The sequence below is a fragment of the Neisseria bergeri genome (assembly GCA_003044455.1).
In the GTDB taxonomy this organism is placed as follows: domain Bacteria; phylum Pseudomonadota; class Gammaproteobacteria; order Burkholderiales; family Neisseriaceae; genus Neisseria; species Neisseria bergeri.
Map to the genome: position 1 here is coordinate 114,564 of POWY01000001.1, position 113,973 is coordinate 228,536.

General features: G+C 52.4%; 114 protein-coding genes, 2 tRNA genes and 6 pseudogenes (2 of these 122 running past the window's edge). 48 read left to right on the plus strand and 74 right to left on the minus strand.

The annotated features are described in order from the left end of the window. The 6 genes from DBY86_RS00640 to DBY86_RS00665 form a co-directional block, all read left to right on the plus strand. Positions 1-618 carry the final stretch of a NosR/NirI family protein gene (locus DBY86_RS00640; RefSeq protein ID WP_234403344.1) on the plus strand. 1,689 nt of this gene lie to the left of the window's left edge, so only the last 618 of its 2,307 coding nucleotides appear in the window; the start codon falls outside the window, past its left edge; the stop codon is at positions 616-618. A gap of 127 nt (positions 619-745) precedes the next feature. Further along, positions 746-2,713 (plus strand): TAT-dependent nitrous-oxide reductase, encoded by a 1,968-nt coding sequence (gene nosZ, locus DBY86_RS00645; RefSeq protein WP_003712466.1) that lies wholly within the window; start codon positions 746-748, stop codon positions 2,711-2,713. A gap of 172 nt (positions 2,714-2,885) precedes the next feature. After that, entirely contained in the window at positions 2,886-4,241 is a 1,356-nt protein-coding gene (locus DBY86_RS00650; protein ID WP_107818523.1) for a right-handed parallel beta-helix repeat-containing protein, read from the plus strand. 57 nt (positions 4,242-4,298) lie between these two features. Beyond that, entirely contained in the window at positions 4,299-5,195 is an 897-nt protein-coding gene (locus DBY86_RS00655; RefSeq protein WP_199901022.1) for an ABC transporter ATP-binding protein, read from the plus strand. After that, positions 5,192-6,022: an ABC transporter permease gene (locus tag DBY86_RS00660; protein WP_003709598.1), complete on the plus strand. Its 831-nt coding sequence runs from the start codon at positions 5,192-5,194 to the stop codon at positions 6,020-6,022. Before DBY86_RS00655 ends, DBY86_RS00660 begins: the two co-directional genes overlap by 4 nt. Further along, positions 6,019-6,513, plus strand: a complete 495-nt coding sequence (locus DBY86_RS00665; protein ID WP_107818525.1) for a nitrous oxide reductase accessory protein NosL — start codon at positions 6,019-6,021, stop codon at positions 6,511-6,513. The genes DBY86_RS00660 and DBY86_RS00665 overlap by 4 nt, the downstream gene beginning before the upstream one ends. Before the next feature lie 148 nt (positions 6,514-6,661). Here DBY86_RS00665 and DBY86_RS13230 read toward each other — a convergent pair. The 24 genes and pseudogenes from DBY86_RS13230 to DBY86_RS00785 form a co-directional block, all read right to left on the minus strand. Beyond that, positions 6,662-6,724 (minus strand): annotated as a pseudogene (locus tag DBY86_RS13230) (transposase); the annotation flags it as partial. A gap of 77 nt (positions 6,725-6,801) precedes the next feature. Then, positions 6,802-8,463 (minus strand): electron transfer flavoprotein-ubiquinone oxidoreductase, encoded by a 1,662-nt coding sequence (locus tag DBY86_RS00675; RefSeq protein ID WP_107818526.1) that lies wholly within the window; start codon positions 8,461-8,463, stop codon positions 6,802-6,804. Positions 8,464-8,592: 129 nt separating this feature from the next. Beyond that, complete coding sequence (locus DBY86_RS00680; RefSeq protein ID WP_107818527.1) at positions 8,593-9,513, minus strand: glycosyltransferase family 2 protein; 921 nt, start codon at positions 9,511-9,513, stop codon at positions 8,593-8,595. Between the two features lie 149 nt (positions 9,514-9,662). Next, entirely contained in the window at positions 9,663-10,457 is a 795-nt protein-coding gene (locus DBY86_RS00685; protein WP_234403345.1) for a YadA-like family protein, read from the minus strand. 370 nt (positions 10,458-10,827) lie between these two features. Next, a complete protein-coding gene (locus tag DBY86_RS00690; RefSeq protein WP_107818528.1) occupies positions 10,828-11,760 on the minus strand; it encodes a metal ABC transporter solute-binding protein, Zn/Mn family in 933 nt (310 codons plus the stop codon). Positions 11,761-11,836: 76 nt separating this feature from the next. Further along, a complete protein-coding gene (locus DBY86_RS00695; RefSeq protein ID WP_002219667.1) occupies positions 11,837-12,712 on the minus strand; it encodes a metal ABC transporter permease in 876 nt (291 codons plus the stop codon). Between the two features lie 23 nt (positions 12,713-12,735). Then, complete coding sequence (locus DBY86_RS00700; protein ID WP_192882187.1) at positions 12,736-13,461, minus strand: metal ABC transporter ATP-binding protein; 726 nt, start codon at positions 13,459-13,461, stop codon at positions 12,736-12,738. 318 nt (positions 13,462-13,779) lie between these two features. Next, entirely contained in the window at positions 13,780-14,145 is a 366-nt protein-coding gene (gene rplS / locus DBY86_RS00705) for a 50S ribosomal protein L19 (protein WP_002217809.1), read from the minus strand. A gap of 15 nt (positions 14,146-14,160) precedes the next feature. Continuing rightward, complete coding sequence (trmD, locus tag DBY86_RS00710; protein WP_107818530.1) at positions 14,161-14,910, minus strand: tRNA (guanosine(37)-N1)-methyltransferase TrmD; 750 nt, start codon at positions 14,908-14,910, stop codon at positions 14,161-14,163. After that, positions 14,910-15,419: a ribosome maturation factor RimM gene (rimM, locus tag DBY86_RS00715; protein ID WP_107818531.1), complete on the minus strand. Its 510-nt coding sequence runs from the start codon at positions 15,417-15,419 to the stop codon at positions 14,910-14,912. Before rimM ends, trmD begins: the two co-directional genes overlap by 1 nt. Before the next feature lie 15 nt (positions 15,420-15,434). Further along, positions 15,435-15,680 (minus strand): 30S ribosomal protein S16, encoded by a 246-nt coding sequence (gene rpsP, locus DBY86_RS00720; protein WP_096107917.1) that lies wholly within the window; start codon positions 15,678-15,680, stop codon positions 15,435-15,437. A 44-nt stretch (positions 15,681-15,724) separates the two neighbouring features. Beyond that, on the minus strand, positions 15,725-18,151 hold the full coding sequence (locus tag DBY86_RS00725; RefSeq protein WP_107818532.1) for a bifunctional acetate--CoA ligase family protein/GNAT family N-acetyltransferase: 2,427 nt from the start codon (positions 18,149-18,151) through the stop codon (positions 15,725-15,727). A gap of 117 nt (positions 18,152-18,268) precedes the next feature. Next, positions 18,269-19,675, minus strand: a complete 1,407-nt coding sequence (misS, locus tag DBY86_RS00730) for a two-component system sensor histidine kinase MisS (RefSeq protein ID WP_107818533.1) — start codon at positions 19,673-19,675, stop codon at positions 18,269-18,271. 12 nt (positions 19,676-19,687) lie between these two features. Then, positions 19,688-20,365, minus strand: a complete 678-nt coding sequence (gene misR / locus DBY86_RS00735; RefSeq protein WP_101133165.1) for a two-component system response regulator MisR — start codon at positions 20,363-20,365, stop codon at positions 19,688-19,690. A 189-nt stretch (positions 20,366-20,554) separates the two neighbouring features. Then, complete coding sequence (locus tag DBY86_RS00740; protein WP_107818534.1) at positions 20,555-22,369, minus strand: PglL family O-oligosaccharyltransferase; 1,815 nt, start codon at positions 22,367-22,369, stop codon at positions 20,555-20,557. Further along, a complete protein-coding gene (locus DBY86_RS00745; RefSeq protein ID WP_107818535.1) occupies positions 22,359-22,712 on the minus strand; it encodes a DUF2069 domain-containing protein in 354 nt (117 codons plus the stop codon). Before DBY86_RS00745 ends, DBY86_RS00740 begins: the two co-directional genes overlap by 11 nt. 8 nt (positions 22,713-22,720) lie before the next feature. Further along, on the minus strand, positions 22,721-23,329 hold the full coding sequence (locus tag DBY86_RS00750; protein ID WP_107818842.1) for a Maf family nucleotide pyrophosphatase: 609 nt from the start codon (positions 23,327-23,329) through the stop codon (positions 22,721-22,723). Between the two features lie 43 nt (positions 23,330-23,372). After that, complete coding sequence (gene tatC, locus DBY86_RS00755) at positions 23,373-24,143, minus strand: twin-arginine translocase subunit TatC (RefSeq protein WP_107818536.1); 771 nt, start codon at positions 24,141-24,143, stop codon at positions 23,373-23,375. A gap of 14 nt (positions 24,144-24,157) precedes the next feature. After that, positions 24,158-24,844, minus strand: a complete 687-nt coding sequence (tatB, locus tag DBY86_RS00760) for a Sec-independent protein translocase protein TatB (protein ID WP_107818537.1) — start codon at positions 24,842-24,844, stop codon at positions 24,158-24,160. 3 nt (positions 24,845-24,847) lie between these two features. Next, on the minus strand, positions 24,848-25,051 hold the full coding sequence (gene tatA / locus DBY86_RS00765; protein ID WP_107818538.1) for a Sec-independent protein translocase subunit TatA: 204 nt from the start codon (positions 25,049-25,051) through the stop codon (positions 24,848-24,850). Between the two features lie 46 nt (positions 25,052-25,097). After that, positions 25,098-25,421 carry a histidine triad nucleotide-binding protein gene (locus DBY86_RS00770; protein WP_107818539.1) on the minus strand — a complete coding sequence of 108 codons (324 nt, stop codon included), beginning with the start codon at positions 25,419-25,421 and terminating at the stop codon, positions 25,098-25,100. 71 nt (positions 25,422-25,492) lie between these two features. Further along, complete coding sequence (locus DBY86_RS00775) at positions 25,493-25,816, minus strand: phosphoribosyl-ATP diphosphatase (RefSeq protein WP_107818843.1); 324 nt, start codon at positions 25,814-25,816, stop codon at positions 25,493-25,495. Positions 25,817-25,957: 141 nt separating this feature from the next. Then, complete coding sequence (locus tag DBY86_RS00780; protein WP_107818540.1) at positions 25,958-27,022, minus strand: 2,3-butanediol dehydrogenase; 1,065 nt, start codon at positions 27,020-27,022, stop codon at positions 25,958-25,960. Between the two features lie 204 nt (positions 27,023-27,226). Beyond that, positions 27,227-28,345 carry a histone deacetylase family protein gene (locus tag DBY86_RS00785; RefSeq protein WP_107818541.1) on the minus strand — a complete coding sequence of 373 codons (1,119 nt, stop codon included), beginning with the start codon at positions 28,343-28,345 and terminating at the stop codon, positions 27,227-27,229. Between the two features lie 131 nt (positions 28,346-28,476). Between DBY86_RS00785 and yajC the strand changes: the two genes are divergently transcribed. The 9 genes from yajC (at position 28,477) to DBY86_RS00825 (ending at position 36,911) form a co-directional block, all read left to right on the plus strand. After that, positions 28,477-28,743 (plus strand): preprotein translocase subunit YajC, encoded by a 267-nt coding sequence (yajC, locus tag DBY86_RS00790; RefSeq protein ID WP_107818542.1) that lies wholly within the window; start codon positions 28,477-28,479, stop codon positions 28,741-28,743. Positions 28,744-28,954: 211 nt separating this feature from the next. Next, positions 28,955-30,808 (plus strand): protein translocase subunit SecD, encoded by a 1,854-nt coding sequence (gene secD, locus DBY86_RS00795; protein ID WP_199901007.1) that lies wholly within the window; start codon positions 28,955-28,957, stop codon positions 30,806-30,808. Positions 30,809-30,811: 3 nt separating this feature from the next. After that, on the plus strand, positions 30,812-31,747 hold the full coding sequence (gene secF / locus DBY86_RS00800; RefSeq protein WP_107818544.1) for a protein translocase subunit SecF: 936 nt from the start codon (positions 30,812-30,814) through the stop codon (positions 31,745-31,747). Further along, the gene (locus DBY86_RS13890) at positions 31,737-31,871 is read left to right on the plus strand and encodes a hypothetical protein (RefSeq protein WP_300906066.1); all 135 of its coding nucleotides are present in this window, start codon (positions 31,737-31,739) and stop codon (positions 31,869-31,871) included. The genes secF and DBY86_RS13890 overlap by 11 nt, the downstream gene beginning before the upstream one ends. An 80-nt stretch (positions 31,872-31,951) precedes the next feature. Then, complete coding sequence (gene rpsO, locus DBY86_RS00805) at positions 31,952-32,221, plus strand: 30S ribosomal protein S15 (RefSeq protein WP_002217790.1); 270 nt, start codon at positions 31,952-31,954, stop codon at positions 32,219-32,221. Between the two features lie 276 nt (positions 32,222-32,497). After that, a complete protein-coding gene (locus tag DBY86_RS00810; protein WP_107818545.1) occupies positions 32,498-33,622 on the plus strand; it encodes a polyamine ABC transporter ATP-binding protein in 1,125 nt (374 codons plus the stop codon). Between the two features lie 15 nt (positions 33,623-33,637). Next, positions 33,638-34,603: an ABC transporter permease subunit gene (locus DBY86_RS00815; protein ID WP_107818546.1), complete on the plus strand. Its 966-nt coding sequence runs from the start codon at positions 33,638-33,640 to the stop codon at positions 34,601-34,603. Beyond that, the gene (locus DBY86_RS00820) at positions 34,603-35,490 is read left to right on the plus strand and encodes an ABC transporter permease subunit (protein ID WP_107818547.1); all 888 of its coding nucleotides are present in this window, start codon (positions 34,603-34,605) and stop codon (positions 35,488-35,490) included. Before DBY86_RS00815 ends, DBY86_RS00820 begins: the two co-directional genes overlap by 1 nt. 125 nt (positions 35,491-35,615) lie before the next feature. Next, the gene (locus DBY86_RS00825; protein ID WP_107818844.1) at positions 35,616-36,911 is read left to right on the plus strand and encodes an NAD(P)/FAD-dependent oxidoreductase; all 1,296 of its coding nucleotides are present in this window, start codon (positions 35,616-35,618) and stop codon (positions 36,909-36,911) included. Positions 36,912-37,018: 107 nt separating this feature from the next. On the opposite strand, the gene rho is transcribed toward DBY86_RS00825, so the two are convergent. Then, positions 37,019-38,278, minus strand: a complete 1,260-nt coding sequence (rho, locus tag DBY86_RS00830; protein WP_107818548.1) for a transcription termination factor Rho — start codon at positions 38,276-38,278, stop codon at positions 37,019-37,021. Positions 38,279-38,496: 218 nt separating this feature from the next. Then, entirely contained in the window at positions 38,497-40,881 is a 2,385-nt protein-coding gene (ppsA, locus tag DBY86_RS00835; protein WP_107818549.1) for a phosphoenolpyruvate synthase, read from the minus strand. Between the two features lie 411 nt (positions 40,882-41,292). On the opposite strand from ppsA, the gene ppsR reads away from it, so the two are divergent. Both ppsR and DBY86_RS00850 read left to right on the plus strand, forming a co-directional pair. Next, positions 41,293-42,114, plus strand: coding sequence for a posphoenolpyruvate synthetase regulatory kinase/phosphorylase PpsR (ppsR, locus tag DBY86_RS00845; protein WP_107818550.1), 822 nt, complete (start codon positions 41,293-41,295; stop codon positions 42,112-42,114). Positions 42,115-42,428: 314 nt separating this feature from the next. Then, the gene (locus tag DBY86_RS00850; RefSeq protein WP_107818551.1) at positions 42,429-42,734 is read left to right on the plus strand and encodes a hypothetical protein; all 306 of its coding nucleotides are present in this window, start codon (positions 42,429-42,431) and stop codon (positions 42,732-42,734) included. A gap of 318 nt (positions 42,735-43,052) precedes the next feature. Here DBY86_RS00850 and DBY86_RS00855 read toward each other — a convergent pair whose 3' ends face one another. The 3 genes from DBY86_RS00855 to DBY86_RS00865 are packed head-to-tail and all read right to left on the minus strand — an operon-like array spanning position 43,053 to position 45,603. Next, positions 43,053-43,715 carry an HAD family hydrolase gene (locus tag DBY86_RS00855; RefSeq protein ID WP_107818552.1) on the minus strand — a complete coding sequence of 221 codons (663 nt, stop codon included), beginning with the start codon at positions 43,713-43,715 and terminating at the stop codon, positions 43,053-43,055. Between the two features lie 55 nt (positions 43,716-43,770). Next, positions 43,771-44,730 (minus strand): cation diffusion facilitator family transporter, encoded by a 960-nt coding sequence (locus DBY86_RS00860; protein WP_107818553.1) that lies wholly within the window; start codon positions 44,728-44,730, stop codon positions 43,771-43,773. 45 nt (positions 44,731-44,775) lie between these two features. After that, the gene (locus DBY86_RS00865; RefSeq protein ID WP_107818845.1) at positions 44,776-45,603 is read right to left on the minus strand and encodes a ferritin-like domain-containing protein; all 828 of its coding nucleotides are present in this window, start codon (positions 45,601-45,603) and stop codon (positions 44,776-44,778) included. Between the two features lie 427 nt (positions 45,604-46,030). Between DBY86_RS00865 and lolA the strand changes: the two genes are divergently transcribed. The 5 genes and pseudogenes from lolA to DBY86_RS00900 all read left to right on the plus strand — a co-directional run. Further along, positions 46,031-46,654, plus strand: a complete 624-nt coding sequence (gene lolA / locus DBY86_RS00875; protein ID WP_107818554.1) for an outer membrane lipoprotein periplasmic chaperone LolA — start codon at positions 46,031-46,033, stop codon at positions 46,652-46,654. 274 nt (positions 46,655-46,928) lie between these two features. Continuing rightward, positions 46,929-48,068: a polyamine ABC transporter substrate-binding protein gene (locus DBY86_RS00885; RefSeq protein ID WP_107818556.1), complete on the plus strand. Its 1,140-nt coding sequence runs from the start codon at positions 46,929-46,931 to the stop codon at positions 48,066-48,068. Positions 48,069-48,162: 94 nt separating this feature from the next. Beyond that, positions 48,163-49,265 (plus strand): annotated as a pseudogene (locus DBY86_RS00890) (glycosyltransferase). Between the two features lie 40 nt (positions 49,266-49,305). Beyond that, positions 49,306-49,845: a gamma carbonic anhydrase family protein gene (locus tag DBY86_RS00895; protein ID WP_107818846.1), complete on the plus strand. Its 540-nt coding sequence runs from the start codon at positions 49,306-49,308 to the stop codon at positions 49,843-49,845. A 57-nt stretch (positions 49,846-49,902) separates the two neighbouring features. Next, positions 49,903-50,094, plus strand: a pseudogene (locus tag DBY86_RS00900) (IS3 family transposase); the annotation flags it as partial. A 24-nt stretch (positions 50,095-50,118) separates the two neighbouring features. Here the strand turns inward: DBY86_RS00900 and copM are convergent. From copM to nudB, 17 genes are all read right to left on the minus strand, one after another. Beyond that, on the minus strand, positions 50,119-50,502 hold the full coding sequence (gene copM, locus DBY86_RS00905; RefSeq protein WP_107818557.1) for a CopM family metallochaperone: 384 nt from the start codon (positions 50,500-50,502) through the stop codon (positions 50,119-50,121). A gap of 241 nt (positions 50,503-50,743) precedes the next feature. Continuing rightward, complete coding sequence (locus DBY86_RS00910) at positions 50,744-52,339, minus strand: peptide chain release factor 3 (protein ID WP_107818558.1); 1,596 nt, start codon at positions 52,337-52,339, stop codon at positions 50,744-50,746. Positions 52,340-52,445: 106 nt separating this feature from the next. Then, the gene (gene hisI, locus DBY86_RS00915) at positions 52,446-52,841 is read right to left on the minus strand and encodes a phosphoribosyl-AMP cyclohydrolase (protein WP_107818559.1); all 396 of its coding nucleotides are present in this window, start codon (positions 52,839-52,841) and stop codon (positions 52,446-52,448) included. Between the two features lie 30 nt (positions 52,842-52,871). Then, the gene (hisF, locus tag DBY86_RS00920; RefSeq protein WP_002222827.1) at positions 52,872-53,639 is read right to left on the minus strand and encodes an imidazole glycerol phosphate synthase subunit HisF; all 768 of its coding nucleotides are present in this window, start codon (positions 53,637-53,639) and stop codon (positions 52,872-52,874) included. Positions 53,640-53,651: 12 nt separating this feature from the next. Further along, positions 53,652-54,389 carry a 1-(5-phosphoribosyl)-5-[(5-phosphoribosylamino)methylideneamino]imidazole-4-carboxamide isomerase gene (gene hisA / locus DBY86_RS00925; RefSeq protein WP_107818560.1) on the minus strand — a complete coding sequence of 246 codons (738 nt, stop codon included), beginning with the start codon at positions 54,387-54,389 and terminating at the stop codon, positions 53,652-53,654. Positions 54,390-54,421: 32 nt separating this feature from the next. Further along, positions 54,422-55,060: an imidazole glycerol phosphate synthase subunit HisH gene (gene hisH, locus DBY86_RS00930; RefSeq protein WP_107818561.1), complete on the minus strand. Its 639-nt coding sequence runs from the start codon at positions 55,058-55,060 to the stop codon at positions 54,422-54,424. A gap of 130 nt (positions 55,061-55,190) precedes the next feature. Continuing rightward, the gene (gene pta, locus DBY86_RS00935) at positions 55,191-56,693 is read right to left on the minus strand and encodes a phosphate acetyltransferase (RefSeq protein WP_107818562.1); all 1,503 of its coding nucleotides are present in this window, start codon (positions 56,691-56,693) and stop codon (positions 55,191-55,193) included. Positions 56,694-56,934: 241 nt separating this feature from the next. After that, positions 56,935-57,999, minus strand: coding sequence for an ABC transporter ATP-binding protein (locus tag DBY86_RS00940; protein ID WP_107818563.1), 1,065 nt, complete (start codon positions 57,997-57,999; stop codon positions 56,935-56,937). A gap of 21 nt (positions 58,000-58,020) precedes the next feature. Next, on the minus strand, positions 58,021-59,538 hold the full coding sequence (locus DBY86_RS00945) for an ABC transporter permease (protein WP_107818564.1): 1,518 nt from the start codon (positions 59,536-59,538) through the stop codon (positions 58,021-58,023). Positions 59,539-59,602: 64 nt separating this feature from the next. Then, positions 59,603-60,598, minus strand: coding sequence for an iron ABC transporter substrate-binding protein (locus DBY86_RS00950; RefSeq protein ID WP_107818565.1), 996 nt, complete (start codon positions 60,596-60,598; stop codon positions 59,603-59,605). A gap of 251 nt (positions 60,599-60,849) precedes the next feature. Then, complete coding sequence (locus tag DBY86_RS00960; protein WP_107818566.1) at positions 60,850-61,320, minus strand: DMP19 family protein; 471 nt, start codon at positions 61,318-61,320, stop codon at positions 60,850-60,852. Between the two features lie 57 nt (positions 61,321-61,377). Then, positions 61,378-62,754, minus strand: coding sequence for an argininosuccinate lyase (argH, locus tag DBY86_RS00965; RefSeq protein WP_107818567.1), 1,377 nt, complete (start codon positions 62,752-62,754; stop codon positions 61,378-61,380). An 18-nt stretch (positions 62,755-62,772) separates the two neighbouring features. Continuing rightward, the gene (gene galU / locus DBY86_RS00970; protein WP_107818568.1) at positions 62,773-63,642 is read right to left on the minus strand and encodes a UTP--glucose-1-phosphate uridylyltransferase GalU; all 870 of its coding nucleotides are present in this window, start codon (positions 63,640-63,642) and stop codon (positions 62,773-62,775) included. A gap of 27 nt (positions 63,643-63,669) precedes the next feature. After that, complete coding sequence (gene rdgB / locus DBY86_RS00975) at positions 63,670-64,269, minus strand: RdgB/HAM1 family non-canonical purine NTP pyrophosphatase (RefSeq protein ID WP_107818569.1); 600 nt, start codon at positions 64,267-64,269, stop codon at positions 63,670-63,672. Then, entirely contained in the window at positions 64,262-64,495 is a 234-nt protein-coding gene (locus DBY86_RS00980; RefSeq protein ID WP_003675658.1) for an NGO_0222 family membrane protein, read from the minus strand. The genes rdgB and DBY86_RS00980 overlap by 8 nt, the downstream gene beginning before the upstream one ends. 113 nt (positions 64,496-64,608) lie before the next feature. Beyond that, positions 64,609-65,142: an inorganic diphosphatase gene (locus DBY86_RS00985; RefSeq protein WP_002222820.1), complete on the minus strand. Its 534-nt coding sequence runs from the start codon at positions 65,140-65,142 to the stop codon at positions 64,609-64,611. A gap of 115 nt (positions 65,143-65,257) precedes the next feature. Next, positions 65,258-65,710 (minus strand): dihydroneopterin triphosphate diphosphatase, encoded by a 453-nt coding sequence (gene nudB / locus DBY86_RS00990; protein ID WP_107818570.1) that lies wholly within the window; start codon positions 65,708-65,710, stop codon positions 65,258-65,260. 387 nt (positions 65,711-66,097) lie between these two features. Between nudB and DBY86_RS00995 the strand changes: the two genes are divergently transcribed. Continuing rightward, positions 66,098-66,174 (plus strand) — tRNA-Pro (locus DBY86_RS00995). A gap of 205 nt (positions 66,175-66,379) precedes the next feature. Here DBY86_RS00995 and DBY86_RS01005 read toward each other — a convergent pair. The 9 genes and pseudogenes from DBY86_RS01005 to ampD all read right to left on the minus strand — a co-directional run bounded on the left by DBY86_RS01005 (position 66,380) and on the right by ampD (position 76,497). Then, on the minus strand, positions 66,380-66,913 hold the full coding sequence (locus DBY86_RS01005; RefSeq protein WP_107818571.1) for a hypothetical protein: 534 nt from the start codon (positions 66,911-66,913) through the stop codon (positions 66,380-66,382). 3 nt (positions 66,914-66,916) lie between these two features. After that, positions 66,917-68,374, minus strand: coding sequence for a potassium transporter TrkG (locus DBY86_RS01010; protein ID WP_107818572.1), 1,458 nt, complete (start codon positions 68,372-68,374; stop codon positions 66,917-66,919). 14 nt (positions 68,375-68,388) lie between these two features. Next, positions 68,389-69,219 (minus strand): symmetrical bis(5'-nucleosyl)-tetraphosphatase, encoded by an 831-nt coding sequence (locus DBY86_RS01015; protein ID WP_107818573.1) that lies wholly within the window; start codon positions 69,217-69,219, stop codon positions 68,389-68,391. Between the two features lie 81 nt (positions 69,220-69,300). Further along, positions 69,301-69,690 (minus strand): RidA family protein, encoded by a 390-nt coding sequence (locus tag DBY86_RS01020; protein WP_107818574.1) that lies wholly within the window; start codon positions 69,688-69,690, stop codon positions 69,301-69,303. A gap of 148 nt (positions 69,691-69,838) precedes the next feature. Next, positions 69,839-70,418, minus strand: a pseudogene (locus DBY86_RS01025) (opacity family porin). 185 nt (positions 70,419-70,603) lie between these two features. Next, entirely contained in the window at positions 70,604-71,779 is a 1,176-nt protein-coding gene (gene hemW / locus DBY86_RS01030) for a radical SAM family heme chaperone HemW (RefSeq protein ID WP_025457385.1), read from the minus strand. A gap of 56 nt (positions 71,780-71,835) precedes the next feature. Beyond that, positions 71,836-74,310 (minus strand): NAD-dependent DNA ligase LigA, encoded by a 2,475-nt coding sequence (ligA, locus tag DBY86_RS01035; RefSeq protein WP_107818847.1) that lies wholly within the window; start codon positions 74,308-74,310, stop codon positions 71,836-71,838. A gap of 133 nt (positions 74,311-74,443) precedes the next feature. Beyond that, positions 74,444-75,730, minus strand: coding sequence for a cell division protein ZipA C-terminal FtsZ-binding domain-containing protein (locus DBY86_RS01040; RefSeq protein WP_107818575.1), 1,287 nt, complete (start codon positions 75,728-75,730; stop codon positions 74,444-74,446). 194 nt (positions 75,731-75,924) lie between these two features. Then, positions 75,925-76,497, minus strand: a complete 573-nt coding sequence (gene ampD, locus DBY86_RS01045) for a 1,6-anhydro-N-acetylmuramyl-L-alanine amidase AmpD (protein WP_107818576.1) — start codon at positions 76,495-76,497, stop codon at positions 75,925-75,927. An 83-nt stretch (positions 76,498-76,580) separates the two neighbouring features. Between ampD and mltG the strand changes: the two genes are divergently transcribed. The 13 genes from mltG (at position 76,581) to accD (ending at position 87,054) form a co-directional block, all read left to right on the plus strand. Beyond that, complete coding sequence (mltG, locus tag DBY86_RS01050) at positions 76,581-77,576, plus strand: endolytic transglycosylase MltG (protein WP_107818577.1); 996 nt, start codon at positions 76,581-76,583, stop codon at positions 77,574-77,576. A 60-nt stretch (positions 77,577-77,636) separates the two neighbouring features. After that, a complete protein-coding gene (gene tmk / locus DBY86_RS01055) occupies positions 77,637-78,257 on the plus strand; it encodes a dTMP kinase (protein ID WP_107818578.1) in 621 nt (206 codons plus the stop codon). Between the two features lie 221 nt (positions 78,258-78,478). Then, the gene (locus DBY86_RS01060) at positions 78,479-79,807 is read left to right on the plus strand and encodes a malic enzyme-like NAD(P)-binding protein (RefSeq protein ID WP_107818579.1); all 1,329 of its coding nucleotides are present in this window, start codon (positions 78,479-78,481) and stop codon (positions 79,805-79,807) included. A 16-nt stretch (positions 79,808-79,823) separates the two neighbouring features. Next, positions 79,824-80,168, plus strand: a complete 345-nt coding sequence (locus tag DBY86_RS01065; RefSeq protein ID WP_199901028.1) for a hypothetical protein — start codon at positions 79,824-79,826, stop codon at positions 80,166-80,168. A gap of 38 nt (positions 80,169-80,206) precedes the next feature. After that, positions 80,207-81,241 carry a tetraacyldisaccharide 4'-kinase gene (gene lpxK / locus DBY86_RS01070; RefSeq protein ID WP_107818580.1) on the plus strand — a complete coding sequence of 345 codons (1,035 nt, stop codon included), beginning with the start codon at positions 80,207-80,209 and terminating at the stop codon, positions 81,239-81,241. 194 nt (positions 81,242-81,435) lie between these two features. Then, the gene (locus DBY86_RS01075; protein ID WP_107818581.1) at positions 81,436-82,017 is read left to right on the plus strand and encodes a DUF2059 domain-containing protein; all 582 of its coding nucleotides are present in this window, start codon (positions 81,436-81,438) and stop codon (positions 82,015-82,017) included. Between the two features lie 221 nt (positions 82,018-82,238). Beyond that, complete coding sequence (locus tag DBY86_RS01080) at positions 82,239-82,421, plus strand: Trm112 family protein (protein WP_002238882.1); 183 nt, start codon at positions 82,239-82,241, stop codon at positions 82,419-82,421. After that, complete coding sequence (gene kdsB, locus DBY86_RS01085; protein ID WP_107818582.1) at positions 82,418-83,179, plus strand: 3-deoxy-manno-octulosonate cytidylyltransferase; 762 nt, start codon at positions 82,418-82,420, stop codon at positions 83,177-83,179. The genes DBY86_RS01080 and kdsB overlap by 4 nt, the downstream gene beginning before the upstream one ends. 22 nt (positions 83,180-83,201) lie before the next feature. After that, positions 83,202-83,717, plus strand: a complete 516-nt coding sequence (locus DBY86_RS01090; RefSeq protein WP_107818583.1) for a 3-deoxy-manno-octulosonate cytidylyltransferase — start codon at positions 83,202-83,204, stop codon at positions 83,715-83,717. A gap of 156 nt (positions 83,718-83,873) precedes the next feature. Continuing rightward, positions 83,874-83,966, plus strand: a tRNA-Ser gene (locus DBY86_RS01095). 494 nt (positions 83,967-84,460) lie between these two features. Then, positions 84,461-84,964: a c-type cytochrome gene (locus tag DBY86_RS01100; protein ID WP_107818584.1), complete on the plus strand. Its 504-nt coding sequence runs from the start codon at positions 84,461-84,463 to the stop codon at positions 84,962-84,964. Positions 84,965-85,359: 395 nt separating this feature from the next. Then, positions 85,360-86,145 (plus strand): tryptophan synthase subunit alpha, encoded by a 786-nt coding sequence (gene trpA / locus DBY86_RS01105; protein WP_107818585.1) that lies wholly within the window; start codon positions 85,360-85,362, stop codon positions 86,143-86,145. A 36-nt stretch (positions 86,146-86,181) separates the two neighbouring features. Then, the gene (accD, locus tag DBY86_RS01110) at positions 86,182-87,054 is read left to right on the plus strand and encodes an acetyl-CoA carboxylase, carboxyltransferase subunit beta (RefSeq protein WP_107818586.1); all 873 of its coding nucleotides are present in this window, start codon (positions 86,182-86,184) and stop codon (positions 87,052-87,054) included. 59 nt (positions 87,055-87,113) lie between these two features. Here accD and DBY86_RS01115 read toward each other — a convergent pair whose 3' ends face one another. Continuing rightward, entirely contained in the window at positions 87,114-87,725 is a 612-nt protein-coding gene (locus tag DBY86_RS01115; protein ID WP_107818587.1) for a CNP1-like family protein, read from the minus strand. A 107-nt stretch (positions 87,726-87,832) separates the two neighbouring features. Between DBY86_RS01115 and DBY86_RS01120 the strand changes: the two genes are divergently transcribed. From DBY86_RS01120 to DBY86_RS01140, 5 genes are all read left to right on the plus strand, one after another. After that, positions 87,833-88,057: a sulfurtransferase TusA family protein gene (locus DBY86_RS01120; protein WP_107818588.1), complete on the plus strand. Its 225-nt coding sequence runs from the start codon at positions 87,833-87,835 to the stop codon at positions 88,055-88,057. Between the two features lie 12 nt (positions 88,058-88,069). Beyond that, positions 88,070-88,663 (plus strand): NMCC_0638 family (lipo)protein, encoded by a 594-nt coding sequence (locus DBY86_RS01125; RefSeq protein WP_465119538.1) that lies wholly within the window; start codon positions 88,070-88,072, stop codon positions 88,661-88,663. A gap of 61 nt (positions 88,664-88,724) precedes the next feature. Beyond that, a complete protein-coding gene (gene pyrC, locus DBY86_RS01130; RefSeq protein ID WP_107818590.1) occupies positions 88,725-89,759 on the plus strand; it encodes a dihydroorotase in 1,035 nt (344 codons plus the stop codon). A 190-nt stretch (positions 89,760-89,949) separates the two neighbouring features. Then, the gene (locus tag DBY86_RS01135; protein ID WP_002237653.1) at positions 89,950-90,153 is read left to right on the plus strand and encodes a hypothetical protein; all 204 of its coding nucleotides are present in this window, start codon (positions 89,950-89,952) and stop codon (positions 90,151-90,153) included. Between the two features lies 1 nt (position 90,154). Continuing rightward, positions 90,155-91,507 carry a DNA cytosine methyltransferase gene (locus tag DBY86_RS01140; protein WP_107818591.1) on the plus strand — a complete coding sequence of 451 codons (1,353 nt, stop codon included), beginning with the start codon at positions 90,155-90,157 and terminating at the stop codon, positions 91,505-91,507. A gap of 44 nt (positions 91,508-91,551) precedes the next feature. On the opposite strand, the gene DBY86_RS01145 is transcribed toward DBY86_RS01140, so the two are convergent. From DBY86_RS01145 to DBY86_RS01160, 4 genes are all read right to left on the minus strand, one after another. Next, positions 91,552-92,541 carry a restriction endonuclease gene (locus DBY86_RS01145; protein ID WP_234403346.1) on the minus strand — a complete coding sequence of 330 codons (990 nt, stop codon included), beginning with the start codon at positions 92,539-92,541 and terminating at the stop codon, positions 91,552-91,554. Between the two features lie 33 nt (positions 92,542-92,574). After that, positions 92,575-93,000 (minus strand): transcription antitermination factor NusB, encoded by a 426-nt coding sequence (gene nusB / locus DBY86_RS01150; protein WP_107818592.1) that lies wholly within the window; start codon positions 92,998-93,000, stop codon positions 92,575-92,577. Positions 93,001-93,077: 77 nt separating this feature from the next. Continuing rightward, positions 93,078-93,554, minus strand: coding sequence for a 6,7-dimethyl-8-ribityllumazine synthase (gene ribH / locus DBY86_RS01155; protein ID WP_003714718.1), 477 nt, complete (start codon positions 93,552-93,554; stop codon positions 93,078-93,080). Positions 93,555-93,600: 46 nt separating this feature from the next. Then, a complete protein-coding gene (locus DBY86_RS01160) occupies positions 93,601-93,924 on the minus strand; it encodes a DUF2185 domain-containing protein (RefSeq protein WP_002251188.1) in 324 nt (107 codons plus the stop codon). A 166-nt stretch (positions 93,925-94,090) separates the two neighbouring features. Here DBY86_RS01160 and rnc point away from each other — a divergent pair, with 166 nt between their 5' ends. The 4 genes from rnc to DBY86_RS01185 all read left to right on the plus strand — a co-directional run bounded on the left by rnc (position 94,091) and on the right by DBY86_RS01185 (position 101,003). Further along, positions 94,091-94,810 carry a ribonuclease III gene (gene rnc, locus DBY86_RS01170; protein ID WP_107818593.1) on the plus strand — a complete coding sequence of 240 codons (720 nt, stop codon included), beginning with the start codon at positions 94,091-94,093 and terminating at the stop codon, positions 94,808-94,810. A 46-nt stretch (positions 94,811-94,856) separates the two neighbouring features. Beyond that, on the plus strand, positions 94,857-95,780 hold the full coding sequence (era, locus tag DBY86_RS01175) for a GTPase Era (RefSeq protein WP_107818850.1): 924 nt from the start codon (positions 94,857-94,859) through the stop codon (positions 95,778-95,780). Between the two features lie 193 nt (positions 95,781-95,973). After that, entirely contained in the window at positions 95,974-98,184 is a 2,211-nt protein-coding gene (locus DBY86_RS01180) for a transferrin-binding protein-like solute binding protein (RefSeq protein WP_107818594.1), read from the plus strand. After that, on the plus strand, positions 98,181-101,003 hold the full coding sequence (locus DBY86_RS01185; protein WP_107818595.1) for a lactoferrin/transferrin family TonB-dependent receptor: 2,823 nt from the start codon (positions 98,181-98,183) through the stop codon (positions 101,001-101,003). Before DBY86_RS01180 ends, DBY86_RS01185 begins: the two co-directional genes overlap by 4 nt. 415 nt (positions 101,004-101,418) lie before the next feature. On the opposite strand, the gene DBY86_RS01190 is transcribed toward DBY86_RS01185, so the two are convergent. From DBY86_RS01190 to rsmA, 14 genes and pseudogenes are all read right to left on the minus strand, one after another. Then, a complete protein-coding gene (locus DBY86_RS01190; protein ID WP_107818596.1) occupies positions 101,419-102,045 on the minus strand; it encodes a phosphoribosylanthranilate isomerase in 627 nt (208 codons plus the stop codon). A 58-nt stretch (positions 102,046-102,103) separates the two neighbouring features. After that, a complete protein-coding gene (greB, locus tag DBY86_RS01195) occupies positions 102,104-102,595 on the minus strand; it encodes a transcription elongation factor GreB (protein WP_003675566.1) in 492 nt (163 codons plus the stop codon). A gap of 99 nt (positions 102,596-102,694) precedes the next feature. After that, on the minus strand, positions 102,695-104,239 hold the full coding sequence (gene purF, locus DBY86_RS01200) for an amidophosphoribosyltransferase (protein WP_107818597.1): 1,545 nt from the start codon (positions 104,237-104,239) through the stop codon (positions 102,695-102,697). A 39-nt stretch (positions 104,240-104,278) separates the two neighbouring features. Then, a complete protein-coding gene (locus tag DBY86_RS12820; protein ID WP_159068529.1) occupies positions 104,279-104,440 on the minus strand; it encodes a hypothetical protein in 162 nt (53 codons plus the stop codon). After that, the gene (locus tag DBY86_RS12825) at positions 104,430-104,714 is read right to left on the minus strand and encodes a phage portal family protein (RefSeq protein WP_159068530.1); all 285 of its coding nucleotides are present in this window, start codon (positions 104,712-104,714) and stop codon (positions 104,430-104,432) included. The genes DBY86_RS12820 and DBY86_RS12825 overlap by 11 nt, the downstream gene beginning before the upstream one ends. Continuing rightward, a complete protein-coding gene (locus tag DBY86_RS01205; RefSeq protein WP_107818598.1) occupies positions 104,692-105,189 on the minus strand; it encodes a CvpA family protein in 498 nt (165 codons plus the stop codon). Before DBY86_RS01205 ends, DBY86_RS12825 begins: the two co-directional genes overlap by 23 nt. Further along, a complete protein-coding gene (gene ftsN, locus DBY86_RS01210) occupies positions 105,182-106,225 on the minus strand; it encodes a cell division protein FtsN (RefSeq protein ID WP_107818599.1) in 1,044 nt (347 codons plus the stop codon). Before ftsN ends, DBY86_RS01205 begins: the two co-directional genes overlap by 8 nt. Positions 106,226-106,237: 12 nt before the next feature. Beyond that, entirely contained in the window at positions 106,238-107,500 is a 1,263-nt protein-coding gene (folC, locus tag DBY86_RS01215) for a bifunctional tetrahydrofolate synthase/dihydrofolate synthase (protein WP_107818600.1), read from the minus strand. 30 nt (positions 107,501-107,530) lie between these two features. Further along, the gene (locus DBY86_RS01220; RefSeq protein WP_107818601.1) at positions 107,531-107,971 is read right to left on the minus strand and encodes a protein YgfX; all 441 of its coding nucleotides are present in this window, start codon (positions 107,969-107,971) and stop codon (positions 107,531-107,533) included. A 4-nt stretch (positions 107,972-107,975) separates the two neighbouring features. Beyond that, a complete protein-coding gene (locus tag DBY86_RS01225) occupies positions 107,976-108,335 on the minus strand; it encodes a hypothetical protein (protein WP_002214147.1) in 360 nt (119 codons plus the stop codon). Positions 108,336-108,407: 72 nt separating this feature from the next. Next, positions 108,408-109,136, minus strand: a complete 729-nt coding sequence (locus DBY86_RS01230) for an amino acid ABC transporter ATP-binding protein (protein ID WP_002240396.1) — start codon at positions 109,134-109,136, stop codon at positions 108,408-108,410. A 41-nt stretch (positions 109,137-109,177) separates the two neighbouring features. Beyond that, positions 109,178-109,633, minus strand: a complete 456-nt coding sequence (locus DBY86_RS01235; protein WP_107818602.1) for a hypothetical protein — start codon at positions 109,631-109,633, stop codon at positions 109,178-109,180. 110 nt (positions 109,634-109,743) lie between these two features. Then, positions 109,744-110,313: pseudogene (locus DBY86_RS01240) on the minus strand (nucleotidyltransferase family protein). 15 nt (positions 110,314-110,328) lie between these two features. Then, positions 110,329-111,108, minus strand: a complete 780-nt coding sequence (rsmA, locus tag DBY86_RS01245; RefSeq protein WP_107818603.1) for a 16S rRNA (adenine(1518)-N(6)/adenine(1519)-N(6))-dimethyltransferase RsmA — start codon at positions 111,106-111,108, stop codon at positions 110,329-110,331. A 333-nt stretch (positions 111,109-111,441) separates the two neighbouring features. Here rsmA and DBY86_RS01255 point away from each other — a divergent pair, with 333 nt between their 5' ends. The 3 genes and pseudogenes from DBY86_RS01255 to DBY86_RS01265 all read left to right on the plus strand — a co-directional run. Then, positions 111,442-111,981, plus strand: coding sequence for a DNA glycosylase (locus tag DBY86_RS01255; RefSeq protein ID WP_234403361.1), 540 nt, complete (start codon positions 111,442-111,444; stop codon positions 111,979-111,981). A gap of 83 nt (positions 111,982-112,064) precedes the next feature. Further along, a complete protein-coding gene (gene trpB, locus DBY86_RS01260; RefSeq protein WP_107818605.1) occupies positions 112,065-113,267 on the plus strand; it encodes a tryptophan synthase subunit beta in 1,203 nt (400 codons plus the stop codon). 139 nt (positions 113,268-113,406) lie between these two features. Beyond that, positions 113,407-113,973, plus strand: a pseudogene (locus tag DBY86_RS01265) (DNA internalization-related competence protein ComEC/Rec2); it runs 1,652 nt beyond the window's last position.

Below are 113,973 nucleotides of genomic sequence, written 5' to 3' on the forward strand. Positions count from 1 at the left end.
GAATTGACCAACCGCATTGCCAAAAAACTGGGTGTGAAACAGATTATCGTGCCGCATATGCTGCATACCCGTTTAAGCGTCATCAAGTATCTGATTTTCTTCGGGCTTTTGGCAATTTCTCTGTATGATCTGGGTACGGCGGAAAAATTTGCAGAAGTCGAACCCTTCAAAACCGCGATTATCTTGAAATTTATGCGCGATTGGTGGTTTGTCGCCTTTGCCGTCGCCCTTTTGGTTGCAGGACTGTTTATCGAACGTTTCTTCTGCCGTTATCTGTGTCCTTTGGGTGCGGGCATCGCGCTGCCGGGCAGATTCCGCGTGTTCGACTGGCTGCGCCGCTACAAAATGTGCGGCAACCCCTGCCAAATCTGCACACACGAATGCCCTGTACAAGCGATTGCCCCGGAGGGAGATATCCATCCGAACGAATGTATCCAGTGCCTGCACTGCCAAGTCATGTACCACCACGATACGCGCTGCCCGCAAGTTGTGGCAGTGAATAAGAAAAAACAAAAACAGGCTGCTGCCAAATCAGGGGAATTGGAGGGTGTATCCAAGCAGCCGCAGGAACAGGTCGTTCATTTTGTCAAACCCGAAACGGCGCAACCTGAAAAATAAGCATCCGGAGGAAGCCTGAAGCCAAAGTGTCAGACGGGCAGGGCTTTCCCGGTAAAAGAACAAAATTTTTTCCCATCGGCTTGCCGTCTGAAAACCGGTTTGCCGTATTTTATCCAAGGAGTGTTGTATGTCAGACGAAAAATTAGAACAAAACGGCTTGAGCCGTCGTTCATTCTTAGGTACGGCCGCCGCTTCCGGTGCAGGTATTGCCGGTGCGGGTCTGTTGGGTTTGGCGGGTTGCTCTAAAAACGGCGAACCGGCTGCCGCTAACGCTTCCGGAGCGGCCCCCGTCGCCAAGGCGCAAGGGGAATCCAAACCGGGCCAACTGTCTTCCGAAGTCGGTCCGGGCGAACTCGATCAATATTACGGTTTCCTTTCCGGCGGCCAGTCCGGCGAGATGCGCCTGATCGGCCTGCCTTCTATGCGCGAACTGATGCGTATCCCCGTGTTCAATATGGACAGCGCGACCGGTTGGGGACGTACCAATGAGAGTTTGAAAGTCCTCAACGGCAATATTACCGAAGAAACCCGTAAATTCTTAAAAGACAGCGGTCTGCGCTGCTACCCCAACGGCGACCTTCACCACCCGCACCTGTCGTTTACCGACCAAACTTACGACGGCCGCTATGCCTATGCCAACGATAAGGCAAACAACCGCGTCTGCCGCGTGCGTCTGGATGTGATGAAGGCCGACAAAATCATCGACATCCCCAATGCCTCGGGTATCCACGGCCTGCGTCCGCAACGTTATCCGAAAACCGGTTATGTCTTTGCCAACGGCGAACATATTACCCCTGTCAGCGGTGTAGGCAAACTGGATGATGCGAAAACCTGGAATGCCGTTTATACCGCCATCGACGGCGAAACCATGGAAATCGCATGGCAGGTATTGGTTGACGGCAACCTGGACAACGGCGATGCCGACTACCAAGGCAAATATTCTTTTGCCACCTGCTACAACTCCGAGCGCGCGCTGACCGTGCAAGGTGCGTCTTCCAACGAACAGGACTGGTGCGTCGTTTTCGACTTGAAAGCCATCGAGGAAGGCATCAAAGCGGGCGACTTCAAAGAAGTGAACGGCGTGAAAATGCTGGACGGCCGCGCTGAAGCCAAATCCAAATACACGCGTTATATCCCTGTGCCGAACTCTCCGCACGGCTGTAACGCAAGCCCCGACGGCAAATACATTATGCTCAACGGCAAACTGTCTCCGACCGTTACCGTATTGGATGTCAGCAAACTGGACGATTTGTTTGCCGGCAAAATCAAAGAGCGCGATGTGGTCGTAGCCGAACCGCAACTGGGTCTCGGCCCCTTACACACTGCATTTGACGGTCGCGGCAATGCTTATACGACATTGTTTATCGACAGCCAAATGGTGAAATGGAATATCGACGACGCAATCAAAGCCTACAAAGGCGACAAAGTCGATCCGATCAAACAAAAACTCGACGTTCACTACCAACCGGGCCACAACCATACGACTATGGGCGAAACCAAAGAAGCCGACGGCCAATGGCTGGTGTCTTTGAACAAGTTTTCTAAAGACCGCTTCCTGAATGCCGGCCCGTTGAAACCCGAGTGCGACCAATTGATCGACATCTCCGGCGACGAAATGCGTCTGGTACACGATAATCCGACTTTTGCCGAACCGCACGACTTGTGTTTGGTTGCCGCGTCCAAACTGAACCCGGGCAAAACTTGGGACCGCAAAGACCCGTGGTTCTGGCAGGATGCTTTGGAACAGGCGAAAAAAGACGGTGTTGAGTTGGAAAAAGCCGCCAAAGTCGTACGCGAAGGCAACAAAGTACGCGTGTATATGACGGCCGTCGCGCCTGCTTACAGTATCCCGCAATTTGAAGTGAACCAAGGCGACGAAGTAACCGTTTACGTTACCAACGTCGAAACCATCGAGGATCTGACCCACGGTTTCACTTTGGAAGGCTACGGCATCGCTATGGAAATCGGTCCGCAAGCCACTTCTTCCGTAACCTTCAAAGCCGTCCGTCCGGGCGTGCACTGGTACTACTGCCAATGGTTCTGCCACGCCTTGCACATGGAAATGTCCGGTCAGATGATTGTTCATCCCAAATAATGCGGCCTGACGGCTGAATATGGAGAATGCCGTCTGAAGACAACCGGTCTTCAGACGGCATTTATAGCCAAACCGTTTGCCGTACCGTTTCAGGCGGTTTCGCTATAAAAACAGGCACATTTGAATGATGCTTTATTTTGTTCGGCCATACCGAACGAAACAGAGGGACACTATGCACACATCCGCGCTCCGTATATGGCTGAAGGCCGTGCTGATACTTGCCGCCGGCAGCATTTTTCAGACGGCACCGGCAGCCGTCGTCCACGTTTCCCCGCAAGACAACCTTGCCGAAATTTTTGCCCGTGCTCATGCGGGCGATACGCTCAAACTGGCTTCCGGCGTATATCAAACCAAACTTTATATCGACAAACCGATTACGATTGAAGGGCCTGCCGACCGTTCCGCAACCATCGAAGGGGACAGGAGCGGGCGTACCATAGCCGTACACGCGCCGGACGTAACGCTCCGCAACCTGACCGTTACCCGTTCCGGTATGAGCCTGCCGGCAATGGATGCCGGTATTTATCTCGAAGAAACCGCCCCGCGCGCCATGATCGAACACAACAATATTTTGGATAATTCGGTCGGCGTATATCTGCATGGTTCTGCCGATGCGATGGTGCGGGAGAATAAAATTGTCGGCGACGCGACTTTGCGCGTGAACGAGCGCGGCAACGGCGTTACCGTTTGGAACGCGCCCGGCGCGCAGGTCGTCGGCAACGACATTTCCAAAGGGCGGGACGGTATTTTTTCCAATACCAGCACGCACAACACCTATAAAAACAACCGTTTCAGCGATTTGCGTTTCGCCGTCCACTATATGTACACCAACGACAGCGAAGTCAGCGGCAATATTTCCGTGGGCAACAATATGGGCTATGTGCTGATGTTTTCCGAGCGGCTCAAAGTATTCGACAATATCGCCGTCGGCAGCCGCGACCAGGGCATTATGCTCAACTATGTCAACTATTCCGATATTCACGACAACATTATCAACAAGGCGGGCAAGTGCGTTTTTGCCTACAATGCCAACTACGATAAACTGTCCGCCAATCATTTTGAAAACTGTCAAATCGGCATACACTTTACCGCCGCCATCGAAGGCACGTCCCTGCATGACAATTCCTTTATCAACAACGAAAGCCAGGTCAAATACGTCAGCACGCGCTTTCTCGACTGGAGCGAAGGCGGACACGGCAACTATTGGAGCGACAACAGCGCGTTCGATTTGAACGGCGACGGCTTCGGCGACAGCGCGTACCGTCCCAACGGCATTATCGACCAAATCATCTGGCGCGCGCCCGTATCACGCCTCTTGATGAACAGCCCTGCAATCAGCATCGTCAAATGGGCGCAGGCGCAGTTTCCCGCCGTTTTGCCCGGAGGCGTGGTGGACAGCAAACCGCTGATGAAGCCTTATGCCCCCAAAATTCAAACCCGTTATCAGGCGATGAAGGACGAACTGCTCAAAGAAGCCGAAACGCGGCAGTCGGAATGGGGCAGGGCGGAAAACGGTTCTTTGAACTAGTCTGCTTCAGACGGCATCCGGATTCAAATGCCGTCTGAAAACACAAAAGGAACAACCATGACCACACATCATGTCGAATTGAGGAAGGTAACCAAACGCTTCGGGGCGCAAAAAGCCGTCAACCAAGTCGATTTGGTTTTGAAGGCAGGAGAAAGCGTCGGGCTTGCCGGACACAACGGCGCGGGCAAGTCCACCATTATGAAGCTGATACTCGGGCTGATTACCCCGACCGAAGGCGAAGTGATGCTTTTGGGCGAACGTACCGGCAGCAAAGCGGGGGCGCGGCTTCGCAGCCAAATCGGCTACCTGCCCGAAACTGTTGCGCTGCACCCTTCGCTGACCGGCATCGAAACGCTGGATTTTTACGCCAAACTTAAAAAACAGCCGCTCACGCAGAACCGGGGGCTGCTTGAGCGCGTCGGTATTTCACAGGCGGCACACCGCCGCGTCGGCACTTATTCTAAAGGTATGCGCCAACGCCTTGCCTTGGCACAAGCCCTGCTGGGCGAGCCCAAAGTCCTGCTGTTTGACGAACCGACAACCGGTCTTGACCCTGCATCAAGGCAAATGTTTTACGAAGTCGTGCGCGAACTCAACGGGCGCGGCGCGACCGTATTGCTCAGCACCCACGCCCTTGCCGAGTTGGACGGACACGCCGACCGCATTATCGTGATGAAAAACGGCGTTAAGGTTGCCGACGGCAGCATGGACGAATTGCACGTTCAAAGCGGACTGCCGCTGACCGTCAATATCCGCCTCAAAGCCCCGCGTACCCTGAGCGGACGCTGGCAGCCGCTTTCAGACGGCATTTCCTATCGGGCGCAATGTCAGGCGGAAGAACGTATGGAACTGTTGGGCGAATTGGGCAGTCTGTCCGACCTTGCCTATCTCGACATCCACACGCCGACGCTTGATGAAATGTATGCACAGTTCTTGAAAAGGGAGGACGTATGAACCCCGTTTGGATTATTACCGGAAAAGAAGTCCGCGACAGCCTGCGCAACCGTTGGGTGCTTGCCGCCGCCCTCTTGCTTGCCGCACTCGCCCTTTCTTTGGGTTTTCTCGGCAGCTCGCCCACCGGTTCGGTCAAGGTCGATCCGCTGACCGTTACTGTCGTCAGCCTGTCGAGCCTGTCTATTTTCCTGATTCCGCTGATTGCGATGCTGCTCTCATACGATGCACTGATTGGGGAGATTGAGCGCGGTACGATGGCGTTGCTGTTGAGTTATCCCATTTCGCGCAACCAAATCCTTGCCGGCAAGTTTGTCGGACACCTCATCATCCTCGCCCTTGCCACCACGGCAGGCTACGGATTGGCAGGCATTACGCTGCAACTTGCCAACGGCAGTTTCGACATCGCCGCTTGGAAACCCTTTGCCCTTCTGATTGCCGCCAGCGTGATTTTGGGTGCGGCTTTTCTGTCTATGGGCTACTTGATTAGTGCGAAAGTCAAAGAGCGGGGGACGGCGGCCGGTATTTCCATCGGTGTGTGGTTGTTTTTCGTCGTCATCTTCGATATGGCGCTTTTGGGTATTCTGGTTGCCGACTCGAAACAGGTTATCACCGCGCCTGTCGTTGAAACCGTGCTGCTGTTCAATCCTACCGACATTTACCGCCTGCTCAACCTGACCGGTTACGAAAATACGGCTATGTATGCGGGTATGGCGGGTTTGAGCGGACAAATCAGCCTGACCGTCCCCGTTTTGCTGACCGCGCAGGTTTTATGGGTTATCATTCCGCTTGTTTTGGCAGCCGGAATTTTTAGAAAGCGACAAATATGAAGAAAACCCTGTTGGCAATTGTTGCCGTTTTCGCCTTAAGTGCCTGCCGGCAGGCGGAAGAGGGGCCGCCGCCTTTACCCCAGCAGATTAGCGACCGTTCGGTCGGACACTATTGCAGTATGAACCTGACCGAACACAACGGCCCCAAAGCCCAGATTTTCTTGAACGGCAAACCCGATCAGCCCGTTTGGTTCTCTACCATCAAGCAGATGTTCGGCTATACCAAGCTGCCCGAAGAACCTAAAGGCATCCGCGTGATTTACGTTACCGATATGGGCAATGTTACCGATTGGACGAATCCCAATGCCGACACGGAGTGGATAGATGCGAAAAAAGCCTTTTACGTCATCGACAGCGGCTTTATCGGCGGTATGGGTGCGGAAGACGCGCTGCCGTTCGGCAAAAAGGAGCAGGCTGAAAAATTTGCAAAGGATAAAGGCGGCAAGGTTGTCGGTTTCGACGATATGCCCGATGCTTACATTTTCAAGTAAATCCAAACAGAAATGCCGTCTGAACGTTGAAGCCAAGGTTCAGACGGCATTTTTTATAGTGGATTAAATTTAAACCAGTACAGCGTTGCCTCGCCTTAGCTCAAAGAGAACGATTCTCTAAGGTGCTCAAGCACCAAGTGAATCGGTTCCGTACTATTTGTACTGTCTGCGGCTTCGTCGCCTTGTCATGATTTAAGTTTAATCCACTATATTATGGGTTCAAACGGGGCAGGTTTGAACAACGGCCCCATTCCTTATTCCTGACCGGGCGTAACGGCGGAATAAGGTTTACATCCCGCCGTAATTCGGCCCGCTCGCGCCTTCGGGACAAATCCAAGTGATGTTTTGCGTCGGGTCTTTGATGTCGCAGGTTTTGCAGTGAACGCAGTTGGCGGCGTTGATTTGCAGGCGCGGGCTGCCGTTTTCTTCGACGATTTCATACACACCGGCCGGACAATAGCGCGTTTCGGGCGAGGCGTATTCTTTGTAGTTCACGTCTATCATTGTTTGCGGATTTTTCAGCACCAAATGGTCGGGCTGGTTTTCTTCGTGCGCGAGATTGGCGAGGAAGACGCTGCTTAAGCGGTCGAAGGTCAACACGCCGTCGGGTTTCGGATAATCAATCGGCTTGCACGCGGCGGCTTTTTTGAGCTGCTCGTTGTCTTTACCGTGATGTTTCAAGGTCCACGGGGCTTTGCCTCTGAAAATCATTTGGTCGATGCCGGTATAGATTGAGCCGAGGTAAACGCCCCATTTGAATGACGGACGGACATTGCGCGCGGCGTAAAGCTCTTGATACAGCCAGCTTTGTTCAAAACGTTGTTGATAATCCGCCGCCTCTTTGTCGCTGTCGAAGTTTTCCACTTCTTCAAGGTTTTCCAACAAGGGGAATACGGCTTCGGCGGCGAGCATGGCAGATTTCATCGCGGTATGAATGCCTTTGATGCGCGGCATATTGAGGAAGCCCGCCGCGTCGCCGATTAAAACGCCGCCTTTGAACGAGAGCTTCGGCAGGCTTTGCAAACCGCCTTCAATCAGCGAACGCGCGCCGTAAGCGATGCGGCGGCCGCCTTCGAAGGTTTTGCGGATTTCGGGATGGGTTTTGAAACGTTGGAACTCTTCAAACGGCGACAGATACGGGTTTTGATAGTCCAAACCGACCACGAAACCGACGGCGACTTTGTTATCGTCAAAATGGTAAACAAACGCGCCGCCGTAGGTTTTGCTGTCCAGCGGCCAGCCCGCGCTGTGCACCACCAAGCCGGGTTGATGTTTTTCAGACGGCACTTCCCAAATTTCTTTGATGCCCAAGCCGTAAGTTTGCGGCTGGCTGTTTTGGTCGAGTTGGAAACGTTCGATGACTTGTTTGGAAAGCGAACCGCGACAACCTTCGGCAAACAGGGTTTGCTGCGCCCAAAGCTCCATGCCGGGCTGGAAACTGTCGGTCGGCTCGCCGTCTTTGCCCACGCCCATATTGCCGGTCGCAATGCCTTTGACCGAACCGTCTTCGTGATACAGTACTTCGGCAGCGGCAAAGCCCGGATAGATTTCCACGCCCATATTCTCCGCCTGCTCCGCCAACCAGCGCACAACTTCGCCCAAGCTGACGATGTAGTTGCCGTGATTGTCGAAATTGGGGGTAATGGGTAGATTGAACGCTTTTTTCTCGGTCAGGAATACAACCCTGTCCTTCGTCACTGTGCGTGTCAGCGGAGCGCCTTTTTCTTTCCAATCAGGAATCAGCTCATTCAGCGCAATCGGGTCAATGACCGCGCCCGCCAGCGAATGTGCACCCGCCTCCGAACCTTTCTCCACCACGCAAACGCTGATTTCGCGCCCGTTCTGTTCGGCAAGCTGCTTGAGTTTGATGGCGGCGGACAAACCCGACGGGCCTGCGCCGACAATCACGACATCGTATTGCATACTGTCGCGGGTGATGGATTCTGTCATGGCGGTTCCTATGATTTATTATCGATTATAAAACGGGCAATTATACAACGCAGACAGTTGCTTACCAAATAAAACAATGCCGTCTGAAATAGCTTCTCAGGCATTCAGACGGCATTTGCCCCCATATGGTCAAAGATATTTTTTATCCGGCAGTTGCGTAAAGAGGCTGTCATATTCTTTCTTCAGTTCAGGGATATTTTTGACAATTCTGCCAACTTTATCGAATTCAATCAGTAGGATTTGACGGACAGTTTCTGCGTATCTTGAATCGGTCTGCCTTTCCATCAGCGGTACGAGGTAGGTAAGCAGATTGTGAAGGTAATCGGTCAGCCTGTGGTCGGGTAGGGCGGTTGTCAGACTTCCTTCTCTGCGGTGGTAAATAAAAAAGGGAATATCAACCTCCAAGACTTTTCCGCCTGCAATCAGAAATTCAGAGATGAAAACCATATCTTCCCCAAAACGCATACCGTTGCGATAGGTAACACCCGTAGCGACAAGGTGGCGACGGTCAATCATAAAGCACATATTGTGTAGAGGCCAGTGATGAGGCAGACTCTGCATCAATATCCCCTGCATAGATGAGATTTTCCCATTGTGCTGTTCTTTAAATTGAAAAACGGGCTTACACCTCAACATATTTTTCCCCTCTTCATAAGGAGGACGGAGATATACGCCTTTAATCGCTTGAAGTCCGTTATCTTGAGCAAGTCTTGCCCACAAACCGAAATCTATGGGGTAAAGTTCGTCATCGGGGTCTAAGAACATGATGAAATCCCCCGTTGCAAGTTTTAATCCGGCATTGCGTGCCGCCGCCACGCCCCTGTTTTGGCTGCTGACAACGGTAATAAAGGGATATTGGTGCATATATTTCGCCAGAATTTCCGCACTGCCATCTGTCGAACCGTCATCTATCAAAATAATTTCTTTGCGTACCGTTTGAAGCAATATGCTTTCGAGCGCGCGGGGGATATAGGGTGCAACATTATATACGGGCAGGATGAAGCTGATACTGGGTAGATTATCGGAGGTTGCTTTATCGTTGGAGTACATCTGAATCCTTAATTTGTTGTAAAAGGCGAAGTATGCAGATGGGCAACTTTAGGATATGGTCTGCATACAAAATCCAAAATGCCGCACTTATCTGCAAGTGCGGCATTTTTACTATAGGCTGTGTTCCAATAGGTATTAATGGCGGAAGATCACCATTGATAGCCGACAGCCGCTCCAAATAACGGTTTTTTGGTATTGTTGCCGGAGAAATTGAACGAAGCACCTGCCTTCAGGATTACTTTGCCGTTATCTGAGAGGCTGGAGTAACCGATTGCAAGAGCCTGTTCACCGTTGTAGTGTGCCGTAGAAGCGGATACCATCGAGTGTCCCGCATAAGTCGGTTGAGGAAGGAGTGCAACCGCTCCTGCTTTGGCGATACCGCCGTTCATTGATTTATCCAACTTGTCGACTTTTTGCTCTATAGAGGAAATCTGTTCAGAGGAGGACATATTGTTGATTTTCTCTTTCCCATTTTCGGAAAGGGTTAGAGTTAGTTTGTTATTTGAATATTCAATTTTAACGTCTGATTCAGACTCATTGAATTTATCCGGTAATCCTTGAATTAGATTCTCACGAAATTCCTCAAGCTTTTCCTCAATCTTTTCAGGTACGTGGTTATACAGTTGATACAGTTGATCTCCGGTAACCGCATCAGTCGAACCCAGACCAATCCCACCATTTGCAATATTGGTAATCAGGGTGCCACCGCCGTCATAGCCGATGGGAAACGGCCCACGTGTAATAAAGTTCTCCGGATCGTATGTATCTTCAACTGTTTGTTTATTTTCATCATCAGTTATTGGGTTTATAACCAGTTTTCCAACCGTCGTTGCCCCATTGCCGTCAGCCTGAGCGTATGGTACGGCGGATATGCCGATTCCTGTGGCTGCTGCTGTGAGGATGAGTTTGGATATTGTCGTATGTTTTTTGTCGGTGCGGGTCATGATTGTATCGATTAGAGTAAAGTTAACGTAACCTTCCGATTATATATTCAGACCCTTACTCTGTAAATAATACGTTGTATTATCTTATCCATTTTTTTTTTTTTTTCAATGGTTTATGTTGGTCATTGTATAGTGGGTTAACAAAAATCAGGACAAGGCGACGAAGTCGCAGACAGTACAAATAGTACGGAACCGATTCACTTGGTGCTTGAGCACCTTAGAGAATCGTTCTCTTTGAGCTAAGGCGAGGCAACGCCGTACCGGTTTTTGTTAATCCACTATATATTTGTGCGTTGTGGGGCTGCCTTTTATGCACGGGTATGAGAATGCCGTCTGAAAAAGGTTTCAGACGGCATTGTGTGTTTAGGGTTTATTTTTTCATCGCTTCGCTCATTGCCTTGATATTGTGGCGGTACATGCCGATGTAGGTGTCTGCGGGCGCGCTGCCGAGTGCGTCAGAGTAGAGTTTGCCGCTGACGTTGACGCCGGTCTCTTTGGCGATGCGGTCAACCATACGGGTGTCTTTGATATTTTCGGTAAATACGGCTTTGATGCCTTCGCGTTTGATTTGTCGGATGATGGCGGCGACTTGTTTGGCTGAAGGCTCGGCTTCGCTGCTCACGCCTTGCGGGGCGATAAATTCGATATGGTAACGTTTGCCCATATAGGAAAAGGCATCGTGCCCGGTCAGGACTTTGCGTTTGGCGGCAGGGACGGCGTTAAATGCGGCTTGTGCGTCGCTGTGCAGTTTTTTGAGCTGCATTTGGTAGTTGCCCAAGCGTTGTTGATAATAAACTTTGCCTTCGGGGTCGGCCTTTATCAGGGCTTCGGCGACGTTTTGGGCATAGGTGGACATAAGGACGGGGTCGTTCCAGACGTGGGGGTCATATTCGCCGTGGTCATGGTGGTGTCCTTCGTGGTCATGGTCATGATCGTGGTCATGATCGTGGTCGTGATGGTGTCCGCCTTCTTCTTCGGCTTTGAGGGGTTGGATGCCTTTGGTCGCTTCGGCATAGGATACTTTGCTTTGTTTGACGGCACGTTGCACATCGGCGGCTTCAAGTTCTAAGCCGTTGATCAGGACGAGTTTTGCACTGCGGATTTTTTTAATGTCGCCACTGGTCATGTGATAGGCGTGCGTATCTTGGTTGGCTCCGACCAAGCTTTGTATAGATACGCGCTCTCCGCCGATTTGTTTGGCAACGTCGCCCAAAATGCTGAAACTGGTTACGACGGGCAGGGGGGCGGCAGTTGCGGCAGTGGTTAGCAATGCGGCAATAAGGGTGAGTTTGAGGTGTTTCATAACTGTTCTCCTGTGATATAACGTAACATCTGTTATGGTAAAACAAGCCGCCTGTTTGTTCAAGCGGCTTGCGGAGTCAGGTGGTGTGGTGGCGGTGGTTTTTGAGCCATTTGGTCAGAATGCCGCCTTCTTTGCCGAGTATGACGGAAAAGAGATAAAGGACGCTGCAACAGAGGATGATGGCGGGACCGGAGGGAATTTCGATGTGGTAGGAAATGAGCAGTCCGCTCAGTCCGCATAGCAGGGCTGTCAGAACGGACAGAAGGATGAGTGCGCCCATGTGCTTCGCCCACAGGCGGGCGGTAATGGCTGGCAGCATCATGAGTCCGACGGACATGAGTGTGCCGAGGGCTTGAAAGCCGGATACGAGGTTCATGACGACCAGGACGAGAAAGAGGACGTGCCAAAGCCCACCTTTGCCGCCGACGGATTTGAGAAACAGGGGGTCGATGCTTTCGAGTACGAGCGGGCGGTAGATGACGGCAAGGGTAAGCAGTGTGAGGGTGGATACGGCGGCGATGAGCTGCAGGGCAGGGATGTCGACGGCAAGTACGGAGCCGAAAAGCAGATGCAGCAGATCGACGCTGCTGCCGTTTTTGCTGACGAGGACTACGCCGATAGCAAGGCTGCTCAGGTAGAAGGCGGCAAAGTTGGCATCTTCTTTCAGGGTGGTGAAGCGGCTGACGAGTCCGGCAAGCAGTGCCATCAGCATGCCTGCGGCTACGCCGCCCAAACCCATGGCGGGCAGGCTCAAGCCGGCAAACATGTAGCCGACGGCGGCACCGGGCAGGACGGCGTGGCTGAGTGCGTCGCCGATCAGGCTCATACGGCGCATGACGAGGAATACGCCGACGGGTGCGGCACTGAGGGACAGGCAGAAGACGGATGCGAGGGCGTAGCGCATGAAGTCGAATTCTGCAAAGGGGGCAAGGAGCAGGTCGTAGAGATTCATGGTTTTTCGGTTTCAGACGGCATTTATGACGCGCACCACTCGGGGCTTTCCTGTTGCTGCATTTTGGCGTTGGCTTGAGCGAGGTAGGGTTCTGTCAGAATGGTCTCGGTTGCACCTGCCGCAATTTTTTCACGTGCAAGCAGCATAGTGTTAGGAAAGTAGGCACGGACTTGTTCGTAATCGTGCAAAACGGCAATGATAGCGTGTCCGTTGCAATGGCATTTTTGCAACACGTCGAGAAGCTCGTAGGTTGTCCGTGCATCAACGGCGTTGAAGGGTTCGTCAAGCAGCAGGAATTTGGCGTTTTGGACAAGCATCCGTGCAAACAGGACGCGTTGGAACTGTCCGTTGGAAAGGTGGGCAATCTGGCGGTGGGCAAACTGCCGCATTCCTACACGTTCCAAGGCTTCGTGGACGCGTTGTCTTTGAGCGGCATTTATCCCTTTGAAAAAGCCGATTTCATACCAAAGCCCCATTGCCGCTAAGTCGAAAACGGTCATAGGCTGGGAACGGTCGATGTCGGACTGCTGGGGAAGGTAGGCAATGTTTTGGCGGGTCAATCCGTCCAGCCGGATGCTGCCCGTGTCGATAGGCTGCAATCCCATTAAGGATTTGAGAAAGGTGGATTTCCCTGCGCCGTTCGGTCCGAAAACCGCCCACATACTATGTTCTTCAAAAGTAATGTCGACGTGGTGTACGGCGGGGCGGCGGCGGTAGCTGACGGTCAGGTTTTCGACAATGATGCTCATGCGGATACTGCCCAAAAGTAAACGCCCCATAAAAGGGATACGGCAATCAGGGCAAGGATGAGGCGGAAGGTCAATCCTGATAGTAAAAGGGAAGGTGTCATGATGATTTGCGGTTTTAAAAGGGAAGGCGGTAAAGCGTTTATCGTTATATGGCGGATATGATACTGTATAACGTTTGGTCTGTAAATTTTGCTTGAATGGATGGGAGTGCTTGTTAAGCAGGGGGGGCGGATTGGGAATATCGTTGTCTTGTTGATATTGCGGCGATAAAAAATGCCGTCTGAACGTTCAGACGGCATTGGGGGAAAACGGTTTGAATCAACCTTTGCGTGCAGGCAATTTCTCTTTAATGCGTGCAGCTTTGCCGGTCAGGCCGCGCAGGTAGTAAAGTTTGGCGCGGCGGACATCGCCACGGCGTTTGACTTCGATTTTTTCGACGGTCGGAGAGTACAGTTGGAAAGTACGTTCAACACCTTCGCCGCTGGAGATTTTGCGGACGATGAAGTTGCTGTTCAGACCACGGTTGCGACGGGCAATAACCACGCCTTCGTAGGCTTGCAGACGGCTGCGGGTACCTTCCACGACGCGTACGGATACGACTACGGTGTCGCCTGGTGCAAATTCGGGGATTTCTTTGTTCAGGCGGGCAATTTCTTCTTGCTCGAGCTGTTGAATCAGGTTCATTGTTTTTTTCCTAAATTATGATTGGATTTCCCGTTGCTCTTGCCGGATAGTTTCCAAGAGGCGGGATTCCTTTGGGATTAAAACGCGCTTTTCCAAAAGATCGGGTCTGCGCTCCAAGGTGCGGCGCAGCGATTGTTCCAACCGCCATTCCGCTATCAAGCCATGATTGCCGGAACGCAATACTTCCGGAACAGCCATGCCTTGAAATTCTAAGGGTTTGGTGTAGTGGGGGCAGTCCAAAATGCCGCTTGAGAACGAATCCTGTTCGGCAGACTGCATATCGCCCAATACGCCGGGTACGAGCCTCAATACCGCATCCATCAGCATCATGGCGGGAAGCTCTCCGCCGGAAACAACGAAGTCTCCGATGCTGATTTCTTCATCGACGCTGCTTTGCAGCAGCCTTTCGTCTATTCCCTCATAGCGTCCGCACAGCAGAATCAGATGCGGGATCTTGGCCAGTTCTACCGCTTTTTTATGTGTCAGCGGTTTCCCTTGCGGACTGAGGTAGATGACTTTTGCGGTTTGGGAAGATTGTGCTTTGGCGTGTTCTATCGCCGCATGAAGCGGCGAAGCCATCATAATCATTCCCGGACCACCGCCAAAGGGGCGGTCGTCGATATAGCCCAGCCTGTTGTCGGCAAACGCTCGGGGGTTAACCGATTTAAACTGCCAAATCCCCTGTTTGTTTGCACGCCCCGTTACGCCGTAGCGAGTAATGCTGTCGAACATTTCGGGGAAAATGGTAACTGCCTGGATAAGCATCAGTAGTCCAAACCCCAGTCGGCAGTAATGGTCTTGCTGCCGGTATCGACGGTTTCGATATATTGGGAAACGAACGGAATCAGAATCTGCCCGTGTTCTCCGTCAATCATTAATACGTCGTTTGCGCCGGTTTCCATCAGGTTGCTTACCTTGCCTAAAACGGTATAGTCTTTGTTGACGACGGTCATGCCGACCAAGTCTGCCCAGTAGTATTCGTCTTCTTCTGTCGGGGCGAATGCTTCACGGGGTATTTCGATGGTGTAACCGCGCAATGAGAATGCTGAATCGCGGTTGTCTATGCCTTCGAATTTGACTTGGAGTTCGCCGTTGACGACTTTTCCGGCTTCAAGGGTAACGCTGACGGTTTTGCCGTCCTTGACCAAATGCCACTCGGGGTAATCCAAAAGGCTGTCGGAATACTCGGTATTGGCAGCAATTTTTAGCCAGCCTTTTATGCCGAATACACCTTTGATGTAGCCCATGGCTACCCGGTTTTGAGTGTCTGTCATGTCGGAAAATACGGATTAGGCGGCTTTTTGTTCTTTAATCAGTTTTGCAACAGAGTCGCTAACCTGCGCACCTTGTGCAATCCAGTGGTTCAGGCGGTCTGCGTTGAGGCGTACACGCTCTTGTTTTTCGTTGGCTACGGGATTGTAGAAGCCTACGCGTTCAATGAAGCGGCCGTCGCGGCGGTTGCGTGAGTCAGTAACGATGACGTTGTAGAAAGGGCGGTGTTTTGAGCCGCCGCGTGCCAAACGGATAACTACCATTTTGAGTCCTTTTGAGAAAATCGGATATATGGAAACTGCCGATTTTAGGTTATTTTGTGGTCGGTGCGCAAGTTTTTATTTGTTTTTTCTGTTGTTTTGTCTGCCGCAAGGTTCAGATATGCGCGGTACAGGTTTTTTTCGGTGTCCGATTCCTTGAGGGTAAATCCTGATTTTTCAGCAAGTTTGATCATGGGGGTATTGGTTTTGAGAATGTCGGCACTGATGGCGCGGTAGCCTTGTTGTGCGGCAGTACGGATGACGAGCCCCATCATTTTTTGTGCCAGCCCGCTGCCGCGCATATGTTCTGCCAGTGCGATGGCGAACTCGCATTCGTTGCGGTTCAGGCGGCTGTGGCGGGCGACGGCGACGATGTTGTCGTTATTATCTCTTGCTGTCCATGCGGCTTCGCAGTAGTAGTCTGGGTTGCATAAGCGTGCCAATGTACCTTCAGGAAGTTCGTTGGTATGGGTCATGAAGCGTGTGTACCGTGCTTCGGGGCTGAGGCTGCGGACGAACTGCTGTTTGGCTTCTGCGTCTTCGGGCAAAAGGGGGGTAATGGTAACGGTCGTGTTGTTTTTTAGGGACAGTGTTTTGGGGTGTGCTGCGGGATAGGGGGCAAGTACGTTGGGTACGGCTGCTTCGGTTTCGGTTTTGCTGCCGAGCAGTTCGGCGGCAGCTTCGCTTGTGTGTCGGAGGAACTCGGAGGCTGCAGGGTTTTTGTGTTTCAGGTATTGGGCGGCACTTTGCATTTTTGCGGCGGCGTGTTCGAGGGTTTGTACGGTCTTGCTTGTTGTTTTGCGTCCGGGTGCATTGTGTGTTTCGGGTGCTTTCAGGTCAAAGTCGGTATTGTATTGCCCGCCGTTTAGGTTGAGGGTGATTTTGCCGATGTGCAGGTTGTGGTCGGAAAGAGTGGTCAGTGTGTGAAGGAACTGGTTAAGGGTTTGCGGGTCTTCCAGTTCAGCAAACTGGGCGATATGGAGGCTGTCCTGTGTGGTAAACGGGGGAAGGGCGGCCGTGGTTTGCCCTGCGTACCGTACGGTCAGAATATTGCCGTAAATGGGATGGCTGTCGAATTGGAATTGTACGGCGTTGTGGGTGGAAGAGCGATAGAGTGGAAGGTACAGGGATTCTGCAAGCAGTGATAGGTTGGCTGTTTCGAGGGCTTTTTTGATATTTTGGGGTTGCGGGGTTTTCAGACGGCATGGTTTCAGCGGTGCGGTGCAAAGCTGCAGCTGCTTTAGTTCGGCGGCGGTATTGTGAAAGGCGAGTGTGCGGATTGCCTGTGTGGGTGTGTCGAAGTGGTTTATGCCGTCTGATACGGGGCTGCTGATGAGCAGGGGTTTGGCAGTTTGTTCTGATAGGCGGATAAGCGCGCGTGCTGTTTTTTTATAGTCTTTGTGTCCGGAAGGGGTGAGTATTGTCAATACGACTTGCGTATCGGGGTGTGAAAGTTGGCGGGATACGATGTTGTGGTAGAGCGAGGGCGTGGGCGTGCAGGTTATGTATCCGTTACTGACTTGACGGGATATTGTCGGGAAGTGGAGCGAGAGGTTTGCCGGTGTGTATGCGTGCAGCCATTCGGCAGGCGTGTCGGACAGGATGTCGAGTTGTGACAGCTGTGGAAGATTAGATAGTTGGGCGCGTAGTGCGGCTTCGAGGTCGTCGGTGTTGAAGCTGATGAGGAAATTGCAACGGCGGGCGAGGCAGTGCAGTACGGCACGGTCGGTTTCTGTCGTGCGGCAGGTAATGTGGAGAATCAGCGGCGTATGGCGGGTAAATTGGCGGATGGCGCTGAACAGCCTGCGCTGGTTTTCTTCAGGGTTGTGGTGTAGGACGGCGGTTTTGGTGTGCAGGCTGTGGCCGAAGCGGTTGAGCCAGTCGGCGGATGTGATGGGGCTGATGCTGTAGTTCAGGCTGATGTGGCGGGATATGCCTTGATGGAGTTTTTTGAGGACGGTATCGATTTGGCGGCTGACGGCGGCATCTCCGGTCAGTATGGCGGTATAGCCTGCGGCGTATTCGTCATGGGTGCTGATGTTGAGTCCGAGCGAAGGAATCTGAATGCCTGCTGTGGTGCAGGCGGTAATGTTGAGGTGGTCTCCGTGGTGTTTGCGGATGGCAGTTTCGGCGGTGTGCAGTTCTGCGGCAGACAGGCTGTCCCAGTCCTGTATGAGGATGATGTGTCGGAGCTGCTTTTTACGGCAGGTTTTGAAGAGGGTGTCGTAACTGTCGGGCGGGGTAACGGCAATAATTAGGTCTGCACTGCCGGGGATTTTGTTGAGGCTGGTGTAGGCGGGCAGTCCCGCTATGGTGTGGTGGCGCGGGTTTACGGGGGTGATTTTTCCTTGAAAGGGCGTACTCAGCAGGTTGCTGAGTACGCGTTCGCCCAGGCTGTACGGACGTTCGCTTGCGCCTATCAGGATGATGTGGTTGGGCATGAAGAAGTAGCCGGGATCGGTTTGTGTCGGCATGATATATTCCTTTGCGGACGGTATGTGCGTGATTTTTGGAGATGCACCCGCTGTGTGTTTGTCTTTGGGTAACTGTTTGTGTAATGCCGTCTGAAGCGGGTTCAGACGGCATTATGGTCAGTTCGCACTTTTTTCTGGTTTGGAACCGGTTTTTTTCTTGGGCAGGATAAAGCGCATCCGCAGACCGTTCGGTTTGATGTTTTCGGCGATGATTTTGCCGCAGTGCTGCCCGATGATGTGTTGTGTCAGGGCAAGTCCAAGCCCTGTTCCGGGTTTGTTGGCACTGGAGTCTGCACGGTAGAAAGCGGTGAAGATGTGCGGGAGCTGCATTTCGTCCACGCCGGGACCGTTGTCGGTAACGTCGATTATCCAGTGTTTGTGGTCTTGTCCGATGTTGATCAGGATGGTGCTGCCTTCGGGGCTGTAGTTGACGGCGTTGCGGATGACGTTGTCGAAGGCGCGGTACAGGTAGCTTTCGTTGGCAAGGATGGTTGTGTTTTCGGGGATTTTTCCGTCGACGGACAGGGCGACCGTCTGTCCGTTCTTTTGGGCGATACTTTGGTTGTCTTCTACCAGGTTGCCCAGAAAGGGCAGGAGTTTCAGGCTTTCTTTTTCCAAAGCCATATTGGAGGTTTCGAGACGGGATAGGGTTAACAGTTCCCCGACCAGCGTATCCATGCGGGTCAGTTCGCCTTCCAGCCGTTTGAGATATTGCTCCTGTTTTTGGGGCTGCGCCTGAATCAGTCCGACAATTGCCTGCATGCGTGCAAGGGGAGAGCGCATTTCATGGGAAACGTGGTGGAGCAGGTGGCGTTCTTTGGCAACGAGTTTTTCGAGTTTTTCTGCCATTTTGTCGAATTGGAGGGCAAGATGGGACAATTCGTCATCACGGTCGTCGACCTGTTGGGAGATGCGGGTTTCAAGTTCTCCGTTTGCCACCCTGTCCATGCCGTTGCCTAAGATTCTGATGGGTTTGGCAATGTTGCCGGCAAGGATATATGCCATCAGCAGTCCGACGATGATGATGAAGGAGAGGATGATGAATTCGTGCCAAATCGGGGCAAGCGGCAGGCCCGGGATAAACAGCGGGCTGGGCAGGCGTTGTGCCTGGCGGTTGTCCCAGCCTTTAATGAAGAACAGGTATTCTTCGCCGAAACGGTCGTATTCGATGCGGACAAGGTTGGAATGGGGGTTGTTGGCGGCAAACAGCCGGGCGCGTTCTATGGTGTAATTGTCGATATAGCGGTTTAAGATGTCTTTTTTCTCGTCGCCCTGTATGACGTAAACGGCGGATGAGACGGGGCTGTCTTTCCATTCGGTCAGGATTTCGCGTGCGCCGTTGTCGCCCCGTGTCTTGAATGCGGAAATAATGCTGCTCATCAATGTGGTTTCGATGGTGCGGCGTTGGTTGAACTGGTTTTCGGCAAGGGTGTTCTGCACCAGCCAAAAAGAAAAACTCGCCACAAAGATTGCGCAGACGATAACCGCGCAAAATGTGGCGAAAATGCGTTGGAACAGTTTCATTTGCCCGCTGCTTCAGTTTTTGACAAACAGGTAGCCCAAGCCGCGTACGGTTTGAATCAGCGAGGCATCGCCCAGCTTGTGCCGGATGCTGGAAATATGCACGTCGATGCTGCGGTCGAATTTTGCCAGCTTGCGGTCGAGTGCTTCGACGGACAGGGTTTCTTTGCTGACTACCTGCCCGGCGTGGCGCATCAGGACTTCGAGCAGGTTGAATTCGGTGCTGGTCAGTTCGAGCGGCATGTCTTTGACGGATGCCTGGCGTTTGGCGGGGTACAGGACGACATCGCTGACGGAGATGCTGTTGGGTGCGTTGTTCTGTTCGCCGCTGTGTTGTGCGCGGCGGAGGATGGCATTGATGCGTGCCAAGAGTTCGCGTGGTGTGCAGGGTTTGGGGACATAGTCGTCCGCACCCATTTCCAAGCCGATGATTCGGTCGATGTCGTCGCCTTTGGCGGTCAGCATGATGATGGGGACGGTGCTTTGGGCGCGTACGTTTTTCAAGACATCCAAGCCGTTCATTTTGGGCATCATGGAATCCAATACGACTACATCGTATTGCCCGCTCAGGATTTCCTGTACGCCTGCTTCGCCGTCGGGAACGCTGTGGACGTTCAGACCTTCGGCGCTCAGGTATTCGGTCAGCAGTTCGGTCAGCAGGGCATCGTCATCTACGAGTAATACGCGGCTCATGGTGTTTCCTTTTCCGTGGTGGTATGCGCCCGCTAGGTTTGGGACGGGCATGAAACAGGTGTTTAACGGTTTATCTTAACACGGCTGCAATGTTTTTTGATAGCGTATTTTTCTGGGTGTTTGCTGTTTTTTGCAATGCTTTGCAAGGGTTTTTATATTTCAGACGGCATACACATCCGCCGGCGCGGGTCATTTGCAGGGTTTTGCTTCCGGATGACCGGGCGCGGCGGCGAAGGCTTTGCAGTCTTTGAGCAGTTCGGGCAACAGCGGCGCCCATACGGGCAGTTTGCGGATTTCGTCGGCGTATCGGGGCATCAGGTAGGGGTAATAGGACTGTGTCGCCCGCATCCATTGTTTTGCTTCTGCAACTTTGCCTTGCCGCATCAGGTAGAGGGCGATGCGGTAGGTGGCGGAGTAGGGGCGGTATTTTAGTGCTTTGAGGGTTGCTTCTTCCGCCCAAGTCTGGGTTTCGGGGTATTCCGGCAGGGCGAAGTTTACGAGGGAGAAGTCGGCATAAAAGGACAGCATCGGACTGTTTGCGGAAATATAGCGCAGTTCGTTGATTTTCCGGTTGAGGGTTTTGGCACTGTCGTCAGTGGCGGGGGAAAAGGCGTTAACCAGCCGGGTGTATGTCCAGTCCAAGTGCAGCAATCCTGCGAATATGGCGGCGGAGGCGGTCAGTATGCCAAGATTGGCGGCTTTTTTGAAGGCGATGCCGTCTGAAGCCTTTGCGGGGGACAGAAAGAGCATCAGTCCGAAGGGGATGAGGAAATAGACATACCACAAAGGATATTCGAGCATACTGTGGCACATACTGACGGCAAGCGTGCAGATCAGGAAAAGCGATGCGGGGGTCAGGGGGCGTTTCAGCAGCCCGGCAATGCCGGTCAGCAGGGTTGCGGCAACCAGAAGCGTGCCGCTGATTCCCATTTCTGCAAGGAGTTGGAGGACGATGTTGTGGGAATGGGTGAACAAGTTGCTGAGGAAGTTGTTGTGTATGGTGTGCTGTTCGGCATTGATGAGGAAGGTTTGTTGGGCAAAACTGTTCCAACCGTGCCCGAATATCGGGGCGGATTGGAAGGCGGCGACGGCTTTGCGCCATTCGATTTGGCGCGGCAAGTCTGTGAAACCGCCGTTGGCGACGCGTTCGACGGCAGTTTCGTAGCGGATGCCGGTAAAGGTTTCCAAAACGGTGTTCATGGAAAATTGGAACAGCGCGGTAAGGAGTACGGCTGCGGCTATGCCGAGTATCGTCCGTCTGTTGGATTTGTCCGAACGGAAATACCAGAAGGGAAGGATGAGGGCGATGGCGGCTATGTAGGTCAAGATGGTGCGCGAATTGACCAGGCCTAAAACGGCGGTCTGCATAATCAGGCAGATTGTGCCGAGGGCGGCGGGGATTTTTCGTTGTCCGTTGAGGTAGGCGGCGGCGAGTATGCCCCACATGAGGTAGTGTCCGAGGTTGTTGCGCTGCCTGATGTGTCCGATTACGCCTTGCCCGCTGTAAACGATGATGTTTTGAAGCAGGGGGGTGTCTTCCCAGCCGGCAAACTGGATGACGACGATGCAGGATTGAAGCAGGGAGCCGATAAGCAGCGACCAGGCAAACAGGGTAACGATGCGTTCTTGTCCGTAGTGTGCGACCAAACTCTTGCAGGCCCACGCGCTGACGGCGAGCAAGATGAAAACCCAAGAGGCGATGTCGTTCATTCCGGGGTAAATCAGGTTCATCAGGCGTGCCTGAAGCCACCAAAATGCCGCCATGGCAAACAGGAAGAAGCTGATGGCGGGGATTTTGACATCAAACAGCTTTTTTCCTGCCGTGAGGAACAACAGGACAATCAGGCCGGCTGCGGCGGCGGCATCGTGGTAAAAGTCGGGCGACGGTTCCAGCCTGAGCGCGAAGGTAAAGGGGACTATGCCTATCCAAAGGAAGCAGGGCAGGATGTAAATCGGCAGTTTGGCGGCGGGGCGCGCGCCGGATACGGTCGTTTCAGCGGACATTGTTTGTTTCCTTGTATTGTTTGACGAACGACAGGCAGGATATGAAGAAGATGATGCTGAATACTGCGGAAAGCGCGGCGCAAATCTGTTCTGCCGGATAAGCGTCGAACAGGCGCATGACGGCTTCGGCAAAATAAATCAGAACCAGCATAGAGCTGTATTGGTAGGTATAGATTTTTTTCTTCAGAATACCTGAAAGCGGCAGACAGAGGGGGAGGGCTTTGAGCGCGAGCCACGAACCGCCCGGGCGCAACGGTGCAATCCACAGTTCCCAGGAAAGGGACAGGATTATCAGTGCAATCAGGCTGAAAGAGGCAAGGAGGTAAGCGGTTTGTCTGTTCACGGCGGTCTTTACGGTTTAAGGGCGGACAAGGGGGAGCGGTATCCCAAATCCTGCAACATCGAAACGGTTTCATAAACGGGCAGCCCCATAATGCCGCTGAAGCTGCCTTCGATAGATTGGATAAAGATGCCGCCTATGCCTTGTACGGCGTAGGCGCCGGCTTTGTCCATCGGTTCGCCGCTTTGCACATAGGCGGAAATTTCTTCCGAACTCAGGGGTTTGAAAACGACGCGGTTGGTTTGGACGCGGCTTGACGTTTTGCCGCGATAACGGATGCATACGGCAGTCAGGACGGTATGTTGTTTGCCGGACAATCGGTTTAAAAATTCGATTGCTTCGGCTTGGGAGCGGGGTTTGCCCAATATGATGCCGTCTGAAACAACGCAGGTATCCGCTGTAATCAAGGGAAAGTCAGGCATTGCGCCGTTGGTTTCGCAAAAGAGGGTCAGGGCGGTTCGGTTTTTTTCTTCTGCCATCCTTTGGACGTAATGGGCAGGGTCTTCGTTCTGTCTGACCGTTTCGTCGATCTCGGCAGGCAGCTTGACGACCCGATAGCCCAACTGCGTCAGGATTTCCATTCTGCGTGGGCTGCCCGAACCTAAGTAAAGGGTGTTCACGGTGTGCTCCTTAATGTGCGACGGGGCTTCAGACGGCATAGTGTCAGGTTTTTGCAGGCGGCTGTATGTCGCCATCCTGTTCTGAACGTGGAGTGAAGAAGCGTCCGAACCAAATACCTGCTTCGTATAAGAGAATCAGCGGAATGGCGAGCAGGATCTGAGAAATAATGTCGGGCGGCGTGATGATGGCGGCAATGACAAAAGCACCGACAATGACATAGGGGCGGGCATGTTTGAGCTGTCCGGTTGTTACCACGCCGATTTTGGTTAACAGGATAACGACAATGGGGACTTCAAACGTTGTGCCGAATGCGACAAACATCCCCAAGATGAAGGAGAGGTATTTGTCTATGTCGGTCGCCATATTGACCCCGACAGGGGTAACGCCGGCAAGGAATTTGAAAATGACGGGGAAAACTAGAAAGTAGGCAAATGCCATGCCGATGAAAAACAGGCTGACGCTGGAGAGGACGAGCGGCGTAATCAGGCGTTTTTCGTTTTGGTAGAGTGCGGGGGCGACAAATGCCCAGATTTGGTAGAGCGTATGCGGCAGTGAAACCAAAAACGCCGCCATCAGGGTAACTTTGACCGGTACGAAAAACGGTGCGATGACATCGGTCGCAATCATACTGGTGTCTTTGGGCAGGTTTGCCATCAGCGGGGCAGCCACAAAGGTATAGAGCTGCTGGGCAAACGGCATCATGCCGAAAAAGCAGACGAGAATGCCGACAACCATCCACATCAGGCGGCGGCGCAGCTCGATGAGATGCTCGACAAGCGGTTGGACGGTTTGTTCGTTTTGTGCTTCGGACACCGGATTTGCCTTCTCTATTGTTTACGGACGCGCAATTTCGGTTTGGCGCGGTGTTTCGGACGCAAATCGCGTTTGCGGCTTATTGCCTGTTTGCGCAGGGAAGTGGTGTGCGGAACAGGCGTTTCGATGGCGGTATCGACATAGCTGACTTCGACGGTCTGTACGGCGGGTGCGGCGGCAGAAGCAGTCAGGTATTCCCGCCATGCTCGGTCTTTATCGGTTTCCGAGGGTTCGGCTGTACTGCCGGTTTGCCTGTCGTCCCCAAGGGTTTCGGCGGAAGTATCGGAACGTTCAGACGGCATAACGTCGGAAATGCCGTCTGAACCGCCATTGTCCGCATCGGGAAGGGGGGTGCCGTTTTCATCGATACCGAAATCGGCAGGCGTGCGCTGTTCGGGCAGTTTTTCCCAGGGCTTCAGACCATCGGAAATGTCGTGCAGGCTGTTATGCATATCCGTATCGGTTTCTTTGAGGCTGTCTCGAACCTGAGCGGCGGCAGCTTCAAATTCCTGCTTTGCCTTCCTCAGCTCTTCCAGTTCGATTTGCGTGTCAAATTCTTGTTTGACGCTGCCGACAAAGCGTTGCAGCCTGCCGATGAGCCGTCCGGCAGTGCGGGCGGCTTCGGGCAGGCGTTCCGGACCAAGGACAATCAGGGCGATAACGCCGACCAAAATCAGCTCGCCCAAACCGAAATCAAACATAAATTACGCTTTGTCTTCGTCTTTTTTGTGTTCGATTACATCGTCTTTTTTGGCTTCTTTGCTGTCTGTGCCTTCGTTCAGCCCCTGTTTGAAGTCATGAACCGCGCCGCCGAGGTCTTTGCCGACGTTGCGCAGTTTTTTGGTGCCGAATATCAAAACGACGATAATCAGTACGATAATCCAGTGCGTCAGAGAAAAACTGCCCATGATGTATCCTTAAGTAAGTATTAGGGGTTGATTGTGAAATAACGGTTTATACGGGTGTGCCCATGATGTGTATATGCAGGTGGAAGACCTCTTGTCCGCCGCCTTTTCCGGTATTGATAAGGGTTTTGAAACCGTCTGCCAGTCCTGCCGCTTTGGCGATTTCGGGAACTTTCAACATCATTTTGCCCAGCAGCATCTGATGTTCGGAAGCGGCGTGTGCCAACGAATCGAAATGGACTTTGGGAATCAGCAGCAGATGAACCGGAGCGGCGGGGTTGATGTCTTTGAAACAAACCATTTCGCCGTCTTCATAGACGGTTTGCGCCGGAATCTCTTTGGCGGCAATTTTACAGAAAATACAGTTGTCCATAACGGCTCCGATGCCGTCTGAAAGGCGGTCAGACGGATTGAATGTGGGAAAGTGCGGATTGTAATATAAATTCAAGATTCTGTGCGAGCGGCTTTTTCGGTCAAGCCTGACAAACCTTGACGGCGCGCAAGTTCGTCCAGTACGTCTTCCGCCTTCAGGTCGTGGTGTGTCAGAAGAATCATGGTGTGAAACCATAAGTCGGCGACTTCGTAAATCAGGTGGGACGGGTCTTTGTCTTTGGATGCCATTAATACTTCGCCCGCCTCTTCAATGACTTTTTTCAGAATTTTGTCCTCGCCCTTGTGCAGGAGCTGTGCGACGTAAGATTCGGACGGATCGGCAGATTTGCGCTGGATGATGGTTTGTTGGATGGCGGATAGTACGGAATCTCCCATGATTTTCCCTCTGTTTGTTTCTGTTTGTTCGGAATGATAGGCTAAACGGCTGTCCTCGGGCAATACGCCTGTTGCGTTTCGTTGGAAAAATGCCGTCTGAGCGTTTCAGACGGCATTTGTGCTGTTGCAAATGTAATTTGCTTACAGGTTTGGATTCACAATAATTTTAACGGCGGATTCGTTGTTGTGAATCAGACGCTCGAAGCCTTCGGAAACCAGTTCGTCCAGCTTGATGCGCTGGGTAATGAAAGGCTCGAGGTTGATTTTGCCTTCTTCGACCAGTTTGATGGTTTCGGCGTGGTCGTTGCAGTAGGCAATCGTGCCGCGCACATCCAGTTCTTTCATCACGACGCTGTGGACGTTGACGGTGGCGGGGTGGCTCCAGATGGATACGATAACCAAGTTGGCGGCGGGTTTGCAGGCCTCGACCAAAGTATCCAACACTTTGTTCACGCTGGTGCACTCAAATGCCACGTCCACTCCTTCGCCGCCGGTCAGTTTTTTCACTTCTGCAACAACATCGACTTCGGACGGGTCGAGGATGTAGTCGGCAACGCCGGATTCGCGGGCTTTGTCTTTGCGCGCCTTGCTCAATTCGGTGATGATGACTTTGATGCCTTTGGCTTTCAATACGGCAGCCAACAGCAAACCGATTGGGCCTGCACCGCCGACCAATGCGACATCGCCTGCTTTCGCGCCGCTGCGTACATAAGCATGGTGGCCGACAGACAGAGGTTCAATCAAAGCAGCTTGATCCAATGGGATTTTGTCGGAAATCGGATGCACCCAACGGCGTTTGACGGCGATTTTTTCAGACAAGCCGCCGCCGCAGCCGCCCAAGCCGATAAAGTTCATGTCTTTAGAGAGGTGGTAGTTGCTGCCCGGGCCGGTCGGTACGTCATCGTGTACGATGTAAGGTTCGACCACAACGTGTTGGCCGACTTTGATGTCGTCCACGCCTTCACCGACGGCGTAAACCACGCCGGAGAACTCGTGACCCATGGTAACTGGCGCAGACTCGCCGGAAATCGGGTGCGGATGGCCGCAGGGCGGGATGAAAATCGGGCCTTCCATGAATTCGTGCAGGTCGGTGCCGCAGATGCCGCACCAGGCGACATTGATGCCGACGGTGCCGGGGGCGACGGCCGGTTCGGGGATGTCTTCGATGCGGATGTCGCCTTTATCGTAAAAACGTGCTGCTTTCATTGTAACGCTCCTTGTTTTCAAGTAGGAATGCCGTCTGAAAAATGTCGGACGGCGGTTGAAATGGGAATGGCGTGAAGAAGCCTGACCGTTTCCGGTTGAATCTGTTTAGATGTTATTTTACTACAAGAGACGTGTTTAAGCACGCGGAAGGCTTTCTGTTTGCGTCAGGTCAAATAATGATGCCGTCTGAAAACCGAATCGGCTTCAGACGGCATTTATATCGTAACGGTCGGATTGGGTAGGTTGGCGTACCTGTCCGGTTTTCGGTTTGGCAAACCGTTTTTTTGTCGGGTTCAGTGTTCTCTGATAGGCGGTTGCGGCATCGGATTTGCCCAGCCCTGCCAGCACGCGGATATGCTCGGCAGCAGATTGTGCCAGAGGTTCAAGGGTGTAACCGCCTTCGAGTACGGATACGATTTTGCCGGGGCAGCCCGATGCCGTCTGAATGATTTTGTGTGTCAGCCAGGCAAAATCCGCCTCGTGCAGGTTGAGCCTGCCCGATTCGTCCAGACGGTGTGCGTCGAATCCTGCCGACAGCAGTACCAGTTCGGGTTTGAATGCGGCAAGCCGGGGCAGCCACTGTTTGCGGACGGCTTCGCGGAATGTGCGGCTGCCCGTTCCCGGCGGCAAGGGCAGGTGCACCATATTGCCGCCGTCGGGCATATCGTTGTTTTCGGGGAAGGGGAAAAGGTCGGTTTCAAACAGGTTGAAAAACAGGATGCGCGGATCGTCTTTGAATATTTCTGCCGTACCGTCGCCGTAGTGGACATCGAAATCGATGACGGCAATGCGTTTCAGGCGGTATTCGGCAATGGCATGCATGACGCCGGCGGCAACGTTGTTCAGCAGGCAGAATCCGCCGGCTTTGCCGCTTTTCGCGTGATGCCCCGGAGGGCGGGCGGCGCAAAAGGCATGCCATGCTTTGCGTTTCATGACCATATCGACTGCCTGAACTGCCGAACCGGCGGAAAAACGGGCGGCGGACAGGGAGTTTTTGCTGATAACGGTGTCGTCGTCCAAATGGCAAATCTTGCCGTCTTCGGGTAGGCAAGATTCCAAACGGTTCAGATATTTGCTTGAGTGGACAAGTGCAAGGCGAGTATCGCTGATTTCTTCCGCCTCTACGGTTTGGAGGTGCTGCCAAATACCGGCGCGGCGCAATGCCTGCTCGATGCAGAGGATGCGGTCGGGCGAATCGGGATGGTTTGCTCCGGGTTCGTGTCCGGTGCAGGCGGGGTGGAAAAGCCAGGCGGTCTGGGCGTTTTTGCCCAAAAAAAGGCGCAGCAGGGCGTAGAGTTTCAGGAACAGGCGGGTCAGCGGCATGGGTTCGGGGAAAGGGGGTGCAGACGGCATACGGTTGGGTATGGGCAGCAAACCCGATATATTGTTTACGGTCTTATGCTATTATATACCCCGCTCGATTTTCAATCATATTTAGAAAGAACGGATAAATTATGAATCAAGCTGTTGCACAATTTGCTCCTTTGGTGTTGATTATGGTGGTGTTCTACTTCCTGATCATGCGCCCCCAACAAAAGAAATTCAAAGCGCATCAGGCGATGCTTGCCGCCTTGAAAGCCGGCGATAAAGTGGTCTTGGCGGCAGGTTTCAAGGGTAAGGTAACCAGAGTCGGCGAACAGTTTTTTACCGTGGATATCGGACAGGGTACAAAAATCGAGGTCGAAGTGGAACGCAATGCGATTGCCTCAAAAGTCGATTGATTTGTGCCGACAAGCCGCATCGGGAAAGCCCGTATGCGGCACTTTGTTTTGAATTCCAACCGAAGGCTTGACCATGTTCCGACACGCAGGGCGGCATATTCAGGATGCCGCCTTCCGGTCTCGCCTGACTGGGAAGGGGTTTTGCCTCTTCTGAAATAGCCCGATTCCGACACCACCGAAAGGGTGGGGTTTCAACCATTAAGGAACAATGATGAACCGTTATCCTTTATGGAAATATCTGCTGATTGTGTTCACGATTGCGGTTGCCGCAGTGTATTCGCTGCCCAACCTATTCGGCGAAACGCCCGCCGTGCAGGTATCGACCAACCGACAAGCCATCATCATCAACGAACAGACTCAATCCAAAGTGGATGCCGCGCTGCAAAACGCGGGTATTCAGACCGACGGGATGTTTGTTGTGGACAATTCACTGAAAGTGCGTTTTAAAGACACCGAAACGCAGCTTAAAGCGCGCGACATCATCGAAAATACTTTGGGCGAAGGGTATATTACCGCGCTCAACCTGTTGGCGGACAGCCCCGAATGGATGGCGAAAATCAAAGCCAATCCAATGTTTTTGGGTCTGGACTTGCGCGGCGGCGTGCATTTCACCATGCAGGTGGACATGAAAGCCGCCATGCAGAAAACGTTCGAACGTTATTCCGGCGATATCCGCCGCGAATTGCGCCGCGAAAAAATCCGCAGCGGTACGGTACGCCAGACTGAAAACAGTCTGACTGTTCCTTTGCAGGATGCCGGTGATGTGCAAAAGGCACTGCCTCAGTTACGCAAGCTGTTTCCTGAGGCAACGTTAAATTCAGAAGGCAGCAATATTGTATTGACGCTTTCGGAAGAGGCGGTGAATAAAGTACGCTCAGATGCGGTGAAGCAAAACATCACTACACTGCATAACCGTGTAAACGAGTTGGGCGTGGCAGAGCCGATTATCCAACAGTCAGGTTTGGATCGCATTGTCGTACAGCTCCCCGGCGTGCAAGATACTGCCAAGGCAAAAGACATTATCGGTCGTACCGCGACTTTGGAAGTGCGCATGGTGGAGGATGATCCTGTTAAGTTGCGCGAGGCTTCGGAAGGTAATGTACCCGCAGGTTATGAGCTGCTTTCAAGCGGCGGGGATCATCCTGAGACCCTTTTGATCAGCAAGCAGGTCGAATTGACCGGAGATAATATTAATGACGCCCAGCCTAGTTTTGACCAAATGGGCGCGCCTGCCGTCAGTCTGAGTTTGGACAGCGCGGGCGGCAGTATTTTTGGCGAACTGACTGCCGCAAATGTCGGCAAACGCATGGCGATGGTTTTGATTGACCAAGGAAAATCCGAGGTTGTAACCGCGCCAGTTATCCGTACTGCCATTACCGGCGGACGCGTGGAAATTTCCGGAAGCATGACGACAGCCGAAGCCAACGATACGTCTTTGCTGTTGCGTGCCGGTTCTCTTGCCGCACCGATGCAGATTGTCGAAGAACGTACCATCGGTCCGTCTTTGGGTAAGGAGAACATCGAAAAAGGCTTCCATTCGACTTTATGGGGTTTTGCCATCGTTGCTGCATTCATGGTGGTTTACTATCGTCTGATGGGTTTCTTTTCTACCATTGCATTGAGCACCAACATACTGTTCCTAATCGGTATTTTGTCTGCCATGCAGGCAACGTTGACGTTACCGGGTATTGCCGCGCTGGCGTTGACTTTGGGTATGGCAATCGACTCCAACGTCTTGATTAACGAACGTATCCGCGAAGAATTGCGTGCCGGTGTGCCGCCGCAGCAGGCAATTAATCTCGGTTTCCAACACGCATGGGCGACCATTGTCGATTCGAACCTGACTTCGCTGATTGCCGGTATCGCGCTTTTGGTATTCGGTTCCGGTCCGGTACGCGGTTTTGCCGTCGTACACTGCTTGGGTATTCTGACTTCGATGTATTCGTCCGTCGTCGTATTCCGTGCGTTGGTCAATCTGTGGTACGGACGCAGACGCAAATTGCAGAATATTTCCATCGGTGCGGTATGGAAACCTGAAGCCGAAACTGCGGCAGGTAAGGAGTAAGCTATGGAACTCTTTAAAATCAAACGCGATATTCCGTTTATGAGCTACGGCAAACTGACGACCTTCATTTCGTTGGTTACCTTTATTGCCGCCGTATTCTTCTTGGTTACCAGAGGCCTGAATTTCTCCGTCGAATTTACTGGCGGTACGGTAATGGAAGTCCAATATCAGCAGGGTGCGGATGTCAATAAGATGCGCGAACGCCTCGATACACTGAAAATGGGTGATGTACAGGTTCAGGCATTGGGTACGAACAAACACATTATGATCCGCCTGCCGAACAAAGAAGGCGTTACTTCCGCACAGTTGTCCAATCAGGTTATGGATTTGCTGAAAAAAGACAGTCCCGACGTTACTTTGCGCCAAGTCGAATTTATTGGCCCGCAAGTCGGTGAGGAATTGGTTACCAATGGTTTGATGGCATTGGGCTTCGTAGTGGCAGGTATTATTATTTACTTGTCCATGCGTTTTGAATGGCGTTTTGCCGTATCTGCCATTATCGCCAATATGCACGACATCGTGATTATTCTCGGCTGCTTTGCCTTCTTCCAATGGGAATTTTCGCTGACCGTCTTGGCAGGTATCCTTGCCGTATTGGGCTATTCTGTGAACGAATCCGTCGTCGTCTTCGACCGTATCCGTGAAAACTTCCGCAAGCCGACGATGCGCGGACATACCGTGCCGGAAGTCATCGACAACGCGATTACCGCCACCATGAGCCGCACCATCATTACCCACGGTTCGACCGAGGCGATGGTTGTTTCTATGCTGGTGTTCGGCGGTGCGGCCTTGCACGGTTTTTCTATGGCGTTGACCATCGGCATCGTGTTCGGTATTTATTCTTCCGTATTGGTTGCCAGCCCGCTCTTGCTGATGTTCGGTTTGAGCCGCGACAATATCGCCAAGGAAGCGAAACAGAAGGAAGAAATTGTGGTCTGATGTCAAATGCCGTCTGAAACTGGAAGATGTCTCCGTTTTCAGACGGCATTTCGCCGACATCGCAAAATATCGTGCAGAACAGCAAAAATTGTGTGATAATGCGCCGTTCCTGTTTCAGGAATAGGGAGTTTGCCGTTGTCGAGGCTTGGCAAACTTGTCCGAATCCCATTTGGGGTTCTTTTTATTTTTCGGAGTTTTTCCATTATGGCACTGACCGTAGAACAAAAAGCGCAAATCGTTAAAGATTTCCAACGCAAAGAAGGCGATACCGGCTCTTCTGAAGTACAAGTCGCCCTGTTGACTTTCCGCATCAACGACCTGACCCCCCACTTCAAAGCCAACCCCAAAGACCACCACAGCCGTCGCGGCCTGTTGAAAATGGTCAGCCAACGCCGCCGCTTGTTGGCATATTTGCGCCGTACCCAACCCGATACATATCGTGCGTTGATTACCCGCTTGGGTCTGCGTAAATAATTGCGCTTTCCGACACCGCCCAGAAAAATGGGCGGTGTTTTCTTTTCTGTTGCTTTCCGACAAGTTCAAATCCATATTTATTGCCCGAAAACCGCATAAACTAATATAATACAAAGTTCTTTGGAATCCTGTTCCATTTCATGCTGCCCGTGCGCTTCACAAGAGTTTCAGACGGCATCAGACGTTGCGACTCCCGCCAGCAATCAAACAGCTTTTTATCACCCATTCGAAAATCCGTTTTGCCGGTACTCGTCTTTTTATTGGAGTATTGCCATTATGACCGCAACCACTGCGTCTTCAGCCAAACCTTATCTGCAAATCCAAGGCTTGGTGAAAAAGTTTGGTGACAATTACGCTGTCGATAACATCGACTTGGACATTTATCAACACGAAATCTTCGCCCTTTTGGGCAGTTCCGGCAGCGGAAAATCCACGCTGCTGCGTATGCTGGCGGGTATGGAAAGCCCCAATCAGGGGAAAATTATCCTTGACGGTCAGGATATTACCAAACTTGCACCCTATGACCGCCCCATCAATATGATGTTCCAAAGTTACGCGCTTTTTCCGCATATGACCGTGGAGCAGAACATTGCCTTCGGTCTGAAACAGGACAAAATGCCTAAAGGCGAAATCGATGCGCGCGTCGAAGAAATGCTCCGCCTGGTTCAGATGACCAAATTTGCCAAACGTAAACCGCACCAATTGTCCGGCGGTCAGCAACAGCGCATCGCTTTGGCACGCAGTTTGGCAAAACGTCCGAAAATCCTGTTGCTTGACGAACCTTTGGGGGCATTGGACAAGAAATTGCGCCAGCAAACCCAGCTTGAGTTGGTCAATACGCTGGAACAAGTCGGCGTAACCTGTATTATGGTTACGCACGACCAAGAAGAAGCCATGACGATGGCGACCCGCATCGCCATTATGTCTGACGGTCAGTTGCAGCAGGTCGGTACACCCAGCGATGTGTATGACTATCCCAACAGCCGCTTTACTGCCGAGTTTATCGGCGAAACCAATATTTTTGACGGTGTCGTTGTTGAAGATCATGCGGATTATGCCGTCATCGAATGCGAAGGTTTAGAAAACCACGTCCGCATCGATCATGGTTTGGGCGGCCCGAGCGAGCAGGACCTTTGGGTCAGTATCCGTCCCGAAGACATCGATTTGTATAAAGAAAAACCCGAACATTTGGGCGATTACAACTGGGCGAAAGGCACGGTTAAAGAAATCGCCTATTTGGGCAGCTTCGCCATTTACCACATCAAACTCGCCAACGGGCGCGTCGTCAAAAGCCAAGTCCCTGCCCCTTACTGGTATGTGCGCAACATCACGCCGCCAACTTGGGATGAAACCGTGTATATCAGCTGGCCGGAAAACCAACCGACTCCGTTGTTCCGTTGATTTAAGGGGAATGAGATGAACCTTAAAAAACTGAAAAACAAACTGTTCCGCCGTCCGGGGCAGCGTGCGGTGATTGCCGTGCCGTATATTTGGCTTTTGGTGCTGTTTCTGATTCCGTTCGCCATCGTGCTGAAAATCAGCTTTGCCGAACAGGAAATCGCCATCCCGCCGTTTACTCCTTTAACGACGATAGATGAGGATTTGGGTCGTCTGAACATCGCCGTCAGCTATCAAAACTATGCCGATATTTTCCAAAATTTTTGGCATACCCTGAATCCCTTCGGCGACAGCGAAAACAGCAATATCTATCTGATGACCTATTGGTCTTCAATAAAAACTGCACTGACGACGACGGTGATTTGCCTGTTGGTCGGTTATCCGACAGCATATGCGATTTCCCGTGCCAATCCTTCTGTCCGTAATGGTTTGCTGCTTGCCATTATGCTGCCCTTTTGGACATCGTTCCTGCTGCGTGTCTATGCGTGGATGGGTCTGCTCGGGCATAACGGCATTGCAAACAACCTGTTGATTAAAATGGGTATTATCAGTGAGCCTTTGGATTTGTTCTACAATGCCTTTTCGCTCAATTTGGTGATGGTTTACGCCTATCTGCCGTTTATGATTCTGCCGCTATACACGCAACTGGTGAAACTCGACAACCGCCTGCTCGAAGCGGCTTCCGATTTGGGTGCGGGACCGGTCAAATCGTTCTTGACGATTACCCTGCCTTTGTCGAAAACCGGCATTATTGCAGGTTCGATGCTGGTGTTTGTCCCTGCTGTCGGCGAGTTCGTCATTCCCGAGCTGGTCGGCGGTTCGGAAAACCTGATGATTGGTAAAGTATTGTGGCAGGCATTCTTCGATCAAAACAACTGGCCGCTGGCTTCTGCCGTCGCTGTTGTGATGGTCGCGCTGCTGGTCGTGCCGATTGCGTTATTCCAGCATTATGAAAACCGCGAATTGGAAGAAGGAGCCAAATAATGCAAAAATCCCGATTATCTTGGTTTCTGAAACTGATGCTGATGTTGTCGCTGGCGTTTCTGTATATCCCGCTGGTCGTTTTGGTTGTCTATTCGTTTAACGAATCCAAGCTCGTTACTGTTTGGGGCGGCTTTTCGACCAAATGGTACGGCGCATTGCTGGAAAACGACACCATCTTGGAAGCTGCTTGGTTATCGCTGCGTATTGCCGTTGTGTCTTCGCTTGCCGCCGTCGTTTTGGGTACGCTGGCGGGCTATGCGATGGCGCGTATCAAACGTTTTCGCGGCAGCACGCTGTTTGCCGGTATGATTTCCGCACCTATGGTGATGCCCGATGTGATTACCGGTCTGTCTATGCTGCTGCTGATTATTCAGGTGCAGATATTTTTGCAGGGCAGCGAATGGTTGCAACATCTCTACTTCGATCGAGGCTTTTTCACCATCTTCCTCGGACATACGACGCTGTGTATGGCATACATTACCGTTGTCATCCGTTCGCGGCTGGTCGAGCTTGACCAGTCGCTCGAAGAAGCTGCAATGGATTTGGGTGCGCGTCCGCTGAAAATCTTTTTTGTCATCACTTTGCCTTTGATTGCCCCTGCCATCGCTTCAGGCTTCCTGCTCGGCATTACCCTGTCTTTGGATGATTTGGTGATTACCTCCTTCCTGTCCGGCCCTGGTTCTTCTACATTGCCGCAGGTGATTTTCTCCAAAATCAAGCTGGGTCTCGATCCTCAGATGAATGTCTTGGCAACCATCCTGATCGGCATCATCGGAACATTGGTCATCATCGTTAATTATTGGATGATGAGGCAGGCAACCAAGCGCGACCGCGAGGCGGCAGAAGCCTACCGCCAGGAAAAACTGGCTGCCGAGAAAGCGCATTGACCGACAGGGCAGGCTGACCGCATTATCAGGTCAGCCTGTTTTCTTAAAGTAATTTCCCGTTCAGACGGCATGGTACGGCAAACCATATCATGCCGTCTGAAAATATACCTGATAAAGTAAACATAATGATTCGTCCTGATTTTCAAGAATATCTACCTTCTTATTATTTTAGTTCGGTTAATCCTCATACTGTTTATCCGAAATTTCAATGCCGTCTGAAAACCGAAACCTGCATTATCGGCGGCGGTTTGAGCGGTTTGTGTACCGCATTGCCGCTGGCGGAACACGGACATGAAGCCGTCGTTTTGGAAGCCGCGCGTATCGGTTTCGGCGCATCCGGCAGGAGCGGCGGGCAGGTCATCAGCGACTACGCCTGCGGTATGGAGGAAATTGAAAAACAGGTCGGCTTGGAGCAGGCGCAATGGTTTTGGCAACAGTCTTTGCAGGCGGTCGAACTGGTGGACGAACGCGTCCGCAAACATGCCATCGATTGCGATTGGCAGCGCGGTTATGCCACGGTTGCCGTTCGTCCGCAGCATTGGGAAGAGTTGCAGCAGTGGCATGAACACGCCCAACGGTATTACGGTGCGAGTCATTATCAACTTTGGGATAAAGCCGAGTTGAAACAGCAGCTTGACAGCGATATGTACCAAGGGGCGCAATTCGACCCCCTGTCCGGACACCTTCATCCGCTCAATTACACGTTGGGTGTTGCCGGTGCCGCTGCCGAAGCCGGGGCGCAGATTTTTGAGCATTCTCCTATGATACGCATTGAACCTTATCAAAACGGTTGGTTGGTTTACACTCCGGAAGGCAGTGTCGAATGCAAAAATGTGGTCTATGCCGTTAATACCTATGCAGGTTTGAACCCGATATTCCGGCCTTTGGAACGCAAGGCGATTGCCGTCAGTACCTTTATTATTGCCACCGAACCCTTGGGCGCGCGCGCAAAAGGGCTTATCCGCAACAATATGGCTGTATGCGACAACCGCCATATTTTGGATTATTACCGCCTCAGCGCGGACGGCAGGCTGCTTTTCGGCGGAAAAGACCACGAATTTATCGACGATCCCACGCGTATGACCGAGCTTGTCCGCCAAGATATGCTTAAAGTTTTTCCGCAGCTTGCCGATGTCAAAATCGAATATTCGTGGGGCGGGGAGTGCGATATTACCGCCAACCTTGTCCCGCATTTCGGACGTTTGGCCCCGAATGTTTTTTATACGCAAGGCTATTCCGGGCACGGGATGGCGATAACGGGCATTGCAGGCTTGGCGGTTGCCGAAGCAATTTTAGGGGACAAATGCCGTCTGAAGCCGTTTGAGCAGTTGCGCCAGCCGAACATCATCCTCCAACCGTTTTTGCGCAAACTCGGTTCTTTCCTCGGCTCGAAATATTATCAGTGGAAAGACAGCCGTTAAGCGTTGCAGGCAGTATGTTTATCCATCGGCGGCAAACGTGAAAAATGCCGTCTGAAACCCGATTTTCAGGTTTCAGACGGCATTTCGCATTAATGCGGGCGGCGTGTTTATTTTCCGCGCATCAGTTCAAAGAAATCATCATTGTTTTTAGAGGCTTTGATTTTTCCGATTAAAAATTCGGCTGCCTCGATTTCATCCATCGGGTGCAGGAATTTGCGTAAGAGCCACATACGTTGCAACTGGTCGTTCGGGACAAGCAGCTCTTCGCGGCGCGTGCCGGATTTGTTGATGTTGATGGCGGGGAAGAGGCGTTTTTCCGCCATACGGCGGTCAAGGTGCAATTCCATATTGCCGGTGCCTTTGAATTCTTCGTAAATCACATCGTCCATACGGCTGCCGGTTTCAACCAATGCGGTGGCGATAATGGTCAGCGAACCGCCTTCTTCCACGTTGCGCGCCGCGCCGAAGAAACGTTTGGGACGGTGCAGTGCGTTGGCATCGACACCGCCGGTCAGGATTTTGCCCGAGGTAGGCACGACGGTATTGTAGGCGCGGGCAAGGCGGGTAATCGAGTCCAGCAGGATGACTACGTCTTTTTTGTGTTCCACCATACGCTTGGCTTTTTCAAGCACCATTTCGGCAACTTGGACGTGGCGTTGCGCCGGCTCGTCAAATGTGGAGGAAACCACTTCGCCTCGGACGGAACGGCTCATTTCGGTAACTTCTTCGGGACGTTCGTCAATCAAGAGGACGATGAGCTCGACTTCAGGATAGTTTGCGGTAATGGCATGGGCAATGTTTTGCAGCATCACGGTTTTACCGCTTTTGGGCGGGGCAACCAAGAGGGCGCGCTGACCTTTGCCGATGGGGGAAATCAGGTCGATGGCACGTCCGGTCAGGTTTTCTTCGGACTTTAAGTCGCGTTCCAGTTTTAACTGTTTGGTCGGAAACAGAGGAGTCAGGTTTTCAAACAGGATTTTATGGCGGCATACTTCCGGGTGGTCGCCGTTGATGGAATCCAGTCTGACCAGGGCAAAATAGCGTTCGTTGTCTTTGGGGACGCGCACGCTGCCTTCGATGGTGTCGCCCGTATGCAGGTTGAAGCGGCGGATTTGGGTGGGTGAGACATATATGTCATCAGGACCCGCAAGATAGGAGGTATCCGCACTTCGGAGGAAACCGAAACCGTCGGGCAGGATTTCGAGTGTGCCGGAGCAGGTAAAACCCTCGCCTTTTTTCATCATTTGACGGACGATGGCAAAAACCAAGTCTTGCTTGCGGAAACGGTTGGCATTTTCGATAGCGTGTTCTTCTGCCAACTCTAAAAGTTTGGAAATGTGCAGGGTTTGTAATTCGGAGACGTGCATAATAATGATGTATTTTGAAGAGGAAAAAGACAGGCAGATGCCGTCTGAAAGAAGAAGCTGACCGTTGCCGGTTGCTCGGAGAAGGGGGAATTGTAGGCAGTCGGCGCGTGGGTGTCAAATATTATCGCGGACGGGGCATCGGCAGGAAATGCCGTCTGAACGGAGCTGCTTGGAAAAAATACCCCCGCGCTTTTCAGGCTCGGGGGTATGGGCATTGATTATTTGTTCAATTCATTCGCCAAATACAGCCAAGTTTCGATGACGGTATCCGGGTTCAGGGAAACGCTTTCGATGCCTTCCTCAACCAGCCATTTGGCAAAGTCCGGATGGTCGGACGGGCCTTGACCGCAGATGCCGACATATTTGTTCTGCTTGCGGCAGGCGGAGATGGCAAGATGCAGCATCACCTTGACGGCAGGGTTGCGTTCGTCGAAGGATTCGGACACCAAGCCGCTGTCGCGGTCGAGGCCGAGGGTCAATTGGGTCATGTCGTTCGAGCCGATGGAGAAGCCGTCGAAGTATTGCAGGAATTGTTCCGCCAATACCGCGTTGCTCGGCAGTTCGCACATCATAATCAGGCGCAGACCGTTTTTGCCGCGTTCCAAGCCGTTTTCTTTCAGGGCTTTGACGACGGCTTCGGCTTCGCCCAAAGTGCGTACGAACGGAATCATGATTTCAACGTTGGTCAGACCCATTTCATCACGGACGCGTTTCAATGCTTTGCATTCCAAGGCGAAACAGTCTTTGAAGCTATCGGCAACATAACGCGCCGCACCACGGAAGCCCAACATCGGGTTTTCTTCATGCGGTTCGTATACGCTGCCGCCGACCAGGTTGGCGTATTCGTTGGATTTGAAGTCGGACATACGGACGATGGTTTTACGCGGATAAACCGATGCGGCCAATGTCGCCACGCCTTCGGCGATTTTATCGACGTAGAAGTCGACAGGGGACGCATAGCCGGCGATACGGCGGGTAATTTCCGCTTTTAATTCGTCATCTTGTTTGTCAAATTCCAACAAGGCTTTCGGGTGGATGCCGATTTGGCGGTTGATGATAAATTCCATACGCGCCAAGCCGATGCCTTCACTGGGCAGATTGGCGAAGCTGAATGCGAGTTCGGGATTGCCGACGTTCATCATCACTTTGACGGGTGCTTTGGGCATATTGTCCAAGGCGACATCGGTAATCTGTACGTCCAACAGACCGGCATAGATAAAGCCGGTATCGCCTTCAGCGCAGGATACGGTAACTTCCTGGCCGTTTTCCAAGAGTTCGGTCGCATTGCCGCAGCCGACAACGGCAGGAATGCCCAGTTCGCGCGCGATGATGGCGGCGTGGCAGGTACGGCCGCCGCGGTTGGTCACGATGGCGGAAGCACGTTTCATCACGGGTTCCCAATCCGGGTCGGTCATGTCGGTAACGAGTACGTCGCCGGTTTCGACGGAATCCATCTCGGAAGCATCTTTAATCAGGCGTACCTTGCCCTGACCGACTTTCTGACCGATGGCGCGGCCTTCGCACAAGACGGTTTTTTCGCCGTTGATGGAAAAGCGGCGCAGGTTGCGGCTGCCTTCTTCCTGGGATTTGACGGTTTCGGGACGGGCTTGTAGGATGTAGAGTTTACCGTCCAAGCCGTCGCGCCCCCATTCGATATCCATCGGGCGGCCGTAGTGTTTTTCGATGGTCAGCGCGTAGTGTGCCAACTCGGTGATTTCTTCGTCGGTAATGGAGAAGCGGTTGCGGTCTTCTTCGGGAACATCGACGTTGGTTACCGATTTGCCGGCTTCGGCTTTGTCGGTAAAAATCATTTTGATGTGTTTCGAACCCATGGTTTTACGCAGGATGGCGGGCTTGCCCGCTTTGAGCGTGGGTTTGAACACATAAAATTCGTCCGGGTTGACCGCGCCTTGTACGACGTTTTCGCCCAGACCGTAAGAGGAGGTAACAAAGACGACTTGGTCGTAGCCGGATTCGGTGTCGAGGGTAAACATCACACCTGATGCGCCGCTGTCGGAACGCACCATACGCTGCACGCCGGCGGACAGGGCGACGATGTCGTGTTCGAAGCCTTTATGGACGCGGTAGGAAATGGCGCGGTCGTTGTACAGGGAGGCGAATACATGGTGCATCGCTTCTTTAACGTTTTCCAAGCCGTTGATGTTCAAGAAGGTTTCCTGTTGGCCGGCAAATGATGCGTCCGGCAGGTCTTCGGCGGTTGCGGAAGAGCGTACGGCGACGGAAATGTCCGCGCCTCCGGCATCGGCAACCATTTTGTTCCATGCCGCTTCGATTTCGGCATCGAGCTGTTCGGGGAAGGGCGTGTCCAAAATCCATTGGCGGATTTCTTTGCCGACGCGTGCCAGTTCGGCAACGTCTTCGACATCCAATTTTGCCAGTGCGGCGGAAATGCGTTCGCTCAGACCGTTGTGTGCGAGGAATGCGCGGTAGGCATCGGCCGTGGTGGCAAAGCCGCCGGGGACGCGCACGCCTTTTTCGGTCAGCTGACTGATCATTTCGCCCAGCGAGGCGTTTTTACCGCCCACGCGTTCAACATCTGTCATACGCAGGTTTTCAAACCAGATTACGTAGTTGTCGGCCATTTGTGTGTCCAATCCAAAATATGTTAAAAAAGAAACAAATCCGCTTGCTTATTTTAAGCGATTCGTTCCTCTGCTGTCATGTGTTTTATCCGTTTTAAAATCATGATGCCGTCTGAAAAATTGCGGTTTCGGCGTGTGTAGCGGTTTGAAACTTGCAGCCGGTATGTTTCCTTTTTTGGGTATTTTCTTTGTAAAACAGATGGTTTGAATAAGTTAATGTTTTTTCTGTTGGATTTTTTTGTTTATTTTTTAAAATTTTATTCCAAAAAATACTTTATCTAAATAATTTTATTTCAAAATAATATTGTGTCTGTTTGGGTGTAATCCGAGGTAGGCGTACTGCGGGTGCTTTCCTTGTGTCTGCCGCTGCTGTTATGATGGGGTTTTAAACCTGTGTTTTAAGGATGGAAGATGAGCAGTCCGCGCCATGTGTTTTACATTTCCGACCGTACCGGTCTGACTGCCGAGAATATCGGCGAGGCTTTGCTGAACCAGTTTGGCAATCTGTCGTTCAAACGCCATACGCACCCGTTTGTCGATACGCCGGAAAAGGCGCGCGCGGTGGTGGAGAAGGTCAATCGGAGCCGGCAGGAAAACGGTCAGCGTCCGATTGCGTTTGTCAGCGTGGTCAATGACGAAATCCGTGAAATCATCAAACAGGCAGACGCTTTCCACATCAATTTTTTTGAAACCTTCCTCGGGCTTTTGGAAAAGGAACTCAACACCGAGGCGGTTGCCGCCGAACAAGGGCATCACAGTATCGGCAATACGAAGCGTTACGATGCGCGTATGGAGGCGGTCAATTTTTCTTTGAACCACGATGACGGGGTCAGCGATAAGAACCTTCAGGAGGCTGATGTAATCTTGATGGGTGTATCGCGTTCGGGCAAAACGCCGACCTGCCTTTACCTCGCCCTGCAATACGGTATCCGTGCGGCAAACTATCCGCTGATTCCCGACGATTTGGAATCGGCCGATCTGCCGCGTATGGTCAAGCCGTATAAAGACAAGCTGTTCGGGTTGACCATCCAGCCGGAACGTTTGCAGGCCATCCGTCAGGAACGCCGTCCGAATTCGGCTTATGCGCGCATCGATACCTGCCGCAGCGAGGTGGCGGATGCGCAGAGTATGTTCAGACGGCATGGGATTCCGTTTGCGAATACGACGGATAAGTCGGTTGAGGAACTGGCGGTACACATCCTTCAGGCGTGCAAGTTGAAGCGCAGGTTTTGATGTTTCCTGCCTGAAATCCGGGCAAAATTCCGTTTATTGACACCTTACACGGGAGTTCCGCCATTAAATATTCGTCAAACAAAGATGTCCAAAGGCTGGTAACCCGCCTGCTCAAGTCCAATCCCGATGGGTGTTTCCACAGTCGGGGCGGGCGGCATATCAAGCTGGTTTACCTGCCGACATCCGATGTCCTGCCCATACCGTACAGCCCGTCGGATTTCAGGGCTGCTAAAAATTTAAGCAGCCATATAATGAACGCGCTATAAAACGAAAATAGACGGCTTACAGAGCGTTTTTAGATTGGAGTTAGTCTTATGGACTGGTTACATACTATTTTCTTTTGCTTCGCTTGGATTGTGGCTGTTGTCATTGCGGGCATTAGTGTATATGTTTTTATTGTGTTGCCCATTTCGTTAATAGCCTATGTCGTTGGCATTGTTTACAGTTTTTTCAGGCTGTTTTTACCATTCCTTCCCGACTTTTGGGCGAACATAGGCACAGGCACAACAGGAAATAAAGGCGGCTTTGATTGGGGAGAGCGGACAGAAGCCGATAAGCACCGCGAGTTAGTGGAGCATATCCGCATTCAGAACATGAACGAAGAGAGAAACAGACGATAAAGAAAGAAGCCCTTGCAGGACAGGTTAGCAAGGGCTTTAATTTTATTTTGAGTAACTTGTAAACTTTTTACCATTGAGTACAATGGGCGACTATTATAGCTCACTTTTAGGCAACTGAAAACTAGGTTCTTACAACAGAGAAAAAAAAGGGCAGGCGCACGAATTGACGGCAGCAGGCGAGCCAAGAGAAAAAGAAGATTGAAAGCAGGCACAATAAAAGCCGATGACTTCCGGCCGATTTTTTCAGTTGATTAACGAAGACACCGGCTGGTGCCGGAATGCGGGAAATGCCGTCTGAAGGGTTTCAGACGGCATTTTTCAAGGACGGATTTTGTTTAGCGTCCCGAGTAGCCCGATCGGTGTGGCGATGCGGTAGTCGGGTTGCCATGAGTCGGTATCGTCTTCATCTGAGATGTAGCCCCATTCGGCGAGGACGGTTTTCATACCGGCGTTGCGTCCCGCCTGCATATCGCGTTCCGCGTCGCCGACGTAGAGCGTGTGTCGCGGGGTGGCGTGGATTTGTCCGCACGCATACAGCATGGGTTTGATGCCGGGTTTGGGTTCGCCGCAGGTGTCGCCGCTGACGACGGTGGCGGGCGGAACGGCGAATCCGAGTTTGGGAACGAGTTTGTCGGTGAAGCGCATGGGTTTGTTGGTCACGATGCCCCATTTGATGCCGCGTCTGCCGAGTTCGACGATGAGTTCGTTTACGCCGTCGAACAGCGTGGTTTTGTCGGCATAGCAAAGGCTGTATGCTTCAAGGCATTCTTGCCGCCATGCTGCGAAATCAGGATGTTCGGCAGTCATGCCGACACCGATTTTCAACAGGCCGGCTACGCCGTGGCTGGTATACGGGCGGATTTCCTCGATGCTTTTTTCGGGCAGGTTGTGGCGGCGCAATACGGTGTTGAGTGCGCCGCCGAGGTCTAGGGCGGTGTCGGCGAGCGTGCCGTCGAGGTCGAACAATACGGCTTGTATCATGTGTTTTTTCCTTTGGTGGAGGCCGTCTGAAAGGTTTTCAGACGGCCTTGTTGGTTTAATGGCTGTGGCTATGATGTGCTTCTGCATAGGGCGAACACAAAATCTCGTTTTTGTGCGGGTGGTGTTCGCTTTCGATTTGGATGGTGCAGTGTCCGATGTTTTTGTGGGACAACTCGTGTTCGATGCGGTAGGCGATTTGTTCGGATTCGGCAACGGTCATGCTGCCGTCCACGACGATGTGGCAGGATAGGACGTTGATATTGCTGGTAATCGTCCAGACGTGTAAGTCGTGGACGGATTTGACGCCGTCGGTGTTGCGGATGATGGCGAGCAGGTCGTCGGTGTGGATGTTTTCGGGCGCGCCTTCCATGAGGATGTGCAGCGTTTGTTTGAGCAGCCCCCAGCCGCTGCGTCCGACCAGCGCGGCAACGAACACGCTGGCGAGCGGGTCCGCCCATTTCCAGCCGAACGCCATCATGAGCACGGCGGCGGCAATCGCGCCGATTGAGCCGAGAAGGTCGCTTAAAACGTGCAGATACGCGCCGCGCATGTTGACGTTGGCTTCGGTGTCGCTGTTTTTCAGCATATAAACCGCCACACCGATGTTGACCAGCAGGCCGACGACGCTGATGACGAGCATCCCCAGCGTGGCAATTTCGGGCGGATAAAGCAGGCGTTTGACGGCTTCGTAGAAAATCAGCACGGCGATAACCACCAGCGACAAGCCGTTGAACATGGCGGTGAGGATTTCAAAACGTTTGTAGCCGAAGGTCTTTTGCAGCGTGGTTTCTTTTTCGCCGAGTTTGAACGCCCACAACGCCACGCCCAAGGAAAATGCGTCGCTGAACATATGCCCCGAGTCGGAAAGCAGCGCGAGCGAGTGGGTCAGCCAGCCGCCGACCGCCTCCAGCAGCATAAAGACGGCGATGATGATGAACGACACGCGCAATACTTTTTTGTTGGCGGTATGCGTGTGGGCGTGTGCGTGATGATGGTGTTCGTGATGGTGAGACATAACGTTCCTCAACAGAGGTCGTCTGAAAATCCGGATTCAGGGTTTTCAGACGACCTTTTTGCCTTGTCTCAAACCCTGCTCGAAATCTTCCAACATATCCAATTCAAAGCGGCTGAAGCCCGCTTTTTCCCTCGCTTCGATGTTCACGTATCCCCGGAAGATAAACATATCGTAACGGGCAATCAGACTGCGGAATAGGGCGACAGGTTCCAAACCGCGTTCGCGGCAAAGGTGTTGATACCAATGGTTGCCGATGGCGACATGGCCCACTTCGTCGCGGTAAATGATGTCCAACACGCTGCAGGTTTCCGAATCGCCACGCTGTTCCACCTTCGCGCGTATCCCCGGCGTAACGTCCAGCCCGCGCGCCTCCAACACGCGCGGCACCAACGCCATGCGCAACAGCGGGTCGTAAGCGGTTTTATACGCCATGTCCCATAAATGGTTGTGCGCCTCGAAATCGCCGTAATCAAAGCCGAAAGCGCGCAGCCTTTCGTGCATTAGGCGGAAATGGTACACCTCTTCCTTCGCCACCCGCACCCAGTCGCGCACAAACTGAAACGGCAGCGTGCGGAAACGGTATGCCGCGTCCAAAGCCAGATTGATGGCGTTGAACTCGATATGCGCAATCGCATGCAGCATCGCCGCATAGCCTTCGGTCGTGTTCATCTTGCGCGGCGTCAGTTGCGACGGCGCGACCAAAACAGGCTTCGGCGGCCGTCCCGCGTGGCGGAAGTCCAGCGGCGCAGCGTCTGCCTCAGCACCGTCGATGTTCTGAACGGCAGCAAACGCTTCATCCGTCAGCCGTCCTTTTTCATCGGGGTCGTCTGAAAGCAGGGCAAGTTCGAGCAAGGCATAAATATCAGGTTTCATTCCAAGTCCGCCGTTTTTCGGAAAACAAATATTATAGCGTTTAAAAAAAACAAGATGAGGCATATAATCTCCGCGATCCGGCATTCCGCGCCCAAACCGTCAAATATAGTGGATTAACAAAAACCAGTACGGCGTTGCCTCGCCTTAGCTCAAAGAGAACGATTCTCTAAGGTGCTGAAGCACCAAGTGAATCGGTTCCGTACTATTTGTACTGTCTGCGGCTTCGTCGCCTTGTCCTGATTTTTGTTAATCCACTATAACGCGGCGCACATTAAAGGGCAGCGTGGCGCGCCTTCCTTTTCCGGTGGGCAAAAAATCAGCCCTCGGAAAACACTGTTTGCAAAATGCAAACCGCCCGTAACGCCGCCCGTATGATTGTTTTGCCGCGCCGATACTTTACGCCACACCATCCCGACAAGGAAAAATAATGATGAAACCGCACAACCTGTTCCAATTCCTCGCCGTTTGCTCCCTGACCGTCGCCGTCGCTTCCGCACAGGCGGGCGCGGTGGACGCGCTCAAGCAATTCAACAACGATGCCGACGGTATCAGCGGCAGCTTCACCCAAACCGTCCAAAGCAAAAAGAAAACCCAAACCGCGCACGGCACGTTCAAAATCCTGCGACCGGGCCTCTTCAAATGGGAATACACTTCGCCCTACAAACAGACTATTGTCGGCGACGGTCAAACCGTTTGGCTTTATGATGTCGATTTGGCACAAGTTACCAAGTCGTCCCAAGACCAGATCATAGGCGGCAGCCCTGCCGCCATCCTGTCGAACAAAACCGCCCTCGAAAGCAGCTACACGCTGAAAGAGGACGGTTCGTCCAACGGCATCGATTATGTGCTGGCAACGCCCAAACGCAACAACGCCGGCTACCAATATATCCGCATCGGCTTCAAAGGCGGCAACCTCGCCGCCATGCAGTTGAAAGACAGCTTCGGCAACCAAACCTCCGTCAGTTTCGGCGGTTTGAATACCAATCCCCAACTCTCGCGCGGCGCGTTCAAGTTTACCCCGCCCAAAGGCGTGGACGTGTTGAGCAACTGATTTGCCGTTTTGAAAAATGCCGTCTGAACGCCGCCGAGGCTTCAGACGGCATTTTCACGCAGACGGAACAATGTCCCCCATTACCGCCCGATTGTGCGCCGGAACGGCAAACCCGTGAAAATTAACGGTTGCGCCCCGGCTATTTTTGCCGTTTAATGCAAACCTTGCTGCACCAAGGGCCAAGAAAGTCGACCGACCGCCCCCACAGCTTCCGATGCAGGCGGCCGGGCCGTCCCTGCAATGTTTTTTATTTTTGAACGAAAGGTCGAAAACCATGAAAAAAACACTGGTGGCGGCGGCAATCCTGAGCCTCGCCTTGACTGCGTGCGGCGGCGGAAGCAATACCGCCGCCCAAACCCCCTCCGCCAAGCCCGAAGCCGAACAATCGGGCAAACTCAACATCTATAACTGGTCGGATTATGTCGATCCCGAAACCGTTGCCGCCTTTGAAAAAGAAACCGGCATCAAGACGCGTTCCGATTATTACGACAGCAACGAAACACTGGAGGCAAAAGTCCTGACCGGCAAATCCGGCTACGACCTGACCGCGCCGTCCATCGCCAACGTCGGCCGGCAAATCAAAGCGGGCGCGTATCAGAAAATCGACAAGGCGCAAATCCCCCATTACGGCAACATCGATAAAGATTTGCTGAAAATGATGGAAGCCGTCGATCCGGGCAACGAATACGCCGTCCCCTATTTCTGGGGCATCAACACCTTGGCAATCAATACGCGGCAGGTGAAAAAGGCATTGGGTACGGACAAGCTGCCCGAAAACGAATGGGATTTGGTGTTCAAACCCGAATACACCGCCAAACTCAAATCCTGCGGCATCAGCTATTTCGACAGCGCAATCGAACAGATTCCCTTGGCGTTGCACTATTTGGGCAAAGACCCCAACAGTGAAAATCCCGAAGACATCAAAGCCGCCGTCGATATGATGAAAGCCGTCCGGGGCGACGTGAAACGCTTCAGCTCTTCCGGCTATATTGACGATATGGCGGCGGGCAACCTGTGTGCCGCCATCGGTTACGGCGGCGATTTGAACATTGCCAAAACCCGTGCCGAAGAAGCCGCAAACGGCGTGGAAGTCAAAGTATTGACCCCGAAAACAGGCGTGGGCGTGTGGGTGGATTCCTTTATGATTCCGCGCGACGCGCAAAACGTTGCCAACGCCCACCGCTATATCGACTACACGCTCCGGCCCGAGGTGGCGGCGAAAAACGGCAGCTTCGTTACCTACGCGCCCGCCAGCCGTCCCGCGCGTGATTTGATGGAAGCCAAATACACAAACGATCCATCGATTTTCCCGACCAAAGAACTGATGGAAAAAAGTTTCATCGTATCGCCCAAATCCGCAGAATCCGCCAAACTGGGCGTGAAGCTGTGGCAAGGGCTCAAAGCGGGCAAATAACCGCAACCCCTGCCGTCTGAAACCTTTCGGGCGGCAGGAAACGGCGTGTCCGCATTAAGTCAGGATTAGGATTATTTAGAAAGATGAGATGGATATGAATTTAAGTATCGTTGTTCCTATTTATAATGTCGAAAGTTATTTGGAAGCGTGTTTAAGTTCCATAGAACCCATATTAAGTAATGAAAATGTCGAACTTATCCTTGTGAATGACGGGTCAAAAGACGGAAGTGAAGATATATGTCATAAATATATAGATAAAATATCAAACAACAAACAACAAACAACAAACAACAAACAACAAACAACAAACAACAAACAACAAACAACAAACAACAAACAACAAACAACAAACAACAAACAACAAACAACAAACAACAAACAACAAACAACAAACACCGGACACCAAATATCAAATATATATATCAGGATAACCAAGGATTGTCGGAGGCGAGAAATACCGGAATAAAAAATTCAAACGGAAAATATATAGCATTTATTGATTCGGATGATTTTATTAATTATCAGATTTTGCTAGATTTTCTTGGTAAGGATGATATTGGTATGCCGGATGTGGTTTTTCTTAATGCGGTTAAATATGATAAGGGAAGTGTTTCACATTTTGGCGAAGATTATCAGCCTGAAAAAATACTCAATCAATCCAAAGTCGAAGTTTTGAAAGGATTATGCCGATTTAGAAAATTTCCGGGTTCGGCGTGGAATAAGATTATAAAAAGAGAATTGATTATTAGAGAAAAACTGTTTTTTGAAAAGGGAATTTATTCTGAAGATATCGAATGGTCAATGAGGTTATTTAATGCGGCAACAACTTTTTCTTATTTGGACGGTTGTTATTACTATTATCGGCAGGGAAGAAAAGATTCTATTACGGGAACTGTTTCGGAAAAAAGTATAAAGTCATTATTATATATTTTGGAGAAAAATGCGGAAATGGAATTTAATAGGGATATATCAAGTTATCTTTATTCTTTTCTTTCCTACGAATATCTCGTTTTGCTTTTTATAATGACGAGTAAAAATATAGCGTGCGATTCTGATATAAAAAGAAGGGCGTATCATTTAAGGTTTGTGCTGTTAAAGTCCAATAAGTTGATATATAAACTGATATTCCCGATAATCACATTATTCGGTGTAGATATTACAGGCCGGATTTTAAAAGCAATGAGAGGGAATGTTTAATAAATTCCTTAACAATATATACCTTGCCAAAGGAGGAAAAATGACTGCAATCCGCAAATTTTTGGAACACGCGCCCCAAATTCACGAAAGCTGCATGATAGACGAAGCGTGCATCATCATCGGCGAAGTGTCGCTTGCCGAAGACGTTTCCGTGTGGCCGTGCGCCGTGTTGCGCGGCGATGTGAACAGCATTACCGTCGGTGCGCGCAGCAATATACAGGACGGCAGCGTTTTGCACGTTTCCCACAAAACCGCTGCCAAACCCGAGGGCTCGCCGCTTGTTATCGGAGAAGATGTAACTGTCGGACACAAGGCCATGTTGCACGGATGCCGTATCGGCAACCGCGTCTTGGTCGGTATGGGCAGCACCGTTTTGGACGATGCCGTGATTGAGGACGAAGTGATGATCGGCGCGGGCAGCCTCGTTCCACCGCGCAAACGTTTGGCGGGCGGCTATCTTTATGTCGGTTCGCCGGTCAGACAGGTGCGCGTGCTGACCGATGAGGAAAAAGCCTTTTTGAAGTATTCCGCCGCGCATTATGTAAGGCTGTCGCAACAATACCGACTCCGAATAATGTGATTATCGGGAATATCAGTTTATATATCAACTTATTGGACCTTAACAGCATAAACCTTATTAGATAATAGTGCGATGGAAAGCTTCTTTGGACGATTAAAAATGGAATGTTATTACGGTAAATGATTTGAGACGTTCTAACAACTGGAAAAAACGATTCATGAGTACATTCATTATTACAACCATGAGCGCATTCAGGGGAAACTAAAAGGACTGAGCTCTGTGAATTACAGAACTCAGTCCTTGAACTAAATCAGTCTAACTTTTGGGGTCAGATCATTTTACGGAGCTTTTTTTGTTGTGTGCTTTAAGCCATTTTTGCATTTGTTCAATTTCCGCTTGTTGTGCGTTAATAATATTCTCAGCAAGCTTACGCATCTCAGGATCTTTTCCGTATTTTAATTCAACTTCCGCCATTTTTACTGCGCCAATATGGTGTGGCAACATACCTGCTGCAAAAGCAACATCAGAATCTTTATATTGCGCAGCTGCCATCATGTCTTGATTCATTTGATTCATACCTTGCATTAATTCTTGTTGCATTGCAGAATCTGTCGACATTGGCATATTCATGTGTGCTTGATGCGGTTGTTCATTAGCGTGGGCATGAATTGAAACTGCAGCAGCGCTAAGTGTGATAAAAGTCATAAGTTTTTTCATGTTTTTCGCCTATGTAATAGCTGAATAGGTACAAATTATAAACCTTGACCTAAGGTTAAAGTCAACATTTGTTCCGAAAATGTTTGGTGAGGTGCTAAAAGCTAAAATAAGACAATATTTGAGCTGCGTTACGGATTTATGTTGCTGCTGTGCCTGACCATTGGAAAGTTTGCTTGGGATTTATTGGGTTGATATCGAATGAAAAAAAGGCCGTCTGAATGTTTCAGACGGCCTTTGTGTTTTACAGTTTAACCGAATGTTCGCGCGTTTCGTGGAACACGATGTCCGGCCAACGTTCTTGCGTCAACCCCAAATTCACGCGGTTGGGGGCGAGGTAGGCGAGGTTGCCGCCCGCATCGATGGCGAGATTGCCCGCGTTGGCTTTTTCAAACTCCGCCAGTTTTTTCTTGTCGTCGCACGATACCCAGCGCGCCGACCAGATGGATGTGCTGTCGAACACGGCTTCTACGCCGTATTCGTTGGCGAGGCGCGAGGTTACGACTTCAAACTGCAACACGCCGACCGCGCCCAAAATCAAATCCGCGCCGCTCATCGGTTTGAACACCTGTACCGCTCCTTCTTCGCCGAGTTGTTGCAAACCTTTTTGCAGTTGCTTGATTTTCAACGGGTTTTTGATGCGGACGCTGCGGAACAGTTCGGGCGCGAAGAAGGGGATGCCTGTAAACGCCAGTTGTTCGCCTTCGGAGAAGCTGTCGCCGATTTGGATGTTGCCGTGGTTCGGGATGCCGATGATGTCGCCGGCGTAGGCTTCTTCCACCAGCTCGCGGTCATGGGACATAAAGGTTACCACGCTGGAGGCGGCGATTTCGCGGTTGATGCGAAGGTGTTTCATCTTCATACCGCGCTCGAATTTACCGGAGCAGACGCGCAAGAAGGCGATGCGGTCGCGGTGTTTCGGGTCCATATTGGCTTGGATTTTGAAGATAAATCCGGAAAATTTCGGCTCGTCCGGTTCGACCATGCGTACGGTCGCGTCGCGCGGTTTCGGAGCGGGTGCCCATTCAATCAATGAATTGAGGATTTCCTGAATACCGAAGTTGTTAATCGCCGAGCCGAAGAACACGGGCGTGAGTTCACCGGCGAGAAATTCGTCGAGATTAAATTCATTGGAAGCAGCCTGCACCAATTCGATTTCGTCGCGCAACTGCTGGATTTCCAGCGGAAAGCGTTGTTCCAATTCGGGATTGTCGATGCCTTTGATGATGTCGAACTCGTGCGGCAGGCGCTCGCCGCCGGCTTCGAAGAGATAGATTTCGTCGTTCAGGATGTGGTACACGCCCTTGAAGTTTTTGCCCATGCCGATCGGCCAGGTGACGGGCGCGCAGCGGATTTGCAGGATATTTTCCACTTCGTCCAAAAGTTCCAGCGAATCGCGCACTTCGCGGTCGTATTTGTTCATAAAGGTAACAATCGGCGTATCGCGCAGGCGGCAGACGTTCAAGAGTTTGATGGTTTGCGCTTCCACGCCTTTTGCCGCGTCAATGACCATTAATGCGCTGTCCACGGCGGTCAGAACGCGGTAGGTGTCTTCGGAGAAGTCTTGGTGTCCCGGCGTGTCCAAGAGGTTGACGGTGTGGTCTTTGTAGTCGAACTGCATCACGCTTGATGCCACGGAAATGCCGCGCTGCTTCTCGATTTCCATCCAGTCGGAGGTGGCGAATTTGCCGGTTTTCTTGCCTTTTACCGTACCCGCGCTCTGAATCGCGCCCGAAAACAGCAACAGCTTTTCGGTCAGTGTGGTTTTACCCGCATCGGGGTGGGAGATGATGGCAAACGTGCGGCGGCGGCGCACTTGGTCGAGGATTTCTTGGGACATGGTTTTCTTTGCAAAAAGGTTCAGGCCGCTTTTCAGACGGCCCGGACAGTGTTTGAGACGGCAAAATTGTACAAAAAAATGCCTGATAATTCAATGTTGGAGGCGGTCAGTGCGTGCTGCCGTAAATCTCTTTTTCGTCTTTCAGGACGGCATCGGCGGTTTCCCACGCGCCGCCGTTCCAGACTTTGTAAAAGCAGCTTTCGCGCCCGGTGTGGCAGGCGATGCCGCCGTTTTGGGCGATGAGCATTACAATGGCGTCGCCGTCGCAGTCGAGGCGCAGTTCGCGGACTTTTTGCGTGTGTCCCGACTCTTCGCCCTTCATCCATTGTTTTTGGCGCGAACGGCTGTAATAGTGGGCAAAGCCGGTTTCGACGGTTTTTTGCAGGGCTTCGGCGTTCATCCACGCCACCATTAAAACACGTTTGGTTTCGGCATCTTGGGCGATGGCGCAAACCAAACCTTTTTCGTCAAATTTGACGGCTTCAAGCAGGTTTTTATCCATATTTCCTTTCAGACGGCATAGTCGGAGCGGTCAGAGGCGCACTTCGATGCCGGCTTCGCGCATAGCGCGTTTGGCTTCGCGGATGGCGATTTCCCCGAAATGGAAAATGCCGGCGGCAAGTACGGCATCGGCTTTGCCTTCGGTTATGCCTTCAATCAGATGCCGGACATTGCCGACCCCGCCGGAGGCGATGACGGGGATGTCGACGGCTTCGGCAACGGCGCGGGTCAGCGGCAGGTTGAAACCCTGTTTCGTCCCGTCCCTGTCCATACCGGTGAGCAGGATTTCGCCCGCGCCGCGTTTTTGCATTTCGACCGCCCATTCCACAGCATCCAAACCGGTCGGATTGCGCCCGCCGTGGGTAAAGATTTCCCAGCGTGTGTTTTCGGGGTTGGCGGCTTTGGCATCGACGGCGGCGACGATGGCTTGCGAACCGAAAAATCCGGCGGCTTCGTCAATCAGGTCGGGACGGGTAACGGCGGCGGTGTTGATGCTGACTTTATCCGCGCCGGCATTGAGCAGGCGGCGGATGTCGGCAACGGTGCGTACGCCGCCGCCGACGGTCAGCGGGATGAAGACTTGTCCGGCAACTTCTTCGATGATGTGCAGGATGGTGTCGCGGTTGTCGGATGAGGCGGTGATGTCGAGGAAGGTCAATTCGTCCGCGCCTTCGCCGTTGTAGCGTTTGGCGGCTTCGACGGGGTCGCCCGCGTCGCGCAAACCGATGAAGTTCACGCCTTTGACGACGCGCCCGTCTTTTACGTCGAGACAGGGGATGATGCGTTTTGCCAGTGCCATAATCGGATGCCTTTAGTCGAGGGAATCTGCCAGTTGCTGCGCTTGGGCAAAATCGATGCTGCCCTCGTAAATCGCGCGGCCGGTAATCGCGCCTGCTACGCCACGTTTTTCGGCGGCGCACAGGGCGCGGATGTCGTCCAAGCCGGTCAGTCCGCCGGAAGCGATGACGGGAATGCGGACGGCTTGGGCGAGTTTGACCGTCGCGTCGATGTTCACGCCGCTCATCATACCGTCGCGCCCGATGTCGGTGTAGATGATGCTGTTGACACCGTCGTCTTCAAAGCGTTTTGCCAAATCAATCACATGATGCCCGGTTACGGTTGCCCAGCCGTCGATGGCGGCCATACCGTCTTTGGCATCCAGCCCGACGATAATCCTGCCGGGGAAGGCTTTGCACGCCTCGCGCACGAAGTCGGGGTTTTTGACTGCCGCCGTGCCGATAATCACATCGTTCAGGCCCAAATCCAAATATTGTCCGATGGTTTTCAAATCGCGTATGCCGCCGCCGAGCTGTACGGGGATGTCTTTGGCGACGGCGGCAAGGATGTCTTTGATGGCGGGCAGGTTTTGCGGAACGCCGGCAAACGCGCCGTTCAAATCTACCAGATGCAGGCGGCGCGCGCCTTGTTTGAACCAGTGCAGCGCAGTTTCGGCGGGCGAATCGGAAAAGACGGTCGCCTTTTCCATCAGCCCTTGTTTCAGGCGGACGCAGCGTCCTTCTTTCAAATCGATGGCGGGTATCAGCAGCATAATTTTTCTCCTTGTGCGAGGCCGTGTCCGGCTTACCAGTTTAAAAAGTTTTTCAACATCGTCAGCCCGGCATCGTGGCTTTTTTCGGTGTGAAATTGCGTGGCGAATACGTTGTCTTTGCCGACGATGCAGGCAAACGGGGACGGGTAGTCGCTTTCGCCCAATATGGTTTCGGGATTTTCGGGGTCGAAATAGTAGCTGTGGACGAAGTAAAAACGCGTGTCTTGGGGGATGCCTTGAAAAAGCGGGTGGTTTTGGGTTTGGCGCACGGTGTTCCAGCCCATATGCGGGACTTTCAGACGGCATCCCTGCCGGTCGCGGAGGTCGCGGGCAAAGCGTCTGACTTTGCCGCCGAACCAGCCCAAGCCGTCGGTGTTTCCTTCTTCGCTGTGGTCGAATAAAAGTTGCGCGCCGACGCAGATTCCGAAAAAGGGTTTGTTTTTTAAGGCATCTTTGACTGCCTCGTCCAAGCCGCCGCGCGTCAGTGCCGCCATACAGTCGGGCATCGCGCCCTGCCCGGGAAAAATGACTTTGTCGGCGCGGGACACGCGGTCTGGGTCGCCGCTTAAAAAGATCTCGGTATTTTTTCCGGCAAGCTGCCCCGCCGTCCGGACGGATTTCAATACGGAATGCAGGTTGCCCATACCGTAATCGATAATGGCGGTTTGCATGGCTTCCTCCTCTTTTTTTGCAATATGGCTGCGATTTTAACAAACAAATGTGCCGGGCTGATAAAAATGCCGTCTGAAAACGGGAATCTGTCTTCAGACGGCATAGGGTTCAAACCCGGAAAGCCGTTTGTCAGCCTTCCATTTGTTTTGCCTGAACGGCAGTCAGGGCGATGGTGAACACGATGTCTTCCACCAGCGCGCCGCGGGAGAGGTCGTTGACCGGTTTGCGCAGGCCTTGCAGCAGCGGGCCGACGCTCAAGACGTTGGCACTGCGTTGGACGGCTTTATAGGTGCAGTTGCCGGTGTTCAGGTCGGGGAAGACCAAAACGGTTGCCTGTCCTGCCACCGGGCTGCCCGGAGCTTTCGATTTGCCCACGCCCGGCACGGTTGCCGCATCATATTGCAGCGGGCCGTCGATGGCGAGGTCGGGGCGTTTTTCCCGGGCAAGTTTGGTGGCTTCGATGACGGTATCGACATCGGGGCCGCTGCCGGAGTTGACGGTGGAGTAGGAAATCATTGCCACTTTCGGGTCGATGCCGAAGGCTTTTGCGGAATCGGCAGACTGGATGGCGATGTCGGCAAGCTGTTGCGCGGTCGGGTTCGGATTGACCGCGCAGTCGCCGAAGACGAGGACTTGGTTGGGCAGCAGCATAAAGAATACGCTGGATACGAGGCTTGCACCCGGTGCGGTTTTAATCAGTTGCAAGGCGGGGCGGATGGTGTTGGCGGTGGTGTGAACCGCGCCGGATACCAAGCCGTCCACATCGTTTTGCGCCATCATCATCGTACCGAGTACCACGGTGTCTTGCAGTTGCTTGCGCGCGTCTTCGGGTGTCAGACCTTTGGATTTGCGCAGTTCGCACATCGGCCCGACGTATTGTTCGACCAATGAGGCGGGATCGACGATTTCCAAAGAGTCGGGCAGGGTGATACCGCGTTCTTTGGCAACGGCTTCGACTTCTTCGCGTTTGGCAAGCAGGACGCAGCGGGCAATGCCTTTTTCGTGACAGATGGCGGCGGCTTGGACGGTGCGCGGCTCGGCACCTTCCGGCAGGACGATGCGTTTGCCGGCTTGGCGGGCGAAGTCAATCAGGTTGTAGCGGAATTGGGCGGGCGAAAGGCGTTTGGTTTGTCGGTTTGCCAATACGGATACGTCTTTCAGCGCGTCGCTCGAACCGAAGAAGGTCAGGCCGGTTTTTTCAGCAGCCGCTTCGGCAACGGAGGCTGCCGTACCGTCCACGACAAAACCTTCCAATACGCCCGGCGCGGCGGCGAAGAACTGTTTGGCAAGGTTTAATTGGTGTGCCAGTTCGTCGGCATCGGCATTGTCGGAACGGACGGCGAAGACGGCTGCCGCGTCAAGGGACAATGCCAGTTCGACGTTTTTGCCTGCGAGGTAGATTTTGTCGGCATCGGGCACGATGCCTTCGATGACGAGGTTGGCGGCATCGAGTGCGGCAACTTTGCCGACCAGTGCGTCGAACCAGTCGTCGCTTTTGCCTTGCGCGAGCAGGGTTTCGGCGGTTGCGTCAACGGCTTGGAAAACTTGTGCGTCCAGTGCTTTTGCAAAGGCTTGTGCGGCGGCGGAGGCGTTCAGTCCGGCAGATACGGGTACGATGAGTACTTTTGCCATAATATATCCTTTCGTATGCTGCGGTGTGCGGCATATGTGGTTGGAAGTGTTGGGATTTGAGGGGAAATGTCGGGATAGGCTATTTCCCGTCCGGTTTGCGCAAACAGGTGTTTTCTGTTTTTGGGCGGCAGCCGATTTTACACTGCCGCGTGTTTTTATATTAACAAATAAATTATGTTTTCAACAAGATAAATATCGTCAGGCATCGTTATGCCTTTCAGACGGCATCGTGTCCCCTGCCTTATGGGGCAGGAGGTTCCGGGAAAAACAGGGCTTTTGAATTTAAGTAGATGCGTGTCTGTGTGCCGTCTGAACAATCGGGAGCATAGGGGGTGTCCAGCGTCAGGACGGTTTGCCCGATTTTCAGGCGGATTTGGGTGTGGCGCGCTTTGGGTATGGCGTTGAGGATGGTGGCGGATAATTCGGCAGCATGGGTGTTCGGGCAGTTGAAGCTGAATTGTTCCGGACGGATGAGCAGTGTACCGCGTGTGCCTGCGGGTAAGGTGTTTCCGACGGGGAGCCTGCCTAATTCGGAGTCTGCCGTACCGTCGGCGTTGAGTGTGGCGGGTAGGGAGATGCCTTCGCCGATAAACAGGGCTGTTTCAAGGTCGGCAGGGTGTCGGTACAGTTCGTGAGGGGCTGCAATCTGGAGGATGCGCCCCTGTTTCATGACGGCAATCCGGTCGGCGTATTGCAGGGCTTCTTCCCGGTCGTGGCTGACGAAAACGGCAGATTTGCCGTTGGTGCGCAGGGCAGCAATCATGTCTTCGCGAATCTGGCGGCGCAACTGTTCGTCCAGTGCGCTGAAGGGTTCGTCCAACAAAATCAGTTCGGGATCGGGGGCGAGGGCGCGGGCGAGGGCGACGCGCTGTTGCTGTCCGCCCGAAAGTTCGTGCGGATGACGGTTTGAGAGTTCGGAAATGCCGGTCAGGGTCATCATGGCTTCGATGCGTTGCCGCTCCTGCGCCGTCTTGCCTTTGCCGTTGCCCAGTCCGTAGGCGATGTTGCGGTAAACGGTCAGGTGGGGGAACAGTACGCCTTCTTGTACGACGTAACCCAAACGGCGTTCGCGGACGGGAAGGTTGGTATTTTCTGAATAGATTGTTCTTCCGTAAAGCGAGATTTCTCCGGAATCGGGCTGTTCAAAACCGGCAAGGCAGCGCAGCAGCGTGGTTTTGCCGCAACCTGATGCACCGATGACGAAGAGGATTTCCCCTTTGCCGAGTGTGAGCGAGATATTTTGTAGAACGGCATGGTTCTGAAAGTTTTTGGTCAGTTGGCGGATTTGGAGTGCGGGCGCGGTCATAGTCGGTCTTTCGCAGCAGTGTTATTTGAAGGCGTATTTTTTCAGTATGAATACGGGCAGGCCTGAAAACAGTACCAGCATAAGGGCATACGGGGTGGCGGCGGCATATTGTGCGTCTGACGTGTATTCCCAAACGGCGGTGGAGAGCGTGTGGACATCATCTGCGGTCAGCAGCAGGGTGGCGGTCAGTTCTTTCATCAGGTTGAGGAAGACGAGTGCGAATGCGGCGGTAATGCCGGGCAGGATGGACGGCAGCACCAACGTCCTGAAAATAAAGAAGTGTCCGCGCCCCAATGTTGCGCCGACCTGTTCCATGCCTTTGGGGAATTGTTCCAAGGAAGTCCTCAGGGTGGTTTGCGCCATCGGCAGGTAAAGCATGAAATAGGCAAGGACGACGACGATAAAGGTTTGGTAAACGGATGGTGCATAGTTGATGCTGAAATAAATCAGCGACAAGGCGATCACCAGGCCGGGTACGGCGTGCAGCAGGAAGGGCAGCCTGTCTATCCATACGGTCAGCAGATTGCGGTAGCGGACGGATGCCCAAACCAAGGGCAATGCGCACAAAATGGTCAATAATGCGCCGGCGGCGGATACGCCCATCGATCGGGCAAATGCATCGAATACGGATACGAGTTCAAATGTGCCGGACGAGCCGACCATCATCCAGCGGATAAGGATGCCGAATGGGATGACGATGCTTAAAACCAGCAGCGAGCCAAGAAAAAATACTGTGCAGATTTGCGCGGGCAGCTTCATCGTTTTGACCGGGTAGGGGCGGGCAACGCCTTTGCCGCTGTGATAGAGCTTGGTTTTTCCACGGAAAATGCTTTCTCCAAATACGACGATGCCGCACACTGCCATTAAAACGGCGGACAGCAGCGCGGCGGTGTTATTGTCGAACGACATTTCGTATTCTTGGAAAATGGCGGTGGTAAAGGTCGGATAGTTGAGTATCGATACTGCACCGAATTCAATCAGCATGTGCAGCGCAATCAGCAGGATGCTGCTGCCGATGGCAGGTTTGAGTTGGGGAAGTATGGCGGAAAAGAAAGTTTGCAGGCGGCTTTTACCCAAGGAAAGGCTGACTTCTTCAAACGACAGGCTGATGCGTTTGAGAGCTGCCTCGACCGGTAGGTAGGCGAGGGGAAAAGACGATAGGCTCATAATCATAACGGTTCCCCAAAATCCCTCCACGCGGAAAGTCAGGCTGATCCATGTAAAGCAGCTGACAAATGCAGGTATGCATAAGGGCAGAGTAATTGCCGTCTGAAAAAAGGTTTTGCCGAAAAAGCGGTAACGTTGGAACAGGACGGCGCAGGTAATGCCCAAAACGATAGAAATCAGGGTAACGCCGAACATCAGCATCAGGGTGTTTCCCAGCAAATCAAACATGCGTGGGCGGAACAGCAGTTCGTAGGCGCGTGTTGCACCGACCTGCCACGAACGCATGGCGACATAAAGGAAAGGAAGGGTCAGTGGCAAGGCGATAAGCAGGATGAGGGCGGTCAGCCATGAGGGTATTTTGTTGCGGGACATAAATCGGATTCGGATAGAAAACGGTCGGACAGCAGGGTTGTCCGACCGTTTGAACGGAAAGAGTTTATTTCAGACCTGCCTGTTCGAGGAGGCGGGTGGCATTTTCTTTGTCGGCAATGGTGGTTGCAGATACTTCAGGTGCTTCCAATTTGGCATAAGGTTCCATATTGAACGGGGAAGACACGCCGGCGTGCAGCGGATATTCTGCGCGGACGGAAGTCAAGACCTGCTGTCCTTGTTTGCCTGCGAGGAAGGCGACGAATTTTTGTGCTTCGGCTTTGTTCGGGGAAGATTTCAGCACAGCCGCGCCGGAATAGGTAACGAGTGCGCCGGGGTCTTTGTGGCGGACGAAGTTCAGGCGGGAATGGATGTTGTGCACGCCTTTTTCTTTGGCAAACGCATACCAGTAGTAGTTGTTGATGAGGGCGGCCGGCACTTCGCCGTTTTCGACGGCTTGGAGCGCGACAGTGTTTTTAGCATACAGTTTGCCGTTTTCTTTTAAGCCTTTGAGCCATTTCAGGGCGGCTGCTTCGCCTTTCAGTTTGACGATGGCGACAACCTGTTCCAAGAATGCGCCTGAAGTCGGCACATAACCGATGCGGTCTTTCCATTTCGGCGTGGCGTAATTCAGGACGGATTTTTCCAAATCTTTTTCAGACAGTTTGCGGGTGTCGTAAACGACGACGCGCGAACGGCCGCTCAATGCCACCCAGTCTTTTTTGGCGGCAACCGGCACGCCTTTGCGGCGTGTGTCGTTAATCGTTTTCGCGGGGAGGGTTTCTAAGAGGTTGGCTGCGGAAAGCGTAACCAGCGGGGGGATTTGTTCGGAATAGAATACGTCGGCGGGGCTTCGGCTGCCTTCTTCTTTGATTTGGCCGGCAAGCTGGTCGCTTTTGCCGCTGTTGATTTTTACTTTGATGCCGGTGGCTTGGGTAAAGGCATCGGCAAGTGCCTGCGTGGCTTCTTTGTGTTGGCCGTTGTACACGGTAATGTCTGCCAGCGCGGGGGCGGCGGCGGTCAGGGCTGCGGCAAGCAGTGCGTATCGGATAGATGTTTTCATATCGATTTTCTCCTAATGAATGAGGGTGTATATCTTGTTAAGACATAACGGATGTAGTGTATTCCTTCTTTTTTATAAATGCAAATAATTATTTTTTTAAATTTGTTGTTGTCCAATCCGGTTATTGTTTGTTCTGACTTGTATTTTTTTCCGTGCATCGCGCCCGTAAGGCGGAAGCGGCGGGTAATGCGTGTCGGAATGTGGGTAAAGGCGGTATTTTGACTTGTCGGAATGCTTGAGAACCTCTCCCTTTAAAACGCCGTCTGAACAGGGTTGCCGGAATAGTATTGCCATCCCAGCAGATACAGTTTGTCGGGGTCTTGCCAATATTGTTCATCCAAGCTGTTCAGCAGTGAGGCGGTTTTGTTGTCGAGATGTTTTGTTATATCCCACATTTCTTTCAGGTTTTTACCTTCCGATTGGAGGTGGCGGATTTCTTTGTCCAATGCGTCTGCCGCCCGATGGATCAGTATTGCGCTGTGTACCGCGCCGATTTTTTTCAGAACGGAACAAGTCTTTTCGGCAGCGGGAAAACCCCAGTTGCAGACAAATTGCAGTATGCCGCCGTTGCCGATGTCGGCTTCTGCCCGCCAAATTAAAACCAGCTCCTGTTCCCGTCCGTCCATGCTTTCGAGTTTGCCGTCATGCTGTTCAAAAAGTTTGTCCACCGCCTGCCACATCATCTGTTCGAAGCGGTCGGTTTGGGTATCCGTATCGGTCATAGTGTTTTTGCCTTTTAAAAATGCCGTCTGAACATTTCTTCAGACGGCATCGGGGAGTTAAGCCAACACTTCACGCCAGCGTTTGACTTGGAAACGGACTTGTTCAGGCGCGGTGCCGCCCAAGTGGTTGCGGGCGTTGAGGCTGCCTTCGGGTGTCAGCACGCTGTAAACATCTTCAGCAATCAAATCGCTGAAACCTTGCAGGACTTCAAGCGGCAGTTCGCTCAAATCAACACCGGCTTCATCGGCGTGTCGCACGGCTTGGGCGACGACTTCGTGGGCATCGCGGAAGGGCATACCTTTTTTGACCAGATAATCCGCCAAGTCGGTGGCGGTGGCAAAACCCTGCATCATGGCGGCGCGCATATTGCTGGGTTTGACGGTTACGCCGCGCATCATATCGGCGTAAATCCGCAACGTGTCGATAAGCGTGTCGGCGGTGTCAAACAGCGGTTCTTTGTCTTCCTGATTGTCTTTGTTGTACGCCAAGGGCTGCGATTTCATCAGGGTAATCAGACCGATAAGGTGTCCGATGACTCGGCCGGATTTGCCGCGCACGAGTTCGGGTACGTCGGGATTTTTCTTCTGCGGCATAATGGACGAACCCGTACAGAAGCGGTCGGCAATATCGATAAAGCCGAAACGCGGGCTCATCCACAAAATCAATTCTTCAGACAGGCGGCTCAGGTGAACCATAACCAGCGAGGCGGCGGCGGTGAACTCGACGGCAAAATCGCGGTCGGATACGGCATCGAGCGAGTTTTGGCAGATTTGTTCAAAGCCGAGCAGTTCGGCGGTAATTTCGCGCCGAATCGGATAGGTCGTACCGGCAAGGGCGGCTGCGCCGAGCGGCATACGGTTGACGCGGCGGCGGCAGTCCGCCATCCGTTCGTTATCGCGGCCGAGCATTTCGACGTAGGCGAGCATATGGTGCCCGAAGCTGACAGGCTGGGCGACTTGCAGATGGGTAAAACCGGGCATAACGGTTTCGGCGTTTTGTTCCGCTAAATCCAGTAATGCCGTCTGAAGGTTTTGAATCAGGTTTTGGATAACGGTAATCTGGTCGCGCAGCCACAGGCGGATGTCGGTGGCGACTTGGTCGTTGCGGCTGCGGCCGGTGTGCAGGCGTTTGCCCGCGTCGCCGATTTTGTCGGTCAGGCGGCGTTCGATGTTCATGTGGACATCTTCCAAATCGGACGACCATTCGATTTTGCCGCTGCGGATTTCTTCAAGGATTTCCGCCATACCTCGGCGGATGTCCGCCAAATCGCCTTCGTCCAACACGCCGGTTTCTTTCAGCATTTGCGCGTGGGCGAGCGAGCCTTGGATGTCCCATTCGGCAAGGCGTTGGTCGAAACCGATGGAGGCGGTGTATTGTTTGACGAGTTCGGAAACGGGTTCGTTGAAACGTCCGGACCAGGTTTTGTCGTGCATAAGGATTCCTTGATGTGGTTATTCGGTACGGTATTTTTCCAAAAGGCGGCGGAAGGGTTCGCCGGTTTCGGGGTGTTTTAGGCCGTAGGCGACGGTGGCTTCGAGGTAGCCCAGTTTGCTGCCGCAGTCGTAGCGCGTGCCTTCAAAGGGGTGCGCCAGGACAAATTCGTGATCGAGCAGCTTGGCGATGCCGTCTGTAAGCTGGATTTCGTTGCCCGCGCCGCGCGGCAGGCCGGTCAGTAAGTCGAAAATGCGCGGCGTGAGGATGTAGCGGCCGACGACGGCAAGGTTGGAGGGCGCGTCTTCGGGCTTGGGTTTTTCGACAATGCCGGTAATGCGTTGGAACTGTTTGAGCTGTTCGGTTTCGACGATGCCGTATGAGCCGGTTTGCGACGGTTCGACGGTTTCTACGCCCAAAATGCTGTTGCCGCTGCGCCCGTACACTTCGACCATTTGTTTGAGCGCGCCTTTGGGCGCATCGATTAAGTCGTCGGCAAGAATGACGGCAAAGGGTTCGTCGCCGATGGCGGCGCGGGCGCACAAGACGGCGTGTCCCAAGCCCAGTGCTTCCGCCTGGCGGATGTAGAGGCAGGTAATGTTCGGCGGCAGGATGTTGCGGACGTGTTCCAACAATTTGTCTTTATGGCGCATTTCCAACTCGGTTTCGAGTTCGTATGCTTTGTCGAAATGGTCTTCGATGCTGCGCTTGTTGCGTCCGGTAACAAACACCATTTCCGTGCAGCCGGCTTCCACGGCTTCTTCCACGGCGTATTGGATCAGCGGCTTGTCGACGATGGGCAGCATTTCTTTCGGGCTGGCCTTGGTGGCGGGCAGGAAGCGGGTTCCCATCCCTGCGACGGGGAAGACGGCTTTTTTTATCGGTTTCATTCTTTTTCCTTTGTATTGTTTTGATGTTTAAAGGGCGAGTTTGCGAATTAAATCGGCGAGTGCCTGCGCGCGGTGGCTTTCGCGGTTTTTGACCTCCGCATCCAATTCGGCGGCGGTTTTGCCGTGTTCGGGCAGATAAAAATACGGGTCGTAACCGAAACCGTTTTGCCCGAGCGGGGCATCGTGCCACTGTCCGTGCCATACGCCTTCGGCAATAATCGGACGCGGGTCGTCTTTATGGCGGACAAAAACCAATACGCAGACGTAGCAGCAGCTTTTGTCGGCTTTGCCGGCAAGGTCGGCGGCAAGTTTCAGGTTGTTGGCGGTATCGGATTTGGGATTGCTGCCCGCGTAACGTGCGGAATGGATGCCCGGCGCGCCGTTTAAGGCGGCGGCACAGATGCCGCTGTCGTCGGCAAGCGCGGGCAGCCCGCTGTGTCCGGCGGCGTGCCGGGCTTTTGCCAGCGCGTTTTCGACAAAGGTAGGATAGGGTTCGGGGCATTCGGGTATGCCGAATGCGGATTGCGGCAATACGGTAATGCCGTAAGGTTTGAATAAGTTGCCGAATTCTTTGAGTTTGCCTGCATTGCCGCTTGCTAAAACGATTTTTTCCAGTTTTTCAGCCATGGCGGTTCCTTTGTGGTGAGGATGGGGCGGCGTGTAGGGATTTGTGCCGCAGGTAGAGGGCGAGGCTGCCGATTTGTCCGAACAGCGCGCCGAATGCAAAAAGGAAGGAAGCGACGGCGAAGGCTTTGCTGCCGACGGTCAGCAGATAGCCGCCCAACAGGACGAGCAGCATGAATGCCAGTGTGAACAAGGCGATGAACAATAAATAAATTCTTTGGCGGCTCATGGTGTTTGCCCGTGAAAAGGGATGTTCGGATTATAGCCGATTAGGACGGCATTCCCTAGAGGCTGGAAAAATGCCGTCTGAAGGGGCCTTCAGACGGCATGGGAAGGCGGATGTTATGCCTGTTTGTTCCAACGTTCGATGGATTCCTTGATGACTTTTTTCGCTTCTTCCACATCGCCCCAGGATTCGACTTTGGTTGTACCTGCTTTTTTCAGGTCTTTGTAGTGGTTGAAGTGGAATTCGATTTGTTTGATGAGCTGTTGCGGCAAATCGGACAAAGTTTTGTAGGCGTTGCCGTTGTTGCGGTCGTCGGCGGGGACGCAGACGATTTTGTCGTCCACTTCGCCGTCATCGACGAATTTCATCACGCCGATAACGCGCGCTTCCAAGAATACGCCGGTTGCCAGAGGTTGTTCGGTAACGAGCAGCACGTCCAATTCGTCGCCGTCTTCGTCCAAAGTTTGCGGAATGAAGCCGTAGTTGGTCGGTTTGGCGAAGATGGCGGGTTCGACACGGTCGAGTTGGAATGCGGCCAGTTTGCGGTTCCACTCGATTTTGTGGTTGCTGCCGGCGGGGATTTCGTTGACGACGTTGATGATGCCGCCGTCCACGTCGCCCGGGGTCAGGATTTGGTTGAAGTCTGCCATTTGGTTTCCTTTGTTTCTGAGGATTTGAACGGCAGGAGTATAGCAAACAAAAAGTTTGATGGAAACGCCGTCATGCCGTCTGAAAAGGGTTCCGGATATTTTCAGACGGCATTTTTCAAAGCCTGCCCAAGCGTCTGCCTAATTCCAAAATCGCGCGCCTATTGGACGGGGAAAACACTTTTTCCGCCGCTTCTTCCATATCGAACCAACCGTAGGAGATATGTTCTTCGGGTTGCAGGACGATGGGCGTATCGTGCGGGATTTCGGCAGAGAAGAGGTGTTCGCGGTTTTCAAACACGCCTTTTGGATAGCGGTGCCGCCAGTGGTGGTAGATTTCGTAAACCGTGCTGTCGTGCCAGTCTTGAAGCTGTCCTTCCGCCAGCAGTATGCCGGTTTCTTCCCAAACTTCGCGCCTTGCCGTTTGGGCAACGGTTTCCCCGGGTTCGAGGCTGCCGGTTACAGACTGCCAAAATCCTTTCGGATGCGTGCGTTCGATGAGGAGGATACTGCCGTCCCCGTCATGGAGTACGACCAGTGCGGAGACGGGATATTTGAGCGGTTTTGCCATCAATGTCCTTTGGCGGTTTGATTGGGGATTCGGGCTTGTTGTTGTTTCCGTCGAAGATTGGGTTATACCGTTGCTGGAACCGGTCGGTACCTTTATCGGTGCAGGTTTCCCAATATGTTTACACAGTTGTATTTTCCGTATCTTTATGGTTTCGGGCGAATCGTCAAATGCCTGACGTTGGGACGGGTTATGAGAAATATCCGTCTGTTTCGTTTTGATAAGAATGAGGAAGCTATTATAGCAGCCTGCGATACCTGCCATAAATGCCGTCTGAACATTTGTTCTGATTCCGATAAATATCCCTCTGTGTCAAAAAGATAGGGAACGGTATCATCTTAAGGCTTGCCAAAGGGCCCGGCTAAAATTATAATTCGAAACTTATCGAGTCGGAGTGTGGCGCAGTCTGGTAGCGCACTTGCATGGGGTGCAAGGGGTCGAAGGTTCGAATCCTTTCACTCCGACCAAAAAATATAAGGCAGCCGTTTTTGAAACGGCTGCTTTTTTGTCTGTATAAAGAAAGGTCGTTTGAAACCGTATTTATTGTTTAAGACAACCTCTTAGCTCAAACTTTGAGAACCACATGCGTGTGTTCCGCACATATGCTACTTGTTGAATTTAGATTTCATATGGGCTATGGTTTGCTGATTGCACAGGCTACGCCTGTTATACTTACTCATCAGCTATTTTGGAATACATATACTCCACGGCATTAGGTGATAGTGGTGCTTTACACTCGGTGCAATAATCTTTATTAAATGGAGAAATTCCTCTTGAATAAGTTAAATTATTAGCATCAATCTCAAATGATTTGCCATTAAATTTTTGAAAAGAATGGCAATATGGACATATGCTGGCAATCGGAATATAAATAATACAAAAAAGTAATCCAACAACCCAATATATAGTAAATATAATAAAAAAAATATCTTTCTTTAAGAAATCATTGTTTGTAACAATTTCTTGGAGGGTTGCCGCACCAGATATACAGGCTACGGAAATAAAAAAAATCTTAGGAATTAACATTCTTTTTTGAAATTTTTTCGCAATATACATTGCTTGTTCTTTGTCATCTAATTTTTTCATATCTCTTACTTCTTCCGTTCCAATCCGCCCGTGCCGCCCAATATCCCATTTCAACATACCACCTATTTCCACATGTACAAACTTTCTTGAAATGCCGTCTGAAAAGTTTTCAGACGGCATTTTTTATTTCTTCCAGTAGGCGGGGGTGAAGAGGATGAAGACGGTGAAGATTTCCAGCCTGCCCAAGAGCATGGCGGCAACGCAGATCCATTTTTGCATCACGTCCAAACCGGCGTAATTGCCGGCGGGCCCGACTTCGCCCAGTCCGGGGCCGGAATTGGTAATGCAGGCGATGACGGCGGTAAAGGCGGTGGTAAATTCCATACCGCTCGCCATCAGCAGGAAGCTGAAGAGGACGACGGTCATAAAGTAGATGAAGATGAAGGACATAACGGTCAGCGCGAGGCGGTCGGGTATGGCCTTGCCGCTGATTTTGACGGTGCGGACGGCTTTGGGGTGCAGCAGCACCATCATTTCGCGCAGGCTGAATTTGAACAGGACGAGGGCGCGTATGGTTTTGATGCCGCCGCCGGTCGAGCCGGAGTTAGCGAGGATGTTGGCGAGGAAAAACATCCATAGGGAAATCAGGAGCGGCCATTGTGCGAAGTCGGTGTTGGCCAGCCCGTTTGCCAATCCGATGGAGACGAAGTTGAAGGCGGTGTAGCGCAGGGATTCGATGAAGCCGGCGTAATGGCCGGTGTGCCACAGGTACAGGGCGGCGGCAAGGATGCTGCCGGAGAGCAGCAGCAGCATCGTCCGGCATTCTTCGTCTTTCCAATAGGTTTTGAGGCTGCGGCTGTTGAGGGCGGCGAAATGGCTGGCAAAATTGATGCCGCCGAAAATGGTGAAAACGATGATGACTGCTTCGATGAGGGGGGAGTTGTAATAAGCTATGCTGGCATCGTGGGTGGAAAACCCGCCCAGCGAGAGGGTCGCCATTGCGTGACAGACGGCATCGAACCAGCCCATTCCGGCAAAATGCAGGCAGGCTGCCGCGAGGATGGTGATCAGGGTGTAGCCGAACCAGAGTTTTTTCGCCACTTGGGAAATGCGCGGCGACATTTTGCTTTCTTTGTCAATGCCGGGGATTTCGGCTTTGAATAACTGCGTGCCGCCTACGCCGAGCATAGGCAGGATGGCGACGGCAAGGACGATGATGCCCATCCCGCCCAGCCAGTTGAGCATATGCCGCCAAAAGTTGACGGAGGGGGCGAGCCCGTCGACGTGGGGGATGACGGTCGCGCCGGTGGTGGTCAGTCCCGACATCGATTCAAAAAATGCGTCGGTAAAGCCCATATTCGGGAAATACAGGTACATCGGCATCGCAGCCATAGCGGCAAACGCCAGCCACAACATCAGGACGAGGGTAAAGCCGTCGCGCGGGCGCAGTTCGCGCCTGAACCGGAGGGTGGCGAGCCGGACGATGCACGAGCCGGAAAGGGTAACGGTCGCGGTGGTGGCGAAGGCGGTGTACGCGCCGTCCGAAAAGGCGTAGGAGAGGGCGGCGGGTATTAGCAGGATAAAGGAAAACAGCATACCCAGTCGGGAGAGGACGTGGGCGATGGGCAGGATTTTGTGCATAGTGGGGCGGTCCGTTATTTTGCGAAGCTTTTCCAGTCTATGCCGTCGGCGGCTTGGACTTGGGTAATTTCTTCCGTTTCGAGGTTGACGGCGGTCAGCTGCCCGCCCCACAGCGCGCCGGTGTCCAGCGAGATGACGTTGTCGGCGTTCGTGTAGCCCAGCGAGGACCAGTGTCCGAAGATGATGGTGTGGTCGAGGTTTTGCCGGTCGGGGGCTTTGAACCACGGGCGCAGGTAAAGCGGCATTTTTTTCACTGTGGATTTGTAGTCGAAATCCAGTTCGTTTTTAAAGGTCAGGGCGCGCATCCGCGTGAAGGCGTTGACGATGAAGCGCAGGCGGGCATAGCCTTCCAAACCATCGTCCCACGCGGCCGGTTTGTTGCCGTACATTTTGGAGAAGAATTTGACATATTTTTTGCCGCGCAGTTCGGCTTCGGCTTCTCCGGCGAGCGATTCGGCTTTGGCGATGCGCCACTGCGGCAGGATTCCGGCGTGTACCATCACGCGGCTGCCCTCGCGTATCAAAAGCGGTTGCGCGCGCAGCCAGTCGAGCATTTTTCTGCCGTCGGGGTGTTTGAGTATGGGTTCGATTGTGTCACTGCGTTTGGGTGCGCCTTCGCCGCAGCCGACGGCGAGCAGGTGCAGGTCGTGGTTGCCGAGGACGATTTGCACGCTGTTTTCGTGCCGGATGCAGAATTGCAGCGTTTCGAGGGATTTCGGGCCGCGGTTGACGATGTCGCCCGTCAGCCAGAGGGTATCCGTGCCGTGGTTGAAGCCGATTTTATCGAGCAGCGCGGTCAGTTCGTCGAAACAGCCTTGGATGTCGCCGATTGCGTAATGTGCCATTGCGGGTGTTGTGAAGTGGGAAAGTGTTGCGGTTCAGACGGCACGGTTGGAAATCTTATGCCGTCTGAACGGGAAGGACGGTTATGCGTTTAGGACGAGTACTGCTTCGGCTTCGACCTGCACGCCTTTGGGCAGCGAGGCAACGCCGACGGCGGCGCGGGCGGGGAAGGGCTCGGCGATAAATTCCGCCATCACTTCGTTGAAAACGGCAAAGTTGGCAAGGTCGGTCAGGTAGGCGTTGAGTTTGACGATGTCGGTCAGCGTGCCGCCTGCGGCCTCAGCAACGGCTTGCAGGTTTTTAAAGACCTGGCGCGCTTCGGCGCGGAAATCTCCGTTGCCGACAACGGTCATGGTGGCGGGATCGAGGGGGATTTGACCGCTCATGTAAACGGTGTCGCCTGCTCGGACGGCTTGGCTGTATGCGCCGATGGCGGCAGGGGCTTTGTCGGTGTGAATGATGGTTTTGGCCATGATTTTCTCCTGAAACGGATGCGTGTGAAAGGGAAACGCGGTGTTGCGGATTATCGTACAAAACCGTCTGCTTGTGTAGTTTCAGACGGCATAGATGTTGAAAACAAAAACCGCCGAAGGCTCGGCGGTTTGCGGAATAACACGTATATTAGAATTTGACGCGCACACCGGCGGACACTTCGTGAGAGTGTACCTTCACGTCGTCAAATTTGCCCCAGTAGTTGTAGCGGTAGCCGGCATCCAAAGTGACGTTTTCTGTAATGTCATAGCCTACACCTGCCAGTGCGCCTACACCGGTTTTGGTTTTGCGGTAAGTTTCAGTTTCGCTAAGGGTCGCTGTTTTGGAATGTTCATCAAAAGAAACACGGTTAACGCCAACACGCGCACCAACATAAGGCTTAACAGGGGAATTTAAGTCAAAATCATAAATTGCTGATACGCCTACGCTTTGGAATTTCACTTTATAGTCATGAAGATGACGAAGAATCTTCTTCATGCAATTTAAAATTCTTATAGTGGGTGTAGTCGGCGGCTACGCGGAAGTCGCCGAAGTCGTAGCCTGCGGACAAGCGTGGGCTAAAGCCTTTTACTTTACCACTGTCTTCGCCTGTTTTGGCTTTTACGGTTGAATGGCCTACATCGCCTTGAATGTAGAAACCACGGCTGTCATCAGCCAGTGCAACGGTTGAGATGGAGAGGGCAATCAGTGCAGTCAATACTTTTTTCATGTTTGTGTCCTTGATTGGAATTGGTAAGGGGTAGTGCCGCCGAGGGTTAATCATGATAGGCGGCTAATCAAATTGTATTTGATTATGATAAAACAAACAACATGAAAAATGTCCGCTATGACTTAAGGCAATAGCGTGTGGATATTACGGTTTGGTGTATCAAGGTCGTCTGAAAAAATCTGATCCTACAAAAAACACTGCAACAAATCGTTTAAAAACAACCGTCCCTGCTCAGTTGGGCGGAACACGGTCGGGTCGGTTTCCAGCAAGCCTTTTTGCCTTGCCGTTTCGATTTGCGCCATGATTTTGGCGGCGGGTACGCCTGTGCGCTCCTGCAACATCGCGGCGGGTACGCCGTCGGTCAGGCGCAGGGCGTTCATCATGAATTCGAACGGCAAATCTTCGGCGGCGACGGTTTTGCGTTCGACGGCTTCACTCGGTTGGCTTTGCATGAAGGCGAGATAGTCGTTGGGATGGCGGCGGCGGACGGTGCGCTCGATGCGGTCGGGATAGGAGATTTTGCCGTGCGCGCCCGCGCCTATGCCCAAATAATCGCCGAACTGCCAGTAGTTTAAATTGTGTTGGCACTGCATGGCGGGTTTTGCGAAAGCGGATGTTTCGTAGTGGATAAAGCCGCCGTTTTCTAATGCGCCGTGTACCGCGTCTTCGATGTCGAGGGCGGCTTCGTCTTGCGGCAAACCTTTCGGCGGCGTATGACCGAACGGCGTGTTCGGCTCCATCGTCAGATGATACGCGCTGATGTGGGTCGCGCCCGTGGCGATGGCGGTTTGCACGTCGTCCGATGCCGTCTGAACAGTCTGGTTCGGCAGGGCGTACATCAAGTCGATATTGACTTTATCAAATAATTTCAGGGCAGTATCGATAGCGGTTAAGGCTTCCTTGCCGTTGTGGACGCGCCCCAACCGCGCAAGCATATCGTCGTTGAAACTCTGCACGCCAATAGAAAGCCGCGTGATGCCTGCGTCTTTAAATCCTTGAAACTTCTCGATTTCAAATGTCCCCGGATTGGCTTCCAAGGTAATTTCCGCTTCCGGCTGCAAGCGCAACAGCGAACGCACGCCGCTCAACAAACGGTCAATCGATTCCGCCTGAAACAGGCTGGGCGTACCGCCGCCGAAAAATATCGTTTCCACCGGCCTGCCCCAAATATTGGGCAATTCAAGCTGTAAGTCGGTCAGCAGCGCGTCGATATAGGCGGCTTCGGGCAGCCCGTTTTTCAGGCTGTGGGAATTGAAGTCGCAATACGGGCATTTTTTGATGCACCACGGGATATGGATGTAGAGCGACAGGGGCGGCAGGGCGGTGAGTCGGGTGCGGTTTGGAAAGGAAATGGTGTGCATGGTGTGGTTCGGAAAAGTGGGCAATGCCGTCTGAAGGCGGTTCAGACGGCATAGGTTCAGCCGAGCAGGGTAAGCAGTTCGGCTTCGCTGAGGACGGAAACGCCCAAGGCATTGGCTTTTTCCAGCTTGCTGCCCGCAGCTTCTCCGGCGACAACGTAATCGGTTTTTTTGGACACGCTGCCGGAAACTTTGCCGCCTGCGGCTTCGATTAGGGCTTGGGCTTGGTCGCGTTTGAGGGTGGGCAGGGTGCCGGTTAATACAAAGGTTTTGCCGGCTACGGCTTTATTGATGCCGTCTGAACGCTGCGCCGCTTCGTCTTCAGACGGCATTTGCGCGAAGAAGGTTTTCAGGTTTTCAAGCAGGACGGCGTTTTGTGCTTCGCTGCGCCACGCCTGCCAGTCGGCAGGGAGGGCTTTGTCGGTTTGCAGCCCTTCTATACTTTGACCGGCAAGTTCCCATAAGGCTTGGGCTTTGTTTTCGCTGATTTTGAAACCGGGCAGGCGGGCGATCCAGCGTTGCGGTTCGGCATATTGTGCGGCAGGCAGGCTGACGGCTTGGGCTTGCGGGGCAACACCTGCGGCGAGCAGCTCGTCTATCATCGCCTGCTGTTCGGCTTGGGCGAAGAAGTGGGCAATGGAATGCGCCACTACCGTGCCGATGTCGGGCAGGCAGGCGAGGACGGGTTCGGGGGCGCGGCGGACGTGTTCCAATGTGCCGAATGCCTGCGCCAGCGTTTTGGCGGTGCGTTCGCCGACGTGGCGGATGCCGAGCGCGAACAGGAAGCGCGCGAGTTCGGGTGTTTTGCCGGATTCTATGCCTGCGAGGATGTTTTCTGCCCACTTGGTCGGTTGTTTTTTGCCGGTTTGGGTGTTGGATTCAGACAGGTCGCCAGAAACCGTTTCTGCGTCGCCGTTTTCGTTTTCAGACGACGCTTTATCCGCCGCTTCCTTCATTTTTTGCAGGGTCGGAATATCGAGGCGGTAGAGGTCGGCGAAGTGGCGGACGAGGTCTTGGGCGACAAGCTGTTCGATTTGTTTTTCACCCAAGCCGTCGATGTCCATCGCTTTGCGCGAGGCGAAATGGATTAAACCTTGCGCGCGTTGTGCCTGACAAAGCATACCGCCGCTGCATCGGGCGACGGCTTCGCCTTCTTCGCGTTCGATTTCGCTGCGGCAGATGGGGCAGTGGGTCGGCAGGCGGTAGGGCTTGTGGAGCGGAACGGTTTGGGTTAGGTTGGCGGACGGTGTTTCGGCAAAGAGGTCGTCTTGTTGGTATTTGAGGCCGTCTGAAACGTTGGAAACGGCGGTTTCCTGCATCGGGCGGCGTTCGAAAATCACGCGCACGACCTCGGGAATCACGTCTCCGGCGCGGCGCACGACGACGGTATCGCCGATGCGCACGTCTTTTCGGGACACTTCGTCCTGATTGTGCAGGGTGGCGTTGGTAACGGTTACGCCGCCGACGAATACGGGTTGCAGGCGGGCGACGGGGGTAACGGCGCCGGTGCGCCCGATTTGTACGTCAATCGCTTCGACAATGGTCAGGGCTTCTTCGGCAGGGAATTTGTGGGCAACCGCCCAACGCGGCGCGCGGGAGATGAAGCCGAGTTCGCGCTGTTGCGCCAAGCTGTTGACTTTGACGACCATGCCGTCGATTTCGTAGGGCAGTTTGGGGCGTTTTTGCTGCATTTGTTCGTAAAACGCCAATACTTCGCCGATATTTTTGAAACAGCCGAAATTGCCATTGGGCAGACTGAAGCCGAGTGCTTGGAAATAGGCGAGTTCTTGGATGTGTTCTTCCGCGACGAAACCGCCTTGCTGGCGGGCAATCGAATAGGGGAAAAAGTGCAGTTTGCGTTGCGCAGTGATGCGCGAATCGAGTTGGCGCAGGCTGCCGGCGGCGGCATTGCGCGGATTGGCGAAAGGTTTTTGCCCGTTTTTGGCTTGGCGTTTATTGAGCGCGGCGAAATCGGCTTTGAGCATTAGCACTTCGCCGCGTACTTCGATGAGTTCGGGCGTATTTTCGCCGTGCAGCCGCAGGGGGATATTGGCGACGGTTTTGACGTTTTGGGTAACGTCTTCGCCCGTCGTGCCGTCGCCGCGCGTTGCCGCCTGCACCAATACGCCGTCGCGGTAGAGCAGGCTGATGGCGAGGCCGTCGAATTTGGGTTCGATAACGTATTCGGGATTGCCGCCGTCCAAGCCGTCGCGCACGCGTTGGTCGAAAGCGTACATTTCGGCATGGTCGAACACGCCGTTTTCATCTTGCGGGGAGAAGGCGTTGGTCAGCGACAGCATCGGCACTTCGTGGCGCACTTCGGCAAATCCCGCCAAAGGCTCGCCGCCGACACGCTGGGTCGGACTGTCGGGCAGTTTGAGTTCGGGATGGTTCAGCTCGAGGGCTTCGAGTTCGCGGAACAATTTGTCGTATTCGGCATCGGGTACGCTGGGTGCATCGAGGGTATAGTATTCGTAGGCGTAGCGGTTGAGGAGGTCGGTGAGGCGGCAGATGTGTTGTGCGGTCGGATTCATGGCGGATAGGTTTTCAGACGGCATTTTTAAAGATGCCGTCTGAACGGGAAACAGGTTGGAAACGGTCAGATTTTACCTGAAAACAAAAGGCGGATACACCGTTGCCGATGCATCCGCCTTTGAGGTTTCGGATTTATGAGAACAGGCGCAATGCGGTTTTGCCGCCCGGTTCGATACCGACTTTGAGCATCTCGGACTGACGCGCCAATACATAAGTGCGTACGTCTTTGAGCCATTGGGTCGAAACTTCTTCCATTTTGTCGTTGACCAGATTCAGGTTCAACTGGCCGGACAGGCGTACCGCCAAATCCATAAACAAATCGTCGAAGGTTTTTTCGCCTGCCAGAGAGTGCGGGATGTCGAGCAGCATACTGAAGCCTTTGTAGGACTGGTTGTCCAAAAGGGCATTGGTAAACGGCTCGTTGTTGAGCGAGCAGATGGAGAACATGGTCGAACCCGACGTGTCGGTATAGTGGAACGCGCCGTCGTCTTCCAAGACGAAACCCACGCCCGTTACGGCGGAACGCAGTTCTACGCCGCTGATGCTGGTCGGGGAAACCAAATGGATGGCGATGGTCTGGTCGACGCGCGCGCAGAATGCATCCAGTGCGGAAGCCACTTCGATAAAGGCGGCAAGGTCGGTGTGCAGCGTCTGACCGCCCATGCTTTGTGCGAATGCGTCCACCTGGCGGTTGAATGCGGAGAGTTCTTCCTGCGAGGCAAGTCCGTTGCGGCTGACTGCCTGAATACCCACGATAAATGCCTGATAGCGGATGCCCGGGATGGGTTCGGCAATCTGGAAATGGTCGTCCATGGTGCAGCCGACAATCTGGTAGCGGCAGCGGTTGGAAAGGCGCGGCAGTGCGTGCAGTTCTTTGGCTTCGGTCAGCGCGATATAGGAGATGAAATCGAAGCGCACGTCAAACCAGGGCAGCTCGACCTTCGACAGCTCTTTGAGCGTAATCAGCGGTTTTGCCGGCGTTTGCGGAACGGGAACGGGTTTTGCCGACGCGTCGGCAGGTTTCGGTGCGGAATGTCCGGTTTGGGGTTCGGAAACGGTGTGGGCGGAGTTGCCGATAATGCCGCTTTCTTCCAAGGCGGTTTCGATTTCGGTTTTGAACGGGGAGGCTTTTGCCTGTTTCTGCTTGGCAATGTAGACGGCATCCTGTTCTTGCAGGTTGCGCATGGCGGGGTCTTGGGGTTTGGCCGTTTTTTTGACCGCCGGTTGGGGTTTCGGCATCATGACCGGCCCGCCGGACGGTTTGCCGTCGCGGACATGGCTGGTTTTGCTGTTGAGCAGGGCATCTTTGTCGGAGTGCCCGAACTGGTCGCGCACTTTTTTGCGGTATTGGTTTTCCTGATACATATTGTAGGCGACAACGGCGAGGACGGCGGCGAGGAACAGTACGATGTAAATCATGGCAATCACTTGTTAAATTTTGGGATGCAGGATACGCAAAGTGCGGCACTGCGGTTAAATCGGACTTGCGTTTTCGGCATTGTGCCTGAACGGTCTGTCATAATGTTTGAATTATAACGAAAATCGAAGTATCTGACAGCAGTGTGTCGAAATAAGCGGAAATTTTCCGAAATGCCGTCTGAAATCTGTGGTTTTCAGACGGCATTTCTGTCCACGGGAAACCCTTTCTCACGTATCCGCCGCCAGTCGAAAAAATGGCCGGGGTCGGTTTTGCGGCCGGGTGCGATGTCTTGGTGTCCCGTTACCGCCGTGATGGGGTAGCGGCGGCAGATTGCGTCCAACAAGGCTTCGAGCGAACGGTATTGCGCTTCGGCAAACGGTTCGAAATCGCAGCCTTCCAATTCGATGCCGATGGAAAACGCGTTGCATTTTTCCCGTCCACGAAACGAGGATACGCCCGCGTGGTACGCCATGTCGCTGCATGATACGAACTGCACCGTTTCGCCGCCGCGTTTGATTAAGAAATGGCTGGATACGCGCAAAGTGTGTATCAGGCTGAAGAACGGATGCCCGTCGGGGTCGAGCCGGTTGGCAAACAGCTTTTCCACCGCATCCGTGCCGTATTCGAACGGCGGCAGCGAAATGTTGTGCAGCACGATTAAGGAAACCGTTTCCCCCGTTTCCCTCGGGCTGAAATTGGGCGACGGGGTATGGCGTATGCTTTGAAGCCAGCCGTTTTGCCAGTGTGCTTCGGCGTGATTGTCCATGATGTTCTTCCTGTCCGGCGGGCAATTTGGGTTATACTGTCGCCCGAATTTTAAGACGTATTCCGAATGCTGGGAATCCTACCATGTTGAAAAAATTGTTGAAATGGTCTGCCGTTTTTTTAATCGCGGCGGCAGCCGTTTTCGCCGCGCTGCTTTTTGTCCCTAAAGACAACGGCAGGGCATACCGAATCAAGATTGCCAAAAACCAGGGTATTTCGTCAGTCGGCAGGAAACTTGCCGAAGACCGCATCGTGTTCAGCAGGCACGTATTGACGGCGGCGGCCTACGTTTTGGGTGTGCACAACAGGCTGCACACGGGGACGTACAGGCTGTCGTCCGAAGTGTCTGCTTGGGATATTTTGCAGAAAATGCGCGGCGGCAGACCGGATTTGGTTACCGTACAGATTATCGAAGGTTCGCGTTTTTCGCATATGAGGAAAGTCATCGACGCAACGTCCGATATCGGACACGACACCAAAGGCTGGAGCAATGAAAAACTGATGGCGGAAGTTGCGCCCGATGCCTTCAGCGGCAATCCTGAAGGGCAGTTTTTTCCCGACAGCTACGAAATCGATGCGGGCGGCAGCGATTTGCAGATTTATCAAACCGCCTACAAGGCGATGCAACGCCGTCTGAACGAGGCATGGGCAGGCAGGCAGGACGGGCTGCCTTATAAAAACCCTTATGAAATGCTGATTATGGCGAGCCTGATCGAAAAGGAAACAGGGCATGAAGCCGACCGCGACCATGTCGCTTCCGTCTTCGTCAACCGCCTGAAAATCGGTATGCGCCTGCAAACCGACCCGTCCGTGATTTACGGCATGGGTGCGGCATACAAGGGCAAAATCCGTAAAGCCGACCTGCGCCGCGACACGCCGTACAACACCTATACGCGCGGCGGTCTGCCGCCGACCCCGATTGCGCTGCCCGGCAAGGCGGCACTCGATGCCGCCGCCCATCCGTCCGGCGAAAAATACCTTTATTTTGTTTCCAAAATGGACGGCACGGGCTTGAGCCAGTTCAGCCATGATTTGACCGAACACAACGCCGCCGTCCGCAAATATATTTTGAAAAAATAAACCATGCCGTCTGAACGCTGAATTTGTTTCAGACGGCATACCCTTACCGGAACTGCAAGCATGAAACCGCAATTCATCACTTTGGACGGCATAGACGGTGCCGGAAAATCCACCAACCTTGCCGTCATCAAAGCATGGTTTGAACGGAGGGGGCTGCCCGTGCTGTTCACGCGCGAACCGGGCGGCACGGTGCTGGGTGAGGCGTTGCGTGAAATACTGCTCAATCCGGCGACCAAGGCCGGTTTGCGTGCGGAAACACTGATGATGTTCGCCGCCAGAATGCAGCATATTGAAGACGTGATATTGCCCGCGCTTTCAGACGGCATCCATGTCGTGTCCGACCGTTTTACCGATGCGACCTTCGCCTATCAGGGCGGCGGGCGGGGGATGCCGTCTGAAGACATTGAAATTTTGGAACATTGGGTGCAGGGCGGTTTGCGCCCCGATTTGACCCTGCTGTTGGATGTGCCGCTGGAAGTGTCGATGGCGCGTATCGGGCAGACGCGCGAGAAAGACCGTTTCGAGCAGGAGCAGGCGGATTTCTTTATGCGTGTGCGCAGCGTTTATCTCGACCGAGCCGCCGCCTGTCCCGAACGGTACGCCATTATCGACAGTAACCGCAGCTTGGATGAAGTCAGAAACAGCATAGAAAAAGTGTTGGACAGACATTTCGGCTGTTGATGCGGCAAATATTGAAACAAGCGCATCCACCCGCGCCGAAAATCAAACGGCAGTGCCGCAGGTAAAAATGGCGGTATGCGCCAAACTTTCGGCATGATAGAATTACGCTCGGTTACAAGGCAGGATGCGCCGGCAATATTAACGAACCGCCCGTAACCCGATGTCTCGAAAGTGTTTCGGACAGTCCGATTCAAATCTTTTTCTCGCAACAGGATTGACACATGGAAAACTCATTGAAAGAAGCCGCCCTCAAGTTCCACGAATTACCCGTTCCGGGCAAAATTTCCGTTACCCCGACCAAATCTCTGGCGACCGACAAAGATTTGGCGTTGGCGTACTCTCCGGGCGTAGCCGCCCCCTGTATGGAAATCCATGCCGATCCGCAAAATGCCTACAAATACACCGCCAAAGGCAACTTGGTCGCCGTCATTTCCAACGGTACGGCCGTTTTGGGCTTGGGCGATATCGGCGCGCTGGCGGGCAAACCCGTGATGGAAGGCAAAGGCGTATTGTTCAAAAAATTCGCCGGCGTGGATGTGTTCGACATCGAAATCGATGAAAAAGACCCGCAAAAACTGGTGGACATCATCGCCGCTTTAGAGCCGACTTTCGGCGGCATCAACCTCGAAGACATCAAAGCACCCGAGTGTTTCTACATCGAACGCGAATTGCGCAAACGCTGCAAAATCCCCGTGTTCCACGACGACCAGCACGGCACGGCCATCATTACCGCCGCCGCCGTATTGAACGCCCTGCGTTTTACCGGCCGCAAAATCGAAGAAGCGACCTTGGTATGTTCCGGTGCGGGCGCGGCAGCGATTGCCTGTCTGAACCAACTGCTGGATTTGGGCTTGAAACGCGAAAACGTAACCGTTTGCGACTCCAAAGGCGTGATTTACCAAACCCGCGAAAACGTAACCGTTTGCGACTCCAAAGGCGTGATTTACCAAACCCGCGAAGACAAAGACCGCATGGACGAATCCAAAAAATTCTACGCCATTGAAGACAACGGCCAGCGCGTACTTGCCGATGCCGTCAAAGACAAAGACATCTTCTTGGGTCTGTCCGGCGCGAACCTGTTGACTCCCGAAATGTTGAACACGATGAACGAAAAACCCATCGTGTTCGCTATGGCCAACCCGAATCCGGAAATCCTGCCGCCGCTGGCAAAAGAAACCCGTCCGGACGTGGTTATCGGCACCGGCCGCTCCGACTTCCCGAATCAAGTGAACAACGTATTGTGCTTCCCGTTCATCTTCCGGGGCGCGTTGGATGTCGGCGCGACCACCATCAACGAAGAAATGAAACGCGCCTGCGTGTATGCTTTGGCAGATTTGGCGATGGAAGAAGTAACCGAAGAAGTGGTTGCCGCTTACGGTAAGAAATTTGAATTCGGCGCGGAATACCTGATTCCGACCCCGTTCGATTCCCGCCTGCTGCCTCGCGTCGCTGCGGCTGCCGCCAAAGCAGCGATGGCAAGCGGCGTGGCAACCCGTCCGATTGCCGACTTGGAAGCCTACGCCGCCAAGCTGGGCGAATGGAAGCTGTAATACGCTGAGTGTAAAAATGCCGTCTGAACTGTTTTCAGGCGGTATTTTGTTGTCCGACGATTTGAAACCTGTCCCAAAAAGGAAAAATATGGAATCCGTCCGTTACAACATCAACAACACGCCTGAAATCCAAAACGACAACGCCCCCGTCATGACGACAGGACAATGGATGTTGACGATGATTGTTTTCATGATTCCTTTGGTCAACATCATTATGCTTTTTGTTTGGGCGTTCGGCAGAGGCAACCCCAACCGTGCCAATTTCTGTAAAGCGCTGTTGCTTATTTACCTGATTGGTTCGCTTATCGGTTTGATTTTCATATTGCTTATAGGTGGGTCTGCATCGGGTACGCATTATTAATGCACCGGCTGATTCTGCTTCGAAGATTTGTATCGAATATGCCGAATTGTTTCAAATTTCATACCCTTATCGAACGGCATTGGCAAAAACCTTATCCGGTTTTGTCTTTTCTGCTTAAGCCGCTCTCCGGGCTGTTTGCCAAAATTGCGGCAAAACGGCGGACGGATTTTTTATCGGGAAAACGGCAAAGCGAAAAGCTGTCCGTGCCTGTGGTCGTGGTCGGCAATATTCACGCGGGTGGGACGGGGAAAACGCCGATTGTTGCCGCGCTGGTGTCGGGTTTGCAGGAAAAGGGCGTCAAGGTCGGCATCATCAGCCGAGGCTACGGGCGCAAGGGTAAGGCGGTTCATGTATTGAATGCCGAGAGCCGTGCGGAAGATGCGGGCGATGAGCCTTTGTTGCTGTTCCGCAAAACCGGTGCGCCGACGGCGGTGGGCAGCAGCCGTGCAGAGGCAGGCAGGGCATTGCTGGCGGCGCATCCCGACATCGGGCTGATTGTGGCGGACGACGGTTTGCAGCATTACGCCCTGCGGCGGGATGTGGAAATCGCGGTGTTTCCGGCGGCGGATACGGGGCGTACGGATTTGGACTTGCTGCCCAACGGCAATTTGCGCGAACCTTTGTCGCGGCTGGACTCGGTGGATGCGGTCGTCGTCAGCGGCGGCAAGGCGGATGCGCCGTTTGCGCCGTCTGAAAATATGTTTCACAGCCGTATCGAAACGGGGCAAATTTACCGTTTGAACCGGCCGTCCGAAAAATTGGATTGGGCAGGTTTGGGAAATCAAACCGTTGCGGCAGTCGCCGGTATCGCCAAGCCGGCGCGGTTTTTCGATTCGTTGCGGAATATGGGCATTATCTTGAAGCAAACCGTCGCGCTGCCCGACCACGCTGATATTTCGGCGGCAGATTTGCCCGATGCGGACGCGGTAATTATTACGGAGAAAGATGCGGTCAAGTTTTCAGACGGCATTTGCGCCGATAATGTTTGGGTGCTGCCGGTTTGTGCGATAATCGAACCTGATTTGGCGGCGTTTGTGTTTGAGCGGCTGGAAGGAGTGCTAAAGGCCGTCTGAAAGCACGGTTTGGGCGAAATTATTAAAAACGCCTCACGCCGTCATTCCCGCGCAGGCGGGAATCTAAGTCTCGAATTTTCAGGAATGACTAGGAGGCTTCAGAAATCCCAAATCCCTGGATTTCCACCTGAGCAGGAATGACGGAAGCCGGTTGTATTTTTTATCTGTATTAATCATTCGCCAAAGGAGCGGATATGAAGCTGAAAACCTTGTTATTGCCCTTCGCCGCGCTGGCATTGTGCGCCGGCGCATTTGCCGCCCCGCCCAGCGACGCGTCGTTGGAGCGTTGGCTGGATACGCAGAATTTTGACCGGGATATAGAAAAAAATATGATTGAGGGCTTTAATGCCGGATTTAAACCGTATGCGGACAAAGCCCTTGCCGAAATGCCGGAAGAGAAAAAAGATCAGGCGGCAAAAGCCTTTAACCACTATCGTGAGAATGTTTTGAAAGATTTGATCACGCCCGAAGTGAAACAGGCTGTCCGCAATACTTTATTGAAGAATGCCCGTGAGATATACACGCAAGAAGAAATTGACGGCATGATTGCCTTTTACGGTTCGCCTGTCGGTCAGTCCGTCGTTGCCAAAAATCCGCGCTTAATCAAGAAATCGATGAGTGAAATAGCAGTATCTTGGACTGCATTGTCAGGGAAAATCGCGCGACATCATCTGCCCGAGTTTACGGAAGAGTTGCGGCGCATCATCTGCGGCGGTAAAAATCCCGATGCAGGCTGCAAGCAGGCCGGACAGCTTGGGAAAAGGCATCAGAAATAAATGATAGCCGTCTGAAATGTTGCAGAGGGCATCCGATTGATTAAACTATTATAGTGGATTAACAAAAACCAGTACGGCGTTGCCTCGTCTTAGCTCAAAGAGAACGATTCTCTAAGGTGCTGAAGCACCAAGTGAATCGGTTCCGTACTATTTGTACTGTCTGCGGCTTCGTCGCCTTGTCCTGATTTTTGTTAATCCACTATAAACTCGAAAGAGACCCTATGGAAAAAAAATTCTTAGACATCCTCGTCTGTCCCGTTACCAAAGGCAGGCTGGAATATCATCAGGACAAACAGGAATTGTGGAGCCGTCAGGCGAAGCTGGCGTATCCAATTAAAGACGGCATTCCCTATATGCTGGAAAACGAAGCGCGTCCGTTGAGCGAAGAGGAACTCAAAGCATGACCGAATTCGTCGTATTGATTCCGGCGCGGCTGGATTCATCGCGCCTACCCGGAAAAGCCTTGGCGGACATCCATGGCAAACCGATGGTCGTGCGCGTTGCCGAACAGGCGGCAAAAAGCAAAGCCGCGCGCGTCGTCGTTGCCACCGATCATCCCGACATTCAGACGGCCTGTCAGGCGCACGGTATCGAAGTCGTCATGACTTCAAACCGGCACGAAAGCGGCACGACGCGCCTTGCCGAAGCCGCCGCCGCGCTGAAGCTGCCGCAACATCTGGTCGTTGTCAACGTACAGGGCGACGAGCCGCTGATTGCCCCCGAACTCATCGACCGCACCGCCGAAGTTTTAGTGGAAAACAACGTCCAAATGGCGACCGCCGCGCACGAATTGCACGATTTCGACGAATTGATGAATCCCAACGCCGTCAAAGTCGTCCTCGACAAAAACCGCAACGCCATCTACTTCAGCCGCGCCCCGATTCCCTATCCGCGCGATGCAATGCGTGCCGGAAAACGCGAAATGCCGTCTGAAACCGCCGTCCTGCGCCATATCGGCATTTACGCCTACCGTGCCGGCTTCCTGCAACGCTATGCCGAAATGAGCGTCTCGCCGCTGGAAACCGTCGAATCGCTGGAACAACTGCGCGTCCTGTGGCACGGCTACCCGATTGCCGTCGAAACCGCCAAAGAAGCCCCCGCTGCCGGTGTGGACACGCAGGAAGATTTGGACAGGGTCCGCGCCGTATTTCAGACCGTATAAAACAGGTTCAAAGGGAAAAGATATGCAGCAACATATTGAAAAGTGGCAACACTTGAGCCGGGAAGAACAGAAAATCCTTGCCGAAGTATGGGGTCTCGTGCAAAACGACGATCAGGAGGTTCACTATGAAATGCTCAAATTGAATGCACCTGATGAAGCCAGCGGTGAGTTTTGGTTCAGAATGGCAGAAACACTCAGCACCCTGCCGCCCAACCGTTCCCTCGACCTCAGAATGAACGGCGGCAGGCTGGCGACCGCCGTATCCATCCTATCGGTGATGATTGAGGACAATCACGACATACCGCAGCTTTGGGCGCAAAAAATTACCGCCCTCAACTATTTGGCACACGGACACAAAGCCCGTGCCGACGGTTTGGCACAACAGCCCGATAAAGCGGCAGAAGCCAACGAGGAGGAATACCTGACCAAAGCCCTGTCGCAAAACCTGCTGTCAACATTGGATGCCGCACTTGCACGTTTTCCTGAAGACGCGTGGTTTCAGGAAGCTAAGCAAGATGCCCAAAAGCATTTTGCTTGAGGACGTGGCGGTCAGGAATATTTCCATTCAGGAAGAAAAGAAGTGCCTGATTGGGTATAATCAGGGTAAATCTTATTTTATTTCAAAAGATTAATATTTGTTTTCTGTTTCTCCTTGACGGTATCGGAAAAGTTGATTATAGTTACGGCTTCCTTAGGAGTAATGGCTGAGAGGCTGAAGGCACTTCCCTGCTAAGGAAGCATGTGGGGTCAACCTGCATCGAGGGTTCGAATCCCTCTTACTCCGCCACAGAATACAAACGCCCCGAAACGGGGCGTTATTTTTTTGCGTAAAAACTGAACATACATTAAGAATCATTGAATTATATTCATTTTATTTTGTGTAATTTACGCCATAAATATAAGCCTATAAAAACTTTTATCAATAAGTCATTATGATAATGTGTGGTAATTTTGAATGGCAACTTACCATAATGATTAAAGTTATTATTCCTAATACGGCGGATTGGGTTAAAAATGCAAAGTTGAAAGACGGGCTTGATAAATTTCAGATGGGATAACTTTGTTTAAAGTATTTAGATATATGGATTGTAATTATAAAACAATGAGATATATTTTGTGAAAGTGTTTGATTATGGTTATCAGCCATATTTTTTGCACCAAATATGACTTATGCTAAAAACTCTAATTATAAAGAACTAGATTATTGGAGTCATATGTTAGAATTCCCCAACCGTTTGGATAAAGCGGTAATCTAAAGATAAAACTCTAGAAAGACACAATATGAACAAACTACTGATTACTTTAATGATGGCGGCAGGTTTGGCAGCTTGTTCGCAAGAAAGCAAACAAGAGGCGCAAGAGGCGGCTCCAGCCGTTGCTTCTGAAGTTCAGGCCGAGGCATCTTCGGTTCAGACGGCCGCACAGGAGGCTGCTCCGTCTGCAGAAGCGGCTTCAGCCGAAGCCAAACCTGAGGAGAAGGTGGAGGCACCTGCGGCGGAAGCTAAACCGGAAGCAAAAGCAGAAGCTTCCGTTGCTGTCGATGGTCAGAAAGTATTTGAAGCCAGCTGTAAAATGTGTCATGGCGGCACCATTCCCGGGGCACCTGCAGTGGGTAAAAAAGACGATTGGGCACCACGTATCGCAAAAGGCAAGGAAACCTTACACAAACATGCAATCGAAGGTTTTAATGCGATGCCTGCCAAGGGCGGCAATGCCGGTTTGAGTGATGATGAAGTGAAGACCGCAGTCGATTACATGGCCAATCAGTCCGGTGCAACATTCTGAATTGTTTATAATATTCACGATAGTGTAATCAAGCCTGTCCGGATATTTGATGAAACCGGATTCCATGCAATATATGGAATCCGGTTTTTTTATTCCAAACTGAGTTATTTAAGGGTGCGGCAGTCTATATGCCGGTTACCCATTCAAGACTTTTTACGGCGGGTCAATCAGCTCAATACCTGTCCCCTTTTGTTGATTGTCTTGATGGTTTGTTTGGTATCGGTTCATAAAAACCGTCAGTTGGAAAACGGCCCGTTTCCGGTGAAAAGGTTACGGCGATATGTTGCACAATCGAAGTGCCATGCCTATTCGCCTATCTGCGCGTCAGGTGTTATACTTAAAAAGATTTATCGATTGTTTGCCGGAGCCTCGCCGGTATTGGGAGTGTAAGAGAAATGAGTAGAATCCAACAGACTTTTGCCGCATTGGGTAATAAGAAGGCATTGATTCCCTATATTACGGTGGGCGATCCTGATATTCGGACAACTTTGGCAATAATGCACAGTATGGTTGCAAATGGTGCGGATATTTTAGAGTTGGGTGTGCCTTTTTCCGACCCGATGGCAGACGGGCCGACTATTCAGCGTGCGGCGGAGCGGGCGTTGGCAAACGGGGTTTCGCTGCGCGATGTCTTGGATGTCGTTGGAAAGTTTCGTGAAACCGACACGCAAACGCCGGTTGTTTTGATGGGATATTTGAACCCCGTGCATAAAATGGGTTATCGGGAATTTGCCCGAGAAGCGGCAGAAGCGGGTGTGGACGGCGTATTGACGGTGGATTCTCCCATTGAAACCATCGATTCTTTATATCGCGAGCTGAAAGGCAACGGGGTCGACTGTATTTTCCTGATTGCGCCGACGACGACGGAAGACCGTATTAAAACCATTGCCGAGCTGGCAGGCGGATTTGTCTATTATGTTTCGCTAAAGGGCGTAACGGGCGCGGCAAGTTTGGATACGGATGAGGTTTCGCGTAAAATAGAGTATTTGCGTCAGTATATAGATATTCCCATCGGTGTCGGTTTCGGCATCGGCAATGCCGAAAGCGCGCGCAAAATCGGTCGGGTTGCCGATGCGGTCATTGTCGGCAGCCGGATTGTGAAAGAGATTGAAAACAATGCGGGCAACGAGGCTGCGGCCGTCGGTGCTTTGGTCAAAGAGTTGAAGGATGCCGTGCGCTGATTCTGTCGTGCATTCTAAATGTTTTAGGAGTTGTCCATGAGCTGGTTAGATAAGATCCTGCCACCCAAAATCAAGAATCGTGGTAAAGACGGTTCTTCCAATGTTCCCGAGGGTTTGTGGCACAAATGCCCGTCTTGTTCGGCAACCATCTATTCGACCGAGTTGCAGCAGAACAATCAGGTCTGCCCGAAATGCAACCACCACAACCCGTTATCGGCGCGCCAGCGTTTGAGCCTGCTTTTGGATGAGGAAGGCAGGGAGGAAGTTGCGGGTAATGTCAAACCGACCGATCCTTTGAAATTTAAAGACAGTAAAAAATATCCCGACCGTTTGGGGGCGGCACGCAAGCTGACCGGGGAAGATGACGCGCTGGTGGTGATGAAGGGGATGATGAACGGCCTGCCCGTCGTCGTTGCCGCGTTTGAATTCCGATTTATCGGCGGTTCGATGGGTTCGGTTGTGGGCGAGCGTTTCGTACAGGGTGTCCGCCGTGCGGTTGCCGACAATTGTCCGTTCGTCTGTGTGGCGGCTTCCGGCGGTGCGCGTATGCAGGAGGGTGTGAACTCATTGATGCAGATGACGAAAACCAGTGCCGCGCTGCACTTGTTGACGGAAAAACGCCTGCCGTTTATATCAGTATTGACCGATCCGACTATGGGCGGCGTATCTGCCAGTTTTGCATTTTTGGGCGATGTCGTGCTTGCCGAACCGAACGCGCTGATCGGTTTTGCCGGCCCGCGCGTGATTGAGCAGACGGTGCGCGAAACGCTGCCGGAAGGCTTCCAGCGTGCCGAGTTCCTGCTGGAAAAAGGCGCAATCGACCAGATTGTCGACCGCCGCGATATGAAGCGGCGCATCAGTGATTTGATTACGCTGTTGTGCCGTCAGGACAAAGTTTCCGCCGCCTGATGGCTGATGAATCGAATGCCGTCTGAAACCGATGTTTCAGACGGCATTTTTGTGTCTGGTTATTTGTCGTGCGGCTTCATTGATGGGGTATAGCGTCCGGCACGTTCTTTCAGGCGTTGTACCAAACCTTGCGTGTCGGCGGGTACGCCGCCTTCGCAGAATGCCTGATATAGGATGGCGCGCAGTGCGTCGTTGCGGCTTAATGCACCGCCTATCGGTTTCCATTCGGCGTTTCGGGGCTGTATCCAGCGGCGGTTGACCGTGTCCCCGTAGCCGAACATTTTGTAGGAGGAAAGTTTGCCGTTACCGAACCCGATGGAGGAGCGGGCGCAGAATATGCCTTCGGCAGTCAGGTTGTCGTAGCCTTTGTCGGAACGGATATTGAGAATGTAGCGGATGCTGCCGTCGGGCGCGGGCATGATTTGCAGGCTGTCGAGCAGGATTTTCGGCTGTTTGCCGTAATTTTCATCCACATAAATGTCAAACCAGCTGTCCGAGTGCGCATCGGGCAGCGGCGGCAGTTCGGCGGTATGTTCTTTAAATTCGCGGGCGGCGGCTTCTTCGGGCGTTTCGCGGTAGCGGGTGTTGATCGGCGTGTCTTTTTGGCTGAAGCCGGCAGCAAGGGATGTGCCGGCGGCGAGTGCGAGCAGCAGGAGGGCGGTACGGCGCATAAGTTTCTCCAAATTGAAAACGGCATTATTTTATGGGTTGGCAAAGGGGGCTGCAAGCAACTGGGGTATAATCTCCCCCCGATTCCCATTTTTAAACGGTATAAACGATGAACAGCGAAACTTTAGACGTAACCGGATTGAAATGTCCCCTGCCGATTTTGCGGGCAAAAAAGGCTTTGGCGCAAATGCGGCAGGGCGACGTGTTGACCGTTCTGGCAACCGACGGTGGCGCGCCGGGGGACTTTGAGGCTTTTTGCCGCCAAACCGGTCATGTGCTGTTGGATTCTTCCGAACAGGACGGCGTGTTCACACTGGTCGTCAAGCACAAATAAATGCCGTCTGAAATACGGATGTCCCGATTGATGTTATTGCTGCCGGCATTTGTGCTTGCTGCGTGTCATGCCCAAAACCGGCAATCCGGTGTACGGCATCAGGATTTCGCACGCGTAGCCGTCGATTTGTTTCGGAATGCCTGCGTCCTGACTCAAGGCAGTTTCGAACCGGTTTCCAAGTTTACCACTGTCGGACATTTTGTCCCTGTCGGAAAGGAAGACCTGTCCCGTCTGCCGCCCGCTGTTGCGGAACCCGATGTACAGGCGTTGTGGACGCTTGAACGCGATGGCGGCATTTATTATTTGAGCCTGACGCGCGACAGTTGCAGTGTGAAAGCCGAGCGGGCAGACAGTGCCGCACTTTTGGAACATTTTGACGGACTTGTCCGACATCCGCCGCAAAATAAAAATTTGGAATTAAGGGCAGAACAGTCGGTGCAGGCACCGTTTGAAATCCGCCAAGTCAGCTATGCCTGGCGGGAAACTGGCAGTCCTGAAGAAACCGTATTGACCGCACAAACCGCCGATTCCCCGTATTTACCCGTACAGGCAGTATTGAACCTGACGCATCGTTCCCACAACGGGAAACCCCTAATTCTCCCCTGACTTCAGACGGCATAAAGTCGGCATGCCGTCTGGAAACCAAAAATCTAAAAAGGAACAACCTATGCAAACCCTGACTATTATCCGCCCCGACGATATGCACCTGCACCTGCGCGACGGCGACGCGCTTAAAGCCGTTGCCCCTTATACCGCCCGCCAAATGGGGCGCGCCGTCATTATGCCCAACCTCAAGCCGCCCGTCGTCAGTGTAGCCGACGCGCTTGCCTACAAAGCGCGCATTATGGCGGCGTTGCCCGAAGGCAGCGCGTTTGAGCCGTTGATGACGCTTTACCTGACCGACCAAGCCACGCCCGAGCTGGTGCGCGAAGCCAAAGCCGCCGGCATCGTCGCCTTCAAACTCTACCCCGCAGGCGCGACGACCAATTCCGATTCCGGCGTAACCGACCTGTTCAAGCTCATTCCTGTTTTGGAAGAAATGGCAAAACAGGACATCCTGTTCCTCGTTCACGGCGAAGTAACCGACCCCGAAATCGATATTTTCGACCGCGAAGCCGCCTTTATCGGGCGCGTGATGAAACCCGTTTTAGCGCAAGTGCCGAATCTTAAAGTCGTGTTCGAACACATCACTACCGCCGAGGCCGCCCGCCTTGTTTTGGAAGCCGGCGACAACGTTGCTGCCACCGTTACCCCGCAACACCTCCTGCTCAACCGCAACGACCTCTTGGTCGGCGGCGTGCGCCCCCATCATTTCTGCCTGCCGGTACTCAAACGCGAAACCCACCGTCAGGCATTGGTCGCCGCCGTTACCGGCGATAAGGCGCACAAATTCTTCCTCGGCACAGATTCCGCGCCGCATGCCAAATCCGCCAAAGAAAACGCCTGCGGCTGCGCCGGTATGTTCAGCGCGATGACCGCCGTCGAGCTTTACGCCGAAGTGTTTGAAAAAGCAGGCGCGTTGGACAAACTCGAAGCCTTCGCCTCGAAAAACGGCGCAAGGTTCTACGGCATTCCCGAAAACGCCGACACGATTACCCTCGTCAAACAAAGCCAAACCGTCCCCGCAAGCGTTCCCTACGGCGACGGCGAACTCGTCCCGATGCGCGCGGGCGGCGAAATCGGCTGGACGGTACAGTATTGATGGGGTTGGAAACAAAATGCCGTCTGAAAGGTTTTTCAGACGGCATTTGTATTTAAAGTAAATCATTATTTATTTAATATAGAATTTTATGTTTACTTCAGTTTGCTGTTGATAGATTTTGGTATTTACATTAAAATACAATAAAAATGCAATCTTAAAGGATTGCATTTGAAATCTATATGGAGTATATATGGTTAAAAAAGTTCAAGTTTCTTTCTCGGATAAACAAGCCGAATTATTAGAACATTTTAAAGGTGAGCTAGGCGAGTCCGATGCAGATATTGTAAGAAATATTGTCATTGCTTGGCTTGCAGAAAAAAGTTTTATTACCACGATTGCTAAACATAGATTAGCAGAAACACACAGTACCTCAAATTCAAATGTAGAGAAATAAGATGAAAGATATTCGAACGGTTGGCAGTGTCTGCTCAGGTATTGAAGCAGCATCTATTGCTTGGCAAAATTTAGGGTTTGAGTTTAAGTGGTTTTCAGAAATTTTGAAATTTCCATCAGATATTTTACGAAATAAATATCCTCATATTGATAATTTAGGAGACATGAATTATATCCCTGAATTATTAAAACATAATAGTATATCCTCTCCCGATTTAATCTGCGGAGGAACACCATGTCAAGCATTCTCATTGGCAGGCTGGAAAAATGGATTAGACGATGAACGCGGAAATCTTACTTTGAAATTTATCGACATTATTAATGAAAATGACAATCTCCGATTAAAAGGAGGAAAAAATCGTACAGTTGTATTTTGGGAAAATGTTGAAGGAGTTTTAACTGATAAAACAAATGCTTTTGGATGTTTTATCTCTACATTAGCAGGACTTGATAAGGTTATAGAAAATAAAAAATGGGGTACTGCTGGTTTATTGAGAGGTAAAACAAGAAATGTTGCGTGGCGTGTTTTAGATGCTAAATATTTTGGATTACCTCAACAACGTAGAAGATTATATGTTGTCGCTGGTGGAAAAGATACCAATCCTGAAAATATTTTATTGGAGTTACATGATCATAAAAATAATAATATTGATGGGGTTTCCTTTCCTAAGAGTGAATTAATTTTTTATAAAGACAATGTAAAATTTGAAATATTTAGAGAATTTACAGATTGTTTGTATTCTGCTTACGGAACAAAATGGAATGGAAATGCTGCAGCTTACAATGGTTCTCTTTTTATTGCACAAGATGATAAATTACGTAGATTATCTCCTTTGGAATGTGAAAGATTAATGGGATTTCCCGATAACTACACCTTAATTGATGGCGCCAAAAAGACAAATAGATATCAAGCGATAGGCAATTCTTGGGCTATTCCTGTTATAAAATGGATTGGTAAGCGTATTAAGAAGCCAGAATGCTATGATTTAAATAATCACATAAATTCAATGTTATTGAAACAAGAAAATTCTGATTTTGAATATTATGACTTTAGCAATGGGATTATTCATTTGTCTGACTCATTCGCCATAAACTGTTCCGAAATTCCTGAAGAGGTGAATTTCGGGCATATGTATCATATCGTCTCAAAAGAAGCATCTGATGATATTTTTATTTCACCAACAGGTTGTTATGGAATTATTCGCAGAAAAAATGAAAGAAATATTAAAATAAACCCAAGGCTAGAAAAAATTTTACTAGATATTTCCTCTCAAGAAACATTAGCGGAAATTGAGAAAAAATCACTAGTACAAAAACGCGGTAAATACAGTGAGAATAGACAGTTTAATTTATAAACATGAAAACAGTACGGAAATAAAATATTTCCGTACTATAAAATTTATTTTAATCTTTTAACTAATTCGTTACGCCAAGCTTCAATGTCGTACCAAGCACAACCAATACAGCCTTGTTCTGCATTTTTACCTTTAGTTGGAATACTTTTATCCCAATCTGCAGTTCCTTTATACCAGAATGGAATACCAAAAATAACTCCTCTTTTTCCTGTTTGAAAACAAGTACGGCATACTTCACGTTTTTGTTGATTACGTTGATTGCTTAATAATTGAAATTTCTGTTTAATTTCATCATCAGTCATATCATCTGGATTTTGTGACTTCGTATTATCATCCCAACGAATCTCAGAAAATTTATGATCAGGTAACACATGAGTATTAAATTTATTTTCGTAAACATCAATATTATTCAATACAGCTAATATTCGTTTACGTAGTTCTTTACTCCATGTCTCATATCCGTTTCCTAATAAATTTCCACGTTTAATTGGTACAAGCAATAAATGTGTCGTATTTTCTTTGCAATTATTACAAAACTGATTTGTGTTTGTAGAAAGTGTATAACCCATTTCTTTTAAGTCTTGTATCCTACGTGCCCAATTTGGATTAGAAGGTAAAGTGCATTTTACACATTTCCATCCACCTGTTTTTAAGCATTCAAAAAATGGTTTAGTCACTTTTGCTTTACTGTCTTCCCAAAACTCATTTTGATCATTTAACCAAGTCTCATGATTCACTGGATTCATATTCTCATAAACAAGATTTAAATAAGCATTAACATCTGATTGATTAGTTTTATTGTATGGAATAGATACTCCTGTTCTCCGATATTCAAGAGGTATCCAACCTTTCCATATAATTTCTTGATATTTAAATTCAACGACAATGTATTCTTCTGATGCTTTTGAATGTTTTATACGATTATACCCGTTAGGAAGAGTAATATTTGGATTTAAGTTAGTAGTGTTCATTTTTATCCTTAGTTGAATGAATATTGTAATTAAATGCCGTCTGAAAGGTTTTTCAGACGGCATTTATGTATTTTCCGATTCGGATTTTCCAGAGTGTCAACGGCGTTTGGGCTCGTCGGGGCGGATTTGGGCGGCGAGTTTGTCGAGGATGCCGTTGACGAATTTGTGCCCGTCCGTACCGCCGAAGGTTTTGGTGACTTCGATGGCTTCGTTGATGATGACGGGGTAGGGCGTTTCGGGCATGGCGGACAGCTCGTGGCAGGCGGTCAGCAGGACGGCGCGTTCGATGGGATTGAGGTCTTTTTCGTCGCGGTCGAGCAGGGGGCGGATTTGTCGGATGTAGTCCGCTGCGTTGGTTTGCGTGCCGAAGAAAAGTTTGTTGAACAATTCTTCGTCCGCTTTGGCAAAGTCGGGCATTTCGCGGATGTTTTTAGCAATCTCGGGCGCGGCGGTGCGGTTGATAAGGGATTGGTAAACGGCTTGTACGGCAAGCTCGCGGGAACGGCGGCGGGCTGTTTTCATGATTTTTCCTTGAAACGGTTGGGCGGCACGGTATGCCGTCTGAAACGGAAAGGGCGTATCGGTGTACGCCCTGTTTGTTATTCTTCGTCTTCAAACTGTTCTTCGAGCAGAAGGTTGACGAGGTTGGCGCATTCTACGGCGACTTTGGCGGCATCCGAGGCTTTTTCTTCAATCCGTTCGATTGCCTGCGCGTCGTTTTCGGTGGTTAAGACGGCATTGGCAATCGGGATGTTGTAGTCGAGTGCGACGCGGCCGATCCCTGCTCCGGATTCGTTGGAAACCAGCTCGAAATGGTAGGTTTCGCCACGGATGACGACGCCGATGGCAATCAGTGCGTCAAATTTTTCGGAAGAGGCAAAGTTCATCAGCGCGATGGGGATTTCAAGCGCGCCGGGTACGGTGGCGACGGTAATGTTTTCGTCTGCCACGCCCAATTCTTGGAGGGTGCGGCAGCAGACTTTGAGCATTTCGCTGCCGATTTCGTTGGTGAAACGTGCCTGTACGATGCCGATGCGGAGGTGTTTGCCGTCAAGGTTGGGGGCGATGGTGTTCATTGGGTGTCCTTTGGTATTCGGAGGTTTCGGAATGCCGTCTGAAGGGTCAGTCCTTAGGTTGCCAGTCGGCAACGGTTTGGAATGTGCCGTCTTCTGCCAATTCCCACGCGCTGCCTTCGGGTTGGGAAAGCAGTGCGGCGGTTTCAGGGTTGGTTTTGGCGATGTCGGCGAGGCTGACGATGCTGAAGTTGTCGGGGTCGTCGGTGTATTCGTCGGTCTCGTCGCCGCTGAAGAAACGCCAGCCGCTGTCGTTTTCAAAAACGGGGGCTTCGCGGTAGAGGAAGCCGACGGGCCGGTTTTGTTTGGCGACGGTGTTGGTGGCGATGCAGCGGTCGAGTGCCGAGGAAAGTGCTTGTGCAAATGCGTTCATTGCGGGAATACGTTGGGGGAAAACTTACGGATTTTACCACGATTCTTGCGTTGTCGGCAGACGGCGGCGGTTTGGTGGTACAATGTGCGCCGTTTGCAGCCTTAAGGTGTTTCTGTATTTTTGGAGTATGGAAACGCATTCGGGCTGTTTTTTGCGGAAGACGGTAATGAAAGACGATGTTTTGAAACAGCAGGCACACGCGGCGATACAGAAGAGACTGGGCTACGCGTTCCGTGATATTTCGCTTTTGCGGCAGGCTTTGACGCACAGGAGCCATCATGCGAAGCACAACGAGCGGTTTGAGTTTGTCGGCGATTCGATTTTGAATTATACGGTGGCGCGGATGCTGTTTGACGCGTTTCCGAAGTTGACCGAGGGCGAGTTGTCGCGGTTGAGGGCAAGTCTGGTCAATGAGGGCGTGCTGGCGGAAATGGCGGCGGAAATGAATGTCGGCGACGGCCTGTACTTGGGGGCGGGCGAGTTGAAGAGCGGCGGCTTCAGACGGCCTTCGATACTGGCGGACGCGATGGAGGCGATGTTTGCGGCGGTCAGCTTCGATGCCGATTTCAACACGGCGGAAAAGGTGGTGCGCCATTTGTTTGCAGAACGCGTCCGGCGTGCCGATTTCCAAAATCAGGCAAAAGACGGCAAAACTGCTTTGCAGGAGGCGTTGCAGGCGCGCCGCTTTGCTTTGCCGAAATACCGCATCGAAGAGCAAATCGGCCATGCCAACGACAGTATGTTTGTGGTTTCCTGCGATTTGGGCGAACTGGGTTTCGTGTGCCGTGCCAAAGGGACGAGCCGCAAGGCGGCGGAACAGGAAGCGGCGAAAGAGGCTTTGAAATGGCTGGAAGAGAAACTGCCGCTGAAGAAGAAAAAGAAATGAGGCGGTGTGTGAATATGCCGTCTGAAATATGGATATGAAAGCGAATATGGATATTGAAACCTTCCTTGCAGGGGAACGTGCCGTCGACGGATACCGTTGCGGCTTCGTGGCGATTGTCGGCCGTCCGAACGTGGGCAAATCAACGCTGATGAATCATCTAATCGGTCAGAAAATCAGTATTACCAGCAAAAAGGCGCAGACGACGCGCAACCGCGTAACGGGGATTTATACCGACGATACCGCGCAGTTCGTGTTTGTCGATACGCCGGGCTTTCAAACCGACCACCGCAACGCGCTCAACGACAGGCTGAATCAAAACGTTACCGAGGCACTCGGCGGCGTGGATGTGGTGGTTTTCGTCGTGGAGGCGATGCGCTTTACCGATGCCGACCGCGTCGTGTTGAAACAACTGCCCAAGCACACACCGGTTATTTTAGTGGTCAACAAAATCGACAAGGACAAGGCGAAAGACCGTTACGCGCTGGAGGCGTTTGTTGCCCAGGTGCGTGCCGAATTTGAATTTGCGGCGGCGGAGGCAGTCAGTGCGAAACACGGTTTGCGGATTGCCAACCTGTTGGAGCTGATTAAGCCGTATCTGCCCGAAAGCGTGCCGATGTATCCCGAAGATATGGTTACGGACAAATCGGCGCGTTTTTTGGCGATGGAAATCGTGCGTGAAAAATTGTTCCGCTATTTGGGCGAGGAATTGCCTTATGCGATGAACGTCGAAGTGGAGCAGTTTGAAGAGGAAGACGGTTTAAACCGCATCTATATCGCGGTTTTGGTCGATAAGGAAAGCCAAAAGGCGATTTTAATCGGCAAAGGCGGGGAGCGTTTGAAGAAAATTTCCACCGAAGCGCGGTTGGATATGGAAAAACTGTTTGATACCAAAGTATTTTTGAAGGTATGGGTTAAAGTCAAATCCGGTTGGGCGGACGACATCCGCTTCCTGCGGGAACTGGGTTTGTAAACCCTTAAAGGATAATTCGATTCCCCGACGGCTTCAAACTCTGTCGGGACCGACGCAAAAATGCCGTCTGAACTTGGTTTCAGACGGCATTTTGTTTTAATCGGGAATATCTTTGTTAAAAAACGGGTTGATATTATCTACACATATTAATATAATGATAATTATTATTAATTTAAATAGAGAAAAAGTAGAGATGCGTAAACTGAATTATTTCAGCATTGCCTTGCTGCCGTTGATGCTGGCAGCATGTGGCGGCAATTTCGGCGTGCAGCCTGTTGCCAAATCAACACCGACCGCGCAAACCCCGTCAGATTCCAAACCGTCCAAACCTGAGGATGTTCCTACTCCGCCCCCTGCCAAACCTTCTATAGAAACCACGCCGGTCAATCAACCCGCCGTCGGTGCGGCAATGCGGCTGCCAAGGCGGAATATCGCGACCCATAATAAGAATGGTGAGGAACTTCTTAATAATAATCAGGCAGAAGAATCATTATCGCTCAAAGAGGGAGATATCCTGTTTTTGGACGGCACGTCGGAGGAACAGGTCGGCAAATTGAAAAATGAAATTCATAAACGGAATCCTGAGGCAAGCATTACCACATCGCAAAAAGAAGAAGAAAAATATCAATATCAATTTGTCCATGCGGGCTATGTGTTTACTCGAAACGGAAAAGATGAAATCGAACAGACCTTAGATGGTAAGCGGGTTACCCACCGTTTTGGTTATGACGGTTTTGTATATTATTCCGGAGAACATCCTTCCCAATCTTTACCGAGCTCGGGAACGGTGCAATATTCCGGCAACTGGCAATATATGACCGATGCCATACGTCATCGGACAGGTAAGGCGGTTGCCAGTGTGGATTTGGGTTATACCACATATTATGGTAATGAAATTGGGGCAGCTTCTTATGAGGCTAGGGATGCCGATGGCCGGGAAAAGCATCCTGCCAAATATACGGTTGATTTCGATAAGAAAACTTTGACGGGTCAATTAATTAAAAATCAGTATGTGCAAAATAAGAATAATCCAGATGAACCCAAAAAACCGCTGACCATTTACAACATTACCGCAACATTGGACGGCAACCGCTTTACCGGCAGTGCCAAGGTCGATCCTGATTTAGCGAAAAGCCATGCCAATAAGGAGCATCTGTTTTTCCATGCTAATGCCGATCAGCGGCTTGAGGGCGGTTTTTTTGGCGATAACGGAGAAGAGCTTGCCGGACGGTTTATCAGCAACGACAACAGCGTATTCGGCGTATTCGCAGGCAAACAAAAAACAGACGCATCAGGCACAAATCCTGCTATGCCGTCTGGAAAACACACCAACATCTTGGATTCTCGAAAAATTTCCGTTGACGAGGCGACTGATAAAAATGCCCGCCCGTTTGCCATTTCCCCTATGCCCGATTTTGGTCATCCCGACAAACTTCTTGTCGAAGGGCGTGAAATTCCTTTGGTAAACCAAGAACAAACCATCCAGCTTGCCGACGGCAGGAAAATGACCGTCAGTGCTTGTTGCGATTTTCTGACCTATGTGAAATTCGGACGGATAAAAACCGACCGCCCGGCAGGTAAACCAAAGGCGGAAGATAAAAGGGAGGATGAAGAGAGTGCAGGCGTTGGTAACGACGAAGAAGGCGAAGACGAAATCGGCGATGAAGAAGGCACGGGAGATGAAGCCGTAGGAGATGAAGGCAGCGAAGAAAACGAAGCCGTAGAAGACGAAGGCAGCGAAGAAGACGAAGGTGAAGAAGCTGAAAAACCCGAAGAAGAATCGCCGGCAGAAGGCGGCGGTGGCGGTTCAGACGGCATCCCGCCCACTCAGGAAGCCCCTAAAGGCAGGGACATCGACCTTTTCCTGAAAGGTATCCGCACGGCGGAAGCCGACATTCCAAAAACCGGAACGGCGCATTATACCGGCACTTGGGAAGCGCGTATCAGCAAACCCATTCAATGGGACAATCATGCGGATAAAAAAGCGGCAAAAGCAGAATTTGACGTTGATTTCGGCGAGAAATCGATTTCCGGAACGCTGACGGAGAAAAACGGTGTAGAACCTGCTTTCCATATTGAAAACGGCGTGATTGAGGGCAACGGTTTCCACGCGACAGCGCGCACTCGGGAGAACGGCATCAATCTTTCGGGAAATGATTCGACCAACCCCAAAACCTTCCAAGCTAGTGATCTTCGTGTAGAAGGAGGATTTTACGGCCCGCAGGCGGAGGAATTGGGCGGTACTATTTTCAATAAGGATGGGAAATCTCTTGATATAACTGAAGATACTGAACATGAAGCTGAAACTGAAGCTGATGTTGGCGAACAGTTAGAACCTGAAGTTAAACCCCAATTCGGCGTGGTATTCGGTGCGAAGAAAGATAATAAAGAGGTGGAAAAATGAATAAGAAACACAGTTTTCCGCTTACCCTGACTGCCTTGGCCATTGCAACCGCCTTCCCGTCATATGCGGCAAACTCCGAAACGGCGGCGCAGACCCAATCCTTGAAAGAGGTTACCGTCCGTGCCGCCAAAGTGGGACGCAGATCGAAAGAGGCGACCGGTTTGGGCAAAATCGTCAAAACGTCGGAAACGTTGAACAAAGAACAGGTACTCGGTATCCGCGACCTGACGCGCTACGATCCGGGCGTGGCGGTTGTCGAACAGGGCAACGGCGCGAGCGGCGGCTACTCGATACGCGGCGTGGATAAAAACCGTGTGGCGGTTTCGGTTGACGGCGTTGCCCAAATACAGGCGTTTACCGTGCAAGGATCGTTGAGCGGATACGGCGGACGCGGCGGCAGCGGTGCAATCAACGAAATCGAATATGAAAACATCAGCACGGTGGAAATCGACAAAGGTGCCGGTTCGTCCGATCACGGCAGCGGCGCACTCGGCGGCGCGGTCGCCTTCCGCACCAAAGAAGCGGCAGACCTGATTTCAGACGGCAAAAGCTGGGGGATACAGGCAAAAACCGCCTACGGCAGTAAAAACCGCCAATTTATGAAGTCGCTCGGCGCGGGGTTCAGCAAAGACGGTTGGGAAGGGCTGCTAATCCGAACCGAACGCCAAGGGCGGGAAACGCGCCCGCACGGCGATATTGCAGACGGGGTGGAATACGGCATAGACCGTTTGGACGCGTTCCGCCAGACATACGATATTCAGAATCCGAATAAAAAGGCGGAATATTTCTTGGCGGAGGGCGAGCGTGAACCCAAGCCCGTGGCAAAATTAGCGGGCAACGGAAACTATTTGAAAAACCAGCTCAACCGCTGGGTGGAAGAACGCCGTTCAAAAGGTCAGGCTTTAAACAGTGAAGAAGAAGCGATGGTGCGGGAGGCGCAGGCGCGCCACGAAAACCTGTCCGCCCAATCGTACACGGGCGGCGGCAGGATATTGCCCGATCCGATGGATTACCGCAGCGGCTCTTGGCTTGCCAAGCTGGGCTACCGCTTCGGCGGCAGGCATTATGTCGGCGGCGTGTTTGAGGATACCAAACAGCGTTACGATATCCGCGATATGACGGAAAAACAGTATTACGGTACGGATGAGGCGAAAAAGTTTAGCGACAAGAGCGGGGTGTACGACGGAGACGATTTCCGCGACGGCTTGTATTTTGTGCCGAATATAGAAGAGTGGAAGGGCGATACAAATTTGGTCAAGGGCATAGGTTTGAAATATTCCCGCACCAAATTTATTGATGAACATCACCGCCGCCGCCGTATGGGTTTGCTGTACCGTTATGAAAACGAAGCGTATTCTGACAACTGGGCGGACAAGACGGTGTTGTCGTTTGACAAACAGGGCGTGGCAACCGACAACAACACGCTGAAGCTGAATTGCGCCGTGTATCCTGCTGTGGACAAATCCTGCCGCGCGTCGGCGGACAAACCGTATTCCTACGACAGCAGCGACCGTTTCCACTACCGCGAACAGCACAATGTTTTGAATGCCTCGTTTGAGAAATCGCTGAAAAACAAATGGACGAAACACCATCTGACTTTGGGCTTCGGTTACGATGCTTCCAAAGCGATCTCCCGCCCCGAACAGCTTTCCCACAATGCGGCAAGGATTTCGGAATCCACGGGATTCGATGATAACAATCAAGATAAGTATCTTTTGGGTAAGCCCGAAGTCGTCGAAGGATCGGTCTGCGGCTACATCGAAACCTTGCGTTCCCGCAAATGCGTGCCAAGAAAAATCAACGGCAGCAATATCCACATTTCTTTGAACGACCGTTTTTCAATCGGCAAATATTTCGATTTCAGCTTGGGCGGCAGGTACGACCGGCAAAACTTCACCACGTCGGAAGAACTCGTCCGCAGCGGGCGGTATGTTGACCGTTCGTGGAACAGCGGCATCGTGTTCAAACCGAACCGGCATTTTTCCGTGTCTTACCGCGCCTCCAGCGGCTTCAGAACGCCCTCCTTCCAAGAGCTTTTCGGGATAGACATTTATCACGATTATCCGAAAGGCTGGCAGCGTCCCGCCCTGAAATCGGAAAAGGCAGCCAACCGCGAAATCGGTTTGCAGTGGAAGGGCGATTTCGGCTTTTTGGAAATCAGCAGCTTCCGCAACCGCTATACCGATATGATTGCCGTTGCCGATCAAAAAATTAAATTGCCGGATTCAACAGGACGATTGACAGAGATTGATATACGCGATTATTACAATGCCCAAAATATGTCGCTCCAAGGCATTAATATATTGGGAAAAATCGACTGGAACGGCGTGTACGGCAAACTGCCCGAAGGTTTGTACACCACATTGGCGTACAACCGTATCAAACCGAAATCGGTATCCAACCGGCCGGACTTGTCCCTCCGCAGCTATGCTTTAGATGCGGTACAGCCGTCGCGTTATGTTTTGGGGTTCGGATACGACCAGCCCGAGGGGAAATGGGGCGCAAACATTATGCTGACCTATTCCAAAGGGAAAAACCCTGATGAACTTGCTTATCTGGCAGGCGATCAAAAACGATATTCGGCAGGAAGGGTTACGTCTTCTTGGAAAACGGCAGACGTTTCCGCCTATCTGAATCTGAAAAAACGGCTGACCTTGAGGGCGGCTATCTACAATATCGGCAACTACCGCTACGTTACTTGGGAATCGTTGCGCCAGACTGCGGAAAGCACGGCAAACCGACGCAGCGAAGACAGCAATTATGGAAGGTATGCTGCACCGGGCAGGAACTTCAGCCTCGCGCTTGAAATGAAGTTTTAAAGGAAATGCCGTCTGAAAGCTTGATCTGCACCCCAAAAGTCGGACTAAACTGCCAACTGATTAAGGTGCAGGTTTTTTTGATTCAATATAAACAAGATTTCCACCGTCATTCCCGCGCAGGCGGGAATCTAGACCGTTCGGTTTCGGCTTTTTGAGGTTTCGGTTAACTCTAAACCGTCATTTCCTCGAAAGCGGAAAATCAAAAACAGAAACCTCAAATCCCGTCATTCCCGCGCAGGCGGGAATCTAGACATTCAATGCTAAGGCAATTTATCGGGAATGACTGAAACTCAAAAAACTGGATTCCCACTTTCGTGGGAATGACGGGATTAAGTTTTCAAAATTCATCATAAATTATTGATTAAATGGAATAAATTTTTGAGATTAAGTCATTCTGGCGGCAATTTTTGTTGCTTTAACGGGATAGGCGGTTGGCGGTTGCGATAAAGGCGGCGACTTTGGCGGGGTCTTTTTTGCCTTTAGACGCTTCCACGCCGCCGGATACATCGACCGCTTCCGCTCCGGTGATGCGGACGGCTTCGCCGACGTTTTCAGGGGTCAGCCCGCCGGCAAGCACCCACGGTTTGCCCGAATATTCCGCCAACAGCGTCCAGTCGAAGCGGTGTCCGGTGCCGCCATATTCCGAAGGATGGTAGGCATCGAACAGCAGTGCCTGAGCGTTGGGAAAACGGTGGGTGGCGTTTTGGATGTCTGATGCCGTCTGAACACGAATGGCTTTAATATAGGGGCGGTGGAACTGACGGCAGAATGCGTCGTCTTCGTCGCCGTGGAATTGGATTAAGTGTATCGGTACTTCGGCAAGGATGCGGCGGATGTTTTGCGCACTTTCATTGACGAAAAGGGCGACAATGCTGACAAACGGCGGTAGTGCGGCGGTGATTTTTTTGGCGCGGGCAATATCGACGGCCCGGCTGCTGCCTTGGAAAAAGACCAGCCCGACGGCATCCGCACCTGCCGCTGCGGCGGCCGCTGCGTCTTCCGGTGTGGTGATGCCGCAGATTTTGGTGCGGATTTTCCTCATTCGGTATTCCTTTATTTGGGAAACGGCGCGCTTGCACCGTTTCAGACGGCATTCCTAATCAGTCGATTTTGATGTATTCGACAGAAAGGATTTCAATTTCCTCACGGCCTTCCGGCGTGTTCAAAACCACTTCGTCGCCTTCGCGTGCTTTAATCAGACAACGAGCCAGCGGCGAAATCCAAGAAATTTTGTTTTGCGCGGTATCGATTTCATCGACGCCGACGATTTTGACGGTTTGCTCGCGCCCGTCGCCGCGCAACAGACCGACGGTCGCGCTGAAAAACACTTGGTCGGTTGCTTCGCGCAATTCGGGATCGACGACGACGGCAGCCTCCAAACGTTTGGTCAGGAAACGGATGCGGCGGTCGATTTCGCGCATACGGCGTTTGCCGTAAAGATAGTCGCCGTTTTCGCTGCGGTCGCCGTTGCCTGCCGCCCAGTTGACGATTTGGACGATTTCGGGGCGTTCTTTATTGACCAGCTGATACAGCTCGTCTTTCAATGCCTGCCATCCGGCGGGCGTAATGTAGTTTTTGGTTTCGGTACTCATATCGTGTGCGGATGAAACGGGAAATGAGATTCTTACATGGAAAATGCCGTCTGAAAACCTGACGTTCGGATTTCAGACGGCATCGCGGTTTGGGAAGCCTTATTCTTCGTCGCCCGCATCGCTGATGCTGATGCTGTGTTCCATCCTGCTCGGGTGGATTTTCAGACCGCCGCAGCCGGATTTCTCGGCGGACAGGCGGTCGAGGTAGGCATCATCGATGTCGCCTGTCTGATAAATGCCATTGAAACAGGACGAATCGAAGGATTCGATTTTCGGATTGAGTGCTTTGACGACGGCTTCCAAATCGCCCAAGTCTTGAAACACGATGCCGTCCGCGCCGATTTCGGCGGCAATTTCTGCCGCGCTGCGCCCGTTGGCAATCAACTCTTCGCGCGTGGGCATATCGATGCCGTATACATTGGGATAGCGCACTTCGGGCGCGGCGGAGGCGATATAGACTTTGCGCGCGCCCGCCGCGCGTACCATTTCGACGATTTCGCGGCTGGTCGTCCCGCGCACGATGGAGTCATCCACCAGCAACACGCTTTTGCCTGCAAATTCGGTTTCCATCGGGCTGAGTTTTTGCCGCACGGATTTTTTGCGCGTCGCCTGACCGGGCATAATAAAGGTGCGGCCGATATAGCGGTTTTTAATCAAACCTTCGCGGTAAGGCTTTTTGAGGTGGACGGCAAGCTCCATCGCGCAGGGGCGGCTGGTGTCGGGGATGGGCATTACAACGTCGATGTCGTCCACGGGCAGCTCGCGTTTGATTTTTTCCGCCAAGGACACGCCCATATCCAAGCGCGATTGGTAAACCGATACGCCGTCAATCACAGAGTCGGGGCGGGCGAAATAGACGTATTCAAACAGGCAGGGGCTGAGTTTGGCGCGGTTGCTGCATTGTCGGGCGATGATTGTGCCGTCAAAGCCGACAAATACCGCTTCTCCCGGCCGGATATCGCGTTCCAAATCGTAGGCAAGCGCGTTGAAGGCGACAGATTCGGAGGCGACGGCATAGGATTTCCTGCCTTCGTTGTCGGTTTGCGAACCCAATACCAGCGGGCGGATGCCGTAAGGGTCGCGGAAGGCAAGCATACCGTAGCCCGCAATCATGGCAACCACGCCGTATGCGCCGCGCACCAGGCGGTGGACTTCGGCAACGGCGTTGAAAATATTGTCGGCATTGAGCCGGTGCGGGTCGGCGTTTTTAGAGACTTCGCGGCGCAATTCGTGCGCGAATACATTGAGCAAGACTTCGGAATCGGAGCCGGTATTGATGTGGCGCAGGTGTTTGTTGCACACGTTTTCATACAGTTCGGCAGTGTTGGTGAGGTTGCCGTTGTGCGCCAAAACGATGCCGAACGGCGAGCTGACGTAGAAAGGCTGCGCCTCCGCGCTGCTGCCGGCGTTGCCCGCCGTGGGATAACGGACGTGGGCGATGCCGGCATTGCCGGTCAAATCGCGCATATTGCGTGTACGGAACACTTCGCGCACCATCCCTTTGCCTTTGTGCATATGGAACGTGCCGCCTTCCGCCGTTGCAATGCCCGCCGCATCCTGCCCCCTGTGCTGCAACATCTGCAAACCGTCGTACAGAAGCTGGTTCACGGGTTCATGACTGACCAAACCTAATACGCCGCACATATCGTCTTCTCCGATTCGAGGTTTAAGGGTAAAACGGAATTATAAAGCAAACGGCGGCTTTTTGCCTGAATTGTTGACAATGCCCGATGAGGGGCGGGCAGGCGCGGTATGGCGGATAAAGCCGGGCCGGTTATGCGGGCGGCGTGTGCGGCAGGGAAAATATTTCCCGCAAAAATGCCGTCTGAAGCCTTCAGACGGCATTTGCCTCACAACCGATTTTGCGCGTATTCCTCCGACAACGCGTAGGGATTGAAGCGGGGCACTTCCGTCGCCGTGTGCGCGTTGCCCAAACTGCCTGCCGCCGTCGGCACGCCCCCCGGTCAGGGCGGCGGGATGCTGTGTACTGTGGCATATCTTGGGCGGTAACGTTTTTGATGTTTAAAACCCCGTTTTCGGCGATGCCTTTGGAAATCGGAATCGGCTTGATGCCGTCTGAAACATCCGTATGGCAATCAATCGTCTTCCAAAGCTCCATCCCTGTCGTCCGCATGGTTTAATACTGCTTCGGAAAGCGACACGAAAAACGGTACGGTATAGGACTGCCGCCATTCTTCGGTATCGGGCAGGTCGGTTTTTGAAGCTAGCATGACCAGCAGGGTAACAATCAAAACGCCTTCCAATGCACCGAATATACCGCCCAAAATGCGGTTGGCAAAGCCCAAACCGACTGCCGAAACTGCGCCGGTCAGCAGCGAACGGAGCATTTTCTGGAACAGACAGGCAATGACGAACAGGGAAATGAACGACAGAGCCAATGCAAACAGGGGGGGGTGGAACGATGCAAAGGCGATGTCGGCGAAGGGTGCGGCAAAGAGTTTGGCGAAAAAAAAGGAAATCACCCATGCCGCCATTGATCCTGCCTCCGCAATCACGCCGCGCATCGCGGATAGCACGATGCAGGCGGCGATGACGGCGGAGACGAGGAGGTCGGCAACGGGGAGGCTATTCATTCGTTACCTGGCCGGCGATGCCGTGCACGCGCAGTTTGTTCAAATCGCGTTCGGCATCTCTTGCGTTTTTATAGTTGCTTGATTTGACTCGGTAAACCTTTCCGTTGTCGGTCATGATTTCGGTAATGGTCGAATCGATACCCGCCGCCTTCATTTTGCGCTGGAGGCTCAAGGCGCGTTCTTTTTCGGCATAACCTGCCTGAATGGCGGCTTTTTTGCCGGATTTTTCGGATTTTTCTTTTTCGGCGGTTTTGGTCTTGTCCGCTTTGTCGCTTTTTTGTGCCGTTTCGTGTTTTTTGCCGTCCGAATGGTCTTTTTCGGCTGTTTTTTTGCCTTCGGCCTTGTCGGCTTTTTTCGCTTCTTTTACCGCGCTGTCGGATTTTGCCGTATCCGGTTTGGTTTTTTCGGCGGCAGTTTTTGGTTTGTCGGCAACTTTTTCGGCGGTTTTGGTTTCCTTGGCTTTGGGCTTGGCTTCGGCAGTGCGTTCCGCTTTTTGCGGTTTTGTTTCGGCAGTGCGTTTCGGTTTTTCAACCGCTACCGTATCCGTACTGTCGGCAGTTGCCGGCACTTCTTCGGCAGCGCGTTGTTTTGCCTGCTTCGGTGCGGTTTTGGCGGTTTCTGCCTGTTGCAGTTTCTCGGATGCTTCCAAACCTTTGATGTTGCTGTCTTCGAGGCGGTCGTTAATCAGCACCAGCGGCGCGCCTACGTTTTCAGGCTCGCTGATTTCGCTGTCGGCGGCAGAAGGCTTGTCTTCGCCTGCCAAGTCCTGCGGTTTGCCGGCGGCGGTTTCCCCGTTTTCGGCGGCGGATTTCAAGGCAGGGGTTTGTGCCGCACTTGCCGCTTTGTTTTCTACGCTGCTTGTTTCGTCGGCAGTCTGTTCGGCAGGATCATTTTCGGCAGAGCCGGAACTGAGGGCGGCTGCCAGCAGGATGCAGGAGGCGGCAACCAGGCAGCTTGCCGTTACGAGGCGGCGGCGGTTGCGCCGTTTGAGTTGTTCGTAACCGGTCAGGACTTCGTTTTGTTTGTTTTCGGACATGGAAGATTCCTTTTACAGTACCGACATCACGTCGGCAACGGTATGAAATGAGCCGAATACGACGATTCTGTCGTTTTCGCCCGCTTTTGAGGCTGCCGCCCGGTATGCTTCGCGGACGGCGGCGAATGTCTGTATGTTTTCGATGTGGTGTTGTTCCAATTTGGCTTTCAGTGCATCCGCCGTCATGCCGCGCGGTACGTCCAACGGTGCGATATACCATTCGTCAAACTGGTCTTTAACGATTTCCAATACGCCGTCTATGTCTTTGTCGGACAACATGCTGAACACGGCGGTGCGTTTTTGCGCAAACGCCAAATTAATCAGGCTGCGGCGCAGGGCGCGGGCGGCGTGGGGGTTGTGTCCGACATCCAATACGGTCAGCGGCCGGCCGGGCAGGACTTGGAAGCGTCCGGGATTTTCAACCAGCAGCAATCCGCGTTTGATTGCACCGATGTCCACCGGCAATTTGCCGTTCAAGCATTCCAATACGGTCAACGCGCAGGCGGCGTTGGGAAGCTGGTATGCGCCGCGCAATGCAGGGAAGGGCAGGGCATTGCGGTTGCGTGCGGGGCTGGGCCGGAAGCGGTAGTTCCATTGGATGTTTTCCAATGAGGAGAAATCGAAATCGCGCTGCACCATCAGCAGTTTCGCGCCTATGGCTTCGGCGTGTGCGACCAACGATTCGGGCGCGGGATTTTGACCGCAGATGGCGGGTTTGCCGCTGCGGAACACGCCTGCTTTTTCAAAGCCGACCTGCTCGACCGTATCGCCCAAAAACGCCTGATGGTCCAAATCTACACTAGTAACCACCGCGCAATCGCAGTCGAACACGTTGACCGCGTCCAAGCGTCCGCCCAAGCCGACTTCCAATATCATTACGTCGACTTGTTCGCGTATGAAGATGTCGACAGCCGCCAAGGCATTGAATTCAAAATAAGTCAGTGATATTTCGCCGCGCGCGGCTTCGATGCGCTCGAAAGAGGCAATAATCGTATCGTCCGAAACGGGTTCGGCGTTGACAGCGATGCGTTCGTTGTAACGCAATAAATGCGGGCTGGTCAGCGTACCGGTTTTGTAGCCTGCCTGTTTGTAAATCTGTGTCAGGTAGGCGCAGACCGAACCTTTGCCGTTTGTTCCCGCGACGACGACGACGGGACATTGCGGCTCGAGTTTCATGCGTTTTTTCACTTCGCCTACGCGCTCCAAACCCATGTCGATCAAACCGCCGCTGTGTGCGGTTTCCAAATGCGAGAGCCAGTCTTGTAGTGTTTTCATGAGTGTTTCGTTTTCAAATGCCGTCTGAAATCAGTCTGATGTATCGGTTTCGGCGGTTTTTTTCGGCTGCCGCCAAAGTACCCAGACTTTCAGCCGCCGGTAGGATTCTTTGTCCGTCATGTCGGGCATGATGCATTGGCTGACGGTTTTGCCGCCTGTGTCCCATTGTAAGAATAAGGCATAAGGCGTAACCATACTGCTGCCCGCCAGTGTTGCCGCTGTTTTGTCTTTGCCGGATACGATTTCCGCCTGTCCGTCGCGGTCTATGGTAATGGCGGTTATGGCATGGCGGTGTTTCAGGTTCGTTATCCTGAGCGAGTATGCGTAACTTGCCGCCAAAGCCGCCAAACCGAACCACATCATCCGGCCGTAAAACCAGGTCAGGCAGACGGCAATGGAAGCCGAGTGGAGCGATACGGTCAGGATGTTCAGAATACGGGACGGCCTCAATGCCGTCTGAAAGGCGCGCATGGCGTTACATCATATTGTCGAACACGGGCGTGATGTTCAAATCCGCTTCTTCCATATCCAAAACCATATCGTGGATTTCGATGTCGAAAAATTCCCAAAACGCCTTCAGCCCCATATCTTGCGGCCATTTGTCCTTGTCGATGTCCCAACCTGCCAGCTCCGCCTCAAAAATCTGGCGGTAGCGTTCGTCGAAGTAGGAAACGACGGCTTCCGGTTCGTCGAACTGCGGAACGAGGAAGACGGAACAGTTGGCACGAAGCTGCTCTATGGTCAGGTCGGGCATATTTTCGTCGGTGCTTTTGAGCCATTCCAAAAAGCGGACGGTCGGCTTGAGGACGACGGCGGTGCGGTCAACAAAATACATGGTTTTCTTTCTCAATCATCTTGCGGTGTTGGGCTATGCCGTCTGAACGTTCGGTTTTCAGACGGCATGGCATCAATGGGTCATGACCTGTTGCAGGAACTGCTTGGCGCGTTCGTGTTTCGGGTTGGTAAAAAACGCTTCGGGCGTTTCGTCTTCGAGGATTTGCCCTTTATCGACAAAAAGCACCCGGTCGGCGACTTCGCGGGCAAACCCCATTTCGTGGGTTACGCACATCATGGTCATGCCGCTTTCTGCCAAGTCTTTCATGACTTTTAATACCTCGCCGACCATTTCGGGGTCGAGCGCGGAAGTCGGTTCGTCAAACAGCATCACGCGCGGTTCCATCGCCAGTCCGCGCGCAATCGCCACGCGCTGCTGCTGGCCGCCGGAAAGTTGGGACGGAAATGCGTCTTTTTTGTGCGCCAGTCCGACGCGTTCCAAAAGTTCCATCGCTTTTTTCTCCGCCTGTTCCGCATTTTGACCTTTAACCTTCATCGGTGCGAGGGTGATGTTTTCCAATACGGTCAGGTGGGGGTAGAGGTTGAAGCCTTGGAATACGAAGCCGACTTCTTCGCGGATTTTGTTCAAATCGGTTTTGGGGTCGGCAACGTTGACACCGTCCACCCAAATCTCGCCGCTTTCGATGCTTTCAAGCTGGTTGACGGTGCGGATGAGTGTGGATTTGCCGCTGCCCGAAGGCCCGCAGACGACGACCACTTCGCCTTTTTTGATTTCCAAGTTCACGCCGTTGATGACGTGCAGGTCTTTGAAATGTTTGTGTACGTTTTTGAATTTAATCATAGTGTCCATTCTTTTCAGGCAGTCTGAATCCGTCTGACTGATTAAGGGTAAAACTTATTCAAATCGGCAACCAATTTGGTTAACTCTTCCTGATTCGGCTTATTCATGCTCCGGTAAACTTTGACGTAGCCTTTGTCGTTTTTCATATTCACGACATAGATGACGAAACGTGTGCCGTTGAATCCTTTTTCCGCATCGCAGGTGTAGTACGTCACACCCCCGCTTTCCGCTCTTTCCAGTACGCAGTCGTTTTTGCGGTAGCCTTGCTCCTTCGCTATCCAATCCCGCTCAAATGAAGCCCTGTACGCGTCCGGCACGCGGACTTGGTCGACCAATAAATCATGATCGGGATTTTGGGAATAACCGTAATGGAAAATGGCATTTGAACCGTTCAATTGTGCCTCTAGCATTTGATAACGCCGGTTTTGGAAAAACGCATCGTTCGGGTTCATGCAGGCAGTTAAAAGAAAAGTCAGGAGTGCGGCTGTGTATTTCATGGTTTATTCCCTCAGGCAGTTAAAAGAAAAGTCAGGAGTACGGTTGTGTATTTTATGGTTTATTTTCTTATAAACAGTTATAAACGGTTTCAATGCGGCTTGCCGGTAATTCAACGCACGAAATTCCGTTTGCACATCATATGGTTTTCAATATTGGCTTTGGCATCTTTTTCATCTCAAACCTGCAATTCCCACGGATAGTAGAAATTGCTGCTGTTTTTGAAATAAATGTGTATGCCGATATAGCCGCCGGCATCGCGCAAATACCAGTTTTTCAAGCCGTGTTCTGTTTTCCAGCCATCAAGTTTTTCCAAAATCCCGACAACTGTTTCAGACGGCCAAATCAGCCGCGCGCCGAAAATATCGTTCAGGATGTTGTTGGCCGGGTATTGGTTGCTGCGCGCCAGATAGCGGCTGATTTTATCATGTATGCTTTCTGCGGTTTTCACGCGGTAGAAAAAGTCTATGCCGCGCGTGTCGGCAAAGGCTAGGTAATCGTTAACCGCTTCGTGCAAATTAAGGCGGTAAGACAAAATATGCTCGGTCGGAACGTTTTTGAGCGTGCGGCTCAAATTGATTTTCCGTACTTTGCCGGTTTCAAAATAATCTTGCGAATATTGTGCGTGCAGGCGGTTGATTTCGCGGATTAAACGTTCGGTTTTTTGCAGGTTGCCTTCCATTTCCGCCACCTCTTTTCAGACGGCCTTGCCCGCCAGATAATTGCTCAACGCCACGTATTTTTCCGGCGCGATATGTTCGGCGCGGTCTTGCGGATTGATGCCGACTGCCTGCAAATCATCGTCGCCTGCAAGTTCTTTCAGGTTGTTGCGTATGGTTTTGCGCCGCTGGTGGAAGGCGAGTTTTACCAGTTTGGCGAAATGCTCGAAATCGTCCGCCTTGCCGATACGGTGTTTCACCGGAATCATGCGCACCACTGCGGAATCTACTTTCGGCGCAGGGTCGAATGATTCGGGCGGCACTTCAATCAGCATCTCCATATCGAAGAAATATTGCAGCATCACGCCCAAACGCCCGTAGTCGTTGCTTTTCGGCGCGGCAACCATGCGCTCGACCACTTCTTTTTGCAGCATAAAGTGCATATCGGCGACATCGTCCGCCACTTCCGCCAGTTTGAACAGAAGCGGCGTGGAAATGTTGTAGGGCAGGTTGCCGACGATTTTCTTTTTGCCCGCGATACCGTTGAAATCAAACTGCAATACATCGCCTTCGTGAATCACCAGTTTATCCGCAAACGGCAGCGTTTTCAGACGGCATACGATGTCGCGGTCGATTTCGATAACGTGCAGGCGGTTCAGCTTCTTCGCCAAAGGTTCGGTAATCGCCGCCAAACCCGGACCGATTTCAATCACGACATCATCTGCCTGCGGGCGCACGGCGTTGACAATATCGCCGATAATCCGCGTGTCCTGCAAAAAATTCTGCCCGAAACGCTTGCGGGCTTTGTGTTCTTTCATCGTGTTTCCTTTTCGGTTGAAACCCCGCCCTTTAGGGCGGTAGAATCAGACTCTGTTTGGGAGGGGCGTAACTCCTTCCAAATCAGGACGGCACATATGGCGGTGCTTTATGTGCCGTCCTGTGTGTTGAAACATAAATGTGTTTACAGTATCCGTTTGATGTCGGCATTGTAACCGAAAACGGCAGGGCGTGATAATGCTGTTTGAAGGCTTGCCGTGTTTGGCGGTTTGGTGCAAAACGTTTTGCCTGTTGGAGGATTGGACGTGTCTGAAAATCTGCTTGAAATCGAAACCCATCCCTTCGATCCCGTGCTGCCACCGAAGGCTGCGGTTATGATGATGGGGACGTTTCCGCCCAAGGAAGACAAACGCGCGATGCAGTTTCATTATCCGAATTTCCAAAACGATATGTGGCGCGTTTACGGGCTGGTGTTTTTTAACGATGCGGCGCATTTCCAGATGCCGGCTGAAAAAGCGTTTGATGCGGAGAAAATCAAGGCGTTTTTGCGCGAACGGGGGATTGCGTCCTGTCCGACCGTGTTGAAGGCGGCAAGGGAACACGGCAATGCGTCCGACAAGTTTTTAAAAGTGGTCGAAACCGTCGATTTGGCGGCGGTGTTGGCGAAAATACCCGAGTGCCGCCATCTTTGCACTACTGGTGGCAAGGCAACCGAAGTTTTGTTGGAGATTCAAGGCAGCGGCATGAAAATGCCGAAGACAGGCGAAACAGTGCCGTTTCCCTATGCTGGGCGTGAGTTGACCCTGACGCGCCTGCCTTCGACTTCGCGCGCCTATCCTTTGAGTTTGGCGAAAAAAGCGGCGGCGTATCGGGCTTTTTTTGAAATGGCGGGCTTGTGTGAAAAGCAGTTATAATTGCCGACAATTTCCCGTCCAGACGGCATGTTTGAAAAAACGGAAATGCCGTCTGAAAACCTGAAGCACAAGGACGAAATCCGATGAAGAATTACCAAGCACCCGACGAGAAGGGCTTTTTCGGCGAACACGGCGGGCTTTATGTCTCCGAGACCCTGATTCCCGCTTTGAAAGAGCTGGAACAGGCCTACAATGAAGCGAAAAACGATCCTGAATTTTGGGCGGAGTTTCGCCGCGATTTGAAACATTATGTCGGCAGGCCCAGCCCCGTTTACCACGCCGCGCGGTTGTCCGAACATCTGGGCGGCGCGCAAATCTGGTTGAAGCGCGAAGACTTGAACCACACCGGCGCGCACAAGGTCAACAACACCATCGGTCAGGCATTGCTCGCCCGCCGTATGGGCAAAAAACGCGTGATTGCCGAAACCGGCGCGGGTCAGCACGGCGTGGCGAGTGCCACTGTTGCCGCCCGTTTCGGTATGACTTGCGACGTGTATATGGGTGCGGACGACATCCAACGCCAAATGCCCAACGTGTTCCGTATGAAATTGTTGGGCGCGAACGTGATCGGAGTAGAAAGCGGCAGCCGCACGCTCAAAGATGCGATGAACGAAGCGATGCGCGAATGGGTTGCCCGCGTGGATGACACGTTCTACATCATCGGCACTGCCGCAGGCCCAGCGCCGTATCCTGAAATGGTACGCGATTTCCAATGCGTGATCGGCAATGAAGCCAAAGAACAAATGTTGGAAGCCATCGGTCGCCAACCTGATGTTGCCGTTGCCTGCGTGGGCGGCGGCTCGAACGCCATCGGTTTGTTCTATCCGTATATCGAAGAAGAAAACGTGCGTCTCGTCGGCGTGGAGGCAGGCGGTTTGGGTGTGGACACCCCTGACCACGCCGCACCGATTACCAGCAAAGCCCCCATCGGCGTATTGCACGGTTTCCGCAGCTATCTGATGCAGGACGAAAACGGTCAGGTTTTGGGTACGCACTCCGTTTCAGCAGGCTTGGATTATCCCGGCATCGGCCCGGAACACAGCCACCTGCACGACATCAAGCGCGTCGAATACACCGCCGCCAAAGACGAAGAAGCACTCGAGGCCTTTGATTTGTTGTGCAAATACGAGGGCATTATCCCCGCGCTGGAATCCAGCCACGCCGTTGCTTGGGCGGTGAAAAACGCGCCGAAAATGGGCAAAGACCAAGTGATTCTGGTCAACCTGTCGGGTCGCGGCGACAAAGACATCAATACCGTGGCGAAGCTCAAAGGGATTGAGTTGTAGGGATGATGTGAAGGTCGTCTGATAAAAATGCCGTCTGAAGCCTGAGTTCGGACGGCATTTTTACGAACTTTCCTTTATGACGGCTTTTCGGATTTGCTTTATTATCTGTTTATTTTTGAAATATCGGGAGTGGGGAGACGTGTTCCGTCGTTGGTTTTTGCCGTGTTGGGTCGTCGGCGTGGCGGCTTCGTTTGCGCTGCCGGTCGTGCCGCATTGGCTGTTTTGGCTGGCGGCTTTTGCGGTTTTTGCTGTGTTTGCAAGGCGTTTTGCGTTTGCCGGTCTGATGCTGTGCGTGTTGGCGGGCGCGGCTTACGGCGTATTCAGAACGGAAGCGGCACTGTCTTCGCAATGGCGGGCGGAGGCGGTTTCAGGCGTGCCGTTGACGGTGGAAGTGGCGGATATGCCGAGGTCGGACGGGCGGCGTGTGCAGTTTGCGGCAAAGGCTGTGGACAGCGGTGGTCGGACGTTCGATTTGCTGCTGTCGGACTACAAACGGCGCGAATGGGCGGTCGGGAGCAGATGGCGGATAACGGCGCGCGTGCACCCCGTCGTCGGGGAGTTGAACCTGCGCGGTTTGAACCGTGAGGCGTGGGCATTATCCAACGGGATAGGCGGCGTGGGGACGGTCGGTGCGGACAGGGTTTTGCTGCATGACGGAAGCGGTTGGGGGATTGCGGTTTGGCGCAGCCGCATCAGCCGTAATTGG

Coding starts and splice junctions, on each gene's coding strand:
- nosZ (WP_003712466.1), top strand. CDS start 746: ATGTCAGACGAAAAATTAGAACAAAACGGCTTGAGCCGTCGTTCATTC.
- DBY86_RS00650 (WP_107818523.1), top strand. CDS start 2,886: ATGCACACATCCGCGCTCCGTATATGGCTGAAGGCCGTGCTGATACTT.
- DBY86_RS00655 (WP_199901022.1), top strand. CDS start 4,299: ATGACCACACATCATGTCGAATTGAGGAAGGTAACCAAACGCTTCGGG.
- DBY86_RS00660 (WP_003709598.1), top strand. CDS start 5,192: ATGAACCCCGTTTGGATTATTACCGGAAAAGAAGTCCGCGACAGCCTG.
- DBY86_RS00665 (WP_107818525.1), top strand. CDS start 6,019: ATGAAGAAAACCCTGTTGGCAATTGTTGCCGTTTTCGCCTTAAGTGCC.
- DBY86_RS00675 (WP_107818526.1), bottom strand. CDS start 8,463: ATGACAGAATCCATCACCCGCGACAGTATGCAATACGATGTCGTGATT.
- DBY86_RS00680 (WP_107818527.1), bottom strand. CDS start 9,513: ATGTACTCCAACGATAAAGCAACCTCCGATAATCTACCCAGTATCAGC.
- DBY86_RS00685 (WP_234403345.1), bottom strand. CDS start 10,457: ATGACCCGCACCGACAAAAAACATACGACAATATCCAAACTCATCCTC.
- DBY86_RS00690 (WP_107818528.1), bottom strand. CDS start 11,760: ATGAAACACCTCAAACTCACCCTTATTGCCGCATTGCTAACCACTGCC.
- DBY86_RS00695 (WP_002219667.1), bottom strand. CDS start 12,712: ATGAATCTCTACGACCTGCTCCTTGCCCCCTTTGCAGAATTCGACTTC.
- DBY86_RS00700 (WP_192882187.1), bottom strand. CDS start 13,461: ATGAGCATCATTGTCGAAAACCTGACCGTCAGCTACCGCCGCCGCCCC.
- rplS (WP_002217809.1), bottom strand. CDS start 14,145: ATGAACCTGATTCAACAGCTCGAGCAAGAAGAAATTGCCCGCCTGAAC.
- trmD (WP_107818530.1), bottom strand. CDS start 14,910: ATGCTTATCCAGGCAGTTACCATTTTCCCCGAAATGTTCGACAGCATT.
- rimM (WP_107818531.1), bottom strand. CDS start 15,419: ATGACAGACACTCAAAACCGGGTAGCCATGGGCTACATCAAAGGTGTA.
- rpsP (WP_096107917.1), bottom strand. CDS start 15,680: ATGGTAGTTATCCGTTTGGCACGCGGCGGCTCAAAACACCGCCCTTTC.
- DBY86_RS00725 (WP_107818532.1), bottom strand. CDS start 18,151: ATGCCGACACAAACCGATCCCGGCTACTTCTTCATGCCCAACCACATC.
- misS (WP_107818533.1), bottom strand. CDS start 19,675: ATGAAACTGTTCCAACGCATTTTCGCCACATTTTGCGCGGTTATCGTC.
- misR (WP_101133165.1), bottom strand. CDS start 20,365: ATGAGCCGCGTATTACTCGTAGATGACGATGCCCTGCTGACCGAACTG.
- DBY86_RS00740 (WP_107818534.1), bottom strand. CDS start 22,369: ATGTCCGCTGAAACGACCGTATCCGGCGCGCGCCCCGCCGCCAAACTG.
- tatB (WP_107818537.1), bottom strand. CDS start 24,844: ATGTTTGATTTCGGTTTGGGCGAGCTGATTTTGGTCGGCGTTATCGCC.
- tatA (WP_107818538.1), bottom strand. CDS start 25,051: ATGGGCAGTTTTTCTCTGACGCACTGGATTATCGTACTGATTATCGTC.
- DBY86_RS00770 (WP_107818539.1), bottom strand. CDS start 25,421: ATGGACAACTGTATTTTCTGTAAAATTGCCGCCAAAGAGATTCCGGCG.
- DBY86_RS00775 (WP_107818843.1), bottom strand. CDS start 25,816: ATGGGAGATTCCGTACTATCCGCCATCCAACAAACCATCATCCAGCGC.
- DBY86_RS00780 (WP_107818540.1), bottom strand. CDS start 27,022: ATGAAAGCAGCACGTTTTTACGATAAAGGCGACATCCGCATCGAAGAC.
- DBY86_RS00785 (WP_107818541.1), bottom strand. CDS start 28,345: ATGCCGCTGACCCGCCTGTTCCTGAAACTCTACGCCCTGCTGCGCCTT.
- yajC (WP_107818542.1), top strand. CDS start 28,477: ATGAATCAAGCTGTTGCACAATTTGCTCCTTTGGTGTTGATTATGGTG.
- secD (WP_199901007.1), top strand. CDS start 28,955: ATGAACCGTTATCCTTTATGGAAATATCTGCTGATTGTGTTCACGATT.
- secF (WP_107818544.1), top strand. CDS start 30,812: ATGGAACTCTTTAAAATCAAACGCGATATTCCGTTTATGAGCTACGGC.
- rpsO (WP_002217790.1), top strand. CDS start 31,952: ATGGCACTGACCGTAGAACAAAAAGCGCAAATCGTTAAAGATTTCCAA.
- DBY86_RS00810 (WP_107818545.1), top strand. CDS start 32,498: ATGACCGCAACCACTGCGTCTTCAGCCAAACCTTATCTGCAAATCCAA.
- DBY86_RS00815 (WP_107818546.1), top strand. CDS start 33,638: ATGAACCTTAAAAAACTGAAAAACAAACTGTTCCGCCGTCCGGGGCAG.
- DBY86_RS00820 (WP_107818547.1), top strand. CDS start 34,603: ATGCAAAAATCCCGATTATCTTGGTTTCTGAAACTGATGCTGATGTTG.
- DBY86_RS00825 (WP_107818844.1), top strand. CDS start 35,616: ATGATTCGTCCTGATTTTCAAGAATATCTACCTTCTTATTATTTTAGT.
- rho (WP_107818548.1), bottom strand. CDS start 38,278: ATGCACGTCTCCGAATTACAAACCCTGCACATTTCCAAACTTTTAGAG.
- ppsA (WP_107818549.1), bottom strand. CDS start 40,881: ATGGCCGACAACTACGTAATCTGGTTTGAAAACCTGCGTATGACAGAT.
- ppsR (WP_107818550.1), top strand. CDS start 41,293: ATGAGCAGTCCGCGCCATGTGTTTTACATTTCCGACCGTACCGGTCTG.
- DBY86_RS00850 (WP_107818551.1), top strand. CDS start 42,429: ATGGACTGGTTACATACTATTTTCTTTTGCTTCGCTTGGATTGTGGCT.
- DBY86_RS00855 (WP_107818552.1), bottom strand. CDS start 43,715: ATGATACAAGCCGTATTGTTCGACCTCGACGGCACGCTCGCCGACACC.
- DBY86_RS00860 (WP_107818553.1), bottom strand. CDS start 44,730: ATGTCTCACCATCACGAACACCATCATCACGCACACGCCCACACGCAT.
- DBY86_RS00865 (WP_107818845.1), bottom strand. CDS start 45,603: ATGAAACCTGATATTTATGCCTTGCTCGAACTTGCCCTGCTTTCAGAC.
- lolA (WP_107818554.1), top strand. CDS start 46,031: ATGATGAAACCGCACAACCTGTTCCAATTCCTCGCCGTTTGCTCCCTG.
- DBY86_RS00885 (WP_107818556.1), top strand. CDS start 46,929: ATGAAAAAAACACTGGTGGCGGCGGCAATCCTGAGCCTCGCCTTGACT.
- DBY86_RS00895 (WP_107818846.1), top strand. CDS start 49,306: ATGACTGCAATCCGCAAATTTTTGGAACACGCGCCCCAAATTCACGAA.
- copM (WP_107818557.1), bottom strand. CDS start 50,502: ATGAAAAAACTTATGACTTTTATCACACTTAGCGCTGCTGCAGTTTCA.
- DBY86_RS00910 (WP_107818558.1), bottom strand. CDS start 52,339: ATGTCCCAAGAAATCCTCGACCAAGTGCGCCGCCGCCGCACGTTTGCC.
- hisI (WP_107818559.1), bottom strand. CDS start 52,841: ATGGATAAAAACCTGCTTGAAGCCGTCAAATTTGACGAAAAAGGTTTG.
- hisF (WP_002222827.1), bottom strand. CDS start 53,639: ATGGCACTGGCAAAACGCATCATCCCCTGTCTCGACGTAAAAGACGGG.
- hisA (WP_107818560.1), bottom strand. CDS start 54,389: ATGCTGCTGATACCCGCCATCGATTTGAAAGAAGGACGCTGCGTCCGC.
- hisH (WP_107818561.1), bottom strand. CDS start 55,060: ATGCAAACCGCCATTATCGATTACGGTATGGGCAACCTGCATTCCGTA.
- pta (WP_107818562.1), bottom strand. CDS start 56,693: ATGGCAAAAGTACTCATCGTACCCGTATCTGCCGGACTGAACGCCTCC.
- DBY86_RS00940 (WP_107818563.1), bottom strand. CDS start 57,999: ATGACCGCGCCCGCACTCCAAATCCGCCAACTGACCAAAAACTTTCAG.
- DBY86_RS00945 (WP_107818564.1), bottom strand. CDS start 59,538: ATGTCCCGCAACAAAATACCCTCATGGCTGACCGCCCTCATCCTGCTT.
- DBY86_RS00950 (WP_107818565.1), bottom strand. CDS start 60,598: ATGAAAACATCTATCCGATACGCACTGCTTGCCGCAGCCCTGACCGCC.
- DBY86_RS00960 (WP_107818566.1), bottom strand. CDS start 61,320: ATGACCGATACGGATACCCAAACCGACCGCTTCGAACAGATGATGTGG.
- argH (WP_107818567.1), bottom strand. CDS start 62,754: ATGCACGACAAAACCTGGTCCGGACGTTTCAACGAACCCGTTTCCGAA.
- galU (WP_107818568.1), bottom strand. CDS start 63,642: ATGAAACCGATAAAAAAAGCCGTCTTCCCCGTCGCAGGGATGGGAACC.
- rdgB (WP_107818569.1), bottom strand. CDS start 64,269: ATGGCTGAAAAACTGGAAAAAATCGTTTTAGCAAGCGGCAATGCAGGC.
- DBY86_RS00980 (WP_003675658.1), bottom strand. CDS start 64,495: ATGAGCCGCCAAAGAATTTATTTATTGTTCATCGCCTTGTTCACACTG.
- DBY86_RS00985 (WP_002222820.1), bottom strand. CDS start 65,142: ATGGCAGACTTCAACCAAATCCTGACCCCGGGCGACGTGGACGGCGGC.
- nudB (WP_107818570.1), bottom strand. CDS start 65,710: ATGGCAAAACCGCTCAAATATCCCGTCTCCGCACTGGTCGTACTCCAT.
- DBY86_RS01005 (WP_107818571.1), bottom strand. CDS start 66,913: ATGCCGTCTGAAAACTTTTCAGACGGCATTTCAAGAAAGTTTGTACAT.
- DBY86_RS01010 (WP_107818572.1), bottom strand. CDS start 68,374: ATGCACAAAATCCTGCCCATCGCCCACGTCCTCTCCCGACTGGGTATG.
- DBY86_RS01015 (WP_107818573.1), bottom strand. CDS start 69,219: ATGGCACATTACGCAATCGGCGACATCCAAGGCTGTTTCGACGAACTG.
- DBY86_RS01020 (WP_107818574.1), bottom strand. CDS start 69,690: ATGGCCAAAACCATCATTCACACCGACAAAGCCCCTGCCGCCATCGGC.
- hemW (WP_025457385.1), bottom strand. CDS start 71,779: ATGCACACCATTTCCTTTCCAAACCGCACCCGACTCACCGCCCTGCCG.
- ligA (WP_107818847.1), bottom strand. CDS start 74,310: ATGAATCCGACCGCACAACACATCTGCCGCCTCACCGACCTCCTCAAC.
- DBY86_RS01040 (WP_107818575.1), bottom strand. CDS start 75,730: ATGATTTACATCGTACTGTTCCTCGCCGCCGTCCTCGCCGTTGTCGCC.
- ampD (WP_107818576.1), bottom strand. CDS start 76,497: ATGGACAATCACGCCGAAGCACACTGGCAAAACGGCTGGCTTCAAAGC.
- mltG (WP_107818577.1), top strand. CDS start 76,581: ATGTTGAAAAAATTGTTGAAATGGTCTGCCGTTTTTTTAATCGCGGCG.
- tmk (WP_107818578.1), top strand. CDS start 77,637: ATGAAACCGCAATTCATCACTTTGGACGGCATAGACGGTGCCGGAAAA.
- DBY86_RS01060 (WP_107818579.1), top strand. CDS start 78,479: ATGGAAAACTCATTGAAAGAAGCCGCCCTCAAGTTCCACGAATTACCC.
- DBY86_RS01065 (WP_199901028.1), top strand. CDS start 79,824: ATGCCGTCTGAACTGTTTTCAGGCGGTATTTTGTTGTCCGACGATTTG.
- lpxK (WP_107818580.1), top strand. CDS start 80,207: ATGCCGAATTGTTTCAAATTTCATACCCTTATCGAACGGCATTGGCAA.
- DBY86_RS01075 (WP_107818581.1), top strand. CDS start 81,436: ATGAAGCTGAAAACCTTGTTATTGCCCTTCGCCGCGCTGGCATTGTGC.
- DBY86_RS01080 (WP_002238882.1), top strand. CDS start 82,239: ATGGAAAAAAAATTCTTAGACATCCTCGTCTGTCCCGTTACCAAAGGC.
- kdsB (WP_107818582.1), top strand. CDS start 82,418: ATGACCGAATTCGTCGTATTGATTCCGGCGCGGCTGGATTCATCGCGC.
- DBY86_RS01090 (WP_107818583.1), top strand. CDS start 83,202: ATGCAGCAACATATTGAAAAGTGGCAACACTTGAGCCGGGAAGAACAG.
- DBY86_RS01100 (WP_107818584.1), top strand. CDS start 84,461: ATGAACAAACTACTGATTACTTTAATGATGGCGGCAGGTTTGGCAGCT.
- trpA (WP_107818585.1), top strand. CDS start 85,360: ATGAGTAGAATCCAACAGACTTTTGCCGCATTGGGTAATAAGAAGGCA.
- accD (WP_107818586.1), top strand. CDS start 86,182: ATGAGCTGGTTAGATAAGATCCTGCCACCCAAAATCAAGAATCGTGGT.
- DBY86_RS01115 (WP_107818587.1), bottom strand. CDS start 87,725: ATGCGCCGTACCGCCCTCCTGCTGCTCGCACTCGCCGCCGGCACATCC.
- DBY86_RS01120 (WP_107818588.1), top strand. CDS start 87,833: ATGAACAGCGAAACTTTAGACGTAACCGGATTGAAATGTCCCCTGCCG.
- pyrC (WP_107818590.1), top strand. CDS start 88,725: ATGCAAACCCTGACTATTATCCGCCCCGACGATATGCACCTGCACCTG.
- DBY86_RS01135 (WP_002237653.1), top strand. CDS start 89,950: ATGGTTAAAAAAGTTCAAGTTTCTTTCTCGGATAAACAAGCCGAATTA.
- DBY86_RS01140 (WP_107818591.1), top strand. CDS start 90,155: ATGAAAGATATTCGAACGGTTGGCAGTGTCTGCTCAGGTATTGAAGCA.
- DBY86_RS01145 (WP_234403346.1), bottom strand. CDS start 92,541: ATGCCGTCTGAAAAACCTTTCAGACGGCATTTAATTACAATATTCATT.
- nusB (WP_107818592.1), bottom strand. CDS start 93,000: ATGAAAACAGCCCGCCGCCGTTCCCGCGAGCTTGCCGTACAAGCCGTT.
- ribH (WP_003714718.1), bottom strand. CDS start 93,554: ATGAACACCATCGCCCCCAACCTTGACGGCAAACACCTCCGCATCGGC.
- DBY86_RS01160 (WP_002251188.1), bottom strand. CDS start 93,924: ATGAACGCATTTGCACAAGCACTTTCCTCGGCACTCGACCGCTGCATC.
- rnc (WP_107818593.1), top strand. CDS start 94,091: ATGAAAGACGATGTTTTGAAACAGCAGGCACACGCGGCGATACAGAAG.
- era (WP_107818850.1), top strand. CDS start 94,857: ATGGATATTGAAACCTTCCTTGCAGGGGAACGTGCCGTCGACGGATAC.
- DBY86_RS01180 (WP_107818594.1), top strand. CDS start 95,974: ATGCGTAAACTGAATTATTTCAGCATTGCCTTGCTGCCGTTGATGCTG.
- DBY86_RS01185 (WP_107818595.1), top strand. CDS start 98,181: ATGAATAAGAAACACAGTTTTCCGCTTACCCTGACTGCCTTGGCCATT.
- DBY86_RS01190 (WP_107818596.1), bottom strand. CDS start 102,045: ATGAGGAAAATCCGCACCAAAATCTGCGGCATCACCACACCGGAAGAC.
- greB (WP_003675566.1), bottom strand. CDS start 102,595: ATGAGTACCGAAACCAAAAACTACATTACGCCCGCCGGATGGCAGGCA.
- purF (WP_107818597.1), bottom strand. CDS start 104,239: ATGTGCGGCGTATTAGGTTTGGTCAGTCATGAACCCGTGAACCAGCTT.
- DBY86_RS12820 (WP_159068529.1), bottom strand. CDS start 104,440: ATGCCGTCTGAAGGCTTCAGACGGCATTTTTGCGGGAAATATTTTCCC.
- DBY86_RS12825 (WP_159068530.1), bottom strand. CDS start 104,714: ATGGAGCTTTGGAAGACGATTGATTGCCATACGGATGTTTCAGACGGC.
- DBY86_RS01205 (WP_107818598.1), bottom strand. CDS start 105,189: ATGAATAGCCTCCCCGTTGCCGACCTCCTCGTCTCCGCCGTCATCGCC.
- ftsN (WP_107818599.1), bottom strand. CDS start 106,225: ATGTCCGAAAACAAACAAAACGAAGTCCTGACCGGTTACGAACAACTC.
- folC (WP_107818600.1), bottom strand. CDS start 107,500: ATGAAAACACTACAAGACTGGCTCTCGCATTTGGAAACCGCACACAGC.
- DBY86_RS01220 (WP_107818601.1), bottom strand. CDS start 107,971: ATGCGCGCCTTTCAGACGGCATTGAGGCCGTCCCGTATTCTGAACATC.
- DBY86_RS01225 (WP_002214147.1), bottom strand. CDS start 108,335: ATGTATTTTGTTGACCGCACCGCCGTCGTCCTCAAGCCGACCGTCCGC.
- DBY86_RS01230 (WP_002240396.1), bottom strand. CDS start 109,136: ATGATTAAATTCAAAAACGTACACAAACATTTCAAAGACCTGCACGTC.
- DBY86_RS01235 (WP_107818602.1), bottom strand. CDS start 109,633: ATGAAATACACAGCCGCACTCCTGACTTTTCTTTTAACTGCCTGCATG.
- rsmA (WP_107818603.1), bottom strand. CDS start 111,108: ATGAAAGAACACAAAGCCCGCAAGCGTTTCGGGCAGAATTTTTTGCAG.
- DBY86_RS01255 (WP_234403361.1), top strand. CDS start 111,442: ATGATGATGGGGACGTTTCCGCCCAAGGAAGACAAACGCGCGATGCAG.
- trpB (WP_107818605.1), top strand. CDS start 112,065: ATGAAGAATTACCAAGCACCCGACGAGAAGGGCTTTTTCGGCGAACAC.